Below are 115343 nucleotides of genomic sequence, written 5' to 3'. Positions count from 1 at the left end.
CTGGGCAAAAAGCGCGGTAGCCAGCATGCCCACAATACCGCCTACTCCGTGGCACGGAAACACGTCGAGCGTATCGTCGAGCGTGGTGCGGTTTTTTAGAATAACGGCCCCGAAGCTCACCCCCGACGCCAGAATACCGATGGAAATGGCTGGCCCGTAGGCCACGTACCCCGCCGCTGGCGTGATAGCCACCAGTCCGACCACCGCGCCCACGGCGGCCCCCATAGCGGAGGGGCGCTGCCCACGGGCCGCCTCCAGCACCATCCAGGTAAGCATGGCGGCGGCCGAAGCAAAGTGCGTGGTTACGAAGGCCTGCACGGCCTGGGCATTGGCCCCTAATGCGGAGCCCGCATTGAAGCCAAACCAGCCAAACCACAACAGGCCCGTGCCCAGAATAACGAACGGAATATTAACCGGCGTATGCGCGTGGCCGTCGAGGTGCGAGCGGCGGCGGCCGATGGCCAGCGCCCCGGCCAGCGCTGCGAATCCAGCCGAAATATGCACAACTGTACCCCCCGCAAAGTCCAGCACGCCCCATTTGGCCAAAAAGCCGTCGGGGTGCCAGGCCCAGTGGGCCAGTGGGCAATAGATAAAAATGCTAAACAGGCAGATAAAAATCAGGTAGCCCCAGAACCGGATGCGCTCGGCAAAGCCGCCGCTGATGAGGGCCGGCGTAATGATGGCAAACTTGAGCTGAAAAGCGGCAAACAGCACGAGCGGCAGCCCCATGCCCAGGCGCGGGTGCGGAGCCGTCCCCACGTTATCAAACATAAAGAACGTGCGGGGGTCGCCGATTACGCCCCCGATATCGTTGCCGAAAGCCAGTGAAAAGCCCACTACGTACCATAGCAAAGAAATGACTCCCAGTGAGATAAAGCTCTGCAGCATGGTAGAGATGATGCTACCCCGGTTTACCATGCCGCCGTAGAAAAAGGCCAGGCCCGGCGTCATGAGCAGCACCAGCGCGGTCGAGAATAGCATCCAGGCTATATCTCCGGTTTGCATACTGTTGGGAGCAGCCTCGGGATGGTGATGGGGAACGAAAGCAGCTAGCAGCGCCAGAATCACGAGCACGGCCAGCGACGGGCGGGCAAGCAGTTGTTTGCGAGACATAAAATACCTGAAATAGCAGAATGACCTGTGCGAAGATAGGGCGTTTTGCCAATGTTTAGGTAATTCTAGCTGAAACCCCTTTGAATTTAGGGGGTAAAGGCAGATTATAGTGTATTAAATGAAGCAAAATCCCTTTCGGCGAATGGTGTGTGTTTTATAGTTGGTGGTTTGCGAAATTCAGGCTGCTGGTAACCCTCGCGCAGCCAGAATGGTATTAGTCAGGCGGGGGCTGCTTTTCCCAGCCATCCGGCTGCGTATATGACTCATAAAAAGAAGTGGCTGCTTTTTGCGCCGGCAGGCCTGATGGCTATTGGGGCCGGCGCCAGCATGGTTGACTGGGCTGGTTCGCTTAAAACCCAGGGCAAGCCCGCTGCTGCGTGGGTACTGGCCGGCACCGGCGCCCTGCTAGTGCTTAATGCCGGAGTAAGTATTTTCGGGCGCGGAGTAGTTGAAAAAGTGCTGTACGAGCTACGCGAGAATTCCCCCGAAAATCAGCCCGGCAGGTAGGAGAAACCCACAAAAAAAGCCCTGGCCGAAGCCAGGGCTTTTTTTGTGCGCTGAAAAGGTAGACTACTCAGTCTTGGCTTCCATTTTCTTGGTGCCGTGCTTTAGCTTGGCACCAGCCTTCTGGGTGCCGTGCTTGATTTTGTGGCCGGCTTTTGTGGCTACATTCTTGGTAGCTTCACCCGTGTTCTCGATGGCCTGGCCTACGTTGGTTTTGCCGGTTTTGGTAGTAGCTTTTACAGTACCGTTATCGCGAACCTTCACTTCGGTAGTGGGGGTAGTTTGGGCAATAGCCGCGGTAGCAAACGCGCAGGTAGCGAGCAGCAGAATTACTTTTTTCATGACTGAAAGTGTGGGGAAAAGGTGTTTTCGACTCATTGTACGAGGCAGCTTAAGCTGGGTTGTCCGTCGTACAGCAGCTTCTTTTCAAAGGCCGTGCCAAATTCGCTGTAGGCAGCTAGTAACCCGATGCTTAGGGCAAAAGCAGCGAGGAATCGCCGTAGCTTAAGAATCGGTATCCGTGGTTAAGCGCGTGGGTGTATACCCGGCGCCAATCCGGCCCGAGCAGCGCCGACACTAACAGCAATAGCGTGCTTTCGGGTTGGTGAAAGTTGGTAATCAGCCCCTGTGCCAGCCTAAACCGGTAGCCGGGCGCAATAAGCAGCTGCGTGCTGGCTTCGATAGCCGCCGAGCCGGTTGCATCGAGGTGATGGAGGAGCGCCTGCAACGCGGCTTCGGGCGCTACGTCGGTTTCGCCGGGCGCCAGGGGCGCGTAGGGCTGCCACTGCGTCACGCGCAGCTCGGCTGCGGCAGTGGGCTGGCGCACCAGCGTTGCCCCCAGCCAGTACAGGCTTTCGAGGGTGCGCAGGCTGGTAGTACCTACCGCAATAACCGGGTGCGGCCGATGAGCCAGCAGCTGCCGCAACAAGCTGGCCTGCACAATAATCGGCTCGGCGTGCATGGAATGGTCGGCCATTGTTTCGGCCTTCACCGGCTGAAAGGTGCCGGCCCCCACGTGCAGCGTTACGTGGCCGGTCGCAATGCCGCGCTCGGCCAGCTCGGCGAGTAGCTCGGGGGTAAAGTGCAGGCCGGCCGTAGGGGCGGCCACGGCCCCTTCGTGAGCCGCATACACCGTTTGGTAGCGCACGGCATCGGTGGCGGTGTCGGGACGGTGCAGGTAGGGCGGCAGGGGCAGGTGGCCAGCTGCCCGCAGCACCTCGGCAAACGGCAGCGTGGCGGGCTCCCAGCGAAAGTCGACCAGGCTTTCGCCGCCGACCTCGATAGCCTGACGCTCGGCCCATAGCGTAGCCGGCTGGTTGTCAACTGTAAATTCCAGGCTTACGGGGCCGCTTTTCCAGCGCCGGCCATTGCCCACCAGGCACCGCCAGGTGCAGGCGCTGGTTTGTTGCAAGGCCGGCTCAATGGCGCGGTGCGGAGCCACCGGCTCCAGGCAAAAAAGCTCGACCCGGCCCCCGCTCGGCCGTTGGGCCAGCAGCCGGGCCCGCACCACGCGGGTATCGTTGAAAATCAGCAGGCTATCAGCGGGCAGCTCGCCGGGCAGCTCACGGAAAACCGTATCGCTGATAACGCCCTGGCGGCTTACCAGCAGCCGGCTGGCCGCCCGGTCGGGCAGGGGCTCAGGCGCGATACGGTCGGCGGGCAGGTCGTAGTGAAAATCCTGGATGCGGAGCTGGTGCGGGTCGGTTGGGGTAGGCATAATAGGCAGCTTGAAGCTACAAAGGTCGGGCCGCCCGTTACTTGCGGCTTCAACCCCGTGCTTATATGCGCCCTCTGCCTATTTTTTTTCTTGCGCTGCCGCTGCTGGCGGCTGGCGCACCACCGGTTCATCCTTATGCCGATGCCACGCGCCGCCGCATTGCCATGGCCCAGGACGAACGCAAGACGGCCGCACTTCTACTTTTTCTACAGGATAAAAACGCCACCTATCGGGCGGTGTCGGCCGAAGCCCTGGCCTCGGTGCAGGATAAAAAAGCCGTGCCCGCGTTATTGCCCTTATTGCAGGATGCCAACCCTGCCGTGCGCCGCGCTGCTGCCTACGCCCTGGGCCAGACCGGCGACAGCACCGCCGTGCCAGCCCTGGCCCAGCGCCTCGCTCAGCCCGAGACAAATTTGCTAGCTCGCCGCGCTGCCTGCGAGGCGCTGGGCCGCTGCGTCACCAAAAATTCGGTCAGTCAGCTTTATATGCTGAAAATACCCGGCCCCGACTCTTCTGCCGCGCCTGGCCGGGCCTGGGCGCTGTACCGCGCCAGCCTGCGCGGGTTGGCTACGCCCGAGGTGGTGCGCCAGGCCGTACTATTGCTGGGCCAGCCCGGCCTGAAGCTAGCTCCGGCGCGGGCCGGCGCATCGGCCGCCCTCACCCGCATGCGGGGCCAGGATTCAACGCTGGCGCGGGTGGCGCTGCCGATTTTGCTGAAAACGGTGGCCAGCGACCCCGATTATTTCGTGCGGGAGAATTGCGCGTCGGCCCTGGGCCGGGTAAGCCGGCCGGCGGCGTGGGAGGCGCTGGTGAAAGCAGCCAGCACCGATGCCGACCATCGGGTGCGCATCGCTGCCTTGCGGGCGCTGCCGCTGCATTCTTTCATTGGCGTAGTAGCCAGCGTAGACCAGGCGCTGGCCAGGCCGCTGGCCCAGGAGTCGCTGGTAGCGGCCGAATGGCTGCTCAAGACGCCTACCGATAGCCTGTGGGCAAAGGCCAGTTTTCTGCCTTATGTTCAGCGCGCTACCCATTGGCGCACCCGCGCCACGCTCTTGCAGGCCGCATTGCACCACGCCCGCCCGGCGCACCGCCCGGCGCTGGCCGATACCATCCGCCGGCGCTACCAAAAAACGATTAATCAATACGAGAAAGCCGCTCTGCTTACCGCCCTTAGCGAAGACGCAGCGCAATTCGATTTTCTGGCTAAGGAAGCGGCTCTTACGAGCGGCCCCACCATTGTGCCGGGTACGGGGTTGGCGGCGTTGGTGAGTTTGCGGGGCAATAAGAGCTTTCCCGCCGCCCGGCAGGCCGACTTCACGGCCGCCTTGCGCCGGGCGCTGGCTGGCGGCGACGTAGCTCAGCTGGCCACGGCAGCCGAGGCCTTTGCCAACCCCGCGCTGGTGCCCGCGCCGCAGCCCGAAGACCTTGCTGCCTTACGCCAGGCTCAGGGTAAGCTGGCCCTGCCCCGCGAAATTGAGGCCTGGCTGGGCTTGCAGCAGGCGCTGGATAAGCTCACCAAGGCTCCAAAGCAAACACCCGCGCCGGTCGGCCCCGCCAGCCAGCACCCCATCGACTGGGCGCTGGTGCAGACTATTCCGGTAGGCCAAAAAGTGCGCATGACGACCACCAAAGGAATTATTGTGCTTGAGCTGAAAGTGGCCGAAGCCCCCGGCTCGGTCGCCAGCTTTGTGAGCTTAGTGAAAAAGCATTTCTACGATGGGCTATATTTTCACCGCGTAGTGCCCGATTTTGTGGCCCAGGGTGGCGACCCGCGGGGCGATGGCTCGGGCAGCACGCCCTACAATCTGCGTTCCGAGTTTGCGCAGCTCACCTACGGCGCTGGGGCGGTGGGCCTGGCCTCGGCCGGCAAGGATACCGAGAGCTGCCAGTTTTTCTTCACGCACCAGCCCACCCCGCACCTCGACGGGCGCTACACCATCTTTGCCCAGGTGGTGCAAGGAATGAACGTAGTGCAGCAGCTCGAAATAGGCGATAAAATCCTGACCGCTGAACTCAGTAACTACTAACTGCGCGGTGGCCCCGCGCTTACTGCCTCAGCCCTAAAGTTAAGTTTGCCAAACTCTTATGAAAACCCGTTACTTATTGGTGGTGTGCGTGCTGTTTGTGCTGGCCGACCTTGGCTGCACCTTCGTGCAGTACAATCGCATGGTGCTCGATGGTGATTTGACGGCCATCGTGCTGCCGGCGCCGCACTATGCCGCCGTGCTGCACGACCCGTTTGGCTGGGCAGTGCTGGCTAAGAATGAAGTATATGCGGCGCCCAATCGGTTCTTTGCGCACGCCAGCATGGCCGCCTACTTCCGGTTGGTGCCGGGTTGGCTGCACGCTTTTCTTACGCCCATCGCCAGCTTATATGCGGCGGCGGCTATATTCTCGGTGCTGGTGCAGGCCTTGCTGCTGTATGTACTGGCCGTGTATGCTACCGGCACCGGCCAGCTCAGCAGCTGGCGGCTCTGGCTGGTGATGGCGCTGCTCGCGCCTTTTTTTCAGGCGCAGGGCTACGCGGGTGAGATGGCAATTATTCCGCAGGCCATCTCCTATACCTTCTTTTATCCGTGGCCCTTGCTGCTGCTGCTGGTGTGGCTGCTGCCTTTCTACCGGCTGGCTCAGGGGCAGCCGTGGCGGCTGTCGGCCTTGGGAATGGTGGCGAGCCTGGGCCTGCTGCTAGTGCTGGCTTTCAACGGGCCGATTATTCCGGGGGTGGTAGCAGTGTTGCTGTTAGGCATTGGAGTGCGCCGGCTGTCGCAGCGGGCCGGCGGCCCCGCTCCGCTGGTCCCGCACTGGCAGCCCGCGTTGCTGCTGGCCCTGCTGGGGCTGCTGTGCGCCTACTCGCTCTACATAGGCCGCAATAATGCGGAAAACCTTGAGCATACGCGCACGCTCTGGGAGCGCTATCAGCTACTGCCAATGGGCGTATTTAAGCAATTAACCGGCAAGCTGGGAATGCCGCTGCTGGTAGTGGTGTGCCTGGGCAATGCCTACCTGTTGCGCCGCTGGGCCGCGCCCACGCCCGAAAACCGCCGCATTCGGCTGGTGCTGCGTTGGGTGGGCTGGTTTGCGCTGGCGTATGTGCTATTGCTGCCACTGGGCGGCTACCGCACTTACCGGCCCTATCTGTTGCGCTTCGACTCCATTTCGCCCATTACGCTGGGGCTGATTTTCTTTTATGCCCTCTCGGCCTGCTACCTGCTGCAAAACCTGGCTGGTCGGGCCCGTATTGCCTACGCGGTGGGCGTGGCGGCAGTATTTTTTGTTTATGCCAATGCCGACCGCAAGCTACAGGTAGCCGATGGCAACGACTGCGAACGGGCTGCCCTTACGCAGCTGGCCTGGGCACCGGCTAATCAGCCGGTTGTGCATCTTGACCAAAATTGTACGGTGCTCTCCTGGAATCTGATTACCGACCCGGCTACCTCAGCCACCAATGCCGCCATGCTGGAGCAGTGGGGCATCACGCAAGGCAGTAAGCAGTATTATCACTAAGTTGCCTGCCCGTGAGTGGTCCAACTGTTTTTGAGCCGCGGCTTAGCGCCGTTTCCAACTCCGCGTACCGGGTGGGCTGTGCCCGGACCTGAAATTTGCGCTAAATTTAGCGTAGCAATACGGCCGATAAGTTATCGGTAATATCTTATATAGTAACTAGCTGTTTCTATGCCCGTAGCACCCGCTTTTTCCCTTGCCAATACGGATGTCTACCTCGAACGCCTCATGAGCCTCACGGTATTGTACCTGCCGCGGTTGCTTTCGGCGGTGCTGCTATTGGCCGTAGGCTGGTGGATTATTGGCTGGCTTAGCCGGCTGGTGGCCGTGGCTACCAGCCGGCTCGATGTGTCGCTCAGCTCGTTTCTCACCAGTATGTTCAGCATCGCGCTTAAAGTGCTGCTGCTCATTTCGGCGGCGGGCATGGCGGGCTTCGAGACTACCTCGTTCGTGGCTATTCTGGGAGCCGCCGGCCTGGCCGTGGGCCTGGCGCTGCAAGGCACGCTGGCCAACTTTGCGGGCGGGGTACTTATCCTGGTTTTCAAGCCTTTTACCATCGGGGATGTCATTGAAAGCCAGGGTAAAAGTGGTACCGTACAAGCCATCCAGATTTTCAATACCATCCTGCTCACCTCGCAGGGCGATACCGTCATTTTGCCCAACGGCGCTACGTCCAACGGTGTTATTGTAAACAAAGCCCACCCCAAGCAGGCACTGGTTGAAGTGCCGCTGGAAATGGACAGTGCCACCAACCTCGATACCCTGCGTCAGCAAGCCCTGCCGCTGATGCAGCGCACCAGCCAGGCCCTGGCCGACCCCGCCGCCCAGGTCAGCATCGTCTCCCTCAAGCCCGGCGCTACCATGACCGTCGCCTTCCGCGTGCATACCGTGCCCGGGCAGGAAGAAGCAGTACGCAACGAGCTGATAGAAAAGCTGCAACAGCTGTTTGCGCAGCCGGAAGCGGAAAAATAAGCTGTGGTGGGCAGCCCTTGGCCCGCCACGGCGCGCCCTGACAACAGAAGCTTTCGGGACGGTCTACGACACTGGCACCACCACTACTTTTTTCGTTTCGAAAAACTCGCCCTCAAAAAAATCGGACAAATTCACCTCGCGCGCCACCAGGCCGCTCTCGGCAATCTCTTCGGTCAGGTCGCCGCCCTTGAGGTAGTAGAGGCCGGCGCCGCGGGCGGGCTTGGCCTTGAAGCGGTGCGCTATCCAGGGATGAAACGTGGCCAGCCGGGCCACGGCGCGGCTCACCACAAAGTCGAATCTGGTGTGCACCTGCTCGGCACGGATTTGCTCGGCCGTCACGTTGGTCAGGCCCAGGTCGGCGGCCATAAACTGCACCGCCCTGATTTTTTTGCCGATACTATCGACGAGGTGAAACTGCACTTCCGGAAATAGTATCGCCAGCGGCAGGCCCGGCAGGCCGCCGCCCGTGCCCACATCGAGCACCGCGCTGCCGGCCGGAAACTGCACCACCTTGGCAATGCCCAGCGAGTGCAGAATGTGGCGCTCCAGCAGGTTGTCGGTGTCGGTGCGGGCCACCAGGTTTATCTGCGCGTTCCAGGCTTTAAACTCGGTTTCGAGGCGCGCAAACTGGGCCAGCTGCTGCTTGGTAAGGTCGGGAAAGTAGCGGGTGAGAAGGGACATAAGAGTGTAAAATTAGGCAGTCCGGCGCCGTAGCAATGCCAAAAGCAGTACGCTGCCCGCCGCCCCCAGGAACACACCGACGGCAGTAGCGGCAAAAGGACCCAAAAAAATTACTATCGCCCCGGCAATTGACCGCGCTTCCTGAGCCGCTGCTGGTATTGGCGCGTGCGCCACTCCCCATAATACTGGCAGCAATAAGACATTACCTGCTATAAAGCCCAGCAATGAGCCCACAACGACTGCCCAGCCATAGGGTGCCAGGCGCCGAAAACGGGTGAAGTGTAGCGCTACGCTGGCCATCACCCACAATAAGAGCCATAGTACAAAAACTGGGAGGATGAAAAAGTAAGGCATAAAAAAAGCCCCAACTTAAGTCAGGGCTTTCAAAATTAAATAAACTCTTTCTTGTCCTTCACCATGTCAAAGAGCAGCTCGCGGGCGCGGTGCAGCTGGGCTTTCACGGTGCCGAGCGGGGCTTTTAGCTCAGTGGCGATTTCTTCGTAGCTCAGCTCGTCGAAGTAGCGCAGGCTCACCAGGCGCTGGTATTTATCGGGCAGGCGCGACACCACGTGGCGCATGATTTCGATTTTCTGGTTTTTAATCGTCGTGTCGGCCGGGTTGAGGTCGTTGTCGCGAAACTCAAGCTGAATCTCGTCGCCATCGCCCATTTTCACGGCCGAGTCGATACTCATGGTCTTGATTTTATTCTTGCGAATAAAATCGATGCAATTATTGGTGGCGATGCGAAACAGCCAGGTGCTGAACGCAAACTCGGGGTTGAACTTGTGCAGGTTCTTGAAAGCTTTGGCGAAGGCCTCGATGGTGAGGTCTTCGGCATCGTCGGGGTTGCGCACCATTTTGAGCACGACGTGAAACACCGGCTTTTTATAGATGTGCATCAGCTCAGCATAGGCCTTCTCATCGCCGTGGTCTACGGCGGCCCGGATAAGCTTGAAGTCATGCTTAGCCTTGGACGAGAACTGTTTCTGAATGTCAGCGGAGTTTACTTCCATTGGAGCGGGCGGCGCTTAAGCAGGGAAAGGCCCCAGGCGCAGTAAAGAACAAAGTAAAGAAAATCGAGCACGGGCAAAGCCAGCGCGGGTAGTGCGGTGCACAAGCGGCGAGCCAGCGCACTATAAGTAAAGCCGAGCAACAATGTTCGGGCCAACCAGATTATTCCCAAAGATACCAAGTTTTCGCGGGACAGTCCAAATGCCAGAATGGCGGGCGTCAGCAGGTAAAAAAGGGCGTTGCTGCCCATAAAAAAGGCCAGGCGGCGGCGGTCGGCAGCCCGGTAGCGGCTGCCGGCCGAGAGGTGCCGCCGCTTCTGGCGCCACCACGCACGCCAGGTTGCGGCGGGTTGGCTCAGGGTTTGGGCTTCAGGGTCGGCCACCACGGCCACCCGCGCCCCCGCCGCTACTGCATCCTGCACCAGCAGGTCGTCGTCGCCGCTGAGACGGCGAATATGACTGGCAAAGCCCTTGGTACTGTTGAAGGTAGCCTTGGTATAAGCCAGGTTGCGGCCCACGCCCATATAAGGCTTGCCGGCCCAGGCCAGTCCCAGGTATTGGGCTCCGGTAAGGAGGGTTTCGTAGCGGATGAGCTGATTGAGCAAGCCCGGGGCTTCGGCGTAGGCCGAAAAGCCCAGCACAATATCGGCCCCGCTTTTTTGGCTAAAGCCGCGCTGCATCAGCCGCAGCCAGTCGGGGCTGACAGGCCGGCAGTCGGCGTCGGTAAACAGCAGGTGCTCGTAGCGGGCCGCTTTTATGCCCAGGGTAAGCGCATATTTTTTGGGCGAAAAGCCGGCCGGCGTGTGCGTCACCGTCACGAGCCGGAAGCGGCCAGGGTAATACTGGCTCAGCTGCTGGGCATACAGGTACGTATCGTCCTGGCTACGGTCGTCGATGAGCACCAGCTCGAAGCCGGCCGCATAGTCCTGCCGCAGCAGCAGCGGCACCAGCTCGCGCAGGTTTTCCAGCTCGTTGTGTGCGCAAAGAATAATCGAGACCGGCCGGGCATCGGGGCCCGGCTCAGTGGCTGCCGCCTCGGCCGGCCGCCGCGTAAACGGCCGGAAATAGCGGCCCCAAAACCACCCCTGCACCAGTAGCAAGGGCAGCAGCAGCAAGGCGGGAGGCAGGTGGGGGAGCGAGGGTAACAACACAGGATTAGCCCGCAAAGGTAAGTCGGCGGTAATTTTGTCAGAATGACGTTTGACTTACAAGCCCACGACCCGGGCACCAAGGCCCGCGCCGGCCGCCTTACTACCGCGCACGGGGTTATCGAGACGCCCATTTTTATGCCCGTTGGCACGGCCGGCACCGTGAAGGCCGTGGGTCAGCGCGAGCTGAAGCAGGATGTGCAGGCCCAGATTATTCTGGGCAATACCTACCATCTGTACCTGCGCCCCGGCCTCGACGTGCTGCAAGCTGCCGGCGGCCTGCACAAATTCAACGGCTGGGACCGGCCCATTCTTACCGATAGCGGCGGCTACCAGGTGTTTTCGCTCAGCGGCACCCGCAAGATTAAGGAGGAAGGCGTTACGTTCCGCTCGCACATCGACGGCTCCAAGCACCTGTTTTCGCCCGAGGGCGTGATGGATATTCAGCGCCGCATCGGGGCCGATATCATCATGGCCTTCGACGAGTGCACGCCCTGGCCCTGCGAGTACGACTACGCCCGCCGCTCGCTCGATATGACGCACCGCTGGCTCACGCGCTGCATTCAGCGCCTCGACACCACCGAGCCGCTCTACGGCTACGAGCAGAATCTTTTCCCCATCGTGCAGGGCAGCACCTTTAAGGATTTGCGCCGGCAATCGGCCGAGTTTGTGGCCGGGCAGGGCCGCGCCGGCAACGCCATCGGCGGCCTCAGCGTGGGCGAGCCCGCCGAGCTGATGTACGAGATGACCGAGCTGGTCTGCGATATTCTGCCCCCCGACAAGCCGCGCTACCTTATGGGCGTGGGCACCCCGGCCAATATCCTGGAAAATATAGCGTTAGGGGTAGATATGTTCGACTGCGTGATGCCCACCCGTAATGCCCGCAACGGCATGCTGTTCACTACCCAGGGCATTATCAACGTCACCAACAAGAAGTGGGAGCTGGACTTCTCGCCCATCGACGAGGCGCTGGGCGGCCACGCCAGCACATTCTACACCAAAGCCTACCTGCGCCACCTCTTTCAGGCCAAGGAAATGCTGGGGGCGCAGATTGCCTCGCAGCACAACCTCACCTTTTATCTGTGGCTGGTGAAGGAAGCACGCCAGCAAATCGTGGCCGGCACGTTTGGCGAGTGGAAAAAGGGGATGGTGGAGAAGCTGATGCGCCGCCTTTGACCGCAGATTTAACGGATTTAACGGATTTCGCGGATACGCCCGCTGGGCGGGCTGATTAGGGTTTTGACTTTGATGATTTTGGGTATGCGAGAGGGTTTTGAGGATTGGGTGCAGGTTGATGCAGGTGCCGGGCCTGGTAGTTTGGCGGCGGAGCCGGGCACCGCTTATGGGGTAGATTTAGCGGGCTACACGCCATTTACGCATCGCGCTATTGGCTGTGCGATGCGGGTGCACAGCATATTGGGTACGGGCTTCCCGGAGATAATTTATCAGCGGGCGCTGGCGATTGAGCTGGAGCGCAAGGGCATGAAGGCCCGCCGTGAGGTCGAAACGCCCATCTATTTTCGGGGGCAGCAGATTGGTAGCCGCCGCGTTGACCTCATGGTAGAGGGCCCACAGCCCGAAAAGCCAATCTTACTGGAGCTAAAAGCAACGACCGACCTGACAGACTGCCACTTCGCTCAAATCATCAACTACCTCGAAGCCTACCGCCTGCCCGTAGGCCTCCTCTTAAACTTCGGCAGTACTTCCCTGCAATACCGCCGATTCGTCAAATCCACCTTCCAAATTTAAGTCCCGCCCCGCGAGTCAGCCCGCTTGCGGGCGTATCCGCGAAATCCGTTAAATCCGTTAAATCTGCGGTCATGAAAATCCTCGACAAATACATCATCGGCAAGTTTCTCACCGCGTTTTTTTTCACGGTGCTGATGCTCGTGTCGGTGATTTGCGTGATTGACTACACGGAGAAGAACGACGACTTTCTGCACCACAACCTCACGTTCTGGCACGTTTTTACGCATTACTACATCTACCTTTTTCCGTATTTTGCCAATCTGCTGGCACCCATCACCATCTTTATCGCGGTGGTGTTTGTGACGTCGCGGCTGGCCGCGCGCACCGAGCTGGTGGCCATGCTGGCCAGCGGCATGAGCTTTGAGCGGCTACTGCTGCCCTATGCCATGGGGGCGGGCGTGATTGCGGTACTCACCTTTGGGCTCATCAGCTGGGTTATTCCGAAGGGTACCAAGGAGATAGTGAAGTTCGAAAACCTGCACGTGCAGGAACCCTGGAAGTTTGAGGGGCGGAATATTCACGTCAAAATCGGGCCGCGCAGCTACGCCTACCTCGAAAGCTACGATGCCGAGCACAACATCGGCTACCGTTTCGCGCTCGAAACCATCGACAGCACCATTCTGCGCCGCCGCCTTACGGCCGATGCCCTGACGTGGGACTCGACCAAGCAGGCATGGAAAATGACGCCCCAGACGGTGCGCACCTTTCACGGCCAAACCGGGGAAACCCTGCAAACTATTCCGGCCCGCGATACCACGCTCAACCTGTACCCCAAGGACTTTGCCAGCACCTATCGCCTGGCCGAAACGCTGACTTCGCCCGAGCTCAACGACCTGATTGCCACCAAAATCATGCGCGGCGCCAACGACACGGCCCAGTATCTGAGCGTGAAGTACGAACGCTATGCCTACCCCTTCGATACGATTATCCTTACCATGATTGGCGTGGTGCTAAGCGCCCGCAAGAGCCGCGCCGGCGTGGGCGGGCAAATTGCGCTGGGCTTCGTGCTGGCGTTTGTCTTTATCATCTTCGTGATGCTCTCGCGCAACCTGGCTTCGGTGGGCAGCCTGCCGCCCATGCTGGCGGCCTGGGTGCCGGGGATGGTATTCTCAGTTATCGGGGTGTTTCTGTACCGGGTGGTGCCCAAGTAGCTTTTAGGAATGTGAAAAAGGGAGAATGTGGTAAATGCGGAGATTAAAAAGTTGGTTTGCTCGGGAAGCGGATACCTTGCCAGGCGTTGTCGGAGCATTTTCTCATTAGCACATTTTTGTATTCCTCCCATTAAAGACGATGCTCAAAGATTACCTCAAGCTACATTTTATCGTCCTGCTGTGGGGCTTTACGGCCATTCTGGGCAAGCTGATTACCGTGCCGCCGGTCGAGCTGGTGTTTTGGCGCACGCTGCTGGCCAGCACCGGGCTGGTGGGCCTGCTGGTGGCGCGGCGCACGGGCTGGCGCCTGGCCCCGGCCGAAGCCCTGCGGCTGCTGGGCGTGGGCGCGCTGGTGGCAGCACACTGGATAACATTTTTTCTGGCGGCCCGCCTTTCCTCGGTAAGCGTGTGCCTGGCGGGCATGGCCACGCTGGCTTTGTGGACATCCCTGCTGGAGCCGCTGCTGCTGTGGCGGCGGGTACGGCCCTACGAGGTTGGCCTGGGGTTGCTGGCGATGGTGGGTTTGTACCTGATTTCGCAGGCTGAGTTTACGCAGCTTACCGGCCTGCTGGTGGCAGTGGCCTCGGCGGGGCTGTCGGCGCTGTTCAGTGTGCTCAACTCGCAGCTGGTGAAGCGCCACGCGCCGGTGCGGCTGACGTTTTACGAGATGCTGGGTGCTTGCCTGAGCATCGTATTGTTCTTTCCGGTCTATAGCCGCTATTTCACGCAGGGCGCGGGGCTGCGGCTGGGCTGGCACGGCTACGACTGGCTGTGGCTGCTGCTACTGGCGGGCGTGTGCACCGTGTACGCCTTTTCGTCCTCAGTCGAGCTGATGAAGCGGATTTCGGCCTTCGTGGTGAACCTGACCATCAACCTGGAGCCGGTGTATGGCATCGTGCTGGCGCAGGCACTTTTTGTGCTGCGGGTGCCGGGCTTCGGGCAGGAAAAAATGTCGGGCGGCTTTTATATCGGTACTCTTCTTATTCTGGCCAGCGTGCTGGTGCATCCGGTGCTCGACCAGTGGAACCAGCGCCGCGCCCGCAAGGAAGCAGTGGGAATTGTAAATTAAAAATTCAAAGCCGGCCCCGCCACACCAGGTATTCATCGGGCCAGGGTAGGGCAGGTGCCTCCGGCCTGTCGGGAAATAAGCCGTATACCGCGGAGCCCGAGCCGGAGAGGCTGGCATAGACCGCGCCAGTATTATATAGTAAATTCTTAATATTATTCAGTGCCGGAAATGTCGGGGCCAGTGAGGCTTCAAAGTCGTTGCTGACCGTGGCGCGCCAGCTGCTCATGGGTTGGGCCAGGGCCTCGCGCAGGGGGTAGGCCGGCGCTTGTGGCACAATGCCCGCAAAGGCCTGCGCCGTGCTGATGTTCAGGTTGGGGTACACCACCACGCAGGCAATGCCGCGCATATCCAGGTCAATAGGCTCGAAAATATCGCCTTTGCCGCGCGCCAGCCGAGGGGTGTTCTCCATAAAAAAAGCACAGTCAGCGCCAAGCCTTCGCGCGTAGCTTTCGAGCTGCGCCGTCGTTAGCGGCAGCCCAAATAGCTCGGCTATGGCTCGTAAGGCAAATGCGGCATCGGCCGAGCCGCCCCCCAGGCCCGCGCCGATGGGCACTATTTTGTGCAGGTGCAGCTGCACGGCCGGCAGCGCCGCAAAATCGGCCTTCAGCAGCTCATAAGCCCTCAGGCACAGGTTGGTAGCGGCCTCGCCCGGAATGGGCCGGCCCGTGAGGGTAAGGTTGGCGGCGACCTGGCCTTTGGGCGCGGGCAGTACTTCGAGCACGTCGGTCCAGGGCAGGGGCAAGAATACAGTTTCCAGCTCGTGGTAGCCATCGGGCCGCCGGGCCGTTACGTAAAGGCCCAGGTTGAGCTTAGCGTTGGGAAAGGAAAGCAAAGGGAATGGGATAGTGGGTAATGGGTAGTAAAGAACGTCATACTAAACGCAATGAAGTATGACGTTCTTTACTACTCATTACTCATTACTCATTACCCATTACCCATTACCCATGTACCCTGGTAAGCGCCTGCTCGACTTGGCCGTGGCCCTGCCGCTGGTGGTGCTCACGCTGCCGCTGATGGCAGCAGGAGCCGCGCTGGCGGCCGGCCAGAACGGCGGTGCCTGGCTGTTTCGGCAGCGGCGGCCGGGGCTGGGCGGGCAGCTTTTCACTTTGTATAAGCTGCAAACCATGACCAGCGCCCGCGACCCCGCCACTGGCCAGCTGCTGCCCGATGCCCAGCGCCTGCCGGCCATTGGGCGCTGGCTGCGAGCTACTTCGCTCGATGAGCTGCCGCAGCTTTGGAATATCGTGCGCGGTGATATGAGTCTGGTAGGCCCGCGCCCGCTGCTGCCCGAGTATTTGCCGCTGTACTCGCCCCGGCAGGCGCGGCGGCACCTCGTGCGCCCCGGCCTCACGGGCTGGGCGCAGGTAAATGGGCGTAACGCTATCTCGTGGGAAGAAAAATTCGAGTTTGACGTGTGGTACGTGGCGCATCAAAGCTTTTGGCTCGATATGAGTATTTTGTGGCGCACGGTGGGCCGGGTGCTGGGCCGGCGCGGCATCGCGGCCCAGGGCGAAGCCACGATAGCGGCCTTTAAAGGCAATGCGCGCGTAGCCGACGGCGCGTCAGCTGCTACTGAGCCGGTTGCGAAGCAGCGGGCTATCAGTCATTCTGGCCTTCGGCGCGAAGAATAGGTAGTTGGTATAGGGGGTAGGTTGATTGGGATAATTCTCTTGAAGAGCCAGGCAACGGCGCTCATCTTTGCCGCATCTCGTAGGCCAGGCAAGTACAAGCGCAGCTTTTTAGCCAACAGCTTGTAACGAACTCGCCGCTGGGCTGGTAACCCGGCCAGCATCTCAATTTTCCTCTTCTTTCTCCCTTTTTGCGCATGAAAAATCTGTTCTTCCCGGTTTTGCTCTGGCTGCTGGCCCTGGTGCCCGCCCTGGCCCAGACGTCCTCCGAGGTTCGGGCCGTGTCTAGCTTCCACGCGGTGGAGGTGAGTAGCGGCATCGAGCTGTACGTAACGGCGGGCACGCCCCAGCGCGTGGAGGTAACGGCCGACACGCCCGAAAACCGCGCCCGTATCAAAACCACCGTGGAGGATGGGGTGCTGCGGGTAAAATTCGACATGCAGGCGTCGGACCTGTGGCGCAACAACCGCCACAACAAGCTGCGCGTGAATGTTACCGCGGCCCGGCTTACCGGGCTGTCGGCCAGCAGCGGCTCCGAGCTACAGGTAAAAAGCACTGCCTATGCCACCGCCGACCTGCGCCTGTCCGTGTCGTCGGGGGCTTCGCTCAAAGGCGACTTTGCAGCAGCTTCCATTCAGGCTGAGCTTAGCAGCGGCGCCGAGGCCGTGGTGAGCGGCACCACCCAGCGCCTGGGCGTGCGCACCAGCGGCGGCGGCAGCTTTAACGGCAAAAACCTGCGTACCAGCGACTGTGAGGCCGAAGCCAGCAGTGGCGGCAGCGTAGCTGTGGAGGTGCAGAAAACCCTTTCGGCGCGGGCCAGCAGCGGCGGCAGCGTTACCTACGGCGGGGCGCCTCAGGTATCGAAGCACACCAGCAGCGGCGGCAGCGTGAGTGGCCGGTAACATACTCAGGCATCAGTAAGCGCTAGCGGCAGGCCCAAACTGCCTTTCTTTGTCCTTTCTTTGAGTGGCAGTCGCTTGTTGCAGATTGCCAGGCATAGCCTGCTCGGTAAAGATTATTGGTCCTAATATATATATGAAAAAGTATTTTCTGCCTGCCCTGCTGTGGGTGCTGACTCTGGTACCGGCCCTGGCTCAAACTGAGCTATCGACTCAGGTGCGACCCCTGGAAGCCTTTCATGCCATCAATATTGGCACGGGTATCGAGCTGGAGCTAACGGCCGGGCACCCGCAACGTGTGGAAGTGAGTGCCATCTCGGCCGAGTTTCGCGAGCATATTCTGACCACCGTTACCAGCGGCGTGCTCAATATTCATTACGACAACCCCGATGAGCGCGACAACCGTAAGCTCGCGCGCATCAATAAAAAGCTGCACGTGGCCGTTACGGCCGACCAGCTCACGGCCATCACGGCCGGCAGCGGGGCTAAGGTAACGGGCACTGGCAGCTTCGCCACGCCCGATTTTCAGCTCGATATCTCGTCGGGGGCCAGCTTCAAGGCCGCGCTCAACGTGGCGGTGCTCATTGTGCGCCAAAACAGCGGTAGTGTCGTGTCCGTCAGCGGCCAGGCGCCGCGCTTTGACCTCAATATCAGTAGCGGGGCTACGTTTGACGGCAAAGAGCTGCAAACCAACCGCAGCCAGATAGAGGCCGGCAGCGGCAGCAGTGCCACGCTGGCCGTGCGCGAAGTGCTGCTGGCCGAGGCCAGCGGCGGGGCCAGCATCCGTTACCTGGGCTCGCCCAAGCTCACCAAAAACGTGAGTGGCGGCGGCAGCGTCAGCGGTAAATAAGCAGCCTACCTGGAAGCTGCGCTAAGTCAATCGCCCACGCGTAAGCAGTAGTGTAGCGGCCAGCTACACAGAGCACCCGCCGGCTACTTGCCCCAGGCAAATACTGCCGGGCGCTTATGCAGCGGTGGCAGCGCGGGCAGACGGCGCCACTCGGCTACGGGCAGCGTACGCAGGTACTCGGTAGGCGCGGTGAGGTCGGCAGCCACGCAGAGGCGGGTGCTGGGCGAGAGGTGAGCCAGCAAATCGCTCAATAACTGGTCATTGCGGTAGGGCGTTTCGATGCACAGCTGGCTTTGGTCGCGCTGGGCCGCCTCTTTATCCAAGGCTTTGATAGCCGCGATGCGGGCGGCCTTCTCGATGGGCAGGTAGCCATGAAAGGCAAACCGCTGCCCATTGAGCCCCGAGCCCATCAGGGTTAATAAAATCGACGACGGCCCCACCAGCGGGCGCACGGCCAGCCCCAGCCGGTGCGCTTCCTGGGCCAGCGCCGCGCCGGGGTCGGCGATGCCAGGGCAGCCCGCTTCGGATAATACCCCGGCCGCTATATTTTCTTTTAGTAATGGTTCGAGGGCCGCCTTTACCTGAGCGGCTGTGCTATCCTTATCGATAAGCACAAACCGAATATCCTCAATAACGCGGTGCGGGGCTACCTCCTTCACAAAGCGGCGGGCGGTGCGCAGATTTTCGACCAGGAAATAGGGCAGCCAGGTCACGGCGGCCACCACCTGCGGCGGCAGCACCTGCGGGGCCGTGCCCTCGGCCAGCGGAGTAGGAAGGAGGTAAAGCAAAGGAGAAAGTAGAATAGCGAGGTAGCAGCTAGGGTTGGTCAGCGGCCAGCTCATCGGGGCGAAGCGGCATAACCAGAAGCAGAAAACAAATAAAAGAGCTACCTGCCAGCATAAGCCAAAGCAGCAAATGCCCCGTACTGGAGCCGCGTTCGGCGAATGGCCTCCGAATAGGCTGTAGAAGCAGCGGTGAGCCCCAGTAAGGGGCTAGTGCGCTGGCGCGCACAGCCCGGTATTGGTCGTATGCAGGACCCTCAAGCCGCATTAGGTAAGTGAAATCGGCTAAATTCAGCGAATCGAAATGAGCATCGGTGCGAGCAGCGAAGTTGACGAAGCGCCAATTAGCTTCACCGGGCGCTAGGTTGTCGCCCAGCGTCTTTTGGTACGAATAAACTAGCCAGGCGGGCGGTAGCAGCCGAGCTTGCGGGACTAACCGGGCTGTGGCAGTATCGGCTTCGGCGGCTAGCAAGGGGCAGGCGTAGGCTACGGAAGCTTCGAAGCGCTTGCTGCCGCCTTTCAATATGAAGATGTGCGGGGCTGCGTAGCGCCCCAGGTGAGGTCTATCGGCATAATAGGAGCTATGCAACCTGAAAAATACCGCTTCGCCCGGCTGTGCTAGTTCGCGCACGCTACGCAGGTCGCGCACTTCGCCCACACGGTAGCGAAGGTAGTTGCGCAAGTTCCAGCCCAGAGCTACGAATAGCGCCCATACAAATAGCAGAGGTACTCGCCTGCTTTCGCCCTTTATATTTGTAGCTAACAGCGCCCAAGGGCGCCACAGCCACCAGCACAGAGCAAAGCCTATTGCTAGCGGCCCCCACAATGACCACCTGTATCCCCATGACCATGGTCGGAGTAGAGCAGTAGCCCCTCCGAAAACCACTAAGAAAACGGCTAAGGCTTGCAGATAAGGTAACAGAAGGGTACGCCCCCGTCGAGGCAGAGTGTCATACCAAGAGGGGTGAAAGTTTAGCATGACAGCTATAGGTGACCTACAAAACTTTTCACCAGCGCAAACACCTCCTCCGGCTTTTCGGCGTGCAGCCAGTGCCCGGCGTCGGGCACGGTCACCACCTGCGAGTTGGGAAACAGAGCCGGAATGCCGTGCAGCTTATCGTCGGGCGTGATGTAGTCGGACTTGCCACCGCGCACAAACAGAGTGGGCTTCAGGAACGGCTGCGCGGCCCCGATTTCTTCACCAATAGCGGCCAGCTGGCTTACCAGCACCGGTAAGTTGATGCGCCAGGCAAACGAATTGTCTTCACGACGATACAGATTCTTGAGTAAGAACTGGCGCACGCCTACCTGCGGAATGCGTTGGGCCAGTATAGCCTCGGCCTGCTGCCGGGTTTGAATGGTGCGGAGGTCTACCGCCTGCAAGCCGGCAATAATGGCATCCTGGTGCTCCATATTAGAAAAGCGCGGCGCAATGTCAAGCACTACTAGTTGGGCCAGGCGAGTGGGGTAGCCCAGGGCCAGGCACATGGCCACCTTGCCGCCCATGCTGTGCCCCAATACGGTGAGGCGGGCTGGGTCAAGGTGTAGGTGGTCGAGCAGGGCGAGCACGTCCCGCGCCATGAGGGCGTAGCTGTGCTCGGGCGAGTGAAACGAGCGCCCGTGGTTGCGTAAATCGACCGACACTACGCGCAGGCCGGCCTCGTCGGCCCAGCGCCGGGCCAGCGTATGCCAGTTGTCGAGGGTGCCAAACAAGCCGTGGAGAATCACCAGCGGGGTAGCTGCCGGGTTGCCCTGGTCAAGAAAATGCAGCAGCGGAGGGGTTGAAGCAGAAAAATCAGCCATGCCACAAAGGTCGGGGCCAGCCGGGAGATGGGCGCGGCCGAAGCAAGCAGTTTTATTTTCCCGGCTTTCCTTACACCCACGCCCAGGCGCGGCGACGCTCCTGCACCTCTACGCCGAAATGACGCAGGTAGCGCACCAGGGGCTGAATGTCTGATAGCATCAAGGTAGTCAGAATGATATCACCCTGAGGCAGTGGCAGCCGCAGGTACTCGTAGCGCCGCCAGAAAACGCCCGACCAGCGGCAGCGGCTCCACTCTACGGGGCCCGGCCCTGGCCAGCCTTGCCGGGCCGGGTCGTAGGCTAATACGTCGTCCAAAGCTACCTGCAGCCGTCCCCCCAGCGGGTCAAATACCAGCGTAGTAGCGGCGTTGAGCGTATAGTAGCGCAGGTGCAGCACCAGCGCCGGCACTGCCAGCGCCAAAATAGCGGCCAGCAGCGCCCAGGCCAGCCCGCGCTCGGCGGCGGTGGGAGCCAGCAGGCCCGGCCCGGCGGCGGCAAAGCCTGTGCCCACGGCCAGCAGCGGCCAGGTAAGCAGCACTAGCTGCCGGGTCGCGGTGGCATGAAAGACAGTTGTTTTCTTGCCAAAAATTCCTAACACCCAACGGGACAGGCCCATCAGCACAACCAGGGTTACGGTGGCTTCGAGCAGCGAGCGGGTAAGGTTCATAGCCCCAAAATACGGGCATATACCGCCGCGAAGGCCCGGCCCACCGCCGGGTAGCTGAACTCGGCCACCGCCCGCGCCCGTAGTGAGGCGGTGTCGAAGCGCCCGGCCGGAGCCGTAAGTACCGTGCGCAGGGCCTCGGCCAGGGCCGCCTCGTCGGTGGGCGGCACCAGCAGGCCCAGGCGGTCGGAGGGCAATAACTCGGGCACGCCGCCCACGCGGGTAGCCACGGCGGGCAGCCCGCTGGCCTGCGCCTCGATGAGCACGCAGGGCAGGTTCTCGTAATTGGAAAAAAGGACCAGGGCCGCCGCCCGGCGCATCTCGGTGGCTACCTGGGCCGGTGTTAGCTTGCCCAGAAACTCCACGGTGCCATCGGCCAACAGGCCGAGCGTGGCGGCCAGCTGGTGCAGCTGCGCCTCGTCGGGGCCATAGCCCGCAATGCGCAGGTGCAGGCCCGGCAGGGGCGGGGCAGCAGCCCGCAAGTGGGCCAGGGTGCGCAGCAGGCCGCTCAGGTTTTTGGCTTTTTCATTGAAAGCCGCCACGTGCAGCAGGCCGTAGCGCGGCTCGCTAGGCGCGGTGGGTGGGTAAAAAAGCTGCGTATCGACCACGTTGGGAATCACCACCGTGCGCGGATTGGCCCCGCCCAGCGCCGCCAGCGCCCGCGCCAGGTCGTGCGAAACGGGCAGGCTGGCCGCCGCCCGCCGCACCAGCTGCCCCACCAGCCAGCGGCGCGCTCGGCCCAAGCGCGCCGCATTGGCGGGTAGCAGGGCCGTCTGGTGTTCGGTGAGCACGTACGGGATGCCATGCCACGCCCGCAGCCACCACGCCAGCGCGGCCGGCCGCAGCAGTACGTGGGCGTGCACCACCTCGGGCCGCCGGCCGGCCCAGTGGCGGCGCACGGCCCGCAGCCCGCGCCGCTGGCACCACAGCCACAGCAGCAGCTTCAGCAGCTTATCGAGTGGGGCCAAGCCGGTGGGCCGGGCACGGTAGTAGTAGCGCCAGGTGGGTACCGGGCCGGCCAGGTCAACCTCCGCGTCGATGAGCTGGGGCAGCGGCCCGCGCGCCACGGCCGCAAACACCACCGCCGACTCGATGCCCGGCTGCGCCGCGATGGCCGCCACGTGCCGGGCCACGAAGTCGCCATCCTGGTCGTCGTAGCGGTGCGGGTACCACTTGGGCAGGTGCAGAATGTGCAAGGGAGCGCTAGTTAAAGGGCATTAATCCAGTAAATCCACCGGCACGTATTCTTGGACTGCATACATCGCCCGCATTAGCTGGGTAAAGGGCGCCCGCCGCGATAATAGAGCACCCAAGTTGCGGCGAGCATTGGCTAACTGTTGAGCATTGCCGTTCCTTTCGGCCCGTTGGAAATTCAAAATAGCGTGCAATACCTGGTCATAGCGCTCCCGGGTTGTCACGCGCAAATGGCGCGTATTCAATTGCGACTCTTCCTCACCGGCGCGCCCATTATGGAGCAGGTTTAGTAGGGCCGCCGTGTTGGCAGCCGCTTGGTCAGTATAGTCAGCGGCTTCAAAGCGCGGCTCGCGGCCATTAACACCGATGGTCGCCAGTAGCCGGGTGGCTATGGCATCGCGGCAGGGGTCGAGCAAGCCGCCAGCGGGCCACTTGCGCGGGCGCATCATGTTGGCCTTATGAGCGGCCGGAAACAGGTTATTCCAATCAAATTTTAGCGTTGGGTCTTGGCTGACAGGGACGAAATGGTCCACATCCATCTCGTAAGAGCTGCCGTGCCACTGCTCGGTGAGGTAGCACTTGCTGAAAAAATAAGTATCGAATGCCTGTAGCACGTCGGAGGTCCGGTAGCTGCCGGGCTTGGCCGGCACAGGTACTACGGCCGGGGCGGGCGCGGTGGCGCAGGCCGTCGCATAAGCGGCGCAATCGGCTACGTACTGCTGCATTTCCGGCGCGTTGAGCGAAGCCGGCACGGGCGGGCGCGTCAGTTCAATCATGCGGCCTGCTCGCGCTGCAAATGCAGTAAATGGGCGTGCACATCGAGCCGCAGTACAGGCGACATATAGCGGCCCTGCTGCTCCAGCAACTGCTTCAGGCGCGCCAGGGCGGCGGGCCGGTCGGCCATTCCACTTATCTCAGCTACCTCTTCCAGAATCTTGTCGGCCACGTTGGAATACTCATTTGCCAACCCAAAGTGTGTCTGCATCAACTCCGAAAACGAGGAGCCGGCGGCCGTGTCGCCTAGCGTCTGCCCGGTGCTCAGGTCAAACACCGTAGCGTTTTTAATGCTCGACGCTACCGCCGGCGAGTGGGTAGCCACAATGAATTGCAGGTTCGGAAAGAGGCCAGTGAGCAGCGGAAGTATCTGGTACTGCATTTCCAGGTGCAGATGCGTTTCGGGCTCATCAATGAGCACAAAGCCGCAGGGGTCGTAGGTGTAGTCGTTGGCCTGCTTGCGCAGCAGGTCGACGCGCATCAATAATTCGGTCAGAATGCTTAAAAACGCGGAAAAGCCAGCCGAAAGCTGGTTGAAGGTGAAGCGCCGCCCGTCGGAAAGGTTAATGTAGAATTCGAAGTTTTCCCGGACAAATTCAAGCTTGGTACTGGGGTCTTCGAATATTTTGGCGAGGGTTTCTTCGAGATTGGCAAAAAATTGCTCCTGTTGCTTCGCGCCTTCCGATTTGCCTTCCATAGTGTCGAAGACCTGGAAGACTTTTTTGTTGACTAAATACTGTTTGAATAATTCGGCTGGGGATTGATTGGGCTGTGGTTGTAAAAGCTGCTTTTCTAGCTCGTCTTCGCGAGCAATTGTTGCCACATCTCTGACTTGAACTTTGCGAGTAGCTTCAAAAAACGTAAGGATAGTACCAAACTGGAATTGTAGCAACTTCTGTGGTAAACTTAAATAAGACAGTGTTACTCTACCAATCTCGTTAAGCTGCCTCTGAAAAGAATCGGTTTTCCTTTTAGAGTGACCTCCACGTTTAAGTACTGATAGTAGCCAGCTACTATGCTCAGCTGCGCTTTCTTCATTGTTAGCGTCATATTGTATTGCTTCCATAATCCCTCGCAATACCGTCGTCTTCCCCGACCCATTCCTTCCAGTCAGCACCAGATGTTTGAACTCCTGCCCCGGCTCAAAAACCGACACGCGCAGGCCCTTTACGGCGTAAGCGTCGTTGATGAGTAACTCTTGCAGATAAGGAAATTCCTGGCGCGTAATCATAAGGTAGAGGCAATTGAAGATGCTGGCAAAGATAAACGGCGCCTACGGCCCGATGGTCTATAAAAAGCCCCGGCCCCGCTAGCGCGGAACCGGGGCTTTGGCCAGCCGCTGCAGCGAGCGCTAGAACGAATACCGCACGCCCAGCTGCCCCTGCCAGCGCGAGGCCAGCTGGTCGATGGAGTAGGTGGCAGGCTGCCCAAAGGTGAAGGCCGGCCGGTCGTAGCCCTGTACAGTAGCCGTGCTGGCGCTGTAGGAGGAAGAAAAAGCCCCCGCCGAGTTCACGAATCCCACCTGGGTGAGGCCGGTGCCCAGCGTCGAGTTAAACGTATTGGGCACGAAGTACTGGCGGCCCCAGCTGTTGCTGAGCAGGTTGCCGACATTGATAATATCAAACGAAATCTGGATGGTGTGGCCGGTGGGCACGGCGCCGGTCACGTCGGCGTCGAGCTTGCCCAGCTTGGCTTCCACCATGAAGCGCACGTCGGCTTGGTTGTTCCAGGGCGTATGAGCGGCGTTGCGCTCGGCATAAGCCCCGCGGCGGTTCTTGAGGTAGGGGTCATTGTCGATGAAGTTGCTCAGGGCAGCGTACTGCACCCCCGAAGCATCCGAAGTATAAGTAGAGCCCGAGGCCGTTACCAGCGAGATGTCAGTAGCCGAGGCCGGAATGTAGGCGAGCTGCACAGGCTGCTGACCACCGTTGTTGAAGAAGTTGTTGTTATACACCCAGGTAAACGGTGCGCCGGTCGAGTAGGTCAGCACCGAAGTGAAGTAGCCCGTAAAGCGCTGCGCAAAGCTCTTGTGCAGGTTGATGGAAGCTACCACGCGGTTGCGCAAATCGAAGTTTGAATACGCCAGGGCGGGGTTGTTGGCATTCAGGGCGGGGTTGAGCTGCCAGTTCGACTCGGGCGAGTTGCGGATGCCGTTGCTGATGTCCTTGCTCACGCCGTAGGTATAGGCCACGCTCAGGTCGAGCAGGTTGCTCACCGTCTGGCCTACCGAGCCGGTCAGCTGGTAGCGGTAGCCCTGGTTGGTATTGGTGAGCAGGTAGGCGTTTGAAAACTGCGAGTTCACCTTGGCAGCGCTGCCGCTGTTGGGGTAGTAGGGCAACTGCGTGGGGCCCTGGGCAAAGTACACGGCGTTGTCGTAAAGGTTGATGTTTTCAAACTTCACGTCCTGAATCACCTGGGTGTACAGGCCTTCCAGCGAGGCGCGGAAGCCGGTAGGCGACCTGAAGTCCACGGCCAGCGACGAGCGCCAGATTTGGGGCATCTTGAAGTTGGGGTCAATCATGTCCACTTCCGTGGTGGCTTTGTTGCTGGCCGGCAGGCTGGCATAAACCACGTTCGGGTCCTGGTTGAGCTTATACACCGAGCCCGCCCCGGTGCCGGCCGGCTGGCCGGCGGCTCCGATAACGCCTTTCTGAATATTGTTCAAATCGACCGAGTTATAGTTTACGCCGTTGTTGTAGAAGGCGTAGCCCAGCCAAGCATAAGGAATGCGGCCCGTGAAGAGGCCCGTACCGCCGCGCAGCACCACACTCTGGTCGCCGTTCACGTCGTAGTTGAAGCCCAGGCGGGGCGATACCTGCACGTTGCCGAGCAGCTTGTTATTCATGTCAGCCCAGCTCACGTGCGAGTAGGTCTGGTTCAGGGTGCGGGCGTCGTTGGCGGGGTTGTTTACCAGCGTCGAGTTCAGGGGCGGCCCGCTGGGCAGCGAAGTGAGGTCAAGGCGAATGCCGGGCGACACTTTCAGGCGGTCGGTCACGTTCCACTCGTCCTGCAGGTAAGCCGAGTAGAGGTTGATGTTGAACGAGGCCGACGGGTTGTTGTAGTTGTAGTCGTAGCTGTTGTCGCCGAGGTGGTACGTGCCCCGGATGCGGTTGGGCTGGTCCTTGAGAAAGTCGCTCACGTTGTTGTACTCGATGCGGCCGTTCCAGGAGTTGATAAAGCCGTAGTCAATCTTATACAGCTCATTGTGGGTGCCCAGCGTAAGGGTGTGGTTGCCGGCAAAGAAGGTCACGTTGTCGGTAATCTCAAACGTCTTGGTGCGGGTGTTGAAGATGCTGGCCTCGCGGTCCGAGCCCAGCAGAATCTGGTTCGAGCCGGTGAAGTAGCTTTTCGAGCCCAGCACGCCATCGCCGGCGCTGGCACCTACGTTGTTAATCTGCACGTACGGAAACACGCTGGCCGGGCCGTCCAGCAGCGTGCGGTAGTCGTGAATATTAGTATAGCCCAGAATCAGGTTGTTGGCCAGCTGGTTTGAGAAGTTCGACTTCACTTCCAGCACCGTCGAGTTCTGGAGGTTGTTCTGCGTATAGTCCTGCGAGCCAAACTTAAATAAGCTGCCCGAGCGCTCCAGGTTGGTGGCGTCCGATTTCACGTAGTTGTGACGCAGCGCAATGCTGGTCTTGTCGTCCAGGTTCCAGTCGAGGCGGGCAAAAATCTTGTCGCTGTTGGCGTGGATGTTATAGTCGCCGTAAGCGCCCACATTATAGTTGTAAGTGGTTTGCAGCTTGTCGGCAATCAGCTTGGCCAGGTCCAGCGACACGGGCGAGCCCGGTGCGCCGGCCGCGTAAAACTGCGGCTCCTGGCGGCGGGCAATCTCGGCGTTGGTGAAGAAGAATAGCTTATTCTTAATGATTGGCCCGCCCAGGCGGAAGCCGGTCTGGTAGTCGTGGTACGACGAGCCGATTTTCGAGTTGGTGCCGTCGATGCTCTTGCCCGTAATGTTCTGGTTGCGGCCAAAGCCATACACCGAGCCGTGAAACTCGTTAGAGCCCGAGCGCGTCACGGCGTTTATCGAGCCGCCCGTAAAGTTGCCCAGCTTCACGTCAAACGGCGCCACTGAGGCCTGAATCTCCTGAATGGCATCGAGCGAAATCGGGTTGGCGCGGGCCGAGCTGCCCGGCAGGCCGCTGGTGCCGCTGGTGCCGCCCAGCGAGGGCGAAAAACCAATGGCGTCGTTGTTCACGGCGCCATCCAGGGTAATGTTGTTGTAGCGAAACGAGCTGCCCGCAAACGAGTTGTTCGAGTTGCGCGGGTCGAGGCGGGTAAAGTCCTGGATGCTGCGCGAGATGGTCGGCAGCTGCTGGAGCTGGGCGCTGCTTACGTTGGTGCCGGCCCCGGTTTTGGTGGCCTGGGTGTTGCCTACTACCACTACCTCGTTCAGCGCCTGGGCCTCGGCGGCCAGCGTAAAGTTGAGGCGGGTGGTATTGCCCAGGGTCAGAAACACATTGCTGATGGTCTGTTCCTTATAGCCAACGTAGGTTACCGTCACGGTATAAGGCCCGCCGGGCGCCAGGTTGGGGATGGTAAAGCGGCCGTCGGGCTCAGTGGCGGTGCCGCGCTTGGTACCGGTGGGCGCGTTGGTAGCCACTACCGTTACGCCAATCAGGTCCTCGTTTTTGTCGGAGCTAATCTTGCCGCTAATGGCCGAAGTGGTGACCTGCGCCGAGGCCAGCTTAGCCAGCAGCAGCAGTAGAAGGAGAATTGTCAGCCGCGTGGCGGTCCGACCGATAGTAAGAGTGCGCATAAAAAGGGGGTTAGGCCAATGCGAACGCAAAGGTCCCCCGGCATTGTGGGCTATCGGTCAGCCCGGTGTTTATCAAATCATTGGTAATCAGCGCTACTCGTAATACTGCCGTAACACGGGTAGTGGGAGCTACTCGGGCTGGGGCGGCGCCCGAATAGCTCCCAAATACTATATCTCATAGTATTCAGCGAGTAATACCCGGCAGTCGGCGAGCAATTGAGGTCGGTAATCGCCCAAAGGTCCGGAAAGGGTATTTCGCGAAGGGTCAAAGGGCTGCTTACGCCGTAATATTGTATGCTCAACCAGCCGATGCCCCGCGCTTACTTCTTCGTTTATGTTGCTTTCCATGACGGGCTTCGGCCAGGCCCACCGCGATACAGACCGCTATACCGCGACGGCCGAGCTGCGCTCGCTCAATTCCAAAACCCTCGACCTGACCCTGCGCCTGCCGCGCTTTCTGCAAGCGCACGAGCTCGAAATCCGCCAGCAAATCACCAAGGCCCTGCTACGCGGCAAGGTTAATTTCAATCTTGACTTTAACCGTCCGGCCAGCGCGGCGGCCGCCACGGCGCTCAACCGCCCGGCTCTGCTGGCCGCCTTTCACGAGCTGCAAGCTGTAGCCCAAAGCCTGGGCCTGGCCGCTACCGAAGAAACCCTGCTGGCCGCCCTGCGCCTGCCCGGCGTGGTGCCCACGGCTTCCGAAGCAGCCCAGACCAGCCAGGCCGAAACCGGAGCCGAAGACCCAGTCTGGGCCGAGCTGCAACCGCTGCTCACCGAGGCGCTGGCAGCCATGCAGCAGTTTCGGCAAGACGAGGGCCAGACGCTGCAGCAGGAAATTCTGGGCTACCTGGCTACCATTCGGCAGCAGCTGGCGGCCGTGGAGCTGCACGACCCGCAGCGCGTGGCGCACGTGCGCCAGCGCCTGACCGCGCACCTGGCCGAACTCACCCAGCACGAGCAGTTTAATGCTACCCGCTTCGAGCAGGAAGTATTGTACTACATCGAGAAGCTGGACATTGCCGAAGAAAAAGTTCGCCTGGCGGCTCACCTCGACTACTTTGAGCTGGCTACCCGGCAGCCCGACGAGGCGGTGGGCAAAAAGCTCGGCTTCCTGGCTCAGGAAATAGGCCGGGAAATCAATACGATAGGCTCAAAAGCAAATGATGCCACCGTTCAGCATCTGGTGGTAGGGATGAAAGAAGAACTGGAAAAAATCAAAGAGCAGCTTAATAATATCCTGTAACTAAATCCAGGGCCCAGGGTTTCACGTATAGTAAAAAAGGTTCCACTTACTGAAACTGAAAAAAACCTCTGTATCTTTCCAGTCCTTTTTTGGATTTATAGAAGAAAAATGAAGCGGTTACAGGCGCGGTTTAACGAATTTTCACGAAACCTTCTCTTTTAAAGGAACTTGTTTTTGCTCACATAATCAGTATGTTAAGCCAAGTAACGCAGGGGCGGCAAAAACTATTTTCGCACCTGCTAGCCGTTGAGGTGTTTTTGGAACAGAACTTGCATTTTGTGTGTAACTTAGATTCCGAATCGAAAGCCAATCAAAACCGGATAAATTTTATTTTACTTCTACTACTACCTTTTACCACTCTACTCCCATGAAAAAACTAGTACTCTTGCTGCTCACTTCCTGCGCAAGCCTACTCATGGCAGCGCGCCCCGCTTCTGAGATTGAACTGGTAAAGAAGCGCGTGCTAAGCGAGCGCGTAGAAGTGCTGATTCCCAAGGGCTTCGAGGTTATGACCGAGCAGCAGATGGATTTCGCCTACGCCCACGCCAGCAGCCGCCCCAGCGTAGTATTCACCAATAACAACCTGGTATCGCTGGCCTTCAACTATTCTGACAACGACGCCGACCAGGACATGGTGCAGGTGTACCAGGATAACTTTGCCAAGGCTTACCACAAGCAGTATAAACAGACCACCTGGTTTGGCGAAGGCGTGAAGGAAGTAGGCAACCGTAAGGTAGGCTACCTCGAATTCATGAAGCCCGAGATGGGCCACGAAGTGTACACGCTCGTGTTCTTCACCGACGTGCAGGGTAAGTTGCTCATCTGCACATTTAACTGTGCCGACCGCCAGAAGCCCGAATGGGAGCCCCTGGCCAAGCGTATCCTGAACTCACTCAAAGCCAACGGCTAGGCCCACCAGTTTAAGCTGTACTTGCAGCGCCAGACGCAGAACTCCCCGGCCACTAGGCTGGGGTTTTTTGCGTTTATACAATCTTTATAGCATGGGGCAGCGGTGGAGCGGATATTCCTTATATTAGAAATAATTAATATAAGGAATGCTCAATTGCTGGCTAGCTCATTCAGAAAGTCGCGGGCCAGCCCGAAGGCACCCGCGAAGCCCGCCAGCGAAAGCGCGGCCGGCTGGTCGTTTACGTTGTGGTAAGCCAGGCTGCCGCCGCGTGTGTAGAGGAAAAATGCCGGCACCCCGGCTTGCGAAAACGGGAAGTGGTCGGAGTTGGCGGCCGGGCCCCGGGCGGTGAGGCGCGGCAGGTAGTGGTGGGCCTCGTTGAAGAACGTGAGCCGACGAAAAGCCGCTTCGTGCACCCGGCCATTTACTACGGTGGCGCCTTCCTCCCCGGTGCCCAGCAGGTCGAGGTTGAGCAGGAATTTGATACGGGCCAGCGGTATCAGCGGGTGCTGCACGAAATAGGTAGAGCCCACCAGCCCCGCTTCTTCGGCCCCAAAAAGCAGAAACACCACCGAGCAGGCGGGGCGGTTTTCGGGCCGGGCGTAATAGGCAGCCAGCTCCAGCAGCAGCGCCACGCCGCTGGCATTGTCGTTGGCCCCCGGAAAATAAACGTTGCGGCCCATCATGCCCAGGTGGTCGTAGTGGGCCGAAACGACTAGAAAGCTATCTGGCTGAGCGCTGCCGCGCACGATGGAAGCAAGGTTCTGGGTTTGGTAGTTGTGCAGGAGCTGAGCATCGAGGTCTATCTTGGCATAAGGAGTGCTGGCAGGGGCGGGCCATTTAGCCGCCAGAACCTCTAGCCGCGCAGCTGGTTCCTGGTCATCAGCCAGTGAGGCCGTCAGCTTAGGAACCAGCATCACTTGCGGGCGCTGGCTAATGCGCGCCTTGGTAGCGGCGGGCAGGCTGGCCAGGCGCTCGTAGTCGCGGGCCCGCAGCAGAAGCGGGCAGCTTGGGCAGGGCTTGCTGACAGGGCCGGGCTGGGGCAGCAAGTACCGCCGGGCCCTGGTAGAATCCTGAAAAACCAGGGTGTCGAACGGTATAACCTCCGCCTGCAGATGAGCCGGGCCGGATGCCGGGGCCGCAATGAAATCGGTGCCGGCAATAAGTCTGGTACTTGGGCTGGGCAGGGCGCCGTAGTTGGGCGCGAGGGTTAAGTCCACCTTCCCCGGAAACGTATTTACATCCAGGGTAAACGGCTGCGTGTAATCGGGGGCCAGCGGCTGCAAGCCCAGCTGCCGCAGCCGGTTGCGCAGGTAAGCGGCGGCCAGGTGCTCGCCCTGCTGCACGTAGCCCCGCCCGTGCATTTTGGGGGAAGCTAACTCTTCGATGGTGCGGCGGGCGCGGGCTAAATCGGGCTCGGCAGCCTGGGCGTGGGCGTAGTCGGGTAGCACTAGCAAGAAGGCCAGGGGTAGCGCCGACCGGCGCCGGCCGCGGCCGGCCAGGCCCGCCCCGGCCAGCACCAGTGCTGCCCCAATGGTATCGCCCAGCAGGTCGGTCCACTCGGCGTGGCGGCCCATGTTCATTATATATTGAAGTAGCTCAATTAAGCCGCCAAATAGCACGCATCCCAGCAGCACCCAGCCGCCGGCGTAGCGCGCCAGCCGGGGCACGCACCGTGCCCACAGCCAGCCCAGGCCGGCCAGCACGGCAAATACCCCGGCGTGGGCGGCCGTATCAAACGAAAGCAGCTTCCACTCGGGCGTGCGGGGCATGTCCTGCGCCGGGGTCAGGGTCAGGACCAGCATCACGGCGACCCAGGCGAGGGCCAGACGGCCGTAGAAGCGTCGGGTAAGCGTTTTCATGGCGGGGTAAGCAAAAAAGAACGTCATGCGCAGCGGGCCGAAGCCGCTTCGCATGACGTGTGGTAAGGTAAGGCCGACGGGCCGCGCTACGCGCCAATCAGCTCGCCGTAGGCCTGGGCCGACAGCAAGGCCGCTACCTCGCCGGGGTTGGCTATCTTCATCTTAATAATCCAGCCGTCGCCGTAAGGGTCCGAGTTTACGGTTTCGGGCGCGTCGGCCAGCTTGGGGTTTACTTCGAGTACGGTGCCGCTGATGGGGCTGAACAAGTCGGAAACCGTTTTTACGGCCTCTACCGTACCGAATACGTCGTGCTGCGCAACGTCTTTATCGACCGTGTCGATATCAACATACACAATGTCGCCCAGTTCATGCTGCGCGTGGTCGGTAATGCCGATGGTGGCCGTGTCACCGTCCACGCTAATCCATTCGTGGTCTTTGGTGTAGTGCAGGGTGGCGGGGATATTCATACTGAATGGGGGAGAAGTAAGAGAGAAACCTGCGGCAAAAGTAAGGGCAGCCCGCCGAAGGCCAGAGAATCCGAAGCCCGGTACCGGCCCCGCTACTGGAGGCTGTAGCGCAGCTGAATGCCGCCTTCGGTGGTGGCATTGCGGAAGGCATTGCTCACGCGGGGCTGGGTGATGGTCTGGGTGAAGTAGAACTGGAGGTTGAGCCGGGTATTGAGCAGGTAATCGATGGTGGGGCGCAGCTGCACTTGCAGCGAGCCGTTAGTAATCTGGCTGCTCGACGTTCCCACGAAGCTCGGGTTAGTAGCGGTCGCATCCTGCGGGTCTACCGAGTTGATGATGCTGCGCTGGATGGTTGCGTTGTCGCGGATGCTGAGGTCGAGGCGGGCAGTGAGGTTGTTTTTAAGGGTGCGCTGCTCGCCCCCCACCCGGAAGGGCAGCTTAAAGCCGGTGGCGGCGTAGCCCAGGCCGATAACCAACTCGGTAGTATGCAGCTCGGTTATCTGGGCGTTGGTTACGTTCAGGGCCACGGCGCGGCTGGTATTGTACTGCACGCGGCCGGTTACGTTGTTCACGGTCTGGAAATTGACACCGATAAATGGGGTGAGGCTTTCCACAATACTCACCTGCCCGATAACGTAGTAGGGCACGTACTGGCCGGTCGAGTTTAGTACGTAGGGCAGAATATCGCCGGCGCTGCTGTTAAAAAAGCCGGGCTCCGAGGCGTAGTTGGTGGAGGTGGTGTAGCCGCCCATGTTGTACACCGACGAGTAGGCGTGGTTGAGGGTAAATGAGCGGAAGACGTTGCGAATGGCCGGCAGGTCGGATAACCCGTTGTAGTCGATGCGCCAGTTGGGCAGCGGAATCACCCCGAAAGGGTCAAACTGCTTGGCCTGGTAGCCATCCGACGACTTGCCGTGGTAGGCATCGAGGAAACTCTGGAGCAGTACATCCTGCGAGTTGTAGCTGTAGTATCCGGGCACCACCTGTGTAGTCGTGATGCCGCCCGTAGTGGTCGTGATGGTCGTGTTCGGGTTGGCCGCCTGCAGGCGCTGCTGCACAATACCCCGGTTCTGGACAAAACGGTCGAAGGCCTTGCTGGTTTCGCCATTGGCCCCCAGGTCGTTAAATAAGGTCTGGATGGTGATGGTAGTCGCGCTGTACGTGCCGGTGCCCAGCGCCTGGGTCGGGGCCATTATGTAAGGCTGATTAGGCTGACCAGGCTGGCCCTGCACGGGAACCAGCGTGCCCAGCTCCTTGTAGGCGGCGCTGACGGTATCGATGGCGCGGCGGTAGTAGGCCTCGTTGTTGCGCACCTTCTGTCGGCGCAGGTCGAGCTGAATATTAAAGCCCCGGAAGGGTTCCAGCGCGGTGCGGGCGGTGAGGTTTTCGGTCAGAATATTCGACAGCGGCGTGTTCAGGTACTGGCTTTGGTCGGTGTACCAGCGCCGCGCGTTGGCGTAGCCATACAGCTCGCCGGGGTCATACTGCTTGCCCAGGATGAAGGGAATGCCCGGCGCGAGCGAGCCCTGCTGCAAGCCCAGAAAGTTGGTCTTGGGCAGGTAGCCCGGCAGCAGCGTGCCAGAGGAGCGAGTGTAGGTGAAGTTGAGATTACGCGCCGTCATCACGGCCCTCAGTACCGCTTTTACGAGGCGCAAAGGGTCTTTGCGGGCCGTGTCGGGCGCGGCCGGCTTGGGCCGGGTCGGGTTGTTGGGGTCAATGGCCACGACCGGGGGCCGGGCCGGCGGCGGGGCGTTGTTGATAATATTCAGGAATTTAACCTTGTTGTAGAGCTTTACCAGGTCAATCTTGCCATTGGCGCTCATTTCGGCATTGTTCTGAATGGTATTGCCGAGGTTGAGTACGGTCGTGGTAGTGTCGAGGCTGCCATCGCTGCGGCGAATCGGGTCAATGACGCCCGCCCGCAACGCCGTGGAGGCCGCCTGCCAGCTATAGTGGGCCGAGTAGCGCGCATCGGCTGAGAGCCAGTCGGTGAGCGGAAACTTGTCGAGGGGCAGGCGATAGGTGAGAGCGGCCGTCTGAGTGAAATTGGTAGTACGGCCGCCAGTTTTTAGATGGTCCCAGAGCAGCGCGCGGTTGTTAATAGCATCGGCGCTATTGCCGATGCTCTGGCCCGCGCCTTCGTCAATTACGCCCCGGTTGTTGGCCGTGTAATCGAAAATAAGTGCCTTGGTCAGGTCCCACTTCAGGTCGTAAATCCGGCTGATGTAGAACGACTTATAAAAAACGCCGTCGATACCGGCCGTGCTGGGCAGGGTGCCGGGCTCGGTTACGCGCTGCAAAAAGCGCTCGTTGTAGCGCCGGTCGAGGTCGGTGCGGAACGAGAAGCGCGAGGGCAGCGGCGTAAAGTTAATTTGCTGAAATATCTTTAAATAAGGATTGTCAAGTGCCTTGAGCTTGGCCAGGGGCGTAAAGTTGCGCGGCTGGGTCTGGTACACGTAGGCCAGCGCGGCGGTGTACGACTGCGTATAGTCGCGCTGGGTATTAATGTCGGTGTGCAGGCGCTCGGTGATGGCGTAGCTGACGGCCACGTTCTCAATGTCCCAGGGGTGCTGCTTGGTTTTGGTGGGCACCCGGTCCTTGCGCACGTTCAGCACCGAGATGCTGCGCGTGGTTGTGCGGTCTACTACCAGATTTCTATATTCGGTCGCGGCAGCCGCATCCTTAAATTTCAGCAGGCTTTGGTCGAGCTTGGTATCGGGGTCGAGCGGGTCGTACTGCGGCGTGATGGTCTGGCGGCCGGCCTGCACCAGCACCGGCACTTTCAGGTGCAGCTGGGCGGGCAAAAACTTCTCGGCCGCCACCGTGGCGTTGAGGTCGCCGCGCAGCACGTCGCTGGTCGAGCGCTGCTGAGCTTTGTCCTGCAAGCCCCCGAAGCCCACCCCGATAAACGAGCCGGTAGCCGTGATGTTGGCCAGGTCGGCCAGTTTCACGTTCAGGCGGGCGTTGGCGGCCCAGCCGCCCTGGCTGTCGAAGTCAAATACCCGGAACTCATCGGCCCACAGGCACACGCTTTTCTCACTGGCATCGGAGTTGGTAGCAGTAGCCGCCGGGTTCAGAATACCAATCATGCAGCCCTGCACCGCCGACAGGTCGGGGTTGCCGATTACCGTGATGATAACTCCGTTGGGCCGCCGATACGTAAAGGGGATAGTGTAGTTTACTACTGCTTGGGCGTTGCGGGCGGCCTTGGCATCGATAAAGTCCTGCAAGGCCAGGTCTACGTTGTTGGCAACAGGCCACACGTCGGTTTGGGCCGTAGAGCCAGGTTTGGTGATAACCAGCGGCAGGGAGTATTCATAGTAGTTCTGGCTGTAATCGGTGCCGATGCGAATGAATGCCCGCACGCTGCTGTCGGCAACCGTAACGCCGGCGTTGCTGGACTCGGCGTGCAGGTACATGCGCAGGCGCTTGTAGCGCAGCAGGTTGGTCGTGAGGTTTTTGTAAGAAGCCTTGGCGTAGCCGTCGCGCAGGTTATCCACGCACAAGCGCAGGCTTTGCTCATTTTGCTGCCGCGATACGGCCGTGGAGCCATACTCCACGTCGCGGGTAATATTGGGCGGCACCACGTACGGAATAGCCGCATTAGAGCCGGTGCTGCCCTGCGTTAAGCCGTTTTCCTCCACGCTCACCGTCGAAATGGTAAACGCGTCGGCATCGGTGGCAATGCCGGCAATGGGCCCGGCCTTGGGGTCCGAGATGCGGCTCAGGTATTCGCGCCACTGGTTGGCCACAAACTGCGGCTGCACCATGCGCAGTACCACCGGCTGCTGCCAGCCGGTCATATACATGCGCACAAAGCGAATGTTTTTAAAGCCAAATGGCTGGCCGCCATTGCCTTCTACGCGCTGGTACTGGCGTATCGGCACCCGGAACTGGTACCACGTTACGTTTTCGCCGCTGCCGCCCGTGGCGCTGGGGGCCGTGGCTATTACCTTGTCGGTGATGTAGTTCTGGCCTACCGTGAGCTGGCCGGGTACCAGGTGAATGGGGTATTCGTAGTACTGCTCGGTGGTCTGGATAACGTTGTCGCGGTTCAGGTCTTCCTTGTCGGGGTAAGCCGTGGAGCTGAGCTGCGAGTTTTCGGGCGAGTTGCCTTCGTAGTTGTCGTAGTCTTTGTAGCGGCCCAGAAGCTGGGTGTTGTTGGCGTCGTAAATCGGGTCGAGGTGGTGGTGGAAGTCATCGCCCGAGGGGTCAGCCAGCGTCGATTTGAAGAAGGCCTGCTCGTCGGTATCATTCAGGCCATCCAGGCCTACGTCCTGGCTGGCGCGGGCGCCGGGCGTAGCATTAAAGGCATCGAGCAGAAATTGCTGGGTCGTGACGCGGCCGTAGGGCGTGGTGCGCAGTACGCCGGTAGTATCCTGGCCCGGCACGGGCAGGCCGTTCTCAAACTCGTGCTGGCCCTGGTCGCGCAGCACGTCCTCGCTGATGTTGCCCAGGTTGATAAACAGGTCGCCGCCCCTGGTATCGTCCACGTATTGCCGTGGGCTGGTAGGGTCGCTGTTGAGCGCCGCTACCAGCCCATTCTTGCCCTTGATGAAAGGGTCGAGCAGCCAGAATTCGAGGTATTCGATGTTGGCGTTGTCGAAGTCAGTATCGAAGGTGATGCCGCGCGCAATGCCGCCAAACTTATTGTCGGGCAGGCCGGCGGCCGGCGAGAACAACCGGCCGTTCGTGCCCTGAATGTTGGGCGTATAGTTGTAGGGGCCGCGCTCCTCGGGGTAGTAGGCCATGTCAAACGTATACTCGTAGCCATTGCCGGTTGCCCCGAGGTCTTTATTCGGGAAAATCTCGTTGCGCGGAACGCCGCGAGTATAGTGATTATTTAATGTTTGGGTGGTGATGCCGGTCGGCACGCTGGGGCCACCGGTGTAGTACGTCTGGTCGATGGTGTACCAGGCCAGCTTGGCGCGGTGGTAGCCATTGACCAGGCCATCAATGTTGCTGCCCGCAATGGGCGCGGGCGTAGCCGCCAGGCGCCAGGACGGAATGGCCGCCAGGCCCCCCAGCGTGTAGGGCGTACGGGCATTCTCGAAGTCGTCGAGGTAGCTCACGCCGTTTTCTCCGTTGCCCAGCTGCGACTGCCCGGCAATGAGCTTGGCTACCTCGCCGGTAAAGGCCACCGTCGATACTTCTTTGGTCGACACAAAGGGCAGGTAATCCACCAGCTTGGTGAGCACCCGGCTGTCTTTGCGCAGGCTGATATCGGCCCCCAGAATGGTGTTGTTGGCCGGCTCGTCGCCTACGTTCACGCGGTTGATGCCGGGCGCCTGGTTTTCCAGAATGTGCATGGCCGTGGCCCCCAGCGTAATATCCTTGTTTAGCGCGTAGTCGAAGCGGGCCCCCAGCAGCTTGCGCGGCTGCACCTGCACCAGGGCGCTCTTCTCAAAGTCGACCCGCAGCTCGTTGGCCGAGTTCAGGTACGAGGGATTGAGAATCTTAACCTTGGCCTGGTCATAGAAAACCTGGTAGTCAACCCCTTCGGTAAGCAGCGTGCTGCCCGAGTACACTTTTACCGAGCCCTGCGCCACCCCGATGCCCGGCAGGTTTATCTCATCGGTGCTCGTGCCCTGAAAGCGCCCCCGCAGCACAAACTTGTCCTTGGTCTGCTGCTGCTGCGCGTCGCTCTGCGTCTGGTTATACAGCGCCTGGTACACGTATTTCTGGGCCAGCAGCCGCTCATTGGCCGTGTTGATGCCGGGCGTGGTGCCCGTGGTATCGAACTGCGCCTTCAGGTACGAGCCGAATGGCTGCACACTGGGGAAGATTATCTTGCCCAGCTCCGTATCGATGGTGATACCGGGGAAGAAGTCGAAGTTGCCATCCGGGTTGCGGTCGTTGTTGGCATTTACGCGGTCGAGGCCCATGACCTGTATCAGCGGAATGTTCTGAATCTTAGCCCCCTCCTTCAGCGAAATCAGGTCAACGCCCGTGATGTCGTCCTTGTAGATAAGCTGAAGCTGAAAATTGTCGCGGTTCACCTGCGAGGTATTCAGGGAATAGATGTTTTTCATCATCAAATCCCAGGTCGGCGTGTTGTGCGTCAGCAGGTTGGGGTTGGCCGGGTTCACGCTTGGGTCAGCAATGCCAACGCCCGGGTTGGTAGCCTTCAGCATCTTGAGGAAGATAACCTGGTCGGCCCCCACGTTGGTGTACTCCGTCTGCGTCTCCCCCACGGTGTAAGACTTGCCATTGTAGAGCAGCTCGTAGCTCACGCCCAACACCTGGTCCGGCAGCAGGGCCGTATTCAGGTTTACATAGCCAAGCTGGGCGTTGAAGGTGTACTCGCTGGGCGTGAGCTTGCGGGCCCGCATACGTTCGTAGTCCAGGTTTTTGACCAGTGCCACGCTCCCGCCCGGCGTCGGGAGGTTGTTGAGGAAAGTCTCTACGTTGAGGTTGTTGCGGTTGGCATCGGTGGCGCTCGGCAGCGACTGGTAGAGATAGTTGGCCTGGTTCTTCGGTGGCGTCTTTACCGAGGGCGTGCTGGCCCGGTTGAAAAACTGCTGCCGGTAGAGGCGCTCCTGCCGGGGCTCGCCCAGGTCCATCAGGGCTACTACGTTGCGCAGGTTGTCGGTGGTGCGGTTGTCGTTGGTTACCCACACTTCGAGGCGGCGAATCTCGAAGCCGCTCTGCACCGTAGGCAGTCCGCGCAGCGCCTGGTCATAGTTGTCGCGGAAATACTGCGACAGAAAGTAGTGCCGGTCTTTCTCGTACTGGCTGGCTTTCAGCTCAAACGTGCGGCTTTGCGCCCCGTTCTGCACCCGCACCTCGTCTTGTGAGCCGCGGAGCGTGGCGGCCACCGCCGTAACGCCCAGCCGGCCAAATTGCAGCTGCGTCTTGATGCCGAACAGGTTGGAGCCGCCCGTTATCAGCGAGTTGTTCAGGGGCATGCTCACGTTGCCCAGGTCCAGCTTGCGCAGAATGTCGGTGGGCTGCCCGGCGTAGTCAAACTTCATCTGGTTGTCGAAGTCGAATGCCGCCTTGGTGTCGTAGTTAAACGTCAGCTTGAGCTTGGTACCGACCTGCCCGCTCAGGCTCAGGTTCATGTTTTGCTCAAATATGAAGTCGCCCACGCTTTGCTGGCGCAGGGTCAGGGCCGGGTTGCGGTTCACGTTAAACTTCGCGCCCGCCTTAAAGGTGAGCGAGCCGGCGGGCCGGATATCGATGTAGGAACCCCCAAAAATGCGGTCGGCCACCGGCCCGAGGTATATTTTCGGAATCAGGCGCTGGGCCTGCGGGCTGCCCGGCGCGGCGGGCGCCCCGGCAATGCCGCCCATGGCCTTTTGCCGGTAGTAGTCGTTGATGGCCTGCCGCTCCTGGTACTTCAGCAGGTCTTGCTGCGAGATGGTAGTCGGGTCGCGGTAGTCTATCTGCGAGCCCACCGTTTCGCGCACGTTGTAGTTCTTCAGGCTGTCGTCGGGCGTTACCACCAGCTTCACGGTCTTGGGCAGCGGCAAAATCAGCGGCGAGCGGCGGCCCCGTGGCGAAAAGTGGCTGCCCGGGCGGTCGCGCACGGTACGCAGGCGCGGGCGGCGGCTGGGCCGGTAGCGGCTGGTATCGGCCGGCGTAGTCTGGGCCGGCAGGCCCTGGAGCGGCAACCCTAACCGGCTTACCCACGTATTCCAGGTAGTTGGGTAGCGGCGCCCGGCTGCCCCTGCCGGAGCCGCCCACACAGCCACCAACACCGACGATACCACAGCCACCGCCAGTAGCGTACCCGAGGTAACGAATTTAGAACCGACAGACAGTAGAGACTTCAAGCAGATGGCAGGTGCGGCCGCCGCCGCAAAGCGGGACCGGATTTAGACAATGTTGAGTAGCTGGCCAAAACCTTGCTGGCAACCTGGTAGGCTTTGCCAGGCGCTGGCAGCGGAGCGCCCCCGGCAGCTCGCCGGAGGCCGTGCGCTAGCGCATGGTGCTTACAGGAAGCAGAAGATAGTGGCTTAAAACCCTAATGTGATTTCAGGGCAAACTTAATGAGCTCTTCCACGCTCAGGTCGTTGCCGTGCTTGTGCTGAATCTGGTCAAGATTTTTTTCAGCGGCAGCACGGGCAAAGCCCAGCATGACTAATGCCTGCAACGCTTCCTGGCGCTGCGTATTGTGCTGGCGCGCCAACGGCACAGTATCAACCCCCGCTTTGGCCAGCAGCTCGTCTTTGCGCAGCTTGTCTTTCAGCTCCAGAATCACACGTTGAGCCGTTTTGGGTCCCACACCTTTAATACTCTGGATAGCCCGCACGTCTTCGTTTACAATGGCCTGGCGAATCTCGCCCACGCCCATGCTGCTCACCATGTTGATGCCCGTGCCCGGCCCAATGCCCGAAACCGAAATCAGGTGCAGAAACAGCGCTTTTTCGTTCGGGTCCAGGAAGCCGTAGAGCGTTTGCCCGTCTTCCTTCACGTGCTGGTAAGTGTACACCTTTACTTTCTCCAGCTCGACGGGCAGCTTGGAGTAAGTTGCCAGTGAAATCTTTACCTCATAGCCCACGCCACCAGTATCAATAATGGCTTGGGTAGGGTCTTTATAGGCGAGTTTACCGTCGAGGTAGGCAATCATAGGGGTGGGATGGAGGTGAAGCCAGCCAGCAACCAGCGGCGGGGCCGATTGCCCCAGCCAGTGCAAGGCCGTTTGGTTGAATAAGTGGTAGGGGCGGCCGAAAAACAACTTCCGGCCGCTCGCCCAGCACATTCAATCTATCAAAAATAACATTGAATCTTCATCCCTCAAGCTCTACGCTACAGTGCTTTGCCGTCGCGCTGCGCATCCACTACCGCAATGGCGGTCATGTTCACGATGTCGCGCACGCTAGCGCCGAGCTGTAGAATATGCACCGGCTTGCGCATACCCATCAGCACCGGCCCGATTACCTCGGAGCCGCCAATTTCCTGAAGCACCTTGTAGGCAATGTTGCCCGACTCTACATTCGGGAAAATCAGCGTGTTAGCTCCTTTGGCCGCCAAAGGCGAAAACCCGTAGTTTTCCTGCAGCAGCTGGAGGTTCAGGGCCACGTTGGCCTGCATTTCGCCGTCGAGGAGCAGGTCGGGGTAGCGCTGCTTGGCCAGCTCGGTGGCCCGGCGGGTTTTTTCGGGCAGCGGGCCGGCATTCGAGCCAAAGTTGGAGTAGCTAATAACCGCCACGCGCGGCTCCGAGTCGAAGAAGCGCACCGCCCGCGCCGTGAGGCCGATAATCTCCACCATTTCCTCTGCCGTCGGATTAATGTTCACCGTAGTGTCGGCGAAAAAGTACGGCCCTTTCTTGTTCTGGATAATGTACATCGACGATACCCGCTTGATGCCGTCGGCCGGCCCGATAACCTGCAGCGACGGGATGAGGCTCTTGCCATAATCCTTGGTAAGGCCCGTAATGCAGGCGTCGGCGGCCCCGGTTTCCACCATCATAGCCGCATAATAGTTGCGCTCGCGCAGCAAGCGCTTGCCCTCGTACAGGGTAATGCCCCGGCGCTGCCGCTTCTCGTACAGCAGCTCGGCGTACTCGGTGCGCGTGGCTTCATCCTGCAGAATATCAAGGATTTCGCAGCCATCCAGGTCAATATTATTGGCTTGGGCAATGGCCTGAATCTTGGCGTGCGGCCCCAGCAAAATGGGGTGGGCAATGCCTTCGTCGCGCACGAGCTGCGCGGCCTTGAGAATTTTGTAGTTATCGGCCTCCGCAAAGACCACGCGCTTGGGGTTGGCGCGGGCCGCCGACGTGATGCGGTTCATCAGCTTGCGGTCGAGGCCCAGGCGCGCCCGTAGCTCGTCTTCGTAGGCCTGCCAGTCGGTGATGGGCCGGCGGGCCACGCCGCTTTCCATGGCGGCCCGCGCCACGGCCGGCGACAGACTGGTAATCAACCTCGGGTCCAGGGGCTTGGGAATGAGATACGTGCGCCCAAACGCCAGCGTGTTGTCGCCATAAGCGTTGTTCACCATATCGGGCACCGGCTCCTTGCTTAGCTCGGCCAGGGCGCGCACGGCCGCCAGTTTCATAGCCTCGTTTATTTCGGTAGCCCGCACATCCAGGGCACCCCTGAATATATAGGGAAATCCTAATACATTATTCACCTGGTTCGGATGGTCCGAGCGGCCAGTGGCCATAATCAGGTCGGGCCGGGTACTGGTGGCCAGCTCGTAGCTGATTTCGGGCTCGGGGTTGGCCAGCGCAAACACGATGGGGTTGTCGGCCATGCGCAGCAGCAGGCCGGCCGGCAGCACCTTGGCGGCCGAAAGACCCAGAAATACATCGGCGCCCTCCATTGCCTCGTCGAGCGTCGAAATCGGCCGCGTGGTGGCAAACTGCATCTGAATCGGAGCAAGGTTGGTCCGCTGGGTATTGATAACCCCGTCTTTATCAAAGACAACCACGTTCTCTATCTTCAGGCCCAGCGCCACGTACAGCCGCAGGCAGGAAATGGCGGCCGCGCCCGCGCCACTCACTACCAGGCGGATATTCTCAATCTTTTTGCCCACTACTTCGAGCGCATTCAGCAGCGCGGCCGATGAAATAATGGCCGTGCCGTGCTGGTCGTCGTGCATCACCGGAATCTTCATCAGCGCCTTCAGCTCCGTTTCAATACGGAAGCATTCGGGAGCCTTAATATCTTCCAGGTTGATGCCGCCAAACGTGGGCTCCAGCGCTTTCACGATGCGGATAAACTCGTCGGGGTCGTTGGCATCAATCTCGATATCAAAGCAGTCGATACCGGCAAACTTCTTGAATAGTACGCCTTTGCCTTCCATCACAGGCTTGCTGGCGGCGGGCCCGATGTTGCCCAGGCCCAGCACCGCTGTGCCGTTTGAGATAACGGCTACCAGGTTGCCTTTCGCCGTGTATTTATACACGTCGTCGGGGTTTTTAGCGATTTCCTTGCACGGCTCGGCCACGCCCGGCGAGTAAGCCAGCGCCAGGTCGAGCTGGGTGCTGACGGGCTTAGTGGGAACAACTTCAATCTTCCCCTGCGGGCTTTGCTCGTGGTAGGCCAGGGCATCTTCGCGGTTTATCTTAAGCATCGCAATCGTATAGGTTACTGGGCAGGGCGGAATTCCAGGCCGCAAGTTCGGGTACATTTGGTTATACCGGCCGGGCTTATCCAAAAAAACAGCGCCCGGCATACACTACGCCGGGCGCCGGTGGGCAAGTAAAGTTGTCGGCCTGAGATAAGCAGGTGCAGGAAGCAGCCCCCGTCTTGCGTGCTGCTTGGTCAGGAATAAGAGCGGAATAGCTTGCTGTAAATCTAGCCAGCCTGCACTACCAGCTTTTGCCCCAGCTTCACGGCATCGGTAGTGAGGTGATTGAGGCGGCGCAGCTCTTCCACGCTTACGCCAAAGCGGCGCGAGATATTGTAGAGCGTATCGCCGGCCTGCACCGTATGCGTACTCAGGCGGGGCTCGGCACGCTCAGGCTTGCGCTGGCCGTCGGCGTGGGTGGCCAGCGCATCGGGGGCGGCGCCAAAGCGCAGCCGCTGGCCTACCAGCACACTTTCACCCGGCAGCTCATTCCATTCCCGCACCTGCGCTACCGTCACGCCATGCTCCTGGGCCAGCTTAGTCAGGTTGTCGCCGGGCCGCACGATATATGTATCTGCTTTGTGGACTGGCCTGCTACCAGCCTTTGAAGCCAGTGAAGGCTCGGCTGCTTCGCGGGGCTGCGCCAGTGCAGCAGCCAGTGGCTTCGGGCGGCTGCGGCGGGGGTGAGCTGGAGCCGCGCTGCTATCGGCGCTGGCCACGAGGTCGTCGGGGGCGGTGGGAGCCTGGGCTTTGGTGTTAGCCAGCTGCTGGGCCTTTTCTTCAGCTGCCGCTGCTTTTGCCAAGGCTGCCGCCCGGAAAATAGCCTGGCGCTGTTGCGCCGCCACGCGGGCCGCCTGCTGTTTCTGAATACGCAGCAGCTCCTGCGCCTGAGTGGCCTCGCGCTGCGCCAGTAGCTGGGCCTCACGGGCGTAGCGCGCATTGGCGGCAGCCAGAGCCTGCATCGCACTATCAGCCTGAGCAATCCGGTGCGGTACCAGCGTAGCGGGTAAAGCACTTGCTACGGGAGCAGGTGCCGGGGCGGCTGGCATGGGCACAAACACGACCAGCTCGCGGCCGGGCTTCAGGGTGGCGTGCTTGGGCAGCTCGTTCCAGCGGCGTACCTGCGCCGGGCTCACCTCAAATTTTTCGGCCACGGTTGCTACTGTCTGGCCCCGGCGCACAGTGTAGTGCAAGCGGCGGTAGCGCGGCGTAGTTTCGCTGGTTTCGGCGCGGGGGCCGCTGCTGGCAGCCAGCTCATCGCGGGTTGGCCAGGGCGCAACGCCCGCCAGCCGCACCGGGCGGGGAGCTAGCAGCTGCGGCAGGTCGGTAAGCGGCTGGCAATAAGCCAGCAGCGTAGCACGGTCTACCTCGCCAAGGTGCTCGCGGGCCGCGCTGGGGAAGCGCAACACGTAGGGCCGGTAGCCGGCGGGCAGGCCGCCATGACGCACTTCGGGATTGTAGCGGCCCAGCGTCAGCGAGTCGGCATAGCCCAGCGCCCGGCTCAGGCGGCGCAGGTCGAGGGCCTGGCCGCGCACGCCCAAGGTATCGAGGGGCTCATAACGCTGGTAGCGCAGCGCCGGGTCGTTCAGGCCGTGCTCGCTGGCATACTTCATGGCATACATAATGGCCGTGAAGGTGGGTACATAATTGCGCGTTTCGGCTGGTAGGTGCGGATAGAGCTCCCAAAACGTATGCTTGCCGGTTTTGCGAATAACCCGCTGCATATTACCCGCCCCCCAGTTGTAGGCCGCCAGCACCAGCTCCCAGTCGTGAAATACCCCGTACAGATAGCGCAGATGCTTGCACGCGGCTTCGGTGGCTTTTTCGGGGTGCATGCGCTCATCTACCCATTCGTCGCGCTTCAGGCGCAGGTCGCTGGCGGTAGGCGGCATAAACTGCCATAATCCTACCGCGCCTACCGGCGACTTCGCCGTGGGTATCAGCGCCGACTCTACTACCGATAAGTACTTCAGGTCAGTGGGCAGGTTATACTGAGCCAGGTATTTTTCAAACGTCGGGAAATAAAACTGCTCGCGCTCCAGCACCCGCTGCGTGTAGCCGCGCTGCCGCTCAGTAAACAGCCGCACATAAGCCAGTACTGCCGCGTTAAATTGATGAGGCGCATCGGTTTCGATGCAATTCATGCGGTCGTTCACCAGCTCGTAGAGCGTCGGCGGCGTTTGGAGCCACACCAGGCGGGCCGAGTCAACGGCCGGCTCGGTCAGCGGCTCGGCCGCCAGCGAGTCGAGCGTGGCGGCAGGCAGCTCTACCACCTGCCGGATGGTATCACCCGGAATAAGGCTGGATTGGGGCGGGCGGGGGGCTTCGTGGCTCCGAGGTGCCCGCTGCGCCAAGGCCGGAACCGCCCCCAGCGTAAGGGCCAGCAGCAACAGTCGCCGCGCCAGATGCGGCCTACGCGGGCCGGTAAAGGGCGCGGACGGTTGCTGTAAAACTTTCATAAGGCTAAGGTAAATGACAATTACTGAACTACCTAACCGAAGCGAGGCGCGCAACAATACGGCGGGGTTGCCAGTACTGTTGCGCGCCTCGCTTAATGCTAAAGCCGCTGGCTAATCTAGTTGGCTGCTTCTACTGTGGTCAGCGTATTGGCAAAAGCCAGTAAATCAGCTTCCCGAAATGCCCCGCTTAGTATCTGTAAGCCAATGGGCATGCCCGCGTGGTCCTGGCCGGCGGGTATCGAAATGGCAGGCACTCCGGCCAGCGAAGCCTGCACCGTAAAAATATCGGCCAGGTACATCGAAACCGGGTCTTGCTTTTCGCCAAGCCTGAAAGCCGTAGTCGGCGTAGTAGGCAGCACCAGAAAGTCGTACTGCCGCAGCAGCTCGTCGGTTTTTTCTTTAATAAGCCGCCGCACGCGCTGCGCCTTGGTATAGTACGCATCGTAATAGCTGGCGCTCAACACAAAGGTGCCCAGCATAATACGCCGCTGCACTTCGGGGCCGAAGCCTTGGGCGCGGGTCTTTTTATAGAGCGATTCCAGGTCCGTCACGTCGGGTGCCCGGAACCCATACTTCACCCCATCGAAGCGCGAGAGGTTGGAACTGGCCTCGGCCGTGGTAAGAATATAGTAGGTCGGAATCATCTCCTCCAGCAGCGGAAACTCCACGGCCTCTACCGCGTGGCCGTGGCTACGCAGCGTATCGAGCGTTTGCTGCAGCGCCTCGTGCACTTCGGCCTGCAAACCTGGGCGGCCTATGGCGTTTGCTATATAGCCGATACGGTATTGAGTAGCCGGATTAAGCAGCTCGCTGTAGGCAGGCACCGGCTCCTGGCTGGCAGTACTGTCGTAGCCATCGGCCCCGGCCATTACCTCCAGCAGGCGGGCTGCGTCTTCTACCGAGTGCGTAATAGGCCCAATCTGGTCGAAAGATGACGCAAATGCTACCAATCCGTAGCGCGAAATGCGCGAGTAGGTAGGCTTGAGCCCGATAACACCGCAAAACGCGGCCGGCTGACGCACCGAGCCGCCCGTATCGGAGCCAATGGAAGCCAGGCACATATCGGCCTGGACGGCTACGGCCGAGCCGCCCGACGAGCCGCCCGGTACCCGGCTGGGGTCCTGCGCATTGCGTACCGGGCCGAAAGCGGAGTTTTCGTTTGAGCCGCCCATGGCAAACTCGTCGCAGTTCTGGCGACCAATAAAAATGGCATCCTCGGCCAGCAGTCGCTGCACGGCAGTGCCGGTGAAGAGCGACTTGAATCCGTCGAGAATGCGGCTGCTGCTTTGCAGCGAATGCCCCTGATAGGCCAGTACGTCTTTCAGCCCGATAACCATGCCGGCAAGTTTACCCGCCGTACCCTGGGCCAGCTTTTCATCTACGGCAACAGCCTGCTGGCGGGCCTCATCGGCCCATACCTCCAGAAATACATTCAGCTCGGCGTTGCGCTGGCTGATGTTATCAAGGTAATACTCAACGAGCTGGCGGCAGGACGTAGTGCCCGCCGCCAGCTCGCGCTGAATTTCCGAAAGGGAAGAAAACAGAGGTTTCAAATCTTAAACGTCGGTTGATGGCTGGTCGAGGCGGGGCTGCGCACCAGGCACCGCATCCGCCGTGGGCGGAATGGGGGTGCTTTGGTGAAAGGTCGGCTGGCCCGCCGTCGGCAAATCTACGGCGCCCGGCGCGGTATAGCCCGCTACCGGCGCTACGTAGTCGCCGGCCAGGGGAGTAGGCGCTCCGGGGGCCGGCTGATAGGGCGCAGGCTGCTGGCCATAAGCCGGGTTTTGCGGCTGATAGGGCTGATTGGGGTTGTAGCCCTGGTTATTATAGGGCTGATTCGGGTTCGGCTGGCCGGCCCGCTCAAACTCGTTCCGGATTTCGCTGCTGGCATCCTTAAACTCGCGGATGCCCTTGCCCAAGCCCCGGGCCAGCTCCGGAATTTTATTTGCGCCAAAAAAGATGAGAATGACGACCATTATCAGAATCAGCTCGGAGCCGCCGATGTCGCCTAAGAAAAGCAGGGGGGAGTTCATACGTACAAAAAATAAAAGCGGAGACGGATAAGGCTGGCTACCTAGCTGGCCGGGGTGTTAGGGTTATAAGGAGCTTGGGGCATCTGGCCCTGCGCGGGGGGACCATACTGCGGCGGCTGTTGCGGATAGCCGTTCTGGTTGTAGCCGGGCTGCTGCGCATAGCCTTGCTGGGGCTGCTGCGGATAGCCACCCTGGTTGTAGCCGGGCTGCTGGTTATAATTCGGGTTAGCAGGCCGCTGGGGCTCAGGGTTGCTGGCATCCTTAAACTCGCGCACCCCCTGGCCTACGCCCCGAAACAATTCCGGAATACGCTTGGCCCCAAAAAACAGCACCAGAATAAAGATGATGAATATAATGGTTCTGGGGTTGCTCAGAAACAATAAGGGCAAGGAAAGGAGCATGGGCGTGCCGGCTGCAAAGCCGTAAAAATGGTTGAAAACGAAGATACGTAAAAACGAAGGCTTTGGACGGGCAAAGGTACCGGCTGGTCGGCTAATGGCTTTAGGCCAGGCTGCCTTACCAAGTAGAGCGCCGCGTGCCACGCAGGTTTAATGTGGAAAGTTGGACTCTGACCGGCCGTCGGCCAGATTATGGTAGTGTTAAGCCGGTCGCCAGCCATTTTCATCGAGAAATCTCTGGTATTACTCAAAGTTGATGCACCTTTGTAGTGGTTAGCAGCCTTAACCGGAGTAGCGCTGTCTTAACAGCCTGCCGAGGCAGAGGAAGTTGGCTAAGTTTGTTTTCATAGCTCAGAAAGGCATCGGACGTTGTTCGATGCTTTTTTTTATCCGCTCACTCCCGTAAGCTGCGCCGTGCCTCCAGCGCATATACCAGTGTGGCAAAGAGCAAGGGAAGCCCCAGGCCCAGCGCGTAGCCGCCGCTGCCGGGTAGCGCCCGCACAAGCGGCTGGCCCGCCACTACCAGGGCCACCGCGCCCAGCAGCCACAGCAGGAGCCGCCCCACCGGGTAAGGCACCGGGAAATGCCGCTCGCCCAGCCACCAGCAAATGCCGGCCATCATAAAATAGCACGCCAGCGTAGCCCAGGCACTGCCTGTATAGCCAAATACCGGTATCAGAATGAAATTGAGCACGATGGTGAGCACCGCCCCGGCCGCCCCGATGTAGGTGCCAAAATAAGTTTTATCGGTTAGCTTAAACCAGACCGATAGGTTGTAGTACACGCCCAAAAACAGGTTAGCCAGTAGCAGAACAGGCACAACGCCCAGGCCGGCCAAGTATTCCGGGCGCCGCAGAAACAAGGGGCCAATCCAGCTGAGATTCAGGCTAATGCCTACAAAAATAAAGGTGCAGCAAAGGGTAAACCATTTCAGCACCAGCGCGAAGGTGGCCGGCGAGTTCTTCTCCGTGCTTTGAGCAAAGAAAAAAGGCTCAGCTGCATATCTGAATGCCTGAATAATAAGAGACATGAATATGCTGAGCTTGTAGCAGGCCCCGTATACACCCACGGCGGCCAGCCGGCTCTGGCCAGTATAAAAGCCTTCGGGTAGCCAGGCCGGCAGCAGGATGCGGTCGAGGGTTTCGTTGACCATTCCGGCGAGGCCCATCAGCATAAGGGGCAGCGCATAGGCTAGCAGGGGTTGTAGAAAAGCGAGCCGGGGCCACTGGAAGCGGAAATCGAGCAGCTCGTAGCCCAGCAGCAGCAGGGTAAGCGCCGAGGCCGCCAGGTTGGACAAAAATACGTAGCCAACTCCCAGGTTCGGGTTGTAAACTGCTGCTACCAAAGGTCGTAGCGCCCCTAGTGCACTACCAGGCGCGCTTTTTACTACCGCCGGGCATAGCACTATGAAAAACAGGTTGAGCCCGACATACAATAAGATGTTGGTGAGGCGGATAGTGGCAAACTTGCGGGCTTTGTTTTCGAGGCGCAGGCGAGCGAAGGGTAGCGCTGCCACCGCATCCATGCCCAGGATAAGCGCTATCCAAACTGCGTACTCTTCGTGGCCGGGCGGCAGGTGCAGCAGCGCCAGCAGGGGCCGGGCCAGCAGCGCCAGCACCAGCGTGAGCACGGCACTGCTGAGCAGCAGTAGGCTGAGGGTTCGGTTATAGAGGGTGCGCTGGTCTTCACCCGGCCGGTTGGCAAAGCGAAAAAACGTGGTTTCGAGCCCGTACGTGAATACCACGTTCAGAAACGACACGTAGGCGTAAAGCCCCGTCACGATGCCGTATTCGGCCGCTGCAAAGTGCCCGGTATAAATGGGCACCAGCAGGTAGCTAAGTACCCGCCCCACAATGCTGCTGACGCCGTAGATGGCCGTTTGGGAGGCCAGCTTTTTCGCAATACTCATCCAGGTCGAATTAAAAATCTAAATATGAATTAAAAATTGATAATCAGTCAGTTGCTCTGAACTGTCACAAGTCAATTCTTAATTTTTAATTCATAGCTTTTAATTCCCCTTGAACACTGCCGGGCGCTTTTCCAGGAAGGCCGCCGTGCCTTCCTTAAAGTCGGCCGTGCCAAATGCCTGGCCAAAGGCACTGGCTTCGGCTGCGTAGCCGGCCTGGCCTCCCTCCTCAAAAAAGGTATTGACGCAGTCTATTGTCAGGCCAACTGCCACGGGTGCTTTGCCTAGAATTTTGAGCAGCAGGTTTTTACTGAACGCCAGCAGCTCGGCCAGTGGCACAACGTGGTTGGCCAGGCCCAGGCGCAGGGCCTCCTCGGCTTTTAGCTGGTCGGCCGTGAGCAGCAGCTCCAGGGCCTTACCCTTGCCCACCAGCTGCACCAGGCGCTGGGTGCCGCCGTAGCCGGGCAGCAAGCCCAGGTTTACCTCGGGCTGGCCGAAGCGGGCATTTTCGGAAGCTACCCGAATGTGGCAGGCCATGGCCAGCTCGCAGCCACCACCCAGCGCAAAGCCATTTACGGCGGCTACCACGGGCTTGGGGCTGGTTTCGAAGCGCCGGAAAACGGCCTGGCCCCGGGCAGCCGCGGCTTGTGCGTCCGGGCCGCTAAGGGCGGCCAGCTCGGGAATATCGGCCCCCGCGACAAAAGCCTTCTCGCCGCTGCCCGTAAGCAGAATGCCGCGCACCGCCGCATCGGCCCGGCCCTGCTCAATCGCCACCCCCAGCTCGCCGATTGTGGCCGCGTTCAGGGCGTTTAGCTTGGCCGGGCGGTTAAGCGTAATAGTTAGAATACCGGAATCAGTGTCCAGTTCATACAGTAGGTTTTCAAACGAAGTCGCCATAAAGTAGCAGTAGGTTGGCAAAAAGCGGAGTTGCCAAAGGTACGGCAGGTAGCCAGCCCGTCGGGCTGGCCCTCTCGCAGCCCTGTTTCGTGGGCTGAAAGCACGCATAGGGCGAAATACTGGCTAATCGCTGGCGTATTGCACCAAACTTTGTGGCAGCCAGCTATATTGGCTCGCTTAAGTCAGGCTTATCAGTCGACGCAATGCTATTCTTTTCACCTTTTCTCACCAAGCCTATGAGCTTTGTCTCTGAGTTCAAAGAGTTTATTTCCAAGGGAAATGTGCTCGACCTCGCCGTTGGCGTTATCATCGGTGGCGCCTTCGGCAAAATCGTCACCTCGCTGACCGACGATATCATCATGCCTATTCTGAGCGTCTTCACAAGCGGTATCGACTTCAAAGAGAAGTTTTTCGCTCTTAACGGTAAGCATTACGACACGCTGAAGGCCGCCCAGGATGCGAAAGCCGCCGTAATAAGCTATGGCAACTTCCTCAACGCCGTTATTTACTTCCTCATCATTGCCTTCGTCATTTTTTGGGTAGTGAAAATGGCTAACCGCTTCAAAAAGCCCGCGCCGGTAGTAGTTGCAGCTGCTCCGGTCGTTACGCGCGACCAGGAACTGCTGACCGAAATTCTGGCCGCGCTCCGCACGCGCTAACTGCTTAGCCAAGCCGGGCCGGAACTTCCCTTTCCAGCCCGGCATTTATATCCTATTGCTACCCGCTTCTTTGGCTATTCTTTCCTAATCCGTGAAAAAACTAGTTGTTTCCGCGCCACTGGCTATAATGGCGTTGCTGCTGGCGGCCCCCGCGCAGGCACAATCGGCCGCGCCCAACTTTCCGGCTCCTGGCACACCGGCGCGGCCAGCTTCGGCCAGCAGCCCCGATGCGGCCCGTACCCGCCGCCAGCAGCAGATGAGCCCCGAAGATGCTGCCCGCGACCAGCAGCTGCAAGTGCTGGAGGCCCGTACCGGCAACACCAGCTTTGGCGTTGAGAAAGGCGGCCCGTATCGGCAGCTTGATAAAACCAACGGGTCGTTTACCGTGCGCAAGTTCAAGGCCCTGCCGGGCCAGGAGCAGGAGAAAGGCGTTTCGCGCCGCGTGGTAATGGGCGCTCATACCACCGGCAAGCCGTTGGTGCACGACCACGGGCGCAAAAAGAAGTTTCTCTTCTTCTAGCATTTCAACCGGGCATTCAGCAGCCCCAGCCAGCAATGCCCCCCGCTTGCTGTAAGTGTGTTCCCAACCTTTATCCCACCAAAAAGGCCACTCGCATGCGAGTGGCCTTTTTGGTGGGATAGGAGCGGCCCGAAAGCGCTGGCTGAAATCCAGGATTACAGCTTGCGCTTGATTTCCTGCTCTTCGAAGCCTTCGATGTTGTCGCCTTCCTGCAAGTCGTGGAAGTTTTTGACTGAGATGCCGCATTCGTAACCCTGGCGTACTTCCGAAACATCGTCCTTGAAGCGCTTGAGGTCCTGAATCTCTCCCGTGTACTGTACGATACCATTGCGCACCACCCGCACGCGGGTTTTGCGGGTAAACGTGCCGTCCGTAACCATGCAGCCGGCAATGACGCCGACTTTGGTGATGTTGAATACCTGCCGCACTTCGGCGTTGGCCACCACCATCTCCTGCACGGTAGGCGCCAGCATGCCTTCCATCGCGTCCTTCACCTCATTGATGGCGTTGTAGATGATGGAATACAGGCGTACGTCAATCTGCTCCTGCTCGGCCAGGCGCCGCGCACTTTGCGAGGGCCGCACCTGGAAGCCGATAATGATGGCATCGGAGGCCGAGGCCAGCAGCACGTCGCTTTCGGAGATGGCACCTACGCCTTTGCTCAGGATGTTCACCTTCACTTCGGGCGTGCTCAGCTTGAGCAGCGAGTCGGATAGGGCTTCTACCGAGCCATCCACATCGCCTTTTACCAGGATATTGAGCTCCTTAAACGAGCCGATAGCCAGGCGGCGACCAATCTCGTCCAGCGTGATGTGCTTTTTGGTACGAATGCTCTGCTCGCGGGCCAGCTGCTGGCGCTGGGTAGCCAGCTCGCGGGCTTCGCGCTCCGTTTCCATCACCTGAATGCGGTCGCCGGCCTGCGGTGCGCCGGTTAGGCCAAGCACCTGTACCGGCGTGGCCGGGCCGGCTACTTTCTTCTTCTTGCCGCGGTAGTCGGTCATCGCTTTGACGCGGCCGTAGTGCGGGCCCGCCAGTACGATGTCGCCCACGTTGAGCGTGCCGGTTTGCACCAGCACGGTGGTGACGTAGCCCCGGCCTTTGTCGAGCTCGGCTTCAATAACCGTTCCTACCGCGTTGCGGTCGGGGTTGGCCTTGAGGTCGAGCAACTCGGCTTCGAGCAATATTTTTTCCAGCAGGTCGTCCACGCCGATACCCGACTTGGCCGATACTTCCTGGCTCTGGTATTTGCCACCCCACTCTTCCACCAGAATATTCATCTGCGAAAGCTCTTCGCGGATTTTCTCCGAGTTAGCAGCGGGCTTATCAATCTTGTTGATGGCAATGATAATCGGTACCCCTGCTGCCTGCGCGTGGTTGATGGCCTCCTTGGTCTGGGGCATCACCGAGTCGTCGGCCGCGATAACGATAATCGCGATGTCAGTGACCTTGGCGCCACGGGCCCGCATGGCGGTAAAGGCCTCGTGACCCGGCGTATCGAGGAAGGTAATCGGGTTGCCCGACTTGGTGCGTACCTCATAGGCCCCAATGTGCTGCGTAATGCCGCCGGCTTCGCCTTTGGCCACGCTTGCTTCTCGAATATAGTCCAGAAGCGATGTTTTGCCGTGGTCGACGTGGCCCATGATAGTCACGATGGGGGCACGGGGCTGCAAATCCTCGGGCGCATCGGTCATGTCGATGGGCTCCTCGTCCTCTTCGGCCGACAGGAACTCGACGTCGTAGCCAAACTCGTCGGCAATCACCGTAATGGCTTCGGCATCGAGGCGCTGGTTGATGGAGACGAACATCCCCATACCCAGGCACACTTTGATAACCTCGTTCACGTTCACGTCCATCAACGACGCAAGGTCGTTGGCGGAGATGAATTCGGTGAGCTTCAGGGTTTTAGCATCAAGCTCATTCTGCGCCCGCAGGGCTTCGCGCTCTTCGGCGGCCATGCCTCGCTTGTCGCGACGATACTTGGCGCGGTTAGCGGCGGCGTTGTTTTTGCCACCGCTCAGCTTCGCCAGCGTAGCCTTGATTTGCTCCTGAATCTGCTTGTCGTTCTGCTCAGGCGTAAGCGCGGGCTGCGGGGTGCTGGGGCGATTGTTGCCCTGGCCGGGCCCACCGGGGCGATTGCCACCCTGGCCCGGTCCGCCAGGCCGGTTGCCCTGGCCGGGCCCACCGGGGCGATTGCCACCCTGACCGGGGCCGCCGGGCCGGTTGCCCTGGTAGCCACCACTTTGCTGCCCGGCGCCCGCGGTGTTGCCGCCTGGCTGGCCAGGGGCCGGCAGGCGCTGGCGCTTTTTCTGGTTGTTGGTACCCACGCCACTCTTGCGGACGTCGGACGAAGCCACGGGCCGGGGGCCACGGCCGCCCGGTCCGCGCCGGCTCGAATCGAGCGGGAGCTGAATCTTGCCAAGTACCGTCAGGCCTTTGAGCTGGTCGGCCTTGGCTACAATAGTGCCTTCTTCGCCAGCGGGCGCATCGGGGGTAGCTGGTGCTTCTGGCGCAGGTGCCGGAGCTGCTGCAACGGGTGCCGGTGCGCTGGCAGCAGCAACAGCCGGTGCTGGCGCAGCGGCGGCCACCGGTGCGGGGGTTGGTGCCGGAGCAGCGGCAACCGGCGCCGCTACCGGAGTAGGAGCAGGTTGTGGGGCTGGCGCAGGCTTTACCTCGGCAACCGGAGCTGGTGCGGCAGCCGGGGTCGGAGCCGGAACGGGAGCCGGAGGGCGGACCGGGATAACCCGGCCTTTCTTGTCCAGCTCAATCTTCCCCATTACTTTGAGGCCGGGTGTTTTAGGAGCCTCGGGCGCTACCGGTGCGGGTTGTGCCGGGGTTGCTACTGGTACCGGTGCTGCTACTACGGGGGCGGGTGATGGGGCCGGAGCAGCTGCCGGTACCGGCGATACGGGGGCTGCCACGGCCACAGGGGCGGCAACAGGAGCCGCTACCGGCGCGGGCTTGGGTACCGGCGGGGCTACCGGCGCGGGCTTGGGCACAACGGCCTGGGCCTGCGCGTTCAGCTCGCTTTGACGACGGGCCTGCGTGTGGCGCTGGGCTTCCTGCTTATCCTGGGCGGAAGCTGCAAATTCTTTTTCCAGTAGCCCTACCTGCTCACTGGTGAGCTTGGTAGTAGGCTTATTCTCTACCGCAATCCCTTTGCGGGAAAGGGCCTCGACGGCCCGGTCGATGCCAATATTCAGGTCTTTGGCCGCCTGTAGTAGCCGTTTCGGGGTTGCTTCCGCCATTCTAATATGTCGCGAACGATTACGTTCAGGGTGCAAAGGTAAAGATTAAATCTGGCCAGCAGGCTATAAGTCAAGCCTACTGGCTTGATTTAATATACTACCCGCTGGCGGTCGGCCCCGGCCCTCATTGGGCGGCCGGGGCGCTTTCGGTGTCAGTGTCTGGTGCGGCGGCTGCTTCTGCGCTGGAAGCCGGCGCTACAACAACGTCGTCGGTCGGCAGATTGTCATCATCGGCAAATTCCTGCCGGATGACGCGGTACAGGTCGTCCACAGTTTCTTCTTCCAGCTCGGTGCGGCGTACGATATCGTCTTTCTTCACGGCGAGCACTGCCCGGCCGGTGTCGAGGCCGATTTTCTTGAGCTCAGCAATAATCCAGGGCTCAATCTCGTCGCTGAACTCGTCGAGGGAGATATCCTCTTCGTAGTCAGTGGCTTCGCGGAAAACGTCGATTTCCATACCCACCAGCCGCGAGGCCAGCTTGATGTTGGCCCCGCCCCGGCCAATGGCCAGGCTTACCTGGTCGGGCTTCATAAACACCGAAACCCGGCCGGTTTGTTCACTGATTTTCATCGAGCCAACCTTGGCCGGCGACAAGGCCCGCGAGATGAACAGCTCCAGGTTGTCGGTATAGTTGATAATGTCGATATTCTCGTTCATCAGCTCGCGCACTACCGGGTGAATGCGGGAGCCTTTCATGCCCACGCAGGCACCTACCGGGTCGATGCGCTCGTCGTAGCTCTCCACGGCTACCTTGGCGCGCTCGCCGGGCTCGCGCACCACGTTCTTGATGCTGATGAGGCCATCGTAAATCTCGGGCACTTCCTGCTCGAACAAGCGCTCCAGGAAGGCCGGCGCGGCGCGGCTCAGAATCACTTTCGGCGAGCCGTTTACGACGTCGACGCGGTGCACCACGGCGCGCACGGTGTCGCCCTTGCGGTAGCGGTCCTTGGGGATTTGCTCGCTCTTGGGCAGCACCAGCTCGTTCTCATCCTTATCCAGAATGAGCGCTTCGCGGCTCCATACCTGATATACTTCGCCGGTGATAATCTCGCCCACCAGGTCTTTGTATTTCTGGTAAAGATTGTCGCGCTCCATATCCTTGACGCGCTGGATGAGCGTCTGGCGGGCCAGCAGCACGGCCCGGCGGCCAAAGTCCTCAATCTTAATCGGCTCAGCTACCGACTCGCCAATCTCGAAGTCGGGCTCAATCTTCTGGGCCTCGGCCAGCGGAATCTTGTCCAAATCCCAGATATCCTCCGAGTCGTCGTCCACGATTTCGCGGTTGCGCCAGATTTCGAGGTCCCCGTTGTCGGGGTTAATGATAACGTCGAAGTTGGAGTCGTCCTCAAACTTCTTGCGAATCATCGTCCGGAACACGTCGTCGAGAATCGACATCATCGTGGGCCGGTCGATGTTGCGGCTTTTGGCGAACTCCTGGAAGTTCTCGATGAGCATCCGGGCATTTAGGTCGGCCTGGGCGGAGGCTACTTCCTGGGGGCTGGGAGTGGTTTTTTTAGCCATAAGAGTGAATGGTTTCCGGCTGGTAGGGTAGCGTCTCCGGCGCGTAGCGCGCTCGGCGGGCAAACCCCTTACTCAGTCTTATTTGAAAGAGATAACAACGGTAGCCTCCTGAATGTCCCCGAAAGGAATAAAGACGGCGGGCAACGTGGTTTTCTTGGTTTTGACTTTAATAACTTCTTCCAGTTCAATACCTTCGGGCGTAACGGCGGTGAGCGGGCCGGTTTTGGTGGTGCCGTCCTGCATTTTCAGGGCCAGGCTACGGCCCACGTGGCGCGTATACTGACGCGGGTCGGTGAGGGGCTGGTCGGCGCCCGGCGAGGTCACTTCGAGTGAGTAAGCTGCGTCTTCTCCGTAAGCCTCTTCGAGGCCCCGGTTGAGGCGGCGCGTTACCTGGGCGCACTCCTGGATGCCGAGGCCGTTGGGGCCGTCGAGGGTCGCGGTGATTTTAGGCATCACCGAGTCCGACACGGTGAGGTCAACCACATATAAGCCGCTGTCGCCGAGGGCGTCGGCGAGCAATTGCTGAATGCGGTGGCGGTCAAATTGAGCCATGACAGGCGGGGGCTAGGGCAAAAAAAGAGGGGACTGCGCGTCCCCTCTTTTCAGATTGAATACCAATTTCTGGGGCAAAGATACGCAATTTTTCGAGGTTACTGCAATCGCCCGTCATGCGGAGCCTGCGAAGCATGACGGGCGATTTTAATACCCCACCGCCGCATCGTCGCCGCGCGGGTCGGCGCCGCCTTCGAGGCGGCCATCGGGCAGCACCCGGATGATGTCGAGCCGGCCCCATGCCGGGCGGGGCTGGGGGTTAAAGCCTTTTTCCTGCAATACTTTCTCGGCGGCGGGCGTGAGGGCGCCGGCTTCCACGTCGAGCTGGTCGGGCAGCCACTGGTGGTGCAGGCGCGGGGCCGCCACCGCCTGCTCGGCATCGGCCCCGTAGTCGACTACGGCTAAAATGCTTTGCAGCACGCTGGTAATAATGGTGCTGCCGCCCGGCGTGCCCGTAACCAGCGCCAGCTTGCCATTCTTGACCAGGATGGCAGGCGTCATGCTGCTGAGCATGCGCTTGCCGGGCGCAATAGCATTGGCCACGCCCCCCACGAGGCCGTAGGCGTTGGGCACGCCGGCCTTGGCGCTGAAGTCATCCATCTCATTATTAAGTAGAAAGCCCGCGCCGGCCACTACTACTTTGCTGCCGTAGGCGCCGTTGAGGGTAGTGGTGCAGCTCACGGCGTTTCCCTGGGCATCGACGATGCTGTAGTGGGTGGTCTGGTCGCTTTCGTAGCGCGGCAGGCCGGGGCCGGCCGCAACCTGGGCGCTGGGCGTGGCCTGGCCATCGGGGCGGATGGTGCTGGCGCGCTGCTTAATATAGTTTTTTGCTAATAGTTGCGCCACGGGCACCTTGCCAAAATCGGGGTCGCCGAGGTAGGTGGCGCGGTCGGCATAGGCGCGGCGCTCGGCCTCCGTAATGAGCGCTACCGCAGCCGGCGTGTGATAGCCGAGCCGGCCCAGATTATGCGGCTCCAGCGTTTGCAGAATTTGCAGCAGCGCCACGCCGCCGCTGCTGGGCGGCGGCATCGTAAGCACGTCGTAGCCCCGGTAGGTGCCGCGCAGCGCGGCGCGCCACTTGGGCTGGTAGGTATCCAGGTCTTTTTGCGTAAGCAAGCCGCCGCCTTTTTTCATTTCCGCCAGCAGCAGCTCGGCGGTGCGGCCCTGGTAAAAGCCCGCGCGCCCCTGGTGCTGAATACGCTCAAGCACCGCGGCCAGCTCGGGCTGCTTTAGGGTATCGCCTTTTTGCCAGGCCGCCGCCCGTACGAAGAGGGGCGGGGAGCCGGGGTTATTCCTGATAAACTCTTCGCGGTTGTGGTTCAGGCCAGCGGCCTCTTTCTGGGTGAGCGCCACGCCCCTGGCAGCCAGGCGCACGGCCGGCGCTACCAGGCTAGCCCAGGGCAGCTTACCGAGCTTTTTATGTAAAGCTTCCATGCCGGCCACGGTGCCGGGCGTGCCCACGGCCAGCACGCCCGCTGTGCTGCGGCCGGGCACCACATTGCCGCTCGCGTCGAGGTACATATCGCGGCTGGCAGCGGCCGGGGCAGTTTCGCGGAAGTCGAGCGTGCCGGCCGGGCCCGCGTGGTCGCGGTATACGATAAAGCCACCGCCGCCCACGTTGCCGGCTACCGGCAGCACCACGGCCAGCGCAAACTGTACGGCTACGGCTGCGTCATACGCGTTGCCGCCCTGCTGCATAACGTCGCGGCCTACCTTAGACGCTACCGGGTGGGCCGACACCACCAGTGCATGGCGAGCCACCACGGGCGCGGCGGCTGGCGGCAGCTGGTCGGCAATAGCTGGCTTAGGGGGGTGGGGAGCGGTGTGCTGGCCCAGCGCTGGCCCGGCCAACGCAGCCAGCAGCAAAGCAGCCGAAGAAAAACGCGAAAACGTATGCATGCTGCAAAGTAGGCATCGCCGCGTCGCAACTGGTCAGCTACCTACCTTTGAAAAGCTAATTTCTCTTGCCTTATGTCTGCCAAAACCCAGGTTCCGGCCGCTGCTTATGTTCCCGTGCTGACACTTACCCAGGAAGACGTCTGGCTGCAGCCCTACGAGCCGGTGCTGCTGGCCCGCCAGCAGCGGCTGGCCGCCCGCCTGGCTGCCATCAAGCAGGCCTATGGCTCGCTCAGCAAGTTTGCCACCGCGCACGAGCAGCTGGGGCTGCACTACGATGCCCGCCGGCGGGGCTACGTGGTGCGGGAGTGGGCCCCCGGCGCCGAGGCAGTGAGCCTGGTCGGCGACTTTAATTTCTGGAACCGGCAGGCCGACCCACTGCAAAAAGACGAAGCCAGCGGCATCTGGGAGGGCTTTATTGCGGACGACGCGAACGGCCGCCGCCCGGCCGCCGGCTCACGCTACAAGCTGCACGTAGTGGCGCACGGCCAGGGTAAAGACCGGCTGCCGGCTTATTTGCGGCGTGCGGTGCAGGACGAGCAGACCAAGGATTATGCTGCCCAGCTCTGGGTGCCCGAAGCGCCGTTTAAGTGGACGGATAAAGCCTTCCGCGTCGCTAACGCCACCAAGGGCCAGCCGCTCATTTACGAGGCGCACCCCGGCATGGCCCAGGAGGAAGGCCGGGTGGGCAGCTACCGCGAGTTTGCCGACTATATATTGCCCCGCATTCAGGCCGAAGGCTACAACTGCGTGCAGCTGATGGCCGTGCTGGAGCATCCGTATTATGGCTCCTTTGGCTACCACGTAGCCAATTTCTTTGCGCCCTCCTCGCGCTTCGGCACGCCCGAAGACTTAAAATATCTGGTAAACGAGGCGCATCGGCGTAATATAGTGGTTTTGCTGGATTTGGTGCATTCGCACGCCGTGAAGAATGAGGCTGAGGGCCTGGCCGATTTCGACGGCTCGGGCAATCTGTATTTTCACAAGGGCGAGCGGGGCAACCACCCCGGCTGGGACTCGAAGCTGTTCGACTACGGCCGGCCCGAAGTGCAGCAGTTTTTGCTTAGCAACCTGCGCTACTGGCTCGAAGAGTTTCACTTCGATGGCTTTCGCTTCGATGGCGTTACGTCGATGCTCTACCACCACCACGGCGAGGGCCACGCTTTTGGGGGCTACGACAGCTATTTTGGCTCCGATGCCGACGACGACGCCATACTTTACCTTATGCTGGCTACCACGCTGGTGCGCGAGCTGAAAAAGTCGGCCCTGCTCATCGCCGAGGACATGAGCGGCCTGCCCGGCCTGTGCCGCCCCATTGCCGACGGCGGGGTGGGCTTCGACTACCGGCTGGGCATGGGGCTGCCCGATTTCTGGATTAAAACCCTTAAGCACAAGCGCGATGAAGACTGGGACCTCGGCGAGCTCTGGCATCAGCTGGTAAACCGCCGCCAAAGCGAAAAAACCGTGGCTTACGCCGAAAGCCACGACCAGGCGCTGGTAGGCGATAAGACGCTGGCCCAGTGGCTCTACGGCGATGCTATTTACCAGCACATGCACGTAGAGGACAGCGACGGTGGCGCGGCGCGGGCCACGGCGCTGCACAAGCTCATCCGGCTCCTTACGCTGAGCGCGGGCGGCGAGGCCTACCTCAACTTTATGGGCAACGAGTTTGGCCACCCCGAATGGATTGACTTCCCCCGCGCCGGCAACGACTGGAGCTACCACTACGCCCGCCGGCAGTGGAGCCTGGCCGACAACCCCGACCTGCGCTACGCCCAGCTCCTGGCCTTTGATAAGGGCATGCTGGCGCTGGCCCGCGAGCGGCAGCTGCTGGTACACGGGCCGGCCCGGCTGCTCAACCTCGACCACGGTAATAGCATCATTGCGTTTGAGCGGGCCGGATTGATATTCGTATTCAGCTTTCAGGTAAGCGAAAGCTTCTTCGATTATGCCGTTCCCGTGTCGGCAGCGGGTTGCTACCACCTGATATTTACTTCCGACAAGCCGGAGTTTGGGGGCTTCGACCGTCTCGACGAGGCGGTGGTGTACGACACGCTGGGCGGGGGCGGCACGGCCGAAGCGCCGCGCCTGCGGCTGTACGTACCCAGCCGCACGGCTCTGGTGCTGAGCCGGGATAGCTAGCCGGGTTTTGGCGTTGCGTACTGTGTCCGGCTTTTGGCCGGCCGTTGGCTTGCCGCAGAGCTCATAGCGGGTTTGGTCTGAGCACTGTGGTAATAAATTATAAAATAGAATATTATAAATATATTATCTTATAAATAAATCCGCCGGCGGGCTTTTGCGGCCATTGGGCGCGATGGTTACGGCCCGAACAGTGAGCTGGCGGTTGAGGGGCACGGCCAATGGCTTGCTATACAGCTCGGTAGTCTCGTCGGGTAGTGTGCCATCCAGGGTATAGCGAATCTGGCTGCCGGGCACCAGCGAGCGGAGCGTAACTACTGCTTTGCCGCCCTGCCTCACCAGGCTGGTGCTGTCCAGGCCCAGCGGCTCGGGCACGCGATAATTGATTTTTTTAGCGTCGAGCCGGGCGAACTGCTGACTCATGCGCGGCAAAAAATCGACGTAGCTTTTACTGGCCGCCGGCGTCCAGGCCACCTCCGCCACGGCCAGCAGCCTCGGAAACAGCATGTACTCGGCTTTTTGGGGCGTCGTGATGTATTCGGTCCACAGGTTGGCCTGAGGCCCCAGAATATGCTTTTGCTGCTCGGGCGTGAGGGTGGGGGACAGGGGGTTGTAGTTATATACTTTGGCCAGCGGCAGGTAGCCGCCAATCATCAGCGGCTCGTTGGGGCTGTGCGGTACCGGGTTCTGGCCGGCGTCGAGGTAGAGGTAGCCGCTCGGCGCCATCACTACGTCGTTGCCATGCCGGGCGGCCTCTATGCCGGCTTTTTCGCCGCGCCAGCTCATGATAGTAGCGCCCGGCGTGATGCCGCCGTCCAGAATCTCATCCCAGCCAATGAGCTTTTTGCCCTTACTCGCCAAAAACGCTTCGATGCGCCGGTTGAACCAGCCCTGCACTTTTTCTACGTCGGCGAGTCCTTCACGCTTCATAAGCTCCTGCACGGCGGCGCTTTCCTGCCAGCGGGTTTTGGGTGCTTCGTCGCCCCCAATGTGCACGTATTTGCCCGGAAATAAAGTGGTTACTTCCGTTAGTACATCTTCAAAAAAATGAATTGTGGGCTCAGTGGGGCATACGATATCCTCGTTCACGCCCCATTTGGTCCAGGTTTCGTAGGGGCCGGGCCTGCACGCCAGCTCGGGGTAGGCAGCCAGTACGGCCACCGAGTGGCCCGGCATCTCGATTTCGGGCACTATGGTGATGTAGCGCCGCGCGGCATAAGCTACCACGTCGCGGATTTCGGCCTGCGTGTAGAAGCCGCCGTAGGGCTGGCCGTCGTACTTAAAATCGGCCGGCGATTTAAATAATTGTTGGGCACCGAGCAGGGTTTCCTTGCGAAAAGCACTGATTTGGGTCAGCTTAGGGTATTTTTTAATCTCGATACGCCAGCCCTGGTCGTCGGTGAGGTGCCAATGAAAAGTATTGAGCTTGTAAGCCGCCAGGAAGTCGATATACTTTTTCACAGACCCCACCGAAAAGAAGTGTCGGCACACATCGAGCATACCGCCCCGCCACCGAAAAGCCGGCTCGTCGGTAATACGTACATAAGGCACGCGCGCAGTGGCCGTTGGCCGGGCTGGCAGCAGCTGAAGAAGGGTTTGGCTGCCGTAAAAAAGCCCCGCGCCGCCCGCCGCCGTTATCCGCACGCCGGCTTTGTCTACTACCAGCTGATAGCCCTCAGGGTGGGCAGTAGGGGCCGTGAGCAGCTTAATCTGCGCCTGCTGGCGGTTGGTGGTCAGCGTCACGATTTTGCCCAGGGGCGCCAGCATTTCTTTCAGCAGCCCTGCCACGTTCAGCTCGTCCTTGCTCACTGCGTAGAGGCTGATTTTTTGAGGCAGCGCGTAGGTGGCGGCGTACGCTTTTACCTGGCGGGGCAGCGGCACCAACCCCAGGCTTTGCGCGGGCACCTCGGCCGGCTGCGCCCGCGCGGGCGCGGCTGCCAATAAGCTTACTGCCAGTAAACCAACAAGCCGGGGGATGAATGAAAAGCTGAAAACCATAAGCTGCTAAGGACGAAAAAAGCGTTCGTAAGTAAGTTGGACAACTAAAAGAATAGCACGTCATGCTTCGCCGGGCGGCGCATGACGTGCTATTTTGAGGTATAATAACCTGCGTAAAAGGCGTGGTTATTTATCCCAGTACACGCGGCCCATCAGGTTGTCGCCGCCCGGCACGGCGGCACTGGCTGCTTTGTAGTTGTCGGGGTTGGTCGTGGTCTCGGAGATGGGGTAGGGGAAGCGGCGCGGAATCTGGCCGTTGGTCGCATTGTTGGGGTACACCACGGGCGTGAGGGTGGGATAGCCACTACGCCGCCAGTTCGACCACGACTCGTAAAAATCGAGCATGGTGTTGGTCAGGGCCCAGTACTGCGAGTTAATCTGTTGTAGCCCCTGGCTCGCGTTGTAAGGGTTAGCGGTGAGGTAGGTACTGATGTCGGCGGCGGCTACGGTCAGGGTGGGGTCGTACTGGCTCAGGTAGCTGCAGGCCGAGGTAACGCCGGCGGCATAGTGCTGCGAGGCGCTGCCCAGTCCCCAGCGCTGAGCTGCCTCAGCCAGCAGCAGCTCCGACTCGCCGTAGGTGAGGATAAACGTGGGGCCGTTGCGCTTTATCATGCCAGGGCTAGGCGACGAGTAATCGGGAAACGAGGTGTAGGTGGGGTCGGTCGAGATATCGAAGCCGGCCCGGCCGCTCAGGTCTTTGCCATTGGGCATGCCTTTCTGCACGGCTGCCGTAGCGATAGCCCCCGGATTCTGGTCTTTGCTTACGTCTTTGAGGTAGAGCTGCGTGACGGCGATTTTCGACAAGCGCGGGTCGTTGGTCGATTTTAGGAAATCAATAAAGGTTTTCGACCATTTCACGTAGTAGTTTTCCTGGCCGCCGTCGCCGAGCAGTACCTGGCTGTTGCGGTTCTGCGTGACTCTGGCCCCCGACACGTCGTGCAGCACAAACGCATTGTCGGCATCGCTCTGCATGGTTTTGCCCTGCACCTGAGTAGCATACTTCTGGGCCGTGGCGGGGTCTACCTTAGTCAGGCGCATGGCAATGCGCAGCAGCAGCGAGTTGCCAAAGCGCTGCCACTGCTGAATATTGCCTTTGTAAAATACATCGCCCGAAGGAATGTCAGCCGTGGGGTCGAGGGCTGCCGTGGCCTCCGACACTTCCTTTAGCAGGTCGGTGTAAATGTCCTGCTGCTTGTCGTATTTGGGGGTGATGACGCCCGTGTAGTAGCCCATGCCGGCCTGCGAGTACGGCACATCGCCGTAGAGGTCCGTAATACGCTCCATAATCAGGGCCCGCATGATGCGACCTACCTGGTGCAGGTTTTTGTACTTGACCTTGCCGTCGGTAGATTGTACTAAGTCGGTAATCGGCTTTACCTGCTCGGCGTAGGCCCCGTCGGTATTAATGCCCCAGTAAGCCGCCGTGTATGACTCGTTGAGCAGATACTTATCGCCCGCCCAGTAGCTGACCACGGTCGAGAGCCCCTGAATCATGGTGGAGCTGTAAATCAGGTTGGCGCGCCAGGTTTCGTAGGCAAAGTCGGCGCTGCCGGTATACCCCAGCTGCGCCGTCGTCAGCAGGTAGTTGGCGTCAAAGTTTGCCTGGCTGTACGTCGAGGGGTTGGTGTTAATATCGTCGAAGCTCTTGGTGCAGCCACTGGCTACTGCCAGGATTGCGGCCGACAGCAGGGTATAGGTGGGGAAAATGCGTTTCATAAGAGAGCTGGTTAAAAATAGCCGGATTGAAAACACTAGAATTTGGCGCTCAGGTTAAGACCGTACGTTTTCGACGGCGGCACCCCACCCAGCTCCAGGCCCTGCGAAAAGGCGTTGTAGCTGCCTTCAGGGTCAATGTTGTCGGTCTTGCGCATCAAAAAGGCCAGGTTGCGGGCCACTAGGCTCAGCGTCAGGCGCTGAATGTGGTTGTTAAACATGGCGGTGGGAAAGGAGTAGCCCAGCGTTACCTGCCGCAGCTTGATAAAGCTGGCATCCTGCACAAAGTCTTTGGACACGTTATTGGCCAGCGTACCGTAGTAAGTCGCGGCGTCAATCTTGTCGGTGCCGAAGGTGCCTTCACGGTTCACCAGCGTTTCCTTGCGCAGGCCAAAAACAGTGGCGTAGTAGTCGGTAGCCGAAAAAATCTTGCCCCCGAATTTTCCATCAATCAGCACGCCCAGGTTGAAGTGGCCCATGGTAAAGTCGTTGCTCCAGCCGCCGGTCAGGGGGTGAAACGCCGTGCCGTAGGCGGTCAGGTCGCCGCGGGCGGGCACGCCGTTGGTAGTAGTGGCAATGCTGCCATCGGTATTATACTTGTTGTCGTAGGCCATTACCTGCCCAAATGGCTTGCCCACTATCTGCGCCATGTAGCCTACCCCCGAGCGCGACGTAGCATACACTGATTGCGTTTGGCCGGCGGCCAGCGAGAGCACGGTGTTTTTATTGTAAGCGGCATTAAGCGACGAGGTCCAGGTAAAGGCCGCCGTTTTCACCGGCAGCACGGTCAGCAGCATTTCCACGCCTTTGTTTTCCATCTCGCCCGCGTTCAGCACCGCGCCCTGGTAGCCCGAGCTGATAGAAGCCGGGGCAAACGTAATCTCATTCGACGATTTTTTCTTGTAAACGGTCAGGTCCAGGCGCACCCGGTTTTGCACGAAGGCCAGCTCGGTGCCTACCTCAAGCTCGGTAGCGCTGGAGGGCAGCAGGTCGCTGTTTGGGATGTTGACGTTGCTGGGGGTGCCCAGCGGGCGGCCGTTGAGCGTAACGGGCAGCAGCGCGTAGCTCAGCTGCGTCTGGTAAGGAATAGTAGCCTGGCCGACCCGCGAATAGCCCGCCCGAATTTTGCCGAAAGACAGAAAATCCGGTTTCCAAAGCTCAGAGAACACAAACGAGGCGCTCACCCCTGGGTACGTAATACCCAGGTTGTTGTCCCGGCCCGGCGTTGCCAGCGTCGAGAACCAGTCGCGGCGGGTGGTGGCCGTGACGAACAAATATTCGCGGTAAGACAGGTCCAGGGAGCCGTAAACGGACTGAATTTCCTGGTCGCTCGGGAAAACCTGCGACGATTTGTCATTCGCGTTATTAAGCGAGTTCACCCCGAAGATGGCCAGGTTGTTGCCGATGTTCTGGAGGGTTTCCGACCTGGTGCGGCGGTAGCTGGCCCCCAGGTTGGGCGTAAAGGTGAAACTGTCACCAACCTTGAACGACTTGCCAACCAGCCCGTCCACGTTCAGGTCGGTAAAATCGGTAGAAAGCTCGATAATTTTGCCGCCCGGCAGGTAGCCCGTCCCCGACGGCGTAACGCTGGTGTAGCGGTCGGTGTAACTGTCGCGGCCTACCCGGCCCTGCAAAAACAAGCCGTTGTCCAGAGTATAGCGGGCGGTTACGTTCGAAAGCAGGCGCTCGCGCGTGGTGTTGTTGACGAAGTTGTGGGCCGCGAAGTAGGGGTTGGTATTGTAGGGGTTGCCCGTGTTGTACACCAGCTCGGTGCCATCGGGTTTTGTGCCCGGAGCCAGGGTCCTCACGTCCAGGCTGGTAGGCAGAAAGATGACGTTAAAGTTGGCATTGCCGGCCCCGTCGGCCAGGATGGGGCGGTTGTGGGCCTGCTCCAGAATGTAGTTGGCCCGCGCGTCAAGGCTCAGGTGCTTGTACGGGTTGAAAGTGCCCGTAAAATTGAAGGTCTGCCGGTCAAGGCCCGAGTTGGGCACTACGGCTCGGTTTGAGAGGTCGCTGGCCGAAAAACGTATTGAGCCCCCGTCGAAGCTCTTATTGAAGGCCAGGGTATTGGTAAGGCTGCTGCCCGTGCGGTAGAAGTTTTGCAGGTTGTCTTTCTGAGCCACGTAGGGCCGCGAAGTGCCGTCAAACTGCACCACGCTGGAGCCGTCGAGCTTGCCGCCCCAGCTGGAGTTGCCGACCTGCGCGGCCCCGACGGCCGTCGTGGGCTTCATATTGTTAGCGCCCTGGCCGTACTCATACTGCCAGTCGGTAAGGTTGTATATTTTTTCAGCTACAAAGTTGCTGTTGAGCTCAATACCGTCGTTGCCCCGGGCACTTTTGGTCGTTATCAGAATAACGCCGGCCTTGGCCCGGTAGCCGTACAGGGCCGAGGCCGCGGCCCCTTTCAACACCGAGATGGTTTCGATGTCGTCAGGATTGATGTTGGAAATAGGGTCGCCCAGGTCCGGCGAGTTATCGTATTGCGAGCCGCTATTCGCCGTGCTGGGCTGACTTTCCACGGGCACGCCGTTGATAACATACAGCGGCTGGTTGGTCTGGTTAAGACTCGACACCCCCCGGATGATAACGTTGCTCGACGAGCCCGGCCCGCCCGCCGTGGAGTTGACGTTGAGGCCGGCTACCTTGCCTACCAGCGAGTTGGTTATGTTCGTTTCCCGTGCCTGGGTCAGCGACTCGCCTTTTATTTCGGTTACCGAATAGCCGAGGGTTTTTCGTTCGCGCGTTACGTTCAGGGCAGTTACGACGACTTCATTCAGCGCCTGAGCGTTCTCTTTGAGCGTTATAGTAAGTACGTTCTGGGCCAGAACGTGGACAGTCTGGGAATCGTAGCCGACCGACGAAAAAACCAACGTTGCCGTATCGGGCACGGCAATAGAGAAGCTGCCCTCCCCATTGGAGCTAATGCCCTGGTGGGTGCCGCGCACAATAATGGTAACCCCCGGTATGCCTGCGCCCTTAACATCGGTCACTTTGCCGGATACTGTCCTTGTTTGAGCCTGCACCAGGCCTTGCAGGCCCAAAAGCAGTAAAAAAGTAAGCCAGGTAATCTTTTTCATAGGGTCCGGGAGATTGTTTAGTGATGGGAAAAGAGGGCGCAGCAAGGTCAAAAGCAGAATGTGGAAAGACTTGGGCCACGGCTAGCAGCCAGGTAGTCTGAAGCCGGCCGAAAAGGTCCGGTAAGGCCTGGCCGGAACCAGGGAGGCAAAAGACAGGTAGCAATAGCCGGCCTGGTCTTTAAGATATTCTTATAAAGGAAATATCTTTTACTTGTATAAAGTAGGCATTGCCTGGTAGTGCTGGCCCCGTCGCTATGCGTTCGCCTGAGGACGCACGTTCAATAAAATTGGCCGGAGAGCCTGCTTTAGAGCAGCGCGTCGGCCAGCAGTGGGTTGCCTTACCAGTCTTATCCCAGCGGGCAGCTTACTGCTGGTCAGATGCGACTTTTTGAACTATTACTAAATAATCTGCCTCAAACATAACTGCTTAACTTAAGCAAAACAAGGAGATGATGAAAAAAATGTGTGCGCACACGCAAAAATATTTGTTTAAAGTGCCCGCCCACGCATAAATATTTCTTTTCTGCCTTGTTTGCCTCTGCCCGATAGAGAAGCGGGCAGCACAATTTGTAATTATGCTGGGGCGCAAGCCGCAGGGATAAAGCAGGCCGCGTACTTTCGGAGGGCGTGGGTTAGAGCGGCACGTGGCCCGTCAGCGCCCGACCGCAGGTGCCTGGGCGTGCTGCGCTACCAGCCGGCTGATAGCGGCCAGCAGCGAGCTGGCCCCGGCCGCATCCTGCGTCAATTCCCAAATCATAATACCGCTGGCTTGGTCGAGCGCAAGGGTGGTTTTGCTCGCTATAGTGGCCAGACCATTATAGCCCAGGTTCTTAAAGCTATCAGCATTTGGGTCGGCCCCCTGCGCCAGGAGGCTGGCATAGGGTATGCCGCCGGGCTGGGCGTAAAACGGCACTCCGAGCACGGCTTTGCTGGCTGGTAAGCCGCGCAGCTTCCAGTAGGCCAGCGTTTGAACCGCCGAGGCGTAAGTGGCATGCATCGGGTGCGGGCCATCGTAGGCCATAATATTCAGAAAATCAACGCTTTCGAATACGCCGCGCTCGATGCCCGGCCCGCCCCAGGCCCCGCCGGCCACCGCGGCAGTCAGGAGCTTGCCCTGGCTGTGCAGCCGGGCGGCGAGCTGCTGTAAAAGGGCCGCGTAGCCGGGAGCCGTGCAGGTATCCGGATATTCCCAATCAATATCTATCCCGTCGAGCTGGTAGTCGTCAGCAAAATGCAGCAGGTTGGCGACGAACGCGCGGGTGTACTGGGCACTGGCCCCGATAGCGTCAAAGGCGCTGTGGTCGCCGTCGTGCCAGCCGCCTACCGATACCAGGGCCCGGACGTGGGCAGCATGGGCGGCCGCTACCAATTGCCGCAGCTTTGCAGGATTATCAATGGGGTGCAGGCCGCCGGTGGCGGTAGGCTGCAAAAAGGCATAGTTAACGTGGGTGAGCTGGGCAAGCTGGGCGTTGGTTATGCTGCCGTGCCACGACGGCACGTAGCCTACCACCCGAAACTGGGCCCGGCCCGCCGCCGGGGCCAGCAGCAGCGCCACCAAAATTACCTGAGCTAACTGGCTGGCTTTCATAGATAATAGGGTGGGCTAAATGGTTGGAATAGCATACGTTATCCTGGCCTTACCCTGGCTGGCATGGCCTTTCAGCGCAAAAAACAGGATGTAGAGGTAGCACGGAAGCAGTATTAAATAGGCATGCTGCAGGCCCAGCACTTCGCTGGTTTTGCCATACAGGTAGGGCAGTACCGCGCCACCTCCAATGCCCATTATCAGCAAGGCCGAGCCCTGCTCCGTAAGGCTGCCCAGCCCACGGATACTGAGTGGGAAGATGGCCGGCCACATCAGCGAGTTGGCGAGCCCCAGCATGGCAATGCAAAAAACAGATATATACCCCTGGGTGAATAATGCGCCGATGGTGAAGCAGATGCCTACCACCGCGCAGATGCGAAGCGCCGCTTGCTGGCTTAGCCGCCTGGGAATGGTAGCTACCCCGATAAGGTACCCTACCAGCATGGCCACCAGCGTACAAGACGTGAAGTTGCGGGCAATATCGAGGCTGATTCCCTGCGACCGGCCATACTGAATGATGGTGTCGCCGGCAATGACCTCGACCCCCACGTAGCAAAACAGGGCTAGCACCCCCAGCCATAAATGTGGAAATTGCCAGATGCTTTTAGCCGACTGGTGTGGCAGGGCACTTGCAGCCGGCGGGGTAGACCCTATTTCGGGCAGGCCCGACAGCTTGATAAGCACGGCCAAAACGAGCAGTCCGCCCGTCATCAGCAGGTAGGGCCCGATAACCCGGTGCGCCAGCTGTTGCAACAGAGCTTGTTTTTGAGCTGCCGCCAGGGGGCCGGCCAGCTGGCTTTCCAGCTGGGCCGAGCCTTTCAGCACTACCGCGCCAATAATAACCGGACTCAGGGCACCCGCTATTTTGCTGCAGATACCCATGATGCTGATACGACGGGCCGCACTCTCCAGCGGCCCCAGAATACTGGCGTAGGGGTTGGAGGCCGTTTGCAGCAGGGCCAGGCCCGCGCCTTGTACAAACAACCCGGCCAGAAACAGGCTAAAGGAGCGGGCCTGCGCCGCGGGCACAAATACGGCCGTTCCCACCGCCATAACGACCAGGCCCAGGGCCATGCCATTTTTAAACCCGGTTCTTTTCAGCAGCAGCGAAGCAGGAAGCGCAAAGAAAACGTAGGCAATGTAAAAGGCAAACGTCACCAGTAGCGCCTGCGAATACGTTAGCTCACAAGCTATCTTTAAAAAGGGAATCAGCGTTCCGTTGAGCCAGGTGATAAACCCGAAAATGAAAAACAGCGCACCAATAATAACCAAAGGGGGAACGACGTGCCTGCGGGAGCTTTCCATTGAGCAGATAAGCAGATAAGTGAGGTATAGTATCCGGAAAAAGCAGTCAGGGGTAGGAGTCGGGCGCTGGGCTGCTCGTACACCCGTACAGCGGAGGATAGTAGTTAAAAGCGATACCTCACAAAGGCTTCAATAGCCTCGTATTCAGCTAGTCCTAGCTTATCGTAAAGCTTTGCTGTTGCGTGGTTGCGGTCTTCGGAGCGCTGCCAGAACTCGCGCTTGTCGTTGCCCGGAAATACGGCGCTGTCTTTCTGCGACTGATGCTTGAAAATAGCTTTTCGCTTCCGCAGCAGCTCTTCGGGGCTGATGGGCACTGCCATCTCAATCTCCTGCACGTCCCACTCCTGCCAGGCGCCTCGGTACAGCCACAGGTAGCAGTCCTCCACCCATTCTTCCTGACCTTTGAGGCGAGCAAGTGCCGCAAAAATAGCATCCAGGCAAATGCGGTGCGTACCGTGCGGGTCGCGCAGGTCGCCGGCCGCAAAAATCTGGTGCGGCCTGATTTGCTGTAGAATAGCAATGGTTTCCTCGATATCGGCTTCGCCAAGCGGCTTCTTTTTTACCTGGCCGGTTTCGTAAAAGGGCATATTCATAAAATGGATATGCTGCTCCTGCACTCCGCAAAAGCGGCAGGCCGCCATAGCCTCGCCTTTACGAATAAGCGCCTTAATATCCTGTACCAGCAGGCTGTCTTCTTCGCCGAGCTTTTTGTGCTTCAGAAACTCCACTACCGCTGCGTGTTCCTGGCGCATTTGCGCTACGCCTAGCTGCTGCTTTTCGGCAAAGTCAAGGGCGAAGTCGGCAAAGCGCCGCGCGTCGTCGTCAAATACCGCTAGGTTGCCCGAGGTCTGGTAAGCCACGTGCACCTCGTGCCCCTGGTCTACCAGGCGCAGCAGCGTACCGCCCATGGAAATCACGTCGTCGTCGGGGTGCGGGCTGAAAACGAGCGAGCGCTTACTCGCGGGCACTGCCCGCTCGGGGCGCTGCGCATCGTTTGAGTTGGGCTTGCCGCCCGGCCAACCCGTAATTGTATGCTGAATGGCGTTAAATACCTTTATGTTAAGATTATACGCATTGCCGGCCTCCACCAGCAAGTCGCTCAGGCTACCGTCTTTGTAGTCTTCATCGGTAAGCTTCAGAATGGGCTTCTGCATTTTTAAGCTCAGCCAGATGACGGCCCGCCGAATCAGGTTGTCGTCCCACGAGCACATGCCCACCAGCCACGGCGTTTTAATGCGAGTCAGCTCCAGGGCCGCCCACTGGTCTACTACCACGCTCACATTCGGATGGTTTTGCAAAAAGGAAGCGGGCACCTCATCCGAAATCCGTCCCTCCACAGTTTGCTGCAAAATGCGGGCCTTGCTTTCACCCCACGCCATGAGGATAATCCGGCGGGCCTTCATGATAGTGCCCACGCCCATGGTCAGGGCCCGGAGCGGCACAAACTCTTCCTTAATAAAGTCTTTTGCCGCGTCCGTAATCGTCAGCGGGTCGAGCTTTACCAGGCGCGTAACCGAGGTACTGGCCGAGCCCGGCTCGTTGAAGCCAATGTGCCCGGTGCGGCCTATGCCAAGCAGCTGCAAATCCAGCCCTCCGCAGTCCTTAATCTGCTGCTCGTACGCCTGGCAGTATTCTTTTACCTGCTCTATGGCCAGCGTGCCATCGGGAATGTGAATGTTTTCGGGCAAAATGTCGACATGGTCGAACAGCTGCTCGTGCATGAAATAGACGTAGCTCTGCAGCTCGTCGGGCTGCATGGGATAGTACTCGTCGAGGTTAAACGTGACGACGTTCGCAAAGCTGAGGCCTTCCTGCTGGTGCAGGCGAATCAGCTCCTGGTACACCCCAATGGGCGACGAGCCGGTGGCCAGGCCCAGCACGGCTTTTTTGCCTTTCTGCTGCTTGTGACGGATAATGCCCGCAATCTCCTGGGCAATACGGATAGCTCCCTGCGCCGCGTGCTCGAAAATGACTACCGGAAGCTTCTCAAACGTAGTCTCGGGATAGTTAAGAACTTCCATGTCAAATTTTAAAATGTAAAAAATGAGAGTTGGGGTAAGCAGAGTGAGGCGGCCGACGCAAGCCGCTTACAACGGCCGCAGGGCTGGCATAAGAATCTTGCAGCAGAGACTGATAATAGGATTTTTCGTAGCAGATACAACTAATTCTGCCCAAACTTAAGCACCTGGCCTAAGCAAAGCAAACCCTGGAATAAAAAAATGTGCGCGCACACGCAAAAATATTTTCTATGAGTGCCCGCACACGCGAAAAAAATATTTTTGCGCTCTCTCGTATTCCGAAAAAAGGAAAGTGTATAACTAATGCAAGAGCCTTTCCGACGTATGCTGGTAGCCCAGACTACTTTTATGCTCCGGCAGTTGGCTGGTAGCAACTGAAAAAAGGAAGCTGGCAACCGGCAGCCGGGTATGGTCAAGGAACACTGATGGAGTGGTTGCCAATGCTCGGCTCGCTCCCTGTTGCCAGCTAAAGCAGTTTCATAGCCCGCCCCTTTCAACCTGTACACTCACTTGCAAACCGCTCTGGCATTGCTATCGGGCGTGCTGCTACTTTTGGAGAGTATGGCCAGCGTAGGTAGCGCTGGCTTTATAGTTCAGCTCGCGTCCGCGATGCACACCCGTTGCGGTGGCGCGGGAATGCGAACGACAAAATTTGCACTACTATTTACCTGTTCCAAAGCCGCTCTAAGTGATAACTTTGTTAAATTTTTCAAGTAAGCGCTTAGCATACACATGAGTAAAACTGCGGTGCGCCTCAAGGATATAGCAGCCAAAGCAAACGTTTCGGTCGGAACCGTAGACCGGGTTTTGCACAATCGGGGCCGGGTTTCGGAGGAAGTGCGGCAGAAGGTACTGCTGATGATGAAAGAGCTGGAGTACGAGCCCAATATGATAGCGCGTACGCTGGGCTCCAACCGCAGCTATCGGCTGGCGGTGCTGCAGCCCGACCACCTGCTCGACCCTTACTGGCAAGCTCCCTGGGATGGTATTGAGAAAGCCGGCAGGGAGCTCAAACAGTATGGTATAAACGTTATTATATACCCGTATAGCCTTACGGAGGTTTCGTCTTTTATAGAGCAGGCTGAAGCCGCGACAGCCTCACAGCCCGACGGTATTTTGATTGCGCCGCTGTTTTACCGTGAGTCGCTGACCTTCTTTGCGCGGTGGCAGGCGCAAAGCATTCCTTACGTACTGTTTAATACCTACATTGCTGAGCTGGAATCGCTCAGCTACGTTGGGCAGGATTCTTACCAAAGCGGCTTTCTGGCGGGCAAGCTGGTGCAGTTTGGGCAGGCGCAGCCCGGCACTTTTTTGATAGTGCATATTGCGGAAGACGTAGCCAACTCCGTGCACGTAACCCAAAAGGAGCGGGGCTTTCGCGATTACTTTGCGCAGCTTGCCGCTACTGCAACCGAGGCCAAAAGCCCGTACACCATCATCAGCATCGACCTGCCGCAGCCGACCGAGCCCTCTTTTGCCCGGCAGCTCAACCGCTTGCTCGATGATGAGGCAATTCAGCTGAAAGGGATTTTTGTGAGTACTTCAAAAGCTTATGAGATAGCTCCTTATCTGCAAGCCTACCAGCGTGAGAATATCCGACTGGTGGGGTACGACCTGCTCGAAAAGAATATTCATTTTCTGAATGAGAATATCATCGACTTTTTAATAAACCAAAACCCCCGGGAGCAAGGCTACTGGGGTATTTTCACGTTGGCCGATTTGCTGGTTTTTAAGAAAGAGGTGTTGCCGCTCAAGTACCTGCCACTCGATATTATCACGAAAGAAAACCTGCAATACTACATCACTGCTCCCGCTGCGTAGGCAGAAGCGGTAAGTGGTGCGTGCCAAGGGCAGGCTGGCTTTTGTCCCGATTTATACTATGCGCACCTTCAATTGGGCCATTCTGGGCCTGGGAAACATCGCCCATAAGTTTGCCCAGGATTTGGCGCTGGTGCCCCAGGCCCGCCTGCATGCCGTGGCCTCCCGCAGCCCGACCAAGGCGCAGGAGTTTGCCGCCACCTACGGCGTGCCGCACGCCGTGGGCAGCTACGAAGCGCTGCTGGCCGTGCCCGACCTCGACGTGGTCTACATTGCCACTCCTCACTCGGAGCACCACGCCCACGCCCTGCTGTGCCTGCGCGCCGGCTTGCCCGTGCTCTGCGAAAAAGCATTTGCCCGCAGTGCCGGCGAGGCGCGGGAAATGATAGAGGCCGCGCAGGAGCGCGGGGTTTTCCTGATGGAAGCGTTCTGGACGCGCTTCTTTCCGGCTATCGGCCAGGCTCTGGAGCTGGTGCGGGCCGGGGCCATCGGGGAAGTAAAGCATTTGGTTGCCGATTTTGGCTTTGCCAGCGAGTATAATCCCACCGGCCGGCTGTTTAACCCGGCATTGGCCGGGGGCTCCTTGCTGGATATCGGCGTCTATCCGCTTTTTATCAGCCAGCTTTTTTTAGGCGCGCCCGTAGCCGTGCGGGCGGTATCGACCTTCACGGCTACGGGAGTCGACCTCAATTGCGCGATGGCCCTGGCTTATGCCAGCGGGGCCACGGCCAGCCTGGTTTCTACGCTGGCCGCTACAACCGATAACCGCTGCGTGCTGTATGGCACGGCCGGCCAGCTGCACCTTACCGGCCGGTTTCATGCGCCCAGCGGCCTGCGCATGCAGGTGTTTGGCCAGGAGGCGCAGGTAATTCCTTCCCCAACAACGGGGTATGGCTACCACTACGAAGCCGCCCACGTGCAGCAGTGCCTGGCGCAGGGCTTACTGGAAAGTCCGCTGTTGCCTTTGGCTTTCAGCCTGCAGCTGATGGAGCTGGCCGATGAGGTGCGCCGGCAAATCGGCTTGCGCTACCCAGGCGAATAAGCGGCCGGCCGCTTATTCGCGCTTGCGACCGATGCTGAGGCGATACACCGTTTCGGTGAGGCGCTTGGCGCGGGTTTCGGCGGTTTTCGCGCCCTTCAGGTAGCGCACGTAGGCCCGTTGCTCGGGTTTGGTGAGACTTTTGAAAAACTTCAGGGCGGCGGCATTTGCGGCCAGGCTGGCCGCCAGGTCGTCGGGCATGGTCACCACGCGCTCGCTCAGGTCGTGGCGCAGGGCCACGCGCAGCACGTCGCCCACCGTTTTGCCCACGGCGCGCCGCACCTCGCGCGGAATCACCAGGGCGTGGTAGCCATCGCCGAGCGGCAGCAGCTCGCCCTGGTACGGAAAGCCGTCGATAGCCGTTTGCACCAGCAGCTCCTCCTGGGTGCCGTAAAGCTCGGCCACCGAAAAAGGCGCTACTACAAATACGTCGCCGGTACGCGGGTCGGCTTCGAGCACCGCTTCAAATTCCTGTTCAAATTCCGTCATCGTCGGCAAAATTAACTCGCGCGTCACCAGTCGCGCCCGGACCTGGTGCAGCGCCTGGGCAATGGCCGCGGTATCGCTGGCCGGGATGGGGCGCACCGCGCCGGCGGGCAGGTGCAGCTCGTGGCGAACCCGCTCTGCCAAGGCCGGTGTTTCGGTTAGAATAAGGTCGGCCCGGCGCAGGGCCTGGCGTTGCAGCTCGGCTATCCAGCCGGTTGCCGTAGCCAGAGATTCTTCGGTGCGCGCCGCCAGGCTGACTACGTGCAGCACCAGCGGCTGGCCGGTGCGCTGCTGCAGCTCCTGGGCCGCCAGCCACGTGGGCCAGGCAGGCGCATAAATAGCTTCAAAGCCCGGCTCAGCCCGCGCCACCGGCACGGCAAAGCGCGCGTACTGAATAACCTGAAAATTCAAATCGGGGGCTGAAAAGCTTTGCGCCGCCGGCAGCAGGGCCGGGTGCACCGGGAGAGCGGGCTCGTTGGGAGCCGGGGCAGGCGCGGCGGTTTCCGGCGTTTCCGGCAAGGCTACCGGCTGCTTTAAAGCCGCCAGGGCCTGCGGCCAGTCCGCGTGAGCCGACAACGGGTTGGCGTTATATTCAGAATTTTCTATATAATGACTGTTCACCTCGCTCGACTCGGCAGCTGCCGGGGTAAGTAAAGCTGCTTCCGGCTCAGGAGCCTGGGCCGGCGCTTCGCTGGGCGCGGCCGGTGGTGCAAAGGCCCGCGCCACGGCCTCAGCAGCCGGCGGCGACTCAGGTAGCTGGCCTGGCACGGGGCAGGTTAGCGCCGCCGGCGGCGCTGGTGACGGCGCGGAAGTAGAAGCATAGCCTTGGGTTTGCTGGGCGGGCAGCTCCGGGGTGGCTGGTTGGGTAAAGCCGGGAGCTGCTTCGGCCGAACCCAGGTATGGGGCCGCCGGGCGTCCGGCGGCCCCGGTCCAGATAGGGGCGGGCAGGGGTTGCCCGGCTTTTTGGGCCAGTTCGGGTAAGCTCAGGCTCGCCAGGCGCACTACCCGCACCAGCGACCAGGCGGGCAGCGGTGCGGCGGCTGGCGTAGCTGCCGGCGGGACCGGGTGGGCTACGGTAGGCGGCGCGGGCGCGGGGCTTGCCAGGGCCGTTTCGGACAGGGGCGCTGCCTGGGCCGGCGCCGGGCTGGGCGCCGGAACCGGCTCGGCTTCCGCTTCGGCCAAGGGCAGCGGCAGGTATTCTTCGGGGCTGAGCTGGTCGGGGGCGTCGGCCTGGGGCACCAGCACGACGATAGAATCGACGACCGGCTCGGGGGCCTGCGTGGCGGCCAGCAGGGCCCGTACGGCTGGCGCCGCCTCATCCCAGGCCAGTACCAGAACGGCGATAGGGGCGGGCGTAGCGGCAGCAGGCAAAAGCATCGGCGGAGATTAACCCTGCGAATAACGGCACTGCGGAAGGCAGGATAATGGATAAGCTAAAAAATATAATTGCGCTACCGGCCGGCGAAGAGGCGTTTCCAATTCCGGGCCTCAGCTTTATGCCAGCGCTAAAAACTAACTTGCGAGCTGAGAGCTGCGCAGCTATCGGCTACGGCCGGCTTTTTATCGTTAGGTGCGCAAGCCCCCACTGCTCTTTCAGCCCTTCCCCAGTATGCCTACCAATTCCGTTCAGGAAAATAACTATATGCTCAACGACCTGGCCGCCCAAGCGCGCCAGGAGCACCTGCCCGGCCCGGTGCAGCTCGTGGAGCAAACCAACGACCACCTCTTCACTTTTACGACCGATAACGGGACGCGCCTGCTGCTGCAGGTGCTTTCCGATAAGATTCTGCGCTTTCGCTACCTGACGCCCGAAAGCCCGGCCGAACCCGATTTCAGCTACGCCGTGCCCGACCCGGCCGTGGAGCATACCCTGCGCCCCAGCGTGCCGGGCTTTCTGGAGTTTAAGGAAAAGAGCGACCACTACCGCCTTACCACGGCCCGCCTGATTTGCATCGTCTGGAAGGATTCGCTGCGCACCCGCGTGCTCGACCGCTCCGGCAATATTCTTTCGGCTGATGAAAAGGGCTTTCACTGGCACCACGACGACGACACCGGCAACGACATCGTGAAGATGAGCCAGCAGGTGCCCAGCGGCGTATGCTACTACGGCCTCGGCGATAAGCCCGCCAATATGAACCTGCGCGGCCAGCGGTTTTGCAACTGGGGCTCCGATACCTACGGCTACGTAAAAGGGTCGGACCCGCTATATAAGAATATTCCGTTTTTTCAGGTGTTACATCAGCGCATCGCCCACGGTATTTTCTTCGACAATACCTTCAAGGCCTTCTTTGACTTTGCGGCCGAGCGCGCCGACGTGACCAGCTTCTGGGCCGAGGGCGGCGAGATGAACTACTACTTCATCTACGGCCCCACCCTGCTCGAAGTAACCGAGGAATACACCTGCCTGACCTGCCCGCCCGAGCTGCCGCCGCTCTGGACGCTGGGCTACCACCAGTGCAAGTGGAGCTACTTTCCGGAAAGCAACGTGAAGGATATTACCCGGGGCCTGCGCGAGCGCCGTATTCCGTGCGATGCGATTTACCTCGACATCGACTACATGGATGGCTACCGGTGCTTTACCTGGAGTCCGCAGCATTTTCCCGAGCCCAAGCGCCTGGTGCAGGAGCTGGCCGCCGACGGCTTTAAGCTGGTCGTCATTATCGACCCCGGCATTAAGATTGACCCGGCCTACCCGGTGTATCAGGAGGGGCTGAAGAACGACTTTTTCTGCCGCCGCGCCGATGGCCCGCTGATGAAAGGCTCGGTATGGCCCGGCCAGTGCAACTTTCCCGACTACACGCGGCCCGAAGTGCGCGAATGGTGGGCTGGGCTGTTTAAGGGCCTCATTCAGGAGGTGGGCGTAAAAGGCGTGTGGAACGACATGAACGAGCCCGCCGTGTTTGAAAAGGGGACTTTTCCCGACGACGTGCGCTTCGGCTACGACGGCCAGCCGGCCTCGCATCGCAAGGCCCACAACATTTACGGTATGCAGATGGCCCGCGCTACCAACAATGGCGTGAAGCAGTTCAGCTACCCCAACCGGCCGTTTACCATTACGCGCAGCACGTATGCGGGCGGCCAGCGCTATTCGTCGGGCTGGACCGGCGACAACATTGCCAGCTGGGACCACCTCTGGCTGGCTAATATTCAGTGCCAGCGCCTGAGTATCTCGGGCTTCAGCTTCATCGGCTCCGACATCGGTGGCTTCATCGACACGCCCGACGGCGAGCTGTACGCCCGCTGGATTGCGCTCGGGGCATTTCACCCGTTCTTTCGCACCCACAGCTCCGGCGACCACGGCGACCAGGAGCCCTGGAGCTTCGGCGAGCCCTACACCAGCCTGGCGCGCCACTTTATTGAGCTGCGCTACCAGCTGCTGCCCTACGTGTACACCGCGTTTTGGCAGTACACCACCCGCGGCACCCCCATGCTGCGCCCGCTCACCTTCCTCGACCAGGATGACCCCGAAACCTACCTGCGCATGGCCGAGTTTTCGCTCGGCGACCACCTGCTGGTCTGCCCCATCACCCAGGCCGGGGCCGATGGCCGCTGGATGTACCTGCCTAAAGGCGACTGGTACTATTACTGGACCGACGAGCTGAAGGCCGGTGGGCAGGAGGTCTGGGCGTCGGCCGACCTTACCCGCATTCCGCTCTTCGTGAAAGCCGGCGCCGTGGTGCCCATGCAGCCCGTGATGCAGTACGTGGGCGAAAAAACGGTGGAGCAGCTGACGCTGCACGTGTACTACAAAAACGGCACTGCTGAGAGCGTGCTCTATGACGATGGCGGCGAAGGCTATGCCTACCACGAAGGCCAGCAAACCACCCGCCGCTTTACCGTAACGGGCGATGCCGCATCGCTCACGCTGACGCAGCAAACGGCGGGCGCCTACCAAACACCTTATTCTACTTACCGCGTGGTGCTGCATGGCCTGCCCGGCGCCATCAAAGCCGTGGCCGCCGATGGCCAGGCCGTGGCGCTCGGCGAGTACCCCGCCACCGAAACCACCGTAGCCGCGCCGGCCGTAGTGGTGGGCGTGGGCTTTGGCGAGGTGAAAATTGTGCTGGTGGGTCCGGTGGCCGAGGCGGTAACCAAGGCATAAAATATTAACTGGCACCAAAAAAACGCTCTAGCTCACACCGGGGTGCTTTTTGGTGCCAGTCAGTAAGCTAGAGTCCGACGTCGAAGCACCCATTGGTGACGTGCACCAGCTTACCAGTCGTGATTTCGTGCGCCGTATAGCTAAAGGTGCCACTAGCTACGTACCCTACTGTGTCGTACCGAACGGGCGTAACAGTCCCACTGCTGCACTATCAGTATAGTAATAAGACATAGGTAGAAGCGGCCCACTGGCGGGCACGGGCGGAATATTGGTATAAGTGGCATAATTGCCCGATAGCTTCCAATAAGGTGTTTCCTTGCCAAGTTGATAAGTGCCCCTGACTTTAGGAAAGTCGGGCGGGCGCGTCAGCACCAGCGAGTAATACCAAACCATTGCCGGGCCGTATTACCTGCGATGGCTCGCCTCAGCCCGTGCGGCACTCTGCCACTTTTTATTTCTTACGGTCTTCGCTCTTGCCTACGCCTACCAACACCCCCGACGCGCCTCAATCTAAAACTGCCATCGTGGCTGCGCTGGCGGCCAACCTGGGCATCGCCGCCATCAAGTTTGCGGCGGCGTGGTTTACGGGCTCGTCGGCCATGCTTTCCGAAGCCATTCACTCGCTGGTAGATACTGCCAATGAATGGCTGCTGCTGCTGGGGCTGCGCGCCAGCCAGCAGCCGGCTACCGAGCGTCGGCCCTTCGGCTATGGCCGCGAGCTGTACTTCTGGGCCTTTATGGTGGCAGTATTTATCTTCCTGATTGGCGGCGGCCTGTCGCTTTACGAAGGCTACGAGCACCTGCGGCACCCCGCGCCGCTAAGTAGCCCCACCTGGAACTACGTGGTGCTGGGCCTGGCATTTTGCTTCGATGGGGGCTCCTTTCTGGTAGCGCGGCGCATGTTTAACGCCCAGCGGGGCGGGCAACCGTTCTGGCAGGCTTTCCGCGCCAGCAAGGACCCGTCGGTCTTCGTGGTGCTCTTCGAGGATGCCTCCGACCTGCTGGGGCTGCTTATCGCGTTTCTGGGCGTGTTTCTCAGCCACTGGCTGAATAAGCCCGCCCTCGATGGCGTGGCCTCGCTGCTCATCGGGGTGCTGCTGCTGGTAGTAGCCGGCCTGCTTTTGCGCGAAACCAAGAGCCTGCTGCTGGGCGAACCCGCCGAAGAGGCTATTCTTCAGCGCATCGCCGAACTGGTTGATGCTGAAAAGGCCGTAGCCCGCACGGCTGCGCCGCTCTCATCTTACCTCAGCCCACACGAAATTCTGGTTGTCCTAACCGTCAGCTTCGAGCCCGGCTTGCCAGCTGCTCAGGTAGTCGAAATCATTGAGCGCCTGCGCACTGCCGTTCAGCAGGCGCATCCCGACGTCAAGCACCTCTTTATTCAGCCCGTAGCCGCCAGTAAGCCGCCAGATTATGGAAGCTCAGTAGCTTAATAATGTTAAATATTATATATTTTGGCCTTGCAACGTAAAAAGGGCGCCCCAGCTAAACTGATGCGCCCTTTTTTCTGTAACTGGCTGGTAGCTACGCCAGGTTGTTCGATGATACCTTAGCCGTGAGGAACTCGCGGTTCAGAATGGCGATATTTTCCAGCGAGATGCCCACCGGGCACTCGGCTGCGCACGAGCCGATGTTGGAGCAGGCGCCAAAGCCCTCGATGTCCATCTGGGCTACCATATTCTCCACGCGGGTTTTGGCTTCCACCTGGCCCTGGGGTAGCAGGGCCAGCTGCGACACCTTGGCGCTTACGAAGAGCATGGCCGACGCGTTTTTGCAGGCCGCCACGCACGCGCCGCAGCCAATGCAGGTAGCGGCCTCAAAAGCCCGGTCCGAAATTTCCTTCGGAATCGGAATCTCGTTGCCGTCGGGCGTGCCGCCGGTGTTCACGCTCACGTAGCCCCCCGCCTGAATGATGCGGTCGAAGGCCGAGCGGTCTACGCTCAGGTCTTTGTTTACGGGGAAGGCATTGGCACGCCAGGGCTCCACGGTGATAGTATCACCATCGGAGAACTTGCGCATGTGCAGCTGGCAGGTAGTAGTGCCTTTTTCGGGGCCGTGTGAGCGGCCGTTGATAAACAAGTCGCACGAGCCGCAGATGCCCTCGCGGCAGTCGTGGTCGAAGGCTACCGGGTCCTGGCCTTTGTGCAGCAGGTCCTCGTTGAGCACATCCAGCATTTCGAGAAACGACATATCCGGGGATATCTCATTTACCTTATATTCTACAATCTGGCCTTCGGTCTGGCGGTTGGGCTGCCGCCACACGCGCAGCGTCAGGTTCATTGGTTTAGCGTTGGGGTTGGAGCCGGCCATATTCTTTGAATTAAAAATTAAAAATTATGAATTGAAGATTGGCTGCTGCTAGCGGTAACCGACCCTTGATTCATAATTTTTAATTCATAATTTTTAATTTAAAATTACTTATAGCTGCGTTGCGTGAGCTTTACGTTCTCAAACACCAGCTCCTCCTTATTGAGGCGCTCGGGCTGGTTGTCACCCATGTACTCCCAGGCTGCCACATAGGCATAGTGGTCGTCGTCGCGCAGGGCTTCGCCTTCGGGGGTCTGGTATTCCTCGCGGAAGTGGCCGCCGCAGCTTTCGTTGCGGTCGAGGGCGTCGTCTACCATCAGCTCGCCGAGCTCCAGGAAGTCGGCCACGCGGCCGGCTTTTTCCAGCGCCTGGTTCATATCCTCGTTCGAGCCTACCACTTTTACATCCTGCCAGAACTCGCGGCGCAGCTGCTGAATGGCGGCTTTGGCGTGTTTCAGGCCTTCGGCATTGCGGGCCATGCCGCAATACTCCCACATGATGTGGCCCAGCGCCTTATGAAACTGGTCGGGGGTCCGGTTGCCATTAATGCTGAGCAGCTGCTCGACGCGGGCCTGCACACCGGCTTTCGCCTCAGCGAAGGCCGGGTGGTCGGTCGTAACCGGCTTGGGCGGCGTAGCGGCCAGGTAATCGCCAATGGTGTAAGGGATTACGAAATAGCCATCGGCCAGGCCCTGCATCAGGGCCGAAGCGCCGAGGCGGTTGGCCCCGTGGTCGGAGAAGTTGCACTCGCCGGCGGCATAGAGGCCGGGAATGGTCGTCTGCAGGTTATAGTCCACCCAGAGGCCGCCCATGGTATAGTGTACCGCCGGGTAGATGCGCATGGGCATCTCATAGGGGTTCTCGTCGGTAATCTTCTCGTACATCTCGAAAAGGTTACCATATTTCTGGCTTACCGCTTCGGCGCTGGTGCGCTTGATAACGTCGGCAAAGTCGAGGTACACGGCCAGGCCCGTCGAGCCTACGCCCCGACCTTCGTCGCACATCTGCTTGGCGTTGCGCGAGGCTACGTCGCGGGGCACCAGGTTGCCGAAGGCCGGGTACTTGCGCTCCAGGAAGTAGTCGCGGTCGTCTTCTTTGATATCCTGCGGCTTCACTTCGCCTTTGCGCACGCGCTCGGCCATTTCCACCGTTTTAGGCACCCACACGCGGCCATCGTTGCGCAGCGACTCCGACATCAGCGTCAGCTTCGACTGGTAGTCGCCCGATACCGGAATGCAGGTGGGGTGAATCTGGGTAAAGCAGGGGTTCGCAAAGTAAGCCCCTTTCTTGTGCGCCCGCCAGGCGGCCGTTACGTTGCAGTACTTGGCGTTGGTGCTCAGGTAGAACACGTTGCCGTAGCCACCGGTAGCCAGCACCACCGCGTGGGCCGCGTGGGTCTGGGTTTCGCCGGTGATGAGATTACGCGTCACGATACCGCGCGCCTGGCCATCGATTACAACGATATCGAGCAGCTCCGAGCGGGTGTACATCTTCACCTTGCCGTAGGCAATCTGGCGGCTCAGCGCCGAATAGGCCCCCAGCAGCAGCTGCTGGCCGGTCTGGCCGCGGGCGTAGAACGTGCGGCTTACCTGCGCACCCCCAAACGAGCGGTTGGCCAGCAGCCCGCCGTACTCGCGGGCGAACGGCACCCCCTGCGCCACGCACTGGTCGATAATATTCACCGATACCTGGGCCAGGCGGTACACGTTGGCCTCACGGGCGCGGTAGTCGCCGCCCTTGATGGTGTCGTAGAACAAGCGGAAAACGGAGTCGCCGTCGTTCTGGTAGTTTTTGGCTGCGTTGATACCGCCCTGCGCCGCAATGGAGTGCGCCCGGCGCGGCGAGTCGTGGTACGTAAACGCTTTTACGTTGTAGCCCAGCTCGGCCAGCGAGGCGGCCGCCGAGGCGCCGGCCAGGCCGGTACCCACCACAATCACGTCGTATTTCCGCTTGTTGGCGGGGTTGACGAGCTTGACGTTAAACTTGTGTTTGTCCCATTTCTCGGCCAGGGGGCCTTCGGGCGCTTTGGAGTTCAGAATCATATGAGGTAGCTAAGAAACTGAGGTTAGTTGAACGCCAGCACAAGCTGGTGCAGCACGGCCGGTGCGTTGCTTACCAGCGCACCTTTCTCGTTGGTAAACAGCAGAAAGTAGAGCGGCATCGAAGCAAAGCCAGCCGACACAATGACAGCGAACGCATAGCCAAAGTTTTTAATAAGCGGCATGTATTTGCGGTGGTTGAGGCCCAGCGTCTGGAAGCCCGAGCGGAAGCCGTGCCAGAGGTGGTAGCCGAGGCTGGCCTGCGCCGCTACGTAGAGCACCACGTACCACCACTGATGAAACGACGACACCACGACCTGATACAGGTTATCGTTGTGGTTGATATCGGTATCGAGGGTGCCGAAGCGGGCGCGCCAGAAGAAATTGTACAGGTGCACAATCAAAAACACCAGGATGATGGAGCCCAGAATGCCCATGTTGCGGGAAGTCCACTCCGAGTTTTGCTTGGCCTGCCACTGGTCGTACTGGTGCGAGCGGGCGCCTTTGTTACGGTTAGTGAGCATGAGGGCTTCGTAGATGTGGAAGCCAAAGCCCAGCACCAGGCCCCATTCCAGGGTGCGGATAATGGGGTTGTGCCCCATAAAATGCGAGTACACGTTGAAGGCAACGCCGTCATCGTTTTTGAAAAGCTGGAGGTTGCCAACCAGGTGGACTACCAGAAAGGAACAGAGAAACAGGCCCGTAAGGGACATGATTATCTTGCGCCCGATGCTGCTGGTGAAGGTTTTTGTAAACCAGTTCATAGAGATTTCAGCCGAGAAATTGACCGTTTGTAACGCCCAAAGGTAGGGCCGGCCGCGCCCTCAGCCCAAGGTAGCAAGGTAACATTAGCGTTATTTAGAAAGGTTAAATCCAGCAGCTCCGCCCTGGGTAGCCGGGGCTGAATCAATCTCACCCGAATACCGTTAGGCAATTTGCTGCTTACTTTAGGATAACCAAGCTCCTTTGCGAATGGTTGAGAAACCAAAGTAATTGTGCTAAGGTCCGATTTTTGCGTCAGTAAGGGGTCTTTCAACACTGGTAGTATATGCGATTTTTTTTATCATTCGGGAAGAATGGGGGGCGGGGTGCCGGGCTGCTGGCTGCGCTGCTGCTGGTACTGGGCTGGCTTTGCCCGCAGGCAGCGCAGGCCACCCACATCCGGGCGGGCGATATCCAAGCCAAAGTAGATACGATTACGGGCAACCCTAATCACATCTACTTCAAGCTCACGCTTTATCTTGACCCCACTAAGCCGGGTAAGCAGCCAACCGCTACCATTTTTTTTGGTGATGGCACCTTTAGCGGCGTAGATGCCATTCAGCGAACCACCGACGTTATTTCAACATCTAATCCAGATATTGAAGTAAGCACTTATTTATTTGATCATATATTTCCAGGGCCCAACTCTAATGGCTACCTGGTAAGCTTCGTGGGCGAGAACCGGGTGGCCGGAGTGGTGAATATGGCCGGCTCAGATAAACAGACTTTTTACATCAACTCGCGCATTGTAATAGACCCCTCGCTGGGCCGCAACCACTCGCCGGTGCTGCGCGCCCCCGCTATCGACCGAGCCGGGCTGGGGCAGGTGTTTTTGCACAATCCAGCCGCTTATGATGCCGATGGCGATTCGCTCGCCTTCAAGCTGCGGCCCAGCCAGCAGGCCGCGACGGGAGTAGCAGGTGACGCCATCCAGGCGGCTATCAATAATAATAATACGCCGATTAACAAAGTATGTGACGGCTTCGTGTTTCCGGATGACCCGGCTATTGCGCCGGGGGCTTTGCAGGTGCCGTACACGGGGGTGCCGGCCAGCACGGGGGGGCGGCCATTTTTGTGCAGGACGTGCATACGGGCCAGATTACCTGGAATGCCCCGGCCAAAGCCGGGTATTACAACGTAGCCTTCACCGTAGAAGAATGGCGGCGCTCGGCGGCGGGGCATCGGCTTATTGGGCAGGTTATCCGCGATATGCAGATTCTGGTAGTACCAACCAGCAACCTGCGGCCCAACCTGACGGCCCCACCCGACGTGTGCGTGGTAGCCAACCAGCGCGTGACGCTCAATATCTCGGCCGCCGACGGGTCGGCTCCCAATGCCCAGGCGCCAACCAATGTAACGCTCTATGCTTACAGCGGGACTATTCCGCCGGCTACGTTTACCCAGAACAACGTAGGGACTTCCGTAACCGGCACCTACACCTGGACGCCCACCTGTGCCAACGTAGCCAGCGAGCCCTATATCGTGGTGTTCAAGGCGCAGGACAAGCCCGCTAACCCGGCGGTCGACCCCATTCTCATTGATGAGAAGCCGGTGCGGATAACGGTAATCGGGCCGCCGCCCCAAAACCTTAAGACTGTGCCGGCCATTGGCAATCCTAACCCTGCTGTGCAGGTAAGCTGGGACAACTACGCGTGCGGCAATGCCAGCCAGATGCTGATTTATCGCAAGGAGAATCCGTCGAGCTTTGTGCCCGGCGATTGCCAGACAGGAATACCAGCCAACGCGGGCTACACGCAGGTGGGGACCGTGGCGGCAACTGCTACTACGTTCACCGACGATAACGCCGGCAAAGGCCTGACCAGGGGCGTAACGTACTGCTACCGCATTTACGCCACCTTCCCGCTGCCGGCCGGAGGGGCCAGCATCGCGTCGGCAGAAAGCTGCGTCACCCTGAGCGGCCGCTCGGCGATGATTACGAATGTGGATGTGAATAAAACCGACGCCAACTTCGGGCAGATAACCGTGAAGTGGACGCAGCCCCGGCCAAACAGCGGTACGTATAGCGCACCGTATGGCTACCGCCTCAGCCGAAGCACGGGCACCGGGCCCGCCGTGCTGCTCCCTGCTATCACCAATCTGGCCGATACGACCTACGTTGACCAAGTGCTGAATACTGTGGCTAACCAGTACACGTATTCGCTTACTTTCTTCAACACTGACCAGTCGGGGGCGACGCCGGTTGAAAAAACTGAAGTCTCGCCCACGGCTACCAGCGTGCGTACCAGCCTGGTTCCCGACGGCCTGGCCAAAACCATTACCGTCACCTGGGCTTACAATGTACCTTGGGATAACAGCAAGCAGCCTAGTCGCATCTATCGCCAGGACCTGGGCACGGGGGCTTTCAACCAGATTGCAACCGTGACGCCCGGCCCTACCAGCGGTACCTATGTAGACAACGACAGCAAGCTGCAAGTGGGCCAGCAGTACTGTTACTACGTGCAGACCACCGGCCAGTACCCCAACTACAGCTTCCTGAGCAGCCTGCTCAACAATAGCCAGCAAACCTGTACCACGCTGCAATCGGTGCCCTGCACGCCGGTGCTCACGCTACAGGTGACGAACTGCGACAGCCTGTCGAAGATTACCTACGACCCGTCTGCTAATCAGCTTTATCAAAATAACCTGCGCTGGACGACGGGCAGTGCGCCCACCGGCTGCCTGACCAATGCGGTGCGCTACCGTATTTTCCGTAGCGACACGGAAACGGGTACGTATATACTGATTGACTCGACCCAGCAGCTCACGTATAGCGACCGCAATCGGCCCCGCCCCACCTACTGCTACAAGGTACAGGCAGTAGCCGCAAATGGCCTGCGCAGCAGCTTGAGTAACTCGGCCTGCCAGAGCGATTGCGTATACTTTATTCTGCCCAATATCTTTATTCCCGGCAGCAGCTCGAAAGCCAATCAGGTATTCCGGCCCAAAACAACCAGTCCGCTGCTGCACACGCACATCCAGATATTTAACCGCTGGGGGCGCAAGGTGTACGAGAGCGACCAGGACCCTTACATTAACTGGACCGGCGGCGGCGCCACGAGCGAAAGCGCGCCCGGCGGCCTGGCTTCGGGGGGCATTTACTATTACCTGGCCGAAGTGGAGTTTGCCGATGCAGCCCAAACCAAGCGCACCTACAAAGGGTGGGTAGAGCTGGTTCGGTAAATAGGGAATTTACTATATTGGAAAAGCCGCCCTCGCCGGGGCGGCTTTTTTGGCTTTATTTTGCCGGGCCGGCACTAACTGCCGGCTTTTGTGGAATATTAAATTTTTACTATCTTGACTCCTTCCCACCCTTCCGAAGCCGCCCCGACGGCCGTGCTGTTTCCCGGTCAGGGCTCGCAGTTTCCGGGCATGGCCCGCGAGCTGTTCGAGCAGAGCGAGGCCGCCCGCGCCCTGCTCACGCAGGCCAACGATATCCTGGGCTTCAACCTCACCAAGCTTCTATTTGAGGGCAGCGAAGAAGATTTGCGCCGCACGGATGTGACGCAGCCGGCCGTGTTTGTGCATTCGGTGGCGCAGTTCGTGGCCCGGCCCAACTGGCAGCCCGCGATGGTGGCCGGCCACTCGCTGGGCGAGTTTTCGGCGCTGGTGGCGGCCGGGGTGCTCACCTTCGCCGACGCGCTGCCGCTGGTGGCGCGCCGCGCCCAGGCCATGCAGGCCGCCTGCGAAGAGCAGCCCGGCACGATGGCCGCCATCCTGGGCCTGGCCGATGAGGCCGTGGAGCGGGGCTGCCAGGACGTAGCGGCCGGCGGCGACGTCGTGGTAGCCGCCAACTACAACTGCCCCGGCCAGCTCGTTATCTCGGGCTCGGTGGCGGGCGTTACCAAAGCCTGCGAGGTGCTGAAAGCCGCCGGCGCCAAGCGCGCCCTGCTGCTGCCGGTGGGTGGGGCCTTCCACTCGCCGCTGATGCAGTCGGCCCAGGCCGCGCTGGCCGAGGCTATCGAGCGCACCAGCTTCCAGGCGGCCCGCTGCCCCGTGTACCAGAACGTGGACGCGGCTCCGCACCGTGACCCGGCCGCAATCAAGACCAACCTGCTGGCCCAGCTCACTGCCCCCGTTCGTTGGACGCAGAGCGTGCAGGCCATGTTCCGCGACGGCGCCACGCACTTCGTGGAATGCGGCCCCGGCAAGGTGTTGCAGGGCCTGGTCAAGAAAATCGAGCCTGCCGCCACGGCCGGCTCGGCCGCGTAGCACTCCGGCTTTTACGGCTGCCGGCGGGCGCTGGGAAGCTGTTTAGGAAGTTAGCCAGAAATCCTTTTGAACGTCATGCTGAGCCTGTCGAAGCATCTCCATCGCTTCGACAGGCTCAGCATGACGTTCTCATATTTCCTAGACAGCTTCTAGAGCGGTTTCGGGTCTGTTGTACAGTTTTTTTGATGTAGCTTTCGCTATGCAAGCGTATTCCATTGATTTGCGTGAGCGCGTCGTGGCCGCCTACGCGACCGGGGAGGTCACGATTGGCCAGGTAGCCAGCCGCTTTGCCGTTTCCATTTCGTTCGTAGATAAGCTACTCAAACGCCAGCGCACGCGCGGCTCGGTCGCGGCGCTGCCCCACCGGGGCGGGCCCGCACCCCGCCTGCAAGAAGCGGACCGCCAGCGCCTGGTGGCTTGCGTAGCTGCCCAGCCCGACGCGACGCTGGCCGAGTTGCGCCAGCAGCTGGTGGCCGCCGGTAGCCCCGCCGTGGGGCAGACCGTGCGCTGGCAGACGTTGCAACAACTCGATTTACGGCGCAAAAAAAGAGTCTGCACGCCGCCGAGCGCGACACCGAGCGGGTGAAGGCGCTGCGCCGGGAGTTTGTGGAAGCTATTCAACACGAAGACGTTACCCGTTTCAAGTTCGTGGATGAGACGAGTGTCAATCTGACCTATACCCGCCGCTATGGCCGCGCCCCAGGCGGACAGCGGGTGGACGCGGCCGTACCCTTGCACAACGGCCCCAACGTGACAGTGGTAGCGGCCCTCTCGGCCCAGGGCATGGAGGCGGTCATGGAACTGGAGGGCGCCGTGAACACGGCCAGCTTTGCCGTGTACCTGGAGCAGGTGCTCGGGCCGGGCTTGCAGCCGGGCGACGTAGTCGTACTGGATAATCTGCCGGTGCATAAGGCGCAGGGGCTGGCCGAGGTGGTGGAAGCCCGCGGCGCGCGGCTGCTGTACCTACCCCCGTACTCGCCGGATTTTACGCCCATCGAATTGGCCTTCAGCAAGCTCAAAACCCACTTGCGCACCGCCGCCGCCCGCACCCGCCAGGCCCTGACAAGCGCCTGGCAAGCGGCGCTGACCTGGATTACGGCCGAGGATGCGCAAAACTGGTTTGACCATTGTGGCTATCACGTACCCTGATTACGAATCTGCTCTAGTTGCTAGTTGAAAAAGCAGCAAATTCACTTACATGCATATATTGCATAAAAAATATAATTGAATAAATGTATTTAGTATTAAGACTATTTATAATCCGATATTTTAAACTTTCCATCTTGCCTAATTACAGTCAGATGTATGACAACCTTTTCATTCGCTTCAGAATCAAAATAAGAGACAATATACCCATTTTGTCTCCTTAAATCTTTCATAAAAGACAAAGTCTTAAGCCACGAAATATCAATATCTTGAGCTTGCAAAAAAGGGTCAGCTTCTAATTGCCCGCTCTTCAATTGAGCGTTTATTTTATTCGAAAGACCAACAGTACAAGATTTTTTCTGAAGAGCAAAAATCTTATCTAAGTTGTTAATGGCAGGCGATTTTGATGATTCTGTTATATAAGCTGTATAAAATTCTTTTAACATAGTGAGTATCTGCTTATCATAAACGGTGCTCTGTGCCTGAACAAGGCTATAATTGGCTTGAAATATAAAGCCAACTATTATCAAGACAATGAGAAACTTAGCTTTCATGTGAATCGTATCGTTAATTCAGGATTAAATGTAAACATAACAAAAAATGTTGTTTTTTAGTCTTTTTACCAACGGTAAATAATGTAAGGATCAGGCGGCGTGCGGTAGCTAGGCCCTGGTGTAATAAGGTTTTGCTTAAAATCAGACACCCATTGGTTACCGTTGTACATTTGGATATGCCCGTTCCACGTACCATTAGGGTCAGTACCGAACCCCTTAAACACCGCAATATCTCCACGCATAGGTGAGTAGCCACTGGATTCGGTATTGGAAGTTACCACATGAAATCCCCACCCTAGTAAATAAGGACCATAATTTTTTGCCGAACGAGGATGAGAATTAGTGTCAATTCCTCCCACTTTGAGAGCTTGTCGAACATATGCTGCACACCTTCCTATACCGTATGGCTTTTCACCCGACGCAACCAATTTTGCAGTTAATATATCTGCATTTTGATTCAATTCTTTTACGGCAGCTAGTATATCAAACCCCGAACGCTGTTGGGAATAAGTCCCATCATCCGCTTGCCCCCCCAAGGGGATGCATCCATACCTAGTGGGTTGAGGGGGGATAGATGGAAGTCTCGGGGATACCAGATGATACCGCTGAGCCCCCAGCCGTTATAAATACGTAAGACAAATAAGGGCTGCACTTGCAACGTGCCTCGGGCATCATAGGACGGATTAAGGCCCATGGCTTTGGCTTCTTGATACTTTTCTGCATCCGCCCAGTTTGGCCCGATTGAGGTGCCGGGGTTGTAAGTACCCATTGCCGGCCCAAAGGCACTGGTACCATAGAAATCGGCATTGGTACCTCCCCGCCCATTCTGTTCATACCAGCCCGCGCCATACATTTGGTCTACGGCTTCAGCGTACGTCTTCGGCAAGGGATTCGGTTCATCGCCAGCCGGGTCGTTGAAGTTAAAGCGGATTCTGGGTCAGTGTACGTTTTTTGCCATAATGGCTCCCCCTCTCCTTTTCGGAGAGGGGGCCGGGGGTGAGGCGAACGCAAGAACAGAACCCGTATGCTGACCCAGAATTCGCTCTAGGTGTAGCGACGCGAAGGGTCGCGTCGCTACACTTCGTGCACCAACCCGGCATTTGCACGACTGACTCGCGGTGCTTTGCAAGGGCAAGCTATATTTAGCTCCCTATGCAGGCTGTCTCGCTATCAACCAAGCCCCATTACCCCATCCTCGACGGCCTGCGGGGCGTGGCGGCCCTGGTGGTCGTGGCCTTTCACCTGTGCGAGGCCCACGCCACCAGTCACCTCGACCAGCTTATCAACCACGGCTACCTGGCGGTGGATTTCTTCTTTCTGCTGTCGGGCTTCGTGATTGGCTACGCCTACGACGACCGGTGGGGCCGCCTCCGGGTGGGCGGCTTCTTCAAGCGGCGGCTGGTGCGCCTGCAGCCGATGGTAGTAATGGGGATGGTAATCGGGGCAGGGTTTTATTATTTCCAGGCGGGCAGCCTGTGGCCCGCCATCGGCCCGACGCCGGGGTGGCTGGTGCTACTCGTGCTGCTGCTGGGCTGCTTGCTGGTGCCGGTGCCGCCCGCCCTCGACATTCGGGGCTGGCACGAAACCTATCCGCTCAACGGGCCGGGCTGGTCGCTGTTATTTGAGTATATAGCCAACGTCTTGTACGCCACGCTCGTGCGCCGCTTCTCTAACGCGGCCCTGGCCGGGCTGGTGGCGCTGGCGGCGGGACTGCTGCTGCACCTGGCGCTCACCACCCCCCAGGGCGACGTTGTGGGCGGCTGGTCGCTGGAGCCGGAGCAGCTGCACATCGGCTTCGCCCGCCTGCTGTACCCGTTTTTTGCGGGGCTGCTGCTGTTTCGGCTGGCCCGGCTGCGTCGCATTGCCAATGCCTTTGGGTGGAGCAGCCTCCTGGTGGTAGGAGTGCTGGCCATGCCCCGCATCGGCAGCCCCGCGCACCCGTGGCAAAATGGGCTCTACGATGCGCTCAGTATCCTGCTCGTTTTCCCCGGTATTATCTTCCTGGGAGCCAGCGGGGCGGTGCGCTCGGCCCCGGCCAAGCGGCTGTGCCGCTTCCTGGGCGATATTTCGTACCCGATTTACATCACGCACTATCCGCTCATCTACACCTACACGGCCTGGGTCGCGGCGCACAAAATTCCCTTGCGCACCGGCTGGCCCGTGGCGGCGCTGGTGTTTGTGGCCGCCGTGATTCTGGCTTATGGTTGCTTGAAATTTTACGATGAGCCGGTGCGGGAGTGGTTGAAAAAAAGGTGTTGGTGAATGGGGGGCTCAGTCGGAGGGCAAAATATCTTCTGTAATCAGATAAGAACCAGCAAGCTTTCTGTAACTATGAAGATTAAAAGCGAAATGTCTTTTTTCGAAAAGGTATCCTTGTATTTTGCAACAAATTATACTGATATTAATTTGGTATTACATAAACCTCAAAAGGTACAGCGCTTATCTGTTCAATTTTGGGAGGGAGATACTAATAGCTATGCAGACGATTTTATCAGATTTAAAAACTTAAAAGAATTAAATATACAAACGGGTTTAAATCATCCGTCATTTCTGCCGAGCCAGATAGGGGAGCTTAAGAAGCTTAAGAAATTAAGCATCTTAAATGTGCCATTTAAAGAGTTTCCAACCTGGATACAAAATTTAGTTGAGCTAGAGTACCTAAGTATTAGAGGTTGTGAGCTAACTGAAATACCAAGATTTATCGGGCGTTTACGTAATCTGAAAGAGCTAAGAGTTGAAAACTGTGAATTGGATTCTATTCCTAAAGAGTTAAGCTTATTAGATAAAGTGAAATATTTGTCATTGGCAGATACCAAAATAACTTACTTCCCTTTAGAGAATTTGCCGCCGAATATTAAATCACTCGGCTTAGGCGGACCGATTTTTGGTTATACAGTAGATGAATTGTGCAGATTAAAGAAAGCATTGCCACACGTAAGAATTTGGTCAATTATCGATACTGATTGTAATTAAAAAATAGGGTTGTTATGATTTGTCAACGGCATATTGATTATTATGCTGCTAGAGTAAATCTTAACTTACTCTAATGCTCATTACTCATTTTCACATCCTCCCGCCGCCTTGCACAAATCGTGAAGATTCGTGCTAACAGTCTATCGTAAAGGGCAGCAAGAAAGTCGGCCTTTGGCGCGCCACATGCGCCCCACGCAACTCCCACGGCCCAAGCCCGCCAAGCGGTGGATTTCCTCGCGCAGCCGTTGGTGCAGCAGCTGCTAAGGTGGAATAAGCGCCTATGCAGTAATTCGTTGTACGGGCAACGGGTCAGTACACGCGGAAAGCAACTCGCTGATGGTTTGGTGCAGCTGCGGGTGCCGGAGCTGCGGGGCCAGCTCGGCCAGGGGCACCAGGGCAAAGCGGCGGGCCGGCAGCGCCGGGTGCGGCACGGTGAGGGTCGGCGTTGCCAGTATTTCCTGCCCGAAGAGCAGAATATCCACGTCCAGGGTGCGGGCGGCCCAGCGTACCTGCCGCTCGCGGCCCTGCTGCTGCTCGGCGGCGAGGCAGGCGGCCAGCAGGGTAGGGGCCGCCAGGTCGGTTTCGATGGCCAGCACCTGGTTGAGAAAGGCCGGCTGGTCGGTCAGGCCCCAGGCGGCCGTTTCGTAGAGCGCCGAGGCGGCCACGAGGCGGCCCGCGGTGGCCGCCAGGTCGTGGCGGGCCTGCGCCAGGCGGGCGGCCCGGTCGCCGAGGTTGCTGCCCAGCAGCAGATAGGCTAGCGTTGGCAAGTAAAAGGATGAGTTAAAAACCAGGTTGTTTTGGTAGAGAGGCTGTTTGGGATGTGCGAGAACGTTATGCTTCGACAAGCTCAGCATGACGTTCTTTTTTATTTTCGACAACTTCCTAAGCAGCTTCGGCATGCTCCGGCGGTACATCCCCAGTTTTTAATTCGTCACTTTTAATTTTCAATTCAAAAAACCTTGCCGTTTGCTCCGCAATAAGCCGGGCTGGGGCGGGAAGCTCCGGGCCCGCCCAGGGGTGCGCCCCGCCGAACATGTGCCCGGCGCCGGGCACCACGAATACCTCGGCGCGGGGCTGGGCGGCGTGTAGCTGGTGCACGGCCGCCAGGGGCACGGTTTCGTCCTGGTCGCCGTGGATGAGCAGCACTGGCTGGCGCAGGCCCGGCATGAGCGCCGGCAGGTCGAGGCGGGCGCGGTTTTTATAAAAATCCTCGGCAATCTGGTAGTACATGGGTAGCTGCTGGCCGGTGCGGGTGTTGGGCACGTAGAGCACGCCGTCGCGCTGCCATTGGGCCAGTACTTCGGCGGGCCAGCGGGGGTGCAGGTCGGCCACGGCCGCCCAGGTAGCCACGGCCGCCACGCGCGGGTCTTCGGCCGCTTTGAGCAGCACCAGGGCGCCGCCCCGGCTGTGGCCCACCAGGAAAAGCCGGCTTAGGTTGAGGGACTCGGCGGGTAGGGGCGTGGCGCCGGGCGTGTGCAGCGCATCGAGCAGCTGGCCCAGGTCGTCGAGCTCCAGGCTGAAATTATTGCGGCCGAACGCCTCCAGGTCTTCCAAATCGCCGGTGCCGCCCACTACCACGCCGTTGTGCGAGAGGTTGAGCTTGACGAAGACGAAGCCTTTTTCAGCGAAGAAGCGGGCCAGCAGGCCGAAGTGCCCCCAATCCTTAAACCCCTTGAAACCGTGCACGAACACTACTACTGGCTGGGGGTGGCCGGTGGGCTGCCAGGTGGCATCGGCGGCAAACGGGCGGCCGTGGGCGCGGCCGGTGAGCAGGAACTCGACAGTACGGAGCATGCGGCTAAGGTAGTGCCGACTCGGTAGTCCGCGTTTGCGAAGGGGCCGGCAGACGGTAAAGTCCGCGCTACTGGCCGTATCATTGCGCCCGCATGGCAAATCCGCTCGACCGAATTCAAGCTCCTATCGCGGCCGAAATGGCCGAGTTTGAAGTAAAATTCCGGCAGTCGATGCAAACCAGGGTGCTGCTGCTCGATAAGATTATGGGCTACATCGTGCGCCGCAAAGGCAAGCAGGTGCGGCCCATGTTCGTGTTTCTGACGGCCCGCGCCAGCAGCGCCAACCCGGCCGGCCCGCTGCCCGAGGCCGTGTTTCGGGGCGCGGCGCTCATCGAGCTGCTGCACACGGCCACGCTGGTGCACGACGACGTAGTGGACGAGAGCAACTACCGGCGCGGCTTCTTCTCCATCAATGCCCTGTGGAAGAACAAGATAGCCGTGCTCGTGGGCGATTACCTGCTGAGTAGGGGCCTGCTGCTCTCGCTCGAAAACGACGACTTCGACCTGCTCAAGATTGTGAGCAACGCCGTGCGCGAGCTGAGCGAGGGCGAGCTGCTGCAAATTGAAAAAGCCCGCCGGCTGGATATTACAGAAGAGGTATATTTCGACATCATCCGCCAGAAAACGGCCTCGCTCATCGCCTCCTGCACGGCCGTGGGCGCGGCGGCGGCCGGCGCCGACAAGGCCACCATCGAAAAAGCCCGGCTCTTTGGCGAGAAAGTGGGCATGGCCTTCCAGATAAAGGACGACCTGTTTGACTACGGCACGGCCGAAATCGGCAAGCCGGTGGGCATCGACATCAAGGAGAAAAAGATGACGCTGCCGCTCATCTACGCCTTGCAGCAGGCCAGCTGGCTCGACAAGCGCCGCGTTATCTACAACGTGAAAAACAACGCCGGCCACCGCGACCGCGTGCAGCAGGTAATCGACTTCGTGAAGCAGTCGGGCGGCCTGGATTACGCCATCCGCACCATGGAGCGCTACCGCGATGAGGCGCTGGCCATCCTGCGCGAGTTCCCGGAATCAGAAGCCCGTAACTCGCTCGAAACGCTGATTAACTACACGATAGAGCGGGAGAAGTGATTTAATTTAACAGTCGTTTTGCAGCGGTTTCGCAGTCAGTGTACGGCTGGCAGAACTGCTCTGGTTGCGCGATAGGCGCCATTCGAACGTCTCAGACTTGTTAAATAAAAACGTTGGGGTCGGGGCACAGTGCGGCCCAGTATTCCTGCTCGCTGGGCGGGGCCACGCCCGGAAAGTCACCCCAGCGGCCCTGCATGTCGCGCATCAGCTGAAAGTGCAGGTGCGGCGGCCAGTCGCCGTTTTCGGGGTGCGGGCCCACGTGGCAAAACACTGCGCCGGCCGCTAGTGCCTGCCCGGTGCGCAGCCCGGCCAAATCGGTGCGCGTGAGGTGGCCGTAGAGGCTGAAAAACGCGATGCCTTCCAGCTCGTGCTGCAAAATGATAGTCGGGCCATAATCGCCGAAGTTGTTGTTGTCGGCCAGGCTGTGCACCACGGCGGGCAGCGGCGCGGCCACGGGCGTGCCGGCCGGCACCCACACATCAATGCCTAGGTGCAGCGAGCGCGGCTCGGTAGCAGCGTCGAAGTGCGGGCTGCGACGGTAGATAACCCGGTTTTCGAGGTAGCCGCCGATGCCCACGGTGGCGTGCTGCTCGGCCAGCATCTCGCGCACCAGCTCGTCAAAGACTGTGGTGTCGCGCAGGCGCTCGGGGTGGGAGAGGAGCGGGTTGGCCGCCGTAAAATCGAGCAGCGCTACCTGAGGGCCGCGCAGCGAAAACGGAAACAGCGGCGCAAACGCTGCGCGGTGGCGGGCCAGCAGCTGGGTAAAGTCGGGCATCATGCAACGAAACTAGCGCTGGTTAGTTAAACACATGTAGCCTTGAAAAATGATAACCACTCCGTCACCGGCTGAGGTTATCGTAAATTTGCGGCCTTATCCAGCTTTAGCCCATGTCGTCGTACCTGACGCTCACCGTCGTCGCCCTCACCCAGGAAACCCCTGATACCGTTACCATTCATTTGCAGCGGCCCGATGGCCAGGCCGTACCCAGCAAGCCCGGCCAGTTCCTGACGCTGCTCGTGCCCTGCGGCCCGGCCGGCAGCCGGCCCGAGCGCCGCGCCTACTCGCTCAGTAGCACCCCGGCCGAAGCCCCGCGCCTGTCCGTCACGGTGAAGCGGGTAGTGGGCGGCCTGGTAAGCAACTTCCTGCTTGATAATGTGAAAGTAGGCCAGCAGTACGAGGTAATGCCGCCCCTCGGCAGCTTCGTGGTGCAGCCCAGTCCTAAAGCCGCCCGCTCGCTGGTGCTCATCGGGGCCGGCTCAGGCATTACGCCGCTGATGAGCATGCTCAAAGCCATTCTGGCCACAGAGCCGCAGAGCCACGTGCTGCTAATTTATGGCAACCGCAACGAGGAAACGGTTATCTTTAAAAAGCAGCTCGCTGAGCTTGAGGCCAGCAGCCGGGGCCGGCTGCAAGTCGAGCACGTGTACAGCCAGCCGCTGGGGCCGCCCGCCGCGCACCAGCACACCGGCCGCCTCAACCGCACCACTATTTTGCGGGTGCTGGAGCAGCGGCACCAGTTTCCGGCTCCGCAGGCCGAGTACTACATCTGCGGCCCCGAAGGCCTGATGACCGAAGCCCAGGCTGCCCTGGAGCTGCTGGGCGTGCCGACCAGCCGCGTGCGCCGCGAGAGCTTTCTGGCCGCTGCCGACGCGGCCGAAACCGGCGATGCGCACGGCGACTCCCTCGCCGGCACCAACGACGGCCAGGTGGTGAGCCGCACCGTAACGGTGCAGTACGAGGGCAGCGACTACGTGTTTGAGGTGCCCGCCAGGCAGACTATTCTGGATGCGGCCCTCGACCAGGATATCGACCTGCCGTACTCGTGCCAGGCCGGCGTATGCACGGCCTGCCGGGGCAAGTGCCTCAGCGGCAAGGTGCATCTCGACGAGCGCGAAGGCCTCTCCGACTCCGAGCTAGCTAAAGGCTATGTTCTCACCTGCGTAGCTCATCCGTTAACAGCCGATGTGGTAATCGAAATTGGCTGATAGTCAGCAAGTACCATATGCTACGCATTAGCTTATTGGGCAAAGGGTAAAACATATTCGGACGACTGGTAATTATTTGCGTAACTTGTGTTCTATGGTGTTTTCTGAGCTTGATACCCCGGCTACTTCGCTGGCCACTGATACTGCCCGCCCCCCGCGCCATTACTTGCCCGAAGATTTTCGCGTAACTGACTGGGCTGCGCTGGAGCCGTTTTTTCAGGAGCTGCAGCACCGTGCCCTAGCTGATGCCGCCGCTCTGGAGCGCTGGCTGCTCGACCGCTCCGAGCTGGAGTCGGTGCTGAGCGAGGACCTGGCCTGGCGCTACATCCGCATGACCTGCGACACCCAGGACGAAGCCAGCGCTGAGGCCTTTCAGTTTTTTGTGCAGGAAGTCGAGCCCCAGACTGCCCCGTACGACCACGCGCTCAATGAAAAGCTGCTCGCCAGTCCTTATCTGCCCGAGCTCGACCAAGCTCGCTACGGAGTATTTCTGCGCTCGGTGCGCCGGGCGTCGGAAATATACAGAGAAGATAATATTGTTCTTAAAACCGAGATTTCGACCAAGCAGCAGCAGTACGCCGCCACGGTAGGGGCCATGACCGTAACCCTCGACGGCGAGGAGCTAACCCTGCCCCGCGCCGCCGACCGCCTCAAAAGCCTCAGCCGCCCGGTGCGCGAGCAGGCCTGGCGCGCCATTCAGGCCCGCCGTATGCAGGATAGCAAGCCGCTTGACCAGCTCTTTACCGAGCTGGTGACCTTGCGGCACCAGGTGGCGCTCAACGCCGGCTTCAGCAACTTCCGCGACTATATGTTTGCGGCTCTGGGGCGCTTCGACTACACGGCGGAGGATTGCTTTGACTTCCACTCGGCCATCGGGGCTACGGTAGTGCCGCTCATCAACGAGTTTGACGAGGCGCGGCGGCAGGAGCTTAAGCTCCCAGCCCTGCGCCCCTGGGATCTCGACGTGGACCCCAGCGGCAAGCCGCCGCTGCACCCCTTCCAGACCGGGGCCGAGCTGCTGGACAAGACCATCACGGTTTTTCAGCGGCTCGACCCTTTTCTGGGCGATTGCCTGCGCACCATGCGCCAGATGGGCCACCTCGACCTCGAAAGCCGCAAGGGTAAAGCGCCCGGCGGCTACAACTACCCGCTCGACGAAACCGGCGTGCCGTTCATCTTTATGAACGCTACTTCGTCGCTGCGCGACGTGGTGACGATGCTGCACGAAGGCGGGCACGCCGTGCATTCATTTCTGACGCGCCGCCTGCCGCTCTCCGCCGATAAGCACCCGCCGAGTGAAGTAGCTGAGCTGGCCTCTATGAGCATGGAGCTGATGAGCATGGACCACTGGGACGTGTTTTTTCAGGACCCCGCCGAGCTGCGCCGGGCCAAGAAAACCCATCTCGAAAGTGTGCTCGAAACCTTTCCGTGGGTAGCTACTATCGACAAGTTTCAGCATTGGGTGTACGAAAACCCGACGCATACCGAGGCGCAGCGCCACCAGCGCTGGACCGAGATTTTCCAGAATTTCAACCAGCGCACCGTGAGCTGGAGCGGCCTGGAACATTTTCGGCCCTATCTGTGGCAGAAGCAGCTGCACCTCTATGAAGTGCCTTTTTACTATATAGAATATGCAATGGCCCAACTCGGAGCTATTGCTATGTGGCGCAATTTCCGGCAAGACCCTGCTGCCGCGCTGGCCGGCTACCAGCGGGCTCTGGCCCTGGGCTACACCGTGCCCATTGGCGAGGTATATGCCGCCGCCGGCATTCGCTTCGATTTCAGCACCAGCTACCTGCGCCAGCTGGCTGATTTCGTGCGTGAGGAAATGGCAGCCTTATAAATTGGGTAAATAATTCAGTATCATACGACCGTCGTGCCGAGCCCCCGCGAAGCATGACGGTCTTTTTTCTTAGAAAAGAAACAGTTTACGAGTACATGCTGCTCATTCCCGTCATCAACTCTTCCCGGCATCCGCTGCCGGAATACCAAACGGCGCACGCCGCCGGCCTCGACCTGCGCGCCGACCTGCCAGGTGGCTCCCTCACGCTGGGCCCGCTGGAGCGGGCACTGGTGCCGACCGGCCTAAGCCTGGCGCTGCCCGTCGGCTACGAGGCGCAGGTGCGGCCGCGCAGCGGCCTGGCCTACAAGCACGGTATCGGCATTGTCAACAGCCCCGGCACCATCGACGCCGACTACCGGGGCGAGATAAAAGTGCTGTTGGTAAACTTGTCCAACGAGCCTTTTGCCGTGCACGATGGCGAGCGCATTGCCCAGCTGGTAGTGGCCCGCCACGAAACAATAGCGTGGCAGCCTACCGAAAGCCTGAGCCAGACCGCCCGCGGCGCGGGGGGCTACGGCAGTACCGGCAAGTAAGCTGTTTGCGTAAGGAGCGCACGGGGAATACTGTCGCTCAACTAGCAGAACGACAGTACTCCCCGTGCGCTCCTTACGCAGATTACTTCCTTAGCGAGCGGGAGCAGTGCCGGCCGCGCGCTGCCGGGCAATAATCTGCAGGTTGCCGCCGGCGGCATTAAGCTTCTGGCTGAGCTCCCGAATTTTGTCGCCCATGCCCTCAAAGCTGTGAATGGGCAGGGCAGCCTTGGCCGTGAGGTCGGCCAGCTTTTGAAAGGAAGCGCCCATCGCGGCAACGTCGTTGCGCTGCATATGGCCATTGAGCGTATCCAGCTCCTGCACCACGAGGCGCACGGCCGGGTTGTCGCTGCTGCTCAGCATTTGGTACCAGTGGCTTACCTGCTGCTGACCAGTGCTGGCATCTTGCTCAAAGCCGTTGTTGATAGTGGCAAACAGCACCTGAATGCTGGATTCGATTTCGGAGATGAAGTTCATAGCGCAAAAGTAAGGGCCCATTGCCCTAACGCAGAAGCGCGTTGGGCAGTTATTCGGCCAGCGCCCGCTGCTTGGGGCATTGGGCGCCGCCGCACCACCTTTGCGCTCCCACGCTGATTTCGTTTTCTTATGCAACTCATTACCCTGGCCGATGCCCGGCAGGCGCAGCTACGCCTGCAAGGGCTGGCGCGGCACACGCCCTTATTACCGATGGCCCTGCCCGAGCTGGGCGCCGAGCAGGTTTACCTCAAGCCCGAAAGCCTGCAGCCCATTGGCTCTTTTAAGATTCGGGGGGCGGGCAATCGCATCATGGCTCTCACGCAGGCGGAGCGGGCACGGGGCGTGCTGGCATACAGCAGCGGCAACCATGCCCAGGGAGTGGCCTACGCGGCGCGGCAGCTGGGCTTGCGGGCCACGATTATCATGCCTACCAATGCGCCACAGGTTAAAGTAGCCGCTACCCGCGCCCTGGGGGCGGAAGTAGTGCTGTACGACCCCGCCCACGAAAAGCGCGAGGCCGTGGCCGCCCGGCTGCTGGCCGGCGCGGCCGAGCCCCCGGTGCTGGTGCCTCCCTTCGACGACGCCTACGTCATTGCCGGGCAAGCTACGGTAGGGCTGGAAATTTTTCAGGACCTGCCAGCCGTGGAGCTGGTGCTGGCCCCGGTGGGCGGGGGCGGCCTGCTGGGGGGGATGGCCGCGGTGCTCAAGCTCTTGAAGCCCAGCATTAAGGTAATTGGTGTGGAGCCCGAGCTGGCCGCCGATGCTCAGGCTTCGATGCGGGCCGGCAAAGTAGTGGAGTGGCCCGCCGCCGATACCAACCGCACGCTGGCCGATGGGGTTCGCACCCTGGCCGTGAGCGAATTAACTTTTGCCCACCTCCGGCAGTATGCCGACGATATCGTGACCGTGACCGAAGCCGAGCTGCGGGCCGCCGCCCGCCGCCTGCTGCTCGAAGCCCGGCTGGTAGTGGAGCCCACCGCCGCGCTGCCCCTGGCGGCCCTGCTGCGCCACCGCGCCAGCCTGCCGCCCAGCCAGCATACCGTGTTGGTGCTAAGCGGCGGCAACGCCGACCCGGCCACGCTGATTGAGCTGCTGGGCGGTAGGTAGCCCTGGCTACGTAATTAAGCCTGATTTAACATACCTGTCAAGGGATGGAAGAACGAAAAGCAGGAGTCGAATTGCTCGAGAAGGAGTTGCTACTTGAGGATGGAATCCTGTTGTTTTCTTTCTTGGTAGCGGGCCATTTACTTGAGGGTATAACTACTTTTGCCCAAGTAAGGACAGGTACTTCACCTCACTAAGCTGCACTTGCAGGGTAGTGCGGTTAACCAAGTAGGACGGGCTACGTTATGGCAGACAGCTTACCAGTTAGGCCGTTACTTTGGGGCGACCAAATTGCGCATCGAAGGCGGCCGCCGCACTACCGGCCGCTACAAAGGAGTAGTGCCTAGTCCGGTTATTATTCATGTCCCTGACCTTTAAGTAGTATGGTAACTATCATTTTAGCTGGCTGGCGGAGTGGCTTGCGAAAAGTAGCATTGACCAGACTGCAACAAGAGCTGCTGCACTTGTCGCTGAAAGAGGCCAAGAATAATACTGACCGCTTGCTCGAAAGCCCAGAAAATACACTACAAACTGCTAGCCCCATTACCTTAAGCGTACCAGACAAGGCCGCAGCTGAGTTTATTAGCCGTGCCAATAGTCTGGGCGCGCTCGTCGGGTTTGTATTGCCTGACAGGGCTAGCCCAGCCAGTAGTAGCGAAGCTACTGCCATACAGCAAGCAGCCTAGCGGCTAATACGTTGTCTTCCACTCACTATTCTTTCTTGTAACAAGCACCGATGAAAATTATCGTACCAATGGCCGGCATGGGCAAGCGCATGCGCCCGCACACGCTCACTGTACCAAAGCCCCTTATTCCCATAGCTGGTAAGCCCATTGTGCAGCGCCTCGTGGAAGATATTGCCCGCGTGTGCGGCGAGCCTGTGGAGGAGGTCGCCTTCATTATCGGCCGCTTCGGGGCCATCGTGGAGAAAAGCCTGGTGGCCATTGCCGAGTCGGTAGGGGCCAAGGGCACTATTTATTACCAGGATGAGCCGCTGGGCACCGCCCACGCCATTTTGTGCGCCCGGCCTTCGTTGAGCGGCCCGCTGGTGGTAGCTTTTGCCGATACGCTGTTCAAGGCTGATTTTACGCTTGACAGCTCGGTGCCCGGCACCATCTGGGTGCAGAAAGTGGCCGACCCCCGGCCCTTTGGCGTGGTGAAGCTCAACGAGCAGGGCCAGATTACGGAGTTTGTCGAGAAGCCTCAGGAATTTGTGTCCGACCTCGCTATTATTGGTATATATTACTTTCAAGATGGCGAGTACCTGCGCGATGAGCTGCAGTACCTGCTCGATAACGACATCAAGGACAAAGGCGAGTATCAGCTCACCAATGCCCTCGAAAATATGAAGAACAAGGGCACTGTGTTTGTGCCCGGCCAGGTAACCGAGTGGCTCGACTGCGGCAACAAGGATGCGACCGTCTTCACCAACCAGCGCTACCTCGAATACCTGAAGGAGCGGGGCGAAAAGCTCGTGGCCGACTCGGCCAAAGTGACCAACTCGGTACTCATTGAGCCGGTGTATCTGGGCGAGAACGTAGTGATTACCAATTCGGTAGTTGGCCCGCACGTCTCGCTTAGCGCAGGCGCGGTGGTAGAAGACTCTCGCCTGTCGAACTCCATTGTGCAGAGCGCGGCCACCGTGCGCCATGCCAACGTGACCAACTCAATGCTTGGCAACAGCGCCAGCCTCACGGGCCGCCCCAGCGACCTGAGCGTGGGCGATTTTAATGCCCTGCAAGTGTGATATTTCAGGCGCGGCAGGCGTTACCAAACGGCGTGGCCCCCGCGGGGGCCACGCCGTTCGTAGTTGGGCCCCTTACATTCGCCGGAAAGGTTTCCGGCTTGGTTTTTATGCGTATGCGTTCGTTTGCGTCTAGTTTGTTGATAGTGAGTGCTTTGTCGCTGGTCGGCGTGAGCCAGAGCCGGAGCCAAACCCCGGGTTCGGCGGTCCGGCCCGACTCGGTGGCCGCGCGGGCGCCCGTGAAGCTCAGCCGCAAGGAGCGCAAAGAGCTGGCGCAGCGCCTCGAAATAGAAGCTAAAATGGCTGCTGCCCACCCGCCGCTGTCGGCGAAAGAGCGCGAGCTGAGCGAGGCGCTGTATACGGACGGGGTGAAGTACGTTATTCTGGAAGACTACCCCAAGGCGCTGGAGCGGCTGCTGAAAGCCTATACCCTGATGCCCGAAAATGCGGCTATCAACTACAAGCTGGCCGAAGCTAACCTGCTGAGCGGCAACCTACGCGATGCTACCGGCTACGCCGAGGCCGCCGTGAAGCTCGACGTCAAAAACCCGTACTATTACCTGCTGCTGGCCCAGGCCCAGGCCAGCCAGAAGCAGTATGAAGCGGCCACCGCTACCTACGCCAGCCTGGTGAAAGAAGTGCCCAACTCGGGCAGCTACCTGTTTCAGCTCGCCGACCTTTACCTGGCCCAGAACAAGCTGCCCGAAGCCCTGGCTACGCTCGATAAGGCGCAGGCGCAATTTGGCAGCCTCGACGAGATTGCCTTTAAAAAGCAGCAGATATACCTGCGCCAGAACAACCTGCCGCTGGCGCTGAAGGAAGGGGAAAACCTGATTGCTGCCAATCCATCCGAGCCGCGCTACGTACTGGCCCAGGCCGAGATGTACGCGGCTAATAACCGCCTGCCCGATGCTATCCGGGTAGCCGAGCAGGCCCTGCACCTCGACCCCGGCAACCCCCAGGCCCGCCTGATTCTGGCCGACGCGTACCGCCAGCAAAATCAGCCGGCCGAGGTGGAGAAGCAGCTGCGCCTTGCCTTTGAAAGCCCGGCGCTGGAAATCGACCAGGCCGTGCGGATTCTGGTAGGCTACCTCAAGCAATTGCCCGACCCCAAGGTGGCCCCGCTAGCCCTCGACCTGGCCGCCGCTACCGTGCGCAGCCACCCGCGCGAGGCCAAGGCCTACAGCATAGCCGGCGACGTGCAGATGCAGACCGGCCACAAGCGCGAGGCCCGCAACACCTACCTGCAGGCCCTGAGATACGATAAATCGAAATACCAGCTCTGGCAGCAGGTAGTGCTGCTCGATGCCGAGCTGAGCCAGACCGACTCGCTGCTCGTGCACAGCGACGCGGCCCTGGAGTTGTTTCCGAACCAGGCCCCGCTGTGGTTTTACAACGGCGTGGGGCATCTGCTGAAGAAGCAGCCCCAGCAGGCCGTAGCGGCGCTGGAGCACGGCCGTCGCCTGGCCGTAGGCAACGCCGAGCAGCAAAGCCAGTTTGATGCCCAGCTGGGCGATGCCTACCAGGAGCTGAAGGATTACGCCAAGTCGGATGCCGCCTACGAAGCGGTGCTCGCGGCCGACCCCAACAATTATGGCGTGCTCAATAATTACAGCTATTTTCTGAGCCTGCGGGGCGAAAAGCTCGACAGGGCCAAGGAAATGTCGGGGCGCACCGTAAAGCAGTTTCCTGACAATGATACCTACCTCGACACTTATGCCTGGGTGCTTTACAAGCAGAAAGACTACGCCGGCGCTAAGCAAAGCCTGGAGAAAGCCCTGAAAACAACCAAGGATGCCAGCATCCTGGAGCACTACGGCGACGTACTATGGCAGCTCGGCGACCACGCCGGGGCCGTGGCGGCCTGGCAGCGGGCCCACAAAGCCGGGGCGGGTGCCTCGCCGCTGCTCGACCGCAAAGTGAAAGAACAAAAGCTCTATGAATAAATCACTGTTTCTGCTGGCCGCATTGGGTCTGGCCAGCTGCCACCGGGCGGTATCGACCAAATCGGGCTCGCTGACGGCCGGCACCTCCACGCCCGTTGCCGTGGCCACGCCAGCCGGCGTGAAGGCCGCCAACACCAGCTTTCAATACCTGAATGGCCGGGGCAAAATCCACTTCAAGCACAAGGATACCGACCAGTCGGCCAACTTCACGCTGCGCATGCGGCGCGATTCGGCCATCTGGCTCTCGGGCTCGCTGCTGGGCATCGAGGGCGTGCGCGCCCTGCTCACCCCCGACTCGGTGCGGGTGGTCAACCGCCTGCAAAAAACCTACTTCGCCGGCGATTATGCCTACCTGAGCCAATTGCTGAACGTGCCCGTGAGCTACCAGCAGATGCAGGCTATTCTGCTCGGCGACTACCAGCCCGCGCCCAAAGGTGCCCTGCCCGTGGTGAAGAAGGAAGGCGATAATGAAGTCATCACTTATCCCCAGGCCCCGCTGATACTCGAGCAGCTGCTGAGCGGCAGTACCGGCCGCCTCCAGCAGCTTAAAGTAAGCGAAACGGCCGCGCAGCGCAGCCTCACCGTGGGCTACGCCGATTTTCAGAAGCCTACCGGTACCGACCTGCCCTTTGCCTTCACCACCAGCGTGCTGGGCCAGCAGGGCGGCACCGAAAGCACCTCGGCTACGCTCAACTACCAGAAGATTGAAGTTGGCTCGGGGCACCTGGACTTCCCGTTCAGCATTCCGAAAGGATATGCCCGGCAGGCAAAAGTGAAAAAGTAAGTGATTGCGCCGGGTGGTAAATTAACTGAACCTGTTCAGAAAGTATCCGGCAACTAAAAAAACGTCATGCTCATCTGGCGTCCGCTTGTCGAAGCATGACGTTCAGGATTGGATTTTTGACTTCCTAAACAGCTTCATTATCTGAATAGCTTAGGCCATTAACTCCAGTAGTAGAAAATAAATAGGTACTAACCTGCTTAACATTGGCGGCCCCGAAGGTCAACCCCTGCTGGTTGCCATTGGAGGGGTAGCGGTAGCATTTAATCTGCAATGCTCCGCCTAGATAACCAGCATCATAGGTAGTGATGAAGTTAGGATGGCCATCATAGCCCTGTGGAGTCTAGGGCTGGCCATTGAGCAAACAGCCGAAGGTGCCGGCAGCGGTCTGGGTAGCGGGCGGCAGCCGGCAGCTGGTCCACGGGGTCGGGGTTACTTTTCTTACACTGGCTTAGGCCCAGCAGGGCAACCAGCAGGCAGGTAGGGGGTATGCACATGAGGAAGAGGGGGTAAGGGTTTGCGAAATGCACAAAAAGAAAAGTTTAACTTTACTAAACAACGATATTGAGTTTTACTTCTGCAACAGTATTAGGCCCGAGGGGCACAGCAGCTTCGAGCAGGCGGCCGGTGGGCACCTGGCTTTTATCGAGGTTGGCGAAGACAGCGTCGAGCTTGAGGCGTACGGGGTCGGGGGTTTGGGCCAGGGCGGGGGTGGCCAGTAGGAGCCAGGCCAGCAGGTAGGTACAGCGTTTTTTCATGGCAGGAAAAGGAAAAGAGGAAAAGGGAGAGCATCAGAGCTTTTTATCAAAGCGGCCCTGGGTGACGCGCACGCTGTCGCAGCCGGGTTTGTAGAGGGTAAAAGCGAACGTGCCCGCGATGATGCCGGCCTGCAAATCCAGACGGGTAATGGTCAAGGTGCCCCGCCGATAAGTAGTAGCGCTGTCTCGGCTGCTCCAGTAGCAAGAAGAATTATAATCTGTATAGTTAGCCGTGGCTATTTGAGGACTGCTTAAAGAATACGTACCAATTTTCGTAATGTGTCCTGAGATAACGGCGATGCTCTGAGGCTTATTGATTCCTGTAGGATAGCAATAACTTTGTATATCAAGGAGTCCATTTTGAACTCCGGAATCATACACGACACTATAATTAGAAGTGCCATTATAGCCTTGTGGGGTCCAGGGCTGGCCATTGACGAGGCAGCCGAAGGTGTTGGCGCCGGTCTGGGTAGCGGGCGGCAACTGGTCTTCGGGGTCGGGACTGCTTTTCTTACACTGGCTCAGGCCCAGCAGGGCGGCCAGCAGGCTTAGCTGAAGACGGTAACGTATCATGCGAAAATGACGGGTGGTGAGAGGCAGCGTGAAAACAGGTCAGGCAAACGTAGCGCAACGCAATGGCCGCCCCAACAGAGAATGTTGCGGCATCAGACTTTTAAGTTGGGTAGCTTGCCAGCTATTGGGTCGTAAAAAAGTGCCCTGGGGTTTTGGAAAGCCACAGAAGCCAGCGTACGCTGCGGGACTTTAGAAGTTTGTTGCCCGAACCCCGATTACTCCTCCTTCAGGCAGCAGCTGACCGATTGGCCCGGCCGCTGCGGTGACCGGCCCGGCGTTCGTGCGTTATTTTGCGGGGCGGTAGCTTGCCCACTGCCACCTTACTCTCTTCGTGTCGGTTCCTTTGCCTTTTTCTACGCTGCGTTTTCTGGCGGTCTGGCTGCTATTGCTGCTGGCGGGGCCGGCCGTGGCGCAGCGCCATCGGCCCGCCAAAAAATCGACGCGGCCGGCCCGCACGGCCAGCCGCCACCCGCGCACCAGGAGCAAGGCCCAGCTGGAGCGCGAGCGCCAGGCCAACCTGGCCCGCATCCAGGAAGCCGGCAAGGTGCTGACCCAGACCACCCAAAAAAAGCAGGCGACGCTGGGCCAGCTCAACGTTATCAAGGAAAAGCTGACCGAGAAGCAGGGCCAGATTCAGCATATCTCGACCCAGCTGCAAGGCATCGAAACCAACGTGCACCAGACGGTGAAGCAGGTGCTGACTACCCAGGAGCAGCTGGCCAACCTCAAGGCCGAGTATGCCAGGCTGATGTACGCGGCCTCCAAAACCAGCAGCGGCTTCAACCAGCTCATGTTTTTGTTTGCCTCGGATTCGTTCAACCAGTTTGTGCTGCGCCTGCGCTACGTGCGCCAGTACACCGAGGAGCGCCAGAAGCAGGCCCTGCGCATTCTGGGGGCACAGCAGCAGCTCAGCCACCAGCTCGACGGCCTCACGCAGCAGCGCCAGCGCCAGAAAAGCCTGCTTACCAACCAGCTAGTCGAAAACCGCAACCTGCTGGGCCTCAAAACCGAGCAGGATGAGGTAGTGCAGCAGCTCAGCCAGCAGGAGCAGGGCCTGCGCCAGGAGCTGGCCGAGCGCCAGCAGGCCGTGGCGCGGCTCGATGACCTCATTGCCCAGCGCGTGCGCGAGGAGATAGCCCGCGCTGCCCACGCCGCCCGCCTGGCCGCCGTGGCTGCCCGCCGCCGGGCGGCCCACACGGCAGCTACCCGGCGGCACGGTGCCTCCAGCAGCGCACCCGTGGCCCATGCCGATGAGCCAGCCGCTGCTACTGGCCAGGAGCTAACGGCGAAAGAAGACGACTCGGGCGCCAACCCCGAAAGCGACGCGCCCGAAGAAACCGTGGCCGACCGGCGGGCCAGCCGCGTAGCCCTCACGCCCGAAACGTCGGTCCTGTCCTCGAATTTTGCCGGCAACCGGGGGCGGCTGCCCTGGCCGGTGGCGCGGGGCTTTCTGGCCCAGCACTTTGGGCGGCATCCGCACCCCGTGCTCAAGCACGTCACGGTCGATAACCGGGGCGTCGATATTCAAACCAATGAGGGTGAGGCCGTACGCTCGGTATTTGCGGGCCGGGTGCTCACGGTGGCTCAGGTGCCGGGCATGAACACCATCGTCATGATTCAGCACGGCGAATACTTCACGGTGTATGCCAGGCTGCGCTCGGTGAGTGTGCACGAAGGCGAGCAGGTAGATGCCCGCCAGGCCATCGGCACCGCCGCCACCGATGCCGACGGCACTACCCAGGTGCAGTTTCAGGTGTGGCGCAACTCGGCCAACCTCAACCCCGAGAGCTGGCTGGGGCGGAAGTAGCGATAAGTAGCTTAGCGCGGTTCCGGAAGTGCTGCCAGCACACCCTGTCGGCTTGCTCAAGTAGTCCTACACCCCCGCTCGGTATAGCTGTCCGGCCTATTTCCTGAATAGGTGCAATAATCTTACGACAACCTTGCAACTATATAGGCAATAGTTGTACTCTCCTCGTAGTCGGCACAATTAGCCGGGTCCCACTGTAATATGCTGAAAACACTACGTATATCTCTGCTAGTGGCGGCTACTTGTGCCAGCCTCACAGCTTGCCAAAAAACGGCAGGTAGTGAAAATGATTTTGAGAACGGCCCCGTTACCGTGCGCGGCGAATGGCGGCTGGCGGTTTCCGGCGGGGGCATTACGGGGAAGATGGACCCGGTGCCAGCCAGCCAGGATATTCGCAGCGTATTTGGACCCGATAGTACATATACAGAGTATCTTAACGGCAAGCCTACGCTCACCAGTACGTTTCGCCTCATTACCCGGCCAGCTTACCAGGGTGGCCCAGCTATGACGGTATTGCTTACCAAAAGCTATAATTCTCCCTCTGGCCAGGCCTACTATCGGGTGCAGTATGTGACGGAGCTGACGACCAACAAACTATACCTGACCACCGGTACCGGCTGTGCCATAAATTCAGAGTATGTTCGGGTACAAGCTGCCAGTCCGGCCACAGCTCCTTAAAAAAGGCAGCTGCCCAACTAGCAGTTGTGTAAATAGCCCCGGCTTACAGCTCCATAATATCCTCGTTCCAGAGTGTGGGCTCGGCGGCGATAAACTCGCGCATCAGCTCCACGCACTCGGGCGAGTTGAGGATTTCGACTTCCACGCCGTGTGAGTGCAGGAAATCGAGTGATTCGCCGAAGGTCTGGGCTTCGCCAACTATCACCTTTGGGATTTTAAACTGCACGATAGTGCCGGCGCACATGTAGCAGGGCATGAGTGTGGTATAGAGCACCGTATCGCGGTAGGTACGCTGGCGGCCGGCATTGCGTAGGGCATCCATTTCGCCGTGGGCGATGGGGTCGAGGTCTTGCACGCGCTTGTTGTGGCCGCGGCCTACTATTTCCTGGCCGCGTACCAGCACCGAGCCAATCGGGATGCCACCCTCGCGGCGGCCCTGCCGCGCCTCGTCGATGGCGGCCTGCATGAAAATATCCATTTTTAGGTACCGTTATTAGTGAACAGTGAGTAAAGAACGGCATCCTGAGCTTGCCGACGCCGGCCGTGCCCGGCTCTATTGCCTGGTAATTGCTGGCCTGCTTATCTGATTAGCTCTACCCAGCCCTTGATTGGCGTGCCGCCGTCGGGTGGGGTAAGCAGGTAATAATACAGACCGGGAGCCAGCCCGGTGCCGTCCCAGGTGTTTTGGTAAGCCGCATTTTCGTACACTTGCTGGCCCCAGCGGGAAAATACCTGGAGGCGGGGCGGGCACCCACCCAGGCGCGTGACAAACAAGTCGTTGTGATTGTCGCCGTTGGGCGTGAATATATTCGGAATGAACATATCCTGCACCTTTATGGGAGGCAGGCTCAGGGTGCGCCCGCAACGATTCTGATTAAATGCTACCGTTACGCGGGGCCGAAAAGTGCCGGCCCGGCGATAGGTATGCGTAACGTCGGGGCCGGTAGTCACGGTCGTGCTGTCATCGCCAAAATTCCAGCTTAGCACAGCATCTGCCGGCAGCCCCGCCGCCGGCTGGCTGAAATGTACCACCAGCGGCGCTACATCGGAGGGTACGCAGGCGGCCGGCACCAGTACGGGAGCCAGCACCGGCTCGGGCAGCAGCGTAATGCGGCGCGTCAGTGCTACCGGGCAGGCCGAGCTGGCGTTAACGGTATAGGTCAGGGCAAAAGTGCCGATACCGGGAGGCGTAAAAACAGCGCCATTGGCCGACAGCCCCGGCCCGCTCCAGGTGCCGCCCGCCGGCGTAGCGCGCAGGCGAAACGCCTGGGTGCTGCCGGGGCACAGAATGGTATCGGGCGGCACAATTACGTTGGCAATGGGCAGTACCTGCACGGTAGCCGTAGCCTGGCTCGCCTGGCTACCGCAGCTGCTGGAAGCCGCCAGCGAGTACGTAAGCGTCTGGGTGCCTACCAGGGCAGTACTGGGCGTAAATACATAGGTGCCGGGGCTGGGGCTGCTCACGCCCGGCCCGGCCCAGGTGCCCCCGCCGGGGCGGCCGGTGGTGAGGGGCAGGGGGCTGGCATTGGCACACAGGGTAGGCAGGGCCGCCGCGCTGGCCGGTACGCGCGTGCCCACCACTATGGTAAGCGTGGCGGAGGCGCTGCAGGCGCTCGTAACGCCCGGCACACTGTAGGTGAGCTGCTGATTGCCGGCCAGCGCCAGGCTGGGCGTAAAAATAAAGCCCGTAGCTACCGAGCCCGATACGCCCGGGCCCGTCCAGGTGCCACCCGCAGGCGTGCCGCTTAGCCGTAGCGGAGGGGAAGTGTCGCATACTGTCTGGCCCGGACCGACCATTGCTACCGTCGGCTCAAAATTTAGCTTGAAAGCGGCGTTGTTACAGAAGTTAAAATCAGCCCGCCCATTGGTGGGCGAGTACGAATAAGCCCCTGGAGGTACCGGAAAGCCGTTCAGGTTGCTGCACGAGCAGGCCGCCGCGTACACCACGCCGCGCGGGTCAAAGCGCGAAGAGCCTCCGTCGACGTGGTCGCCTTCCGAAAAAGGAGTGGGGTCGCCGTAGAACGTGGCGTAGCTCAGCTGGGCAAGGCCGGGGGCAAACTGCGCCAGGTAAAAATCGGAGCCGTTGCCCGGCGTGTCGGGTACGGTGCGTACGGCATTGGGGGTCGTAGGCAGGCCATCAGTGAAGCCATTAGAGGCATTGGGCGAGCCATTGCCATAGTAGCTATACGCCTGTTGGTTTACCATGCCGCCCCAGCCGCAGGCATAGACCCGGTCGCACTGGTCAACCAAAAAGGCCGTGGGCGAAATATCAATAGTAGCGCGCCCGCTGCCAAACACCGTACTCAGCAGCGACTTATCCAGGTCGGGGCTAAGCTTTTGGATAAACTGCCGGCTACCGGCGTTGTTGTACACGCCGGGGCTTACCGGCCAGCTGCCCAGCGTCTGGCCCAATAGATACACTCCGCCATCGCTGCCCAACTGCACAAAAAACACCTGGTCGTAGCTGCTGGTACCCAGGAAGGTAGCCCGCTGCACCGCGCTGCCATCGGCCGCGATACGAGCCACGAAGCCGTCGACGCTGCCCGCATTGCGGGGCTGCCAGCCGGTTGCCGTGCCCGGCAGGCTGGCGCTGAGCGTGCCGCCGCCTACGTACACGTTGCCCTGCGCGTCGAGCTGCACCGAGTAAGCCGCATCAGCGGCCGTGCCGCCCAAAAAGCCGCTCCATAGCAGGCTGTTGAGGTTGGGCGAGAGCTTGCACACTACCGCATCGCAGGAGCCGCCCTGGTAGGTGCGCCCAAAGCCGCTCGCCGTGGTCGGAAAGTTGCCGGAGCTGCTAACGGAGGCCACGTACACATTGCCCTGGGCATCGGTCAAAATGTCGCCGCGCAGCGCATCGCCGTAGTTTTGAGGCAGTTGCCGCACCGTCGAAATGGGGTTGTACGCGGCGATGCCATCGTTGCCGCTGCCGCCCAGGTACGTAGCAGCCAGCAGCGACCCGCCGTCGGCACTCAGGCGGGCTATCACCATATCGGTGCCGCTGGCTACCCGGTAGATAGCGGCCGGGGCATAGCCAAAAGGGTCTACCGACTGCCCTCCCGCAAACCCGCGCTGCACGGCCCCATCGGTAGTGGGAAAATTGGTTGAGGAAGTGCTACCCAGCAGCAGTAGCTCATTTCGGGCATTTACGACCAGACTGCTTGGAAAGTCGTCGCGGTTGCCGCCCAGGTAAGTAGCCCACAACCGCGCCGCGGGCCCGTTAACGGCGGGGTTATATTTGATAAGGGCTATATCTATCACGCCACTGAACGAGGTCTGAAACGCGCCCGGGGTGGTAGGATAGCTGGGGAGGGCTAGCATATCATCCAGCACAATGCCGCCCGAATACAGGTTGCCGGCTGCATCGTAGGTAGCCGTGAAGCCCCAGTTGCTGCCCTTGGCTCCCGAATAGGT

The 115343-nt window shown here is 59.8% G+C and carries 86 protein-coding genes (2 of these 86 cut by a window edge); 38 read left to right on the top strand and 48 right to left on the bottom strand.

The genetic code is table 11. The features are described 5' to 3' along the window. Positions 1-1113, bottom strand: partial view of an ammonium transporter gene (locus F6X24_RS18740; protein ID WP_151089444.1) — the 5' portion only. 204 nt of this gene lie to the left of the window's left edge; only the first 1113 of its 1317 coding nucleotides appear in the window; the start codon lies at positions 1111-1113; its stop codon lies beyond the left edge, outside the window. Between the two features lie 258 nt (positions 1114-1371). Between F6X24_RS18740 and F6X24_RS18735 the strand changes: the two genes are divergently transcribed. Continuing rightward, the gene (locus F6X24_RS18735) at positions 1372-1620 is read left to right on the top strand and encodes a hypothetical protein (RefSeq protein WP_151089443.1); all 249 of its coding nucleotides are present in this window, start codon (positions 1372-1374) and stop codon (positions 1618-1620) included. A gap of 63 nt (positions 1621-1683) precedes the next feature. Here F6X24_RS18735 and F6X24_RS18730 read toward each other — a convergent pair whose 3' ends face one another. After that, positions 1684-1959, bottom strand: coding sequence for a hypothetical protein (locus tag F6X24_RS18730; RefSeq protein WP_151089442.1), 276 nt, complete (start codon positions 1957-1959; stop codon positions 1684-1686). A 130-nt stretch (positions 1960-2089) separates the two neighbouring features. After that, entirely contained in the window at positions 2090-3334 is a 1245-nt protein-coding gene (locus F6X24_RS18725) for an S-adenosylmethionine:tRNA ribosyltransferase-isomerase (protein ID WP_151089441.1), read from the bottom strand. A 65-nt stretch (positions 3335-3399) separates the two neighbouring features. On the opposite strand from F6X24_RS18725, the gene F6X24_RS18720 reads away from it, so the two are divergent. The 3 genes from F6X24_RS18720 (at position 3400) to F6X24_RS18710 (ending at position 7807) form a co-directional block, all read left to right on the top strand. Next, complete coding sequence (locus F6X24_RS18720) at positions 3400-5361, top strand: peptidylprolyl isomerase (protein WP_151089440.1); 1962 nt, start codon at positions 3400-3402, stop codon at positions 5359-5361. Positions 5362-5419: 58 nt separating this feature from the next. Beyond that, a complete protein-coding gene (locus F6X24_RS18715) occupies positions 5420-6838 on the top strand; it encodes a hypothetical protein (RefSeq protein WP_151089439.1) in 1419 nt (472 codons plus the stop codon). Positions 6839-7006: 168 nt separating this feature from the next. Beyond that, positions 7007-7807 (top strand): mechanosensitive ion channel family protein, encoded by an 801-nt coding sequence (locus F6X24_RS18710; RefSeq protein WP_151089438.1) that lies wholly within the window; start codon positions 7007-7009, stop codon positions 7805-7807. 63 nt (positions 7808-7870) lie between these two features. Here the strand turns inward: F6X24_RS18710 and rsmG are convergent, their stop codons facing one another. The 3 genes from rsmG to F6X24_RS18695 all read right to left on the bottom strand — a co-directional run bounded on the left by rsmG (position 7871) and on the right by F6X24_RS18695 (position 10649). Then, on the bottom strand, positions 7871-8488 hold the full coding sequence (rsmG, locus tag F6X24_RS18705) for a 16S rRNA (guanine(527)-N(7))-methyltransferase RsmG (RefSeq protein WP_151089437.1): 618 nt from the start codon (positions 8486-8488) through the stop codon (positions 7871-7873). 389 nt (positions 8489-8877) lie between these two features. Further along, complete coding sequence (locus F6X24_RS18700; RefSeq protein WP_151089436.1) at positions 8878-9501, bottom strand: RNA polymerase sigma factor; 624 nt, start codon at positions 9499-9501, stop codon at positions 8878-8880. Continuing rightward, positions 9492-10649 carry a glycosyltransferase gene (locus F6X24_RS18695; protein ID WP_191906387.1) on the bottom strand — a complete coding sequence of 386 codons (1158 nt, stop codon included), beginning with the start codon at positions 10647-10649 and terminating at the stop codon, positions 9492-9494. The genes F6X24_RS18700 and F6X24_RS18695 overlap by 10 nt, the downstream gene beginning before the upstream one ends. 42 nt (positions 10650-10691) lie before the next feature. On the opposite strand from F6X24_RS18695, the gene tgt reads away from it, so the two are divergent. The 4 genes from tgt to F6X24_RS18675 all read left to right on the top strand — a co-directional run bounded on the left by tgt (position 10692) and on the right by F6X24_RS18675 (position 14615). Then, positions 10692-11822, top strand: a complete 1131-nt coding sequence (tgt, locus tag F6X24_RS18690) for a tRNA guanosine(34) transglycosylase Tgt (RefSeq protein ID WP_151089434.1) — start codon at positions 10692-10694, stop codon at positions 11820-11822. Positions 11823-11906: 84 nt separating this feature from the next. Beyond that, positions 11907-12395, top strand: a complete 489-nt coding sequence (locus F6X24_RS18685) for a GxxExxY protein (protein ID WP_151089433.1) — start codon at positions 11907-11909, stop codon at positions 12393-12395. A gap of 71 nt (positions 12396-12466) precedes the next feature. Next, positions 12467-13546, top strand: coding sequence for an LptF/LptG family permease (locus F6X24_RS18680; RefSeq protein ID WP_151089432.1), 1080 nt, complete (start codon positions 12467-12469; stop codon positions 13544-13546). 139 nt (positions 13547-13685) lie between these two features. Next, entirely contained in the window at positions 13686-14615 is a 930-nt protein-coding gene (locus F6X24_RS18675; protein ID WP_151089431.1) for a DMT family transporter, read from the top strand. A gap of 4 nt (positions 14616-14619) precedes the next feature. On the opposite strand, the gene ispE is transcribed toward F6X24_RS18675, so the two are convergent. Further along, positions 14620-15447: a 4-(cytidine 5'-diphospho)-2-C-methyl-D-erythritol kinase gene (ispE, locus tag F6X24_RS18670; RefSeq protein ID WP_151089430.1), complete on the bottom strand. Its 828-nt coding sequence runs from the start codon at positions 15445-15447 to the stop codon at positions 14620-14622. A gap of 58 nt (positions 15448-15505) precedes the next feature. On the opposite strand from ispE, the gene F6X24_RS18665 reads away from it, so the two are divergent. The 3 genes from F6X24_RS18665 to F6X24_RS18655 all read left to right on the top strand — a co-directional run bounded on the left by F6X24_RS18665 (position 15506) and on the right by F6X24_RS18655 (position 17992). Then, the gene (locus F6X24_RS18665) at positions 15506-16246 is read left to right on the top strand and encodes a sugar transferase (protein ID WP_317132500.1); all 741 of its coding nucleotides are present in this window, start codon (positions 15506-15508) and stop codon (positions 16244-16246) included. Positions 16247-16440: 194 nt separating this feature from the next. Then, positions 16441-17145: a head GIN domain-containing protein gene (locus F6X24_RS18660; RefSeq protein ID WP_151089429.1), complete on the top strand. Its 705-nt coding sequence runs from the start codon at positions 16441-16443 to the stop codon at positions 17143-17145. Between the two features lie 133 nt (positions 17146-17278). Then, positions 17279-17992, top strand: a complete 714-nt coding sequence (locus F6X24_RS18655) for a head GIN domain-containing protein (protein ID WP_151089428.1) — start codon at positions 17279-17281, stop codon at positions 17990-17992. Between the two features lie 83 nt (positions 17993-18075). Here F6X24_RS18655 and F6X24_RS18650 read toward each other — a convergent pair whose 3' ends face one another. The 7 genes from F6X24_RS18650 to F6X24_RS18620 form a co-directional block, all read right to left on the bottom strand. Beyond that, positions 18076-18780, bottom strand: coding sequence for an SAM-dependent methyltransferase (locus tag F6X24_RS18650; protein WP_317132499.1), 705 nt, complete (start codon positions 18778-18780; stop codon positions 18076-18078). Between the two features lie 978 nt (positions 18781-19758). Next, positions 19759-20577 carry an alpha/beta fold hydrolase gene (locus F6X24_RS18645; protein WP_151089426.1) on the bottom strand — a complete coding sequence of 273 codons (819 nt, stop codon included), beginning with the start codon at positions 20575-20577 and terminating at the stop codon, positions 19759-19761. Positions 20578-20647: 70 nt separating this feature from the next. Further along, positions 20648-21244: a hypothetical protein gene (locus F6X24_RS18640; RefSeq protein WP_151089425.1), complete on the bottom strand. Its 597-nt coding sequence runs from the start codon at positions 21242-21244 to the stop codon at positions 20648-20650. After that, the gene (locus F6X24_RS18635) at positions 21241-22437 is read right to left on the bottom strand and encodes a glycosyltransferase (protein WP_151089424.1); all 1197 of its coding nucleotides are present in this window, start codon (positions 22435-22437) and stop codon (positions 21241-21243) included. Before F6X24_RS18635 ends, F6X24_RS18640 begins: the two co-directional genes overlap by 4 nt. A gap of 21 nt (positions 22438-22458) precedes the next feature. Beyond that, the gene (locus F6X24_RS18630; RefSeq protein WP_151089423.1) at positions 22459-23211 is read right to left on the bottom strand and encodes a hypothetical protein; all 753 of its coding nucleotides are present in this window, start codon (positions 23209-23211) and stop codon (positions 22459-22461) included. Beyond that, the gene (locus F6X24_RS18625) at positions 23208-24440 is read right to left on the bottom strand and encodes an AAA family ATPase (protein WP_151089422.1); all 1233 of its coding nucleotides are present in this window, start codon (positions 24438-24440) and stop codon (positions 23208-23210) included. The genes F6X24_RS18630 and F6X24_RS18625 overlap by 4 nt, the downstream gene beginning before the upstream one ends. Before the next feature lie 120 nt (positions 24441-24560). Continuing rightward, positions 24561-27971, bottom strand: coding sequence for a TonB-dependent receptor (locus tag F6X24_RS18620; protein ID WP_151089421.1), 3411 nt, complete (start codon positions 27969-27971; stop codon positions 24561-24563). A 334-nt stretch (positions 27972-28305) separates the two neighbouring features. Here F6X24_RS18620 and F6X24_RS18615 point away from each other — a divergent pair, with 334 nt between their 5' ends. Together F6X24_RS18615 and F6X24_RS18610 are read left to right on the top strand one after the other, a co-directional pair. Continuing rightward, complete coding sequence (locus F6X24_RS18615) at positions 28306-29214, top strand: YicC/YloC family endoribonuclease (protein WP_151089420.1); 909 nt, start codon at positions 28306-28308, stop codon at positions 29212-29214. A gap of 367 nt (positions 29215-29581) precedes the next feature. Next, positions 29582-30124, top strand: a complete 543-nt coding sequence (locus F6X24_RS18610) for a hypothetical protein (RefSeq protein ID WP_151089419.1) — start codon at positions 29582-29584, stop codon at positions 30122-30124. Between the two features lie 149 nt (positions 30125-30273). Here F6X24_RS18610 and F6X24_RS18605 read toward each other — a convergent pair whose 3' ends face one another. From F6X24_RS18605 to F6X24_RS18555, 11 genes are all read right to left on the bottom strand, one after another. Beyond that, a complete protein-coding gene (locus tag F6X24_RS18605) occupies positions 30274-31983 on the bottom strand; it encodes a VanZ family protein (protein WP_191906386.1) in 1710 nt (569 codons plus the stop codon). A gap of 86 nt (positions 31984-32069) precedes the next feature. Further along, positions 32070-32450 (bottom strand): glycine cleavage system protein GcvH, encoded by a 381-nt coding sequence (gene gcvH / locus F6X24_RS18600; RefSeq protein WP_151089417.1) that lies wholly within the window; start codon positions 32448-32450, stop codon positions 32070-32072. Positions 32451-32542: 92 nt separating this feature from the next. Then, positions 32543-40228: a T9SS outer membrane translocon Sov/SprA gene (gene sov / locus F6X24_RS18595; RefSeq protein WP_229725236.1), complete on the bottom strand. Its 7686-nt coding sequence runs from the start codon at positions 40226-40228 to the stop codon at positions 32543-32545. A 191-nt stretch (positions 40229-40419) separates the two neighbouring features. After that, positions 40420-41025 (bottom strand): Holliday junction branch migration protein RuvA, encoded by a 606-nt coding sequence (gene ruvA, locus F6X24_RS18590; protein ID WP_151089416.1) that lies wholly within the window; start codon positions 41023-41025, stop codon positions 40420-40422. A 179-nt stretch (positions 41026-41204) separates the two neighbouring features. Then, a complete protein-coding gene (locus F6X24_RS18585) occupies positions 41205-43475 on the bottom strand; it encodes an NADP-dependent malic enzyme (protein WP_151089415.1) in 2271 nt (756 codons plus the stop codon). A 224-nt stretch (positions 43476-43699) separates the two neighbouring features. After that, positions 43700-45931: a LysM peptidoglycan-binding domain-containing protein gene (locus tag F6X24_RS18580; RefSeq protein ID WP_151089414.1), complete on the bottom strand. Its 2232-nt coding sequence runs from the start codon at positions 45929-45931 to the stop codon at positions 43700-43702. Between the two features lie 116 nt (positions 45932-46047). Continuing rightward, positions 46048-47484, bottom strand: coding sequence for an Asp-tRNA(Asn)/Glu-tRNA(Gln) amidotransferase subunit GatA (gene gatA, locus F6X24_RS18575; RefSeq protein WP_151089413.1), 1437 nt, complete (start codon positions 47482-47484; stop codon positions 46048-46050). A gap of 3 nt (positions 47485-47487) precedes the next feature. Further along, a complete protein-coding gene (gene tatA, locus F6X24_RS19390; RefSeq protein ID WP_151089412.1) occupies positions 47488-47964 on the bottom strand; it encodes a Sec-independent protein translocase subunit TatA/TatB in 477 nt (158 codons plus the stop codon). Positions 47965-48005: 41 nt separating this feature from the next. Continuing rightward, on the bottom strand, positions 48006-48365 hold the full coding sequence (locus F6X24_RS19505) for a Sec-independent protein translocase subunit TatA/TatB (protein ID WP_151089411.1): 360 nt from the start codon (positions 48363-48365) through the stop codon (positions 48006-48008). A gap of 391 nt (positions 48366-48756) precedes the next feature. Next, positions 48757-50271 carry an oligosaccharide flippase family protein gene (locus F6X24_RS18560; protein WP_151089410.1) on the bottom strand — a complete coding sequence of 505 codons (1515 nt, stop codon included), beginning with the start codon at positions 50269-50271 and terminating at the stop codon, positions 48757-48759. 99 nt (positions 50272-50370) lie between these two features. After that, on the bottom strand, positions 50371-51165 hold the full coding sequence (locus tag F6X24_RS18555; RefSeq protein ID WP_151089409.1) for an enoyl-CoA hydratase/isomerase family protein: 795 nt from the start codon (positions 51163-51165) through the stop codon (positions 50371-50373). A gap of 236 nt (positions 51166-51401) precedes the next feature. Between F6X24_RS18555 and mscL the strand changes: the two genes are divergently transcribed. Then, positions 51402-51824 (top strand): large conductance mechanosensitive channel protein MscL, encoded by a 423-nt coding sequence (mscL, locus tag F6X24_RS18550; protein WP_151089408.1) that lies wholly within the window; start codon positions 51402-51404, stop codon positions 51822-51824. 91 nt (positions 51825-51915) lie between these two features. Continuing rightward, the gene (locus F6X24_RS18545) at positions 51916-52344 is read left to right on the top strand and encodes a hypothetical protein (RefSeq protein ID WP_151089407.1); all 429 of its coding nucleotides are present in this window, start codon (positions 51916-51918) and stop codon (positions 52342-52344) included. A 155-nt stretch (positions 52345-52499) separates the two neighbouring features. On the opposite strand, the gene infB is transcribed toward F6X24_RS18545, so the two are convergent. The 4 genes from infB to ggt all read right to left on the bottom strand — a co-directional run bounded on the left by infB (position 52500) and on the right by ggt (position 59562). Further along, entirely contained in the window at positions 52500-55589 is a 3090-nt protein-coding gene (gene infB / locus F6X24_RS18540; RefSeq protein ID WP_151089406.1) for a translation initiation factor IF-2, read from the bottom strand. Positions 55590-55713: 124 nt separating this feature from the next. Continuing rightward, complete coding sequence (nusA, locus tag F6X24_RS18535) at positions 55714-57111, bottom strand: transcription termination factor NusA (RefSeq protein WP_151089405.1); 1398 nt, start codon at positions 57109-57111, stop codon at positions 55714-55716. A 78-nt stretch (positions 57112-57189) separates the two neighbouring features. Beyond that, on the bottom strand, positions 57190-57663 hold the full coding sequence (locus tag F6X24_RS18530; RefSeq protein ID WP_151089404.1) for a ribosome maturation factor RimP: 474 nt from the start codon (positions 57661-57663) through the stop codon (positions 57190-57192). A 147-nt stretch (positions 57664-57810) separates the two neighbouring features. Then, complete coding sequence (gene ggt, locus F6X24_RS18525) at positions 57811-59562, bottom strand: gamma-glutamyltransferase (protein WP_151089403.1); 1752 nt, start codon at positions 59560-59562, stop codon at positions 57811-57813. Between the two features lie 72 nt (positions 59563-59634). On the opposite strand from ggt, the gene F6X24_RS18520 reads away from it, so the two are divergent. Then, on the top strand, positions 59635-61701 hold the full coding sequence (locus F6X24_RS18520) for an alpha amylase C-terminal domain-containing protein (RefSeq protein ID WP_151089402.1): 2067 nt from the start codon (positions 59635-59637) through the stop codon (positions 61699-61701). A gap of 123 nt (positions 61702-61824) precedes the next feature. Here F6X24_RS18520 and F6X24_RS18515 read toward each other — a convergent pair whose 3' ends face one another. The 6 genes from F6X24_RS18515 to nagB all read right to left on the bottom strand — a co-directional run bounded on the left by F6X24_RS18515 (position 61825) and on the right by nagB (position 73397). Then, the gene (locus F6X24_RS18515) at positions 61825-63696 is read right to left on the bottom strand and encodes a beta-N-acetylhexosaminidase (protein WP_151089401.1); all 1872 of its coding nucleotides are present in this window, start codon (positions 63694-63696) and stop codon (positions 61825-61827) included. 126 nt (positions 63697-63822) lie between these two features. Continuing rightward, positions 63823-65412, bottom strand: a complete 1590-nt coding sequence (locus F6X24_RS18510; RefSeq protein WP_151089400.1) for a SusD/RagB family nutrient-binding outer membrane lipoprotein — start codon at positions 65410-65412, stop codon at positions 63823-63825. A gap of 35 nt (positions 65413-65447) precedes the next feature. Further along, positions 65448-68486 carry a SusC/RagA family TonB-linked outer membrane protein gene (locus F6X24_RS18505; protein ID WP_151089399.1) on the bottom strand — a complete coding sequence of 1013 codons (3039 nt, stop codon included), beginning with the start codon at positions 68484-68486 and terminating at the stop codon, positions 65448-65450. 652 nt (positions 68487-69138) lie between these two features. Next, positions 69139-70074: a glycosyl hydrolase family 18 protein gene (locus tag F6X24_RS18500; protein ID WP_151089398.1), complete on the bottom strand. Its 936-nt coding sequence runs from the start codon at positions 70072-70074 to the stop codon at positions 69139-69141. Between the two features lie 15 nt (positions 70075-70089). Then, positions 70090-71343 carry a sugar MFS transporter gene (locus tag F6X24_RS18495; RefSeq protein WP_317132498.1) on the bottom strand — a complete coding sequence of 418 codons (1254 nt, stop codon included), beginning with the start codon at positions 71341-71343 and terminating at the stop codon, positions 70090-70092. Between the two features lie 137 nt (positions 71344-71480). Continuing rightward, positions 71481-73397: a glucosamine-6-phosphate deaminase gene (nagB, locus tag F6X24_RS18490; protein ID WP_151089396.1), complete on the bottom strand. Its 1917-nt coding sequence runs from the start codon at positions 73395-73397 to the stop codon at positions 71481-71483. A gap of 729 nt (positions 73398-74126) precedes the next feature. On the opposite strand from nagB, the gene F6X24_RS18485 reads away from it, so the two are divergent. Beyond that, on the top strand, positions 74127-75215 hold the full coding sequence (locus F6X24_RS18485; protein ID WP_151089395.1) for a LacI family DNA-binding transcriptional regulator: 1089 nt from the start codon (positions 74127-74129) through the stop codon (positions 75213-75215). A gap of 58 nt (positions 75216-75273) precedes the next feature. Then, the gene (locus F6X24_RS18480) at positions 75274-76254 is read left to right on the top strand and encodes a Gfo/Idh/MocA family protein (protein ID WP_151089394.1); all 981 of its coding nucleotides are present in this window, start codon (positions 75274-75276) and stop codon (positions 76252-76254) included. A gap of 12 nt (positions 76255-76266) precedes the next feature. Here the strand turns inward: F6X24_RS18480 and F6X24_RS19295 are convergent, their stop codons facing one another. Continuing rightward, positions 76267-78114 (bottom strand): YdeI/OmpD-associated family protein, encoded by a 1848-nt coding sequence (locus F6X24_RS19295; protein WP_151089393.1) that lies wholly within the window; start codon positions 78112-78114, stop codon positions 76267-76269. Between the two features lie 232 nt (positions 78115-78346). Between F6X24_RS19295 and F6X24_RS18470 the strand changes: the two genes are divergently transcribed. Together F6X24_RS18470 and F6X24_RS18465 are read left to right on the top strand one after the other, a co-directional pair. Further along, positions 78347-80839, top strand: coding sequence for a glycoside hydrolase family 31 protein (locus tag F6X24_RS18470; protein WP_151089392.1), 2493 nt, complete (start codon positions 78347-78349; stop codon positions 80837-80839). A 473-nt stretch (positions 80840-81312) separates the two neighbouring features. Continuing rightward, positions 81313-82272: a cation diffusion facilitator family transporter gene (locus F6X24_RS18465; RefSeq protein WP_151089391.1), complete on the top strand. Its 960-nt coding sequence runs from the start codon at positions 81313-81315 to the stop codon at positions 82270-82272. A 91-nt stretch (positions 82273-82363) separates the two neighbouring features. Here F6X24_RS18465 and F6X24_RS18460 read toward each other — a convergent pair whose 3' ends face one another. From F6X24_RS18460 to F6X24_RS18450, 3 genes are all read right to left on the bottom strand, one after another. Further along, entirely contained in the window at positions 82364-83119 is a 756-nt protein-coding gene (locus F6X24_RS18460) for a succinate dehydrogenase/fumarate reductase iron-sulfur subunit (RefSeq protein WP_151089690.1), read from the bottom strand. 134 nt (positions 83120-83253) lie between these two features. After that, entirely contained in the window at positions 83254-85188 is a 1935-nt protein-coding gene (locus F6X24_RS18455) for a fumarate reductase/succinate dehydrogenase flavoprotein subunit (RefSeq protein ID WP_151089390.1), read from the bottom strand. A 23-nt stretch (positions 85189-85211) separates the two neighbouring features. Next, positions 85212-85949: a succinate dehydrogenase cytochrome b subunit gene (locus tag F6X24_RS18450; RefSeq protein ID WP_151089389.1), complete on the bottom strand. Its 738-nt coding sequence runs from the start codon at positions 85947-85949 to the stop codon at positions 85212-85214. A gap of 284 nt (positions 85950-86233) precedes the next feature. Between F6X24_RS18450 and F6X24_RS18445 the strand changes: the two genes are divergently transcribed. From F6X24_RS18445 to F6X24_RS18425, 5 genes are all read left to right on the top strand, one after another. Next, complete coding sequence (locus F6X24_RS18445) at positions 86234-87088, top strand: hypothetical protein (RefSeq protein WP_151089388.1); 855 nt, start codon at positions 86234-86236, stop codon at positions 87086-87088. Then, positions 87022-89127, top strand: coding sequence for a T9SS type B sorting domain-containing protein (locus F6X24_RS18440; RefSeq protein WP_151089387.1), 2106 nt, complete (start codon positions 87022-87024; stop codon positions 89125-89127). The genes F6X24_RS18445 and F6X24_RS18440 overlap by 67 nt, the downstream gene beginning before the upstream one ends. Before the next feature lie 189 nt (positions 89128-89316). Further along, complete coding sequence (fabD, locus tag F6X24_RS18435) at positions 89317-90156, top strand: ACP S-malonyltransferase (RefSeq protein WP_151089689.1); 840 nt, start codon at positions 89317-89319, stop codon at positions 90154-90156. 199 nt (positions 90157-90355) lie between these two features. Continuing rightward, entirely contained in the window at positions 90356-90742 is a 387-nt protein-coding gene (locus F6X24_RS18430) for a helix-turn-helix domain-containing protein (protein WP_151089386.1), read from the top strand. Further along, complete coding sequence (locus F6X24_RS18425) at positions 90739-91305, top strand: IS630 family transposase (protein WP_229725235.1); 567 nt, start codon at positions 90739-90741, stop codon at positions 91303-91305. Before F6X24_RS18430 ends, F6X24_RS18425 begins: the two co-directional genes overlap by 4 nt. 101 nt (positions 91306-91406) lie before the next feature. Here F6X24_RS18425 and F6X24_RS18420 read toward each other — a convergent pair whose 3' ends face one another. After that, on the bottom strand, positions 91407-91856 hold the full coding sequence (locus tag F6X24_RS18420; RefSeq protein WP_151089384.1) for a DUF3828 domain-containing protein: 450 nt from the start codon (positions 91854-91856) through the stop codon (positions 91407-91409). A 1152-nt stretch (positions 91857-93008) separates the two neighbouring features. Here F6X24_RS18420 and F6X24_RS18410 point away from each other — a divergent pair. Further along, positions 93009-94118 carry an acyltransferase family protein gene (locus tag F6X24_RS18410; RefSeq protein WP_151089383.1) on the top strand — a complete coding sequence of 370 codons (1110 nt, stop codon included), beginning with the start codon at positions 93009-93011 and terminating at the stop codon, positions 94116-94118. A gap of 69 nt (positions 94119-94187) precedes the next feature. Continuing rightward, complete coding sequence (locus F6X24_RS18405) at positions 94188-94829, top strand: leucine-rich repeat domain-containing protein (protein WP_151089382.1); 642 nt, start codon at positions 94188-94190, stop codon at positions 94827-94829. Positions 94830-95107: 278 nt separating this feature from the next. Here the strand turns inward: F6X24_RS18405 and folK are convergent, their stop codons facing one another. Together folK and F6X24_RS18395 are read right to left on the bottom strand one after the other, a co-directional pair. Beyond that, positions 95108-95596 (bottom strand): 2-amino-4-hydroxy-6-hydroxymethyldihydropteridine diphosphokinase, encoded by a 489-nt coding sequence (folK, locus tag F6X24_RS18400; RefSeq protein WP_229725233.1) that lies wholly within the window; start codon positions 95594-95596, stop codon positions 95108-95110. Positions 95597-95711: 115 nt separating this feature from the next. Next, entirely contained in the window at positions 95712-96623 is a 912-nt protein-coding gene (locus F6X24_RS18395) for an alpha/beta hydrolase family protein (protein WP_151089381.1), read from the bottom strand. Positions 96624-96715: 92 nt separating this feature from the next. Between F6X24_RS18395 and F6X24_RS18390 the strand changes: the two genes are divergently transcribed. Continuing rightward, positions 96716-97705, top strand: a complete 990-nt coding sequence (locus tag F6X24_RS18390) for a polyprenyl synthetase family protein (RefSeq protein WP_151089380.1) — start codon at positions 96716-96718, stop codon at positions 97703-97705. Between the two features lie 100 nt (positions 97706-97805). Here F6X24_RS18390 and F6X24_RS18385 read toward each other — a convergent pair whose 3' ends face one another. Next, positions 97806-98483 (bottom strand): peptidoglycan DD-metalloendopeptidase family protein, encoded by a 678-nt coding sequence (locus F6X24_RS18385; RefSeq protein WP_151089379.1) that lies wholly within the window; start codon positions 98481-98483, stop codon positions 97806-97808. A gap of 110 nt (positions 98484-98593) precedes the next feature. Here F6X24_RS18385 and F6X24_RS18380 point away from each other — a divergent pair, with 110 nt between their 5' ends. The 3 genes from F6X24_RS18380 to dut all read left to right on the top strand — a co-directional run bounded on the left by F6X24_RS18380 (position 98594) and on the right by dut (position 102067). Continuing rightward, positions 98594-99691, top strand: coding sequence for a ferredoxin--NADP reductase (locus F6X24_RS18380; protein WP_151089378.1), 1098 nt, complete (start codon positions 98594-98596; stop codon positions 99689-99691). Positions 99692-99785: 94 nt separating this feature from the next. Continuing rightward, the gene (locus F6X24_RS18375) at positions 99786-101534 is read left to right on the top strand and encodes a M3 family oligoendopeptidase (RefSeq protein ID WP_151089377.1); all 1749 of its coding nucleotides are present in this window, start codon (positions 99786-99788) and stop codon (positions 101532-101534) included. Between the two features lie 98 nt (positions 101535-101632). Then, positions 101633-102067 carry a dUTP diphosphatase gene (gene dut, locus F6X24_RS18370; RefSeq protein ID WP_151089686.1) on the top strand — a complete coding sequence of 145 codons (435 nt, stop codon included), beginning with the start codon at positions 101633-101635 and terminating at the stop codon, positions 102065-102067. A 90-nt stretch (positions 102068-102157) separates the two neighbouring features. Here the strand turns inward: dut and F6X24_RS18365 are convergent, their stop codons facing one another. After that, positions 102158-102541, bottom strand: coding sequence for a hypothetical protein (locus tag F6X24_RS18365; protein WP_151089376.1), 384 nt, complete (start codon positions 102539-102541; stop codon positions 102158-102160). A 129-nt stretch (positions 102542-102670) separates the two neighbouring features. On the opposite strand from F6X24_RS18365, the gene F6X24_RS18360 reads away from it, so the two are divergent. From F6X24_RS18360 to F6X24_RS18340, 5 genes are all read left to right on the top strand, one after another. Beyond that, positions 102671-103648 (top strand): threonine ammonia-lyase, encoded by a 978-nt coding sequence (locus F6X24_RS18360; protein WP_151089375.1) that lies wholly within the window; start codon positions 102671-102673, stop codon positions 103646-103648. Positions 103649-104028: 380 nt separating this feature from the next. After that, positions 104029-104331 carry a hypothetical protein gene (locus F6X24_RS18355; RefSeq protein ID WP_151089374.1) on the top strand — a complete coding sequence of 101 codons (303 nt, stop codon included), beginning with the start codon at positions 104029-104031 and terminating at the stop codon, positions 104329-104331. A 50-nt stretch (positions 104332-104381) separates the two neighbouring features. Then, entirely contained in the window at positions 104382-105392 is a 1011-nt protein-coding gene (locus F6X24_RS18350) for a sugar nucleotidyltransferase (RefSeq protein ID WP_151089373.1), read from the top strand. A 143-nt stretch (positions 105393-105535) separates the two neighbouring features. Beyond that, on the top strand, positions 105536-107335 hold the full coding sequence (locus tag F6X24_RS18345) for a tetratricopeptide repeat protein (protein WP_229725231.1): 1800 nt from the start codon (positions 105536-105538) through the stop codon (positions 107333-107335). Further along, positions 107328-108119 (top strand): DUF4292 domain-containing protein, encoded by a 792-nt coding sequence (locus F6X24_RS18340; RefSeq protein WP_151089371.1) that lies wholly within the window; start codon positions 107328-107330, stop codon positions 108117-108119. Before F6X24_RS18345 ends, F6X24_RS18340 begins: the two co-directional genes overlap by 8 nt. 548 nt (positions 108120-108667) lie before the next feature. Here F6X24_RS18340 and F6X24_RS18335 read toward each other — a convergent pair. Both F6X24_RS18335 and F6X24_RS18330 read right to left on the bottom strand, forming a co-directional pair. Next, positions 108668-108874 (bottom strand): hypothetical protein, encoded by a 207-nt coding sequence (locus F6X24_RS18335; RefSeq protein ID WP_151089370.1) that lies wholly within the window; start codon positions 108872-108874, stop codon positions 108668-108670. A gap of 33 nt (positions 108875-108907) precedes the next feature. Beyond that, positions 108908-109447 (bottom strand): DUF6252 family protein, encoded by a 540-nt coding sequence (locus F6X24_RS18330; RefSeq protein ID WP_151089369.1) that lies wholly within the window; start codon positions 109445-109447, stop codon positions 108908-108910. Positions 109448-109790: 343 nt separating this feature from the next. Between F6X24_RS18330 and F6X24_RS18325 the strand changes: the two genes are divergently transcribed. Together F6X24_RS18325 and F6X24_RS18320 are read left to right on the top strand one after the other, a co-directional pair. Beyond that, entirely contained in the window at positions 109791-111254 is a 1464-nt protein-coding gene (locus F6X24_RS18325) for a murein hydrolase activator EnvC family protein (protein ID WP_229725229.1), read from the top strand. Positions 111255-111485: 231 nt separating this feature from the next. Then, positions 111486-111932: a hypothetical protein gene (locus tag F6X24_RS18320; protein ID WP_191906385.1), complete on the top strand. Its 447-nt coding sequence runs from the start codon at positions 111486-111488 to the stop codon at positions 111930-111932. A 43-nt stretch (positions 111933-111975) separates the two neighbouring features. On the opposite strand, the gene F6X24_RS18315 is transcribed toward F6X24_RS18320, so the two are convergent. Together F6X24_RS18315 and F6X24_RS18310 are read right to left on the bottom strand one after the other, a co-directional pair. Further along, a complete protein-coding gene (locus F6X24_RS18315; RefSeq protein ID WP_151089367.1) occupies positions 111976-112410 on the bottom strand; it encodes a nucleoside deaminase in 435 nt (144 codons plus the stop codon). A gap of 101 nt (positions 112411-112511) precedes the next feature. Beyond that, positions 112512-115343 carry the 3' portion of a gliding motility-associated C-terminal domain-containing protein gene (locus F6X24_RS18310; protein ID WP_151089366.1) on the bottom strand. Its footprint extends 837 nt past the window's final position, so 2832 of the gene's 3669 nt are visible here — the last part of the coding sequence; its start codon lies beyond the right edge, outside the window; it ends in the stop codon at positions 112512-112514.

Source organism: Hymenobacter baengnokdamensis, from assembly GCF_008728635.1.
Taxonomy (GTDB): Bacteria; Bacteroidota; Bacteroidia; order Cytophagales; family Hymenobacteraceae; genus Hymenobacter; species Hymenobacter baengnokdamensis.
Note: the sequence above shows the minus strand (reverse complement) of the source record. Positions and strands in the feature narration are given on the sequence as shown.

What these genes read in the sequence shown, in the direction of transcription:
- F6X24_RS18735 (WP_151089443.1), top strand. Translation starts at nt 1,372, where the DNA reads ATGACTCATAAAAAGAAGTGGCTGCTTTTTGCGCCGGCAGGCCTGATG.
- F6X24_RS18730 (WP_151089442.1), bottom strand. Translation starts at nt 1,959, where the DNA reads ATGAAAAAAGTAATTCTGCTGCTCGCTACCTGCGCGTTTGCTACCGCG.
- F6X24_RS18725 (WP_151089441.1), bottom strand. Translation starts at nt 3,334, where the DNA reads ATGCCTACCCCAACCGACCCGCACCAGCTCCGCATCCAGGATTTTCAC.
- F6X24_RS18720 (WP_151089440.1), top strand. Translation starts at nt 3,400, where the DNA reads ATGCGCCCTCTGCCTATTTTTTTTCTTGCGCTGCCGCTGCTGGCGGCT.
- F6X24_RS18715 (WP_151089439.1), top strand. Translation starts at nt 5,420, where the DNA reads ATGAAAACCCGTTACTTATTGGTGGTGTGCGTGCTGTTTGTGCTGGCC.
- F6X24_RS18710 (WP_151089438.1), top strand. Translation starts at nt 7,007, where the DNA reads ATGCCCGTAGCACCCGCTTTTTCCCTTGCCAATACGGATGTCTACCTC.
- rsmG (WP_151089437.1), bottom strand. Translation starts at nt 8,488, where the DNA reads ATGTCCCTTCTCACCCGCTACTTTCCCGACCTTACCAAGCAGCAGCTG.
- F6X24_RS18700 (WP_151089436.1), bottom strand. Translation starts at nt 9,501, where the DNA reads ATGGAAGTAAACTCCGCTGACATTCAGAAACAGTTCTCGTCCAAGGCT.
- tgt (WP_151089434.1), top strand. Translation starts at nt 10,692, where the DNA reads ATGACGTTTGACTTACAAGCCCACGACCCGGGCACCAAGGCCCGCGCC.
- F6X24_RS18685 (WP_151089433.1), top strand. Translation starts at nt 11,907, where the DNA reads ATGCGAGAGGGTTTTGAGGATTGGGTGCAGGTTGATGCAGGTGCCGGG.
- F6X24_RS18680 (WP_151089432.1), top strand. Translation starts at nt 12,467, where the DNA reads ATGAAAATCCTCGACAAATACATCATCGGCAAGTTTCTCACCGCGTTT.
- F6X24_RS18675 (WP_151089431.1), top strand. Translation starts at nt 13,686, where the DNA reads ATGCTCAAAGATTACCTCAAGCTACATTTTATCGTCCTGCTGTGGGGC.
- F6X24_RS18665 (WP_317132500.1), top strand. Translation starts at nt 15,506, where the DNA reads ATGACGTTCTTTACTACTCATTACTCATTACTCATTACCCATTACCCA.
- F6X24_RS18660 (WP_151089429.1), top strand. Translation starts at nt 16,441, where the DNA reads ATGAAAAATCTGTTCTTCCCGGTTTTGCTCTGGCTGCTGGCCCTGGTG.
- F6X24_RS18655 (WP_151089428.1), top strand. Translation starts at nt 17,279, where the DNA reads ATGAAAAAGTATTTTCTGCCTGCCCTGCTGTGGGTGCTGACTCTGGTA.
- F6X24_RS18645 (WP_151089426.1), bottom strand. Translation starts at nt 20,577, where the DNA reads ATGGCTGATTTTTCTGCTTCAACCCCTCCGCTGCTGCATTTTCTTGAC.
- F6X24_RS18640 (WP_151089425.1), bottom strand. Translation starts at nt 21,244, where the DNA reads ATGAACCTTACCCGCTCGCTGCTCGAAGCCACCGTAACCCTGGTTGTG.
- F6X24_RS18630 (WP_151089423.1), bottom strand. Translation starts at nt 23,211, where the DNA reads ATGATTGAACTGACGCGCCCGCCCGTGCCGGCTTCGCTCAACGCGCCG.
- F6X24_RS18625 (WP_151089422.1), bottom strand. Translation starts at nt 24,440, where the DNA reads ATGATTACGCGCCAGGAATTTCCTTATCTGCAAGAGTTACTCATCAAC.
- F6X24_RS18620 (WP_151089421.1), bottom strand. Translation starts at nt 27,971, where the DNA reads ATGCGCACTCTTACTATCGGTCGGACCGCCACGCGGCTGACAATTCTC.
- F6X24_RS18615 (WP_151089420.1), top strand. Translation starts at nt 28,306, where the DNA reads ATGTTGCTTTCCATGACGGGCTTCGGCCAGGCCCACCGCGATACAGAC.
- F6X24_RS18610 (WP_151089419.1), top strand. Translation starts at nt 29,582, where the DNA reads ATGAAAAAACTAGTACTCTTGCTGCTCACTTCCTGCGCAAGCCTACTC.
- F6X24_RS18605 (WP_191906386.1), bottom strand. Translation starts at nt 31,983, where the DNA reads ATGAAAACGCTTACCCGACGCTTCTACGGCCGTCTGGCCCTCGCCTGG.
- gcvH (WP_151089417.1), bottom strand. Translation starts at nt 32,450, where the DNA reads ATGAATATCCCCGCCACCCTGCACTACACCAAAGACCACGAATGGATT.
- ruvA (WP_151089416.1), bottom strand. Translation starts at nt 41,025, where the DNA reads ATGATTGCCTACCTCGACGGTAAACTCGCCTATAAAGACCCTACCCAA.
- F6X24_RS18585 (WP_151089415.1), bottom strand. Translation starts at nt 43,475, where the DNA reads ATGCTTAAGATAAACCGCGAAGATGCCCTGGCCTACCACGAGCAAAGC.
- F6X24_RS18580 (WP_151089414.1), bottom strand. Translation starts at nt 45,931, where the DNA reads ATGAAAGTTTTACAGCAACCGTCCGCGCCCTTTACCGGCCCGCGTAGG.
- tatA (WP_151089412.1), bottom strand. Translation starts at nt 47,964, where the DNA reads ATGAACTCCCCCCTGCTTTTCTTAGGCGACATCGGCGGCTCCGAGCTG.
- F6X24_RS19505 (WP_151089411.1), bottom strand. Translation starts at nt 48,365, where the DNA reads ATGCTCCTTTCCTTGCCCTTATTGTTTCTGAGCAACCCCAGAACCATT.
- F6X24_RS18560 (WP_151089410.1), bottom strand. Translation starts at nt 50,271, where the DNA reads ATGAGTATTGCGAAAAAGCTGGCCTCCCAAACGGCCATCTACGGCGTC.
- F6X24_RS18555 (WP_151089409.1), bottom strand. Translation starts at nt 51,165, where the DNA reads ATGGCGACTTCGTTTGAAAACCTACTGTATGAACTGGACACTGATTCC.
- mscL (WP_151089408.1), top strand. Translation starts at nt 51,402, where the DNA reads ATGAGCTTTGTCTCTGAGTTCAAAGAGTTTATTTCCAAGGGAAATGTG.
- infB (WP_151089406.1), bottom strand. Translation starts at nt 55,589, where the DNA reads ATGGCGGAAGCAACCCCGAAACGGCTACTACAGGCGGCCAAAGACCTG.
- nusA (WP_151089405.1), bottom strand. Translation starts at nt 57,111, where the DNA reads ATGGCTAAAAAAACCACTCCCAGCCCCCAGGAAGTAGCCTCCGCCCAG.
- F6X24_RS18530 (WP_151089404.1), bottom strand. Translation starts at nt 57,663, where the DNA reads ATGGCTCAATTTGACCGCCACCGCATTCAGCAATTGCTCGCCGACGCC.
- ggt (WP_151089403.1), bottom strand. Translation starts at nt 59,562, where the DNA reads ATGCATACGTTTTCGCGTTTTTCTTCGGCTGCTTTGCTGCTGGCTGCG.
- F6X24_RS18520 (WP_151089402.1), top strand. Translation starts at nt 59,635, where the DNA reads ATGTCTGCCAAAACCCAGGTTCCGGCCGCTGCTTATGTTCCCGTGCTG.
- F6X24_RS18515 (WP_151089401.1), bottom strand. Translation starts at nt 63,696, where the DNA reads ATGGTTTTCAGCTTTTCATTCATCCCCCGGCTTGTTGGTTTACTGGCA.
- F6X24_RS18510 (WP_151089400.1), bottom strand. Translation starts at nt 65,412, where the DNA reads ATGAAACGCATTTTCCCCACCTATACCCTGCTGTCGGCCGCAATCCTG.
- F6X24_RS18505 (WP_151089399.1), bottom strand. Translation starts at nt 68,486, where the DNA reads ATGAAAAAGATTACCTGGCTTACTTTTTTACTGCTTTTGGGCCTGCAA.
- F6X24_RS18500 (WP_151089398.1), bottom strand. Translation starts at nt 70,074, where the DNA reads ATGAAAGCCAGCCAGTTAGCTCAGGTAATTTTGGTGGCGCTGCTGCTG.
- nagB (WP_151089396.1), bottom strand. Translation starts at nt 73,397, where the DNA reads ATGGAAGTTCTTAACTATCCCGAGACTACGTTTGAGAAGCTTCCGGTA.
- F6X24_RS18485 (WP_151089395.1), top strand. Translation starts at nt 74,127, where the DNA reads ATGAGTAAAACTGCGGTGCGCCTCAAGGATATAGCAGCCAAAGCAAAC.
- F6X24_RS18480 (WP_151089394.1), top strand. Translation starts at nt 75,274, where the DNA reads ATGCGCACCTTCAATTGGGCCATTCTGGGCCTGGGAAACATCGCCCAT.
- F6X24_RS19295 (WP_151089393.1), bottom strand. Translation starts at nt 78,114, where the DNA reads ATGCTTTTGCCTGCTGCCGCTACGCCCGCCCCTATCGCCGTTCTGGTA.
- F6X24_RS18470 (WP_151089392.1), top strand. Translation starts at nt 78,347, where the DNA reads ATGCCTACCAATTCCGTTCAGGAAAATAACTATATGCTCAACGACCTG.
- F6X24_RS18460 (WP_151089690.1), bottom strand. Translation starts at nt 83,119, where the DNA reads ATGAACCTGACGCTGCGCGTGTGGCGGCAGCCCAACCGCCAGACCGAA.
- F6X24_RS18455 (WP_151089390.1), bottom strand. Translation starts at nt 85,188, where the DNA reads ATGATTCTGAACTCCAAAGCGCCCGAAGGCCCCCTGGCCGAGAAATGG.
- F6X24_RS18450 (WP_151089389.1), bottom strand. Translation starts at nt 85,949, where the DNA reads ATGAACTGGTTTACAAAAACCTTCACCAGCAGCATCGGGCGCAAGATA.
- F6X24_RS18445 (WP_151089388.1), top strand. Translation starts at nt 86,234, where the DNA reads ATGCGATTTTTTTTATCATTCGGGAAGAATGGGGGGCGGGGTGCCGGG.
- fabD (WP_151089689.1), top strand. Translation starts at nt 89,317, where the DNA reads ATGGCCCGCGAGCTGTTCGAGCAGAGCGAGGCCGCCCGCGCCCTGCTC.
- F6X24_RS18430 (WP_151089386.1), top strand. Translation starts at nt 90,356, where the DNA reads ATGCAAGCGTATTCCATTGATTTGCGTGAGCGCGTCGTGGCCGCCTAC.
- F6X24_RS18420 (WP_151089384.1), bottom strand. Translation starts at nt 91,856, where the DNA reads ATGAAAGCTAAGTTTCTCATTGTCTTGATAATAGTTGGCTTTATATTT.
- F6X24_RS18410 (WP_151089383.1), top strand. Translation starts at nt 93,009, where the DNA reads ATGCAGGCTGTCTCGCTATCAACCAAGCCCCATTACCCCATCCTCGAC.
- F6X24_RS18405 (WP_151089382.1), top strand. Translation starts at nt 94,188, where the DNA reads ATGAAGATTAAAAGCGAAATGTCTTTTTTCGAAAAGGTATCCTTGTAT.
- F6X24_RS18395 (WP_151089381.1), bottom strand. Translation starts at nt 96,623, where the DNA reads ATGCTCCGTACTGTCGAGTTCCTGCTCACCGGCCGCGCCCACGGCCGC.
- F6X24_RS18390 (WP_151089380.1), top strand. Translation starts at nt 96,716, where the DNA reads ATGGCAAATCCGCTCGACCGAATTCAAGCTCCTATCGCGGCCGAAATG.
- F6X24_RS18385 (WP_151089379.1), bottom strand. Translation starts at nt 98,483, where the DNA reads ATGATGCCCGACTTTACCCAGCTGCTGGCCCGCCACCGCGCAGCGTTT.
- F6X24_RS18380 (WP_151089378.1), top strand. Translation starts at nt 98,594, where the DNA reads ATGTCGTCGTACCTGACGCTCACCGTCGTCGCCCTCACCCAGGAAACC.
- F6X24_RS18375 (WP_151089377.1), top strand. Translation starts at nt 99,786, where the DNA reads ATGGTGTTTTCTGAGCTTGATACCCCGGCTACTTCGCTGGCCACTGAT.
- F6X24_RS18365 (WP_151089376.1), bottom strand. Translation starts at nt 102,541, where the DNA reads ATGAACTTCATCTCCGAAATCGAATCCAGCATTCAGGTGCTGTTTGCC.
- F6X24_RS18360 (WP_151089375.1), top strand. Translation starts at nt 102,671, where the DNA reads ATGCAACTCATTACCCTGGCCGATGCCCGGCAGGCGCAGCTACGCCTG.
- F6X24_RS18355 (WP_151089374.1), top strand. Translation starts at nt 104,029, where the DNA reads ATGGTAACTATCATTTTAGCTGGCTGGCGGAGTGGCTTGCGAAAAGTA.
- F6X24_RS18350 (WP_151089373.1), top strand. Translation starts at nt 104,382, where the DNA reads ATGAAAATTATCGTACCAATGGCCGGCATGGGCAAGCGCATGCGCCCG.
- F6X24_RS18340 (WP_151089371.1), top strand. Translation starts at nt 107,328, where the DNA reads ATGAATAAATCACTGTTTCTGCTGGCCGCATTGGGTCTGGCCAGCTGC.
- F6X24_RS18335 (WP_151089370.1), bottom strand. Translation starts at nt 108,874, where the DNA reads ATGAAAAAACGCTGTACCTACCTGCTGGCCTGGCTCCTACTGGCCACC.
- F6X24_RS18330 (WP_151089369.1), bottom strand. Translation starts at nt 109,447, where the DNA reads ATGATACGTTACCGTCTTCAGCTAAGCCTGCTGGCCGCCCTGCTGGGC.
- F6X24_RS18315 (WP_151089367.1), bottom strand. Translation starts at nt 112,410, where the DNA reads ATGGATATTTTCATGCAGGCCGCCATCGACGAGGCGCGGCAGGGCCGC.